The sequence below is a fragment of the Herbaspirillum sp. FG34 genome, assembly GCF_057809315.1.
Genome location: NZ_JBMDJS010000009.1, coordinates 113,863 through 208,111 on the forward strand (window position 1 = coordinate 113,863; position 94,249 = coordinate 208,111).

The window sequence follows — 94,249 nt, forward strand, 5'->3', positions numbered from 1 at the left end:
TCAGCTTGAGGGCTTCGGCAGTCCACGCCGAAGTGCTGATCTGCAGGGCCTTCAGGCCATGGTTGATGGGCGCGCGTTCGCCCTGGGCGCCGGACAGGTTGGCCGGCAGGCCGTTGTTGTAGCGCTGGTCCACCATCAGGGCCATCTGGCGATCGAGCAGGTCGGCGATGTTGGCCACGGCGGTCTTCATGCTGTCCATGGCGAAGGCGATGTGGCCTCCATAGAAATGGCCGCCATGCAGCACGCGCTCGCCATCCGGATCGATCAGCGGGTTGTCGTTGGCGCTGTTGAGTTCGTTCTCGATGAACTGGCGCAGCGACGGCAGGGCATCGTTGAGTACGCCGATCACGTGCGGCGCACAGCGCACCGAATAGCGATCCTGCAGACGCTTTTCGTTGCGGTGCGCCTGGCCGCACGGCAGGTCGCGCTGCAGCCAGGCCGCCACCTGCTGCTGGCCCGGATGCGGTTTGGCCGAGAACAGGGTGGCATCGAAATGGTGGGCATTGCCATCCAGCGTGAAGCTGCTCATGGCCGTGATGCGGGTAGCCAGCTGGCACAGGTAGCGCGCACGGTCGAAGGCCAGGCAGGCCAACGCGGTCATGACGGCGGTACCGTTCATGATGGCCAGCCCTTCCTTGGGACGCAGGCGCAGCGGCGTCAGGCCGGCTGCGGCCAGTGCCTCGGTGGCCGGCACTGTGGCGCCATCGCGCCAGACCTGGCGCTCGCCGCACAGTACGGCGGCGAGGTAGGACAGTGGCGTGAGATCGCCACTGGCGCCCACCGAGCCCTCGCAGGGAATCTGCGGCAACAGATCGTGTTGCAGCAGCGCCGCGATCTGTTCCAGCAAGGCCACGCTCACGCCCGAGAAGCCCTGGCACAGGGAATTGAGCCGGGCCGCCAGGATGGCGCGCGCCTGCTCCGGCGTGAACAGCGCTCCCAGGCCGCAGCCGTGGTAGGTGTAGAGGTGATGCGGCAGTTCCGGCACCAGTTGCGGCGGCACGGTCACCGTGCAGGAATCGCCATAGCCGGTGGTGACGCCATAGATGGTGCCATCCTCGCGCAGCAGTCGGTCGAGGAAATCGGCACCGCGCGCAATACGTGCACGGAAGCTCTCGGCGTCGTGCAGTTGCGCCGTGCGCTCGCGCCGCGCCAGCGCCACCACATCCTCGATGGTGAGGGGCTGGGCGCCGAAGCAGACAGGGGCGCTCTTGGCGGAAGAGGAAACGTCAGTGTGAGGCATGCTGTTCGTCCAGGGCGCAATCGGCCCAGAAATCATAGAAATTGAACCACTGGTAAGGCGCCTGAAGGCAGTGCGCTTCCAGGCGTGCGGCATAGGCTGCCGCCAGTTCGTCCAGCACCGCTGCACGCTGCTTGCGTGGCAGGACGATGCGATCACGGAAGGCTTCAAAGCTGACCTCCGCGCCTTCGGCGCTGCGGCGCGAGAACATCAGGAACACCGGACATTGCAGCAGCGCCGCCATGACGTAGGGGCCGATCGGAAAGGGAGCACTGCGGCCCAGGAAAGGCGCGCGCGCCACCCGTGGCTGCGGCGAGACCGGCACCCGGTCACCGGCGATGACCACGAACTCGCCCTGTGCCACCTTCTCGGCCAGCATCATGGCAGTAGCTGGAGACATGTCGGTGACCTGCATCAGGTTCAACTGACTGGCCGGATCCAGCTGGGCCAGCATCTGGTTGAAGGCCTGGGCGTGGCGCGTATGCACCAGTACCGTCAGTTTGAGGGCGGGATGCTGGCGGCCGATCACGCGGCACAGCTCGAGGTTGCCGAGGTGGGTGCAGATGATGAGTCCGCCACGCCCGGCGGCGATGGCCTCGGAAATAGGCGCGCTACCGTGCAAATGAACGTTTTTGATGGGGAACAGGCCACCCCACAGCAACATCTTGTCCAGCAGGCTTTCGCCGAATGCGGCGAAGTGAAGGAAAATGCCAAAAACCCCGGAGCGCAGCGGCAGCCCGGGACGGTAGCGCCGTACCTGCGCCAGAAAATCGCGCGAGGCCTGGCGGGCAGGTCCATTGGCAGCGATGTACCAACACAGCACCGGATAGAGCATCAGCCGGAAGGGCAGCCGGCCCAGCAGGCGATAGACCGCGAACAGCAAACGCATGCCGGCCACGAAGCTGACTTCGTTGATCTGCGCCCAATGGCGCGTACGGGGTGGATGGCTCATGCGCTGCGCCCGCCCAGGCGCCGCCAGCTGCCGCGCGCCAGCAGCAGCGGCGCGCGCAGCAGCATGCCGAAGAACAGGCGGGCATGCATGCGCGAGATCAGTACGTTGTCCAGCCAGACCTGGAAGTGCGACACACCGTCGGCTGGATAGCGCACCCGCGTGGCCAGGTTGTGTACGCGCAGGCCGCGCCAGTAGAGGCGGACCAGGATTTCGGTATCGAAATCCATGCGCCGCCCGATAGGAGCGCTATCCATCAACTGCAGCGTCGGCGCCAGTGGATAGACCCTGAAGCCACACATCGAATCGGCAATCTCCAGCGACAGCGTATTGATCCACACCCAGATGTGCGTCAGGTAGCGGGCATAGAGCCGGCCCTTGGGTACGCTGTCGTCATAGATCGGTTTGCCGTTGATGACGGCGACCGGAGCCGCCTGTGATGCGGCCAGGAAACGCGGGATGTCGGCGCTGTCGTGCTGGCCGTCGGCATCGATCTGCAAGGCGTGGGTGTAGCCAGCCGACGCGGCATGGCGCAGGCCGGTCATGACGGCGCCGCCCTTGCCCTGGTTGCGGGTGTGGACCAGCAGCGTGACCTGTTGCGGATCGGTGGCGGCCAGTTGTCGCAGCACGGCGGCACAGACGTGGCTGCTGCCATCGTCGATCAGGATGCAAGGCAGCCCGTGACCGCGTACGGCAGCGACCACCGCGCCGATGGCGTGCTCGTGGTCGTAGACCGGGATCACCACCACGGTACTGTGCAAGGTGGATGCGGTCATGCCGCCCCCAGCAGGAAGCGGCCGCTGGCGTGCTGGCCTGCGTCCGAATGCAGACGGAAGGACAACTGCGACTTGGCGGTATCGAATTGCAGGTCCAGCAGCACGCGCATGCCTGGTGTGATGACGCGCTGGAACTTCAAGGTCTGCAGGCCCAGGAAGCGTGGCGGCAGGTTGAAGTAGCGCCGGCCCAGCGTGAGCGACCAGTCGGTCTGCACCACGCCGGGCAGGATGGGTGCGCCGGGGAAGTGGCCGCGGAAGTAGAGCAGGTCGGCGGGGAGGTCCAGCGCCAGTTGCACTTGCCCTGTGCTGCGCTGCAGTTCGGTTACGTTCGGCAATGTGGGCGCACTGCTCTCCAGCAGCGCGGTCAGTGCCGAGAGCGTAACCTTGCCTTGCGAGTTCACCGGCAGTGCCTCCAGGTAACGCCACAAGCGCGGCAGGGCGATGGCTTCGATGGCGCCGGCCAATGCCGTCTTGAGCGCGGCGTTAAGGGCCAGTTTGCCTTGTGCGACCAGCAGGGCTTGACCTTGCGCAGTGGGCACCACGAAGGCAGCGATGAACTGGCGTGCGCGGCGGCCTTGATGAACGATCACGCGCACTTCCTCGACCAGCGGACTGGCGGCCAGCAGTTGTTCGATGCGCGTCAGCGAGATGCGTTTTTCTTCCAGCTTGACGATGCGATCGCTGCGCCCGCGCAGTTCAAAGGCGGCGGGGATGTCTTCCATCAGCACGGCACGGTCGGCCATGCTGAACCAGCCGCTGTCGGGCAGGTGCGGCGAGCGCACTTCCAGTTCGCCTTCGGCGCCGAGGCGCACGGACACGCCGGGCATGGCCTGCCAGTGCTCGCGGCGCTGCAGGAGATCGCTGTCGGGCTGGCGCCAGGCGATGCCACCGGTTTCGGAGCTGCCATAGATTTCCAGCGGACGCTGCCCCAGCAGCCGCGCGGCATCGCATGCCGCTTCGGCCGGCAGCGGACCGCCGGAAGAGAAGATCGCGCGCAGTTGGCGCGCATCCGGTTGCGTGGCCTGCTCGGGCAGGCGTTTCAGATGGGCCGGGCTGGACAATAGCAGCCACGGGCGGTTACCAGCCATGCGCTGCAGATCCTCGGGGAAGAACGCGCTGCCTGCATGCACCGGACGTCCCGCACACAGCGCCCACAAGACCTTGAACAGCAAACCATAAATATGCTGGTGCGATACCGTGGCGACCACTTCGGCCTGGCCCACTGTGGCGCCGAAGAGCGCCTCCAGCGTGGCCACTTCATTGGCCATCTGGCCCAGTTGCTTGGGGATGGCCTGGGCTTGGCCGGTGCTGCCGGAGGTGTAGACCACCAGGCCGGCGAAGTCCGCGCGCAAGGCGGGCCAAGGAGAGGAAGGATCGTCGAAGGAGGCATCAGGAGCGGGCTGCAAGGCCGGCCAATGGACACCGAAGTCGCCGAGGAAACCATCGACCTCGCCGCGCAACTGGCCGCAGGTGTCGGGCAGGGCATCGCTGGGCAGGTAGGCTGTCTTGCCGGCCAGCCAGGTACCAAACAGGGCGGCAGCGAAATGCAGCGTGTCTTGATGGAAGAGGGCGAAACGCTGTCCCGGCGTGGTCTGCAGCAACTGCTTCCAGCGCAGCAACTCGGCGCGCCAGGTGGCATACGTGACCGCCACGCCGTCGCGCCAGCCGATCACGCGTTCGCCGTCAAATGCCTGGAACGGTAGTTGCAGCAGGTCCAGCCTTGTGGTGGCGGGCATGTCGACTGTCTCACGCATGATGCTGGCGCCGGACGTAAAGGCGCACCAGGTATTCGCCGGCAAACAGCGCGCCCATGGCGACGTAGGAAATGACCCCGGTGTACATCGACCACACCGCTGGCGAGGCCCACAGTGCGGTGCCCAGGGCGATGCTGCCATTGACCGCGAAGAACAGGCACCACACCTGGGTAACCCGGCGTGTATAGGCGATCACGAACAGCGGCAGGTCGGGTGAACTCAGGCGTGCCATGCGTTCGATGACGGTAGGCGGTTTGTAGAGGCTGTAGCCGAACAGGGCCAGCATGCCGCCGCTGATGGCTACCGGATAGAGCTTCAGCGGCAGCAGCGCATTCCAGGCCAGGGCCGGCGCGGCCAGGGCCAGCGCGGCCACGCCCATCCAGCGCAGCGGGCGGCTGCTGCGGCTGGTGAACAGGCGCACCGCGGCGATGAGCACCAGCAGCAGGGCCAGCATGCGTGGTTCCAGCTTGCCGTGGGCGTACCAGATCAGCAGGGGATACAGCAGGATCAACAGCGGGCCGGCCAGGGCGGTCAGCCGGGACATCGCGGGAGGTTTCATGCGCTTACGCGTGCGCTTGTTCGCGCATCAGCGTGGCCAGAATATCCACGACATCCTGCACCGTGCGCACGCTGCGGAAGACGTCGGGCTGAATGCGCTTGCCCGTGGTCTGGTTGAGTTTGACCACGATGTCGACGGCATCAATGCTGTCGATGTCGAGATCGGTGTAGAGGTTGGACTGGGGCGTGATGGCGGCTTTGTCGAGCTCGAACATCTCGTGCAGCATATCGACGATCCACACGGTGATTTCGTCCTTGGTCATGTCAGGTGTCAGAGTGGTCATGATGTGCTTCTCTTGCAAGTGGCTTGGCAACGTCGTTGTGGTGATGTACAGCCTGGGGAGGCGCTCAGGCCGTGGCCTGATGGCTGGCCACCAGCGCAGCCAGCGCCTGTACCGAGGCGAAGTGCTTGCGGGTCTCTTCGGAATTGGCAGAAAGCTTGATGCCATAGCGTTTCTGCAGGCTCATGCCCAGTTCAAGTGCGTCGATGGAATCCAGGCCCAGGCCATCGCCGAACAGGGGCGCGGCGCTGTCGATATCCTCGGGGGCGAGGTCTTCCAGGTCGAGGGCCTCGATGATGAGTTGCTTGATGTCTTGTTCCAGGTCGTGCATGGCCTAGTTCTCTTTCATGAAGTACTGTTGCAGGTAAGTCGTCAGTTGGCGCGCGGCCAGTGTCGGATGGTCGGCGCCGTGCGGCTGCTCGTTGCCGATGATGTGATGCGGTTGAAGGTCCTCGCCGATGTGCAGGCGAAAATGCGCGCGCGTGGCCGGCACCTGCCACCATTTCTCTCCCTTGCCGAGGGTACCGGGCGTACAGCGGATGCGCACCGGCGTGATCGTGCAGCCGCCGCGCACGGCGACGTTGGCCGCACCGCGCTTGAGGCTGATCTGGCCGTCGCCGGGCGTGCGGGTACCCTCGGGGAAGATGATGAGATTGCTGCCGCTGCGGATGGAGCGGATGCAATCATCGATCAGATCCGGCCCCTGGGCATTGCTGATGTAGCCGGCCGCTTGCACCGGTCCACGGGTAAAGGGATTGCGCCACAGTGCACCCTTGACGATGCAGTCGGCATGGCGCACGAAGGCCATCAGCAGCACCGTATCGATGAGCGTCGGATGGTTGGCCAGGATCAGCAGGCCGTTGCGGTTCAGACGTTCCAGTCCGGTGATTTCATAGCGGATCACGCCGCACAGGCGCATCACTTCGACGAAGGCGCGAAACGCCAGGCGGATGAGGTGGCGCGACCACAGCACGCGTTGCTTCGGATCCCGGACCAGATATTGCAAAACGGGGAAGATCACCAGTCGCAGCAGCAGCCCGCCCAGTCCGAAGAGAGCAAAACACATCCCCGTGGCCAAGATGCGCCAGCCACGGTCGATCAGCGGCAGGACCCGTTCAAGCATGTCGCATCCAGTGCCAGTGACGGCCGTCGGCCTGCCGCTGCAGAGTGGACGCTGCAGCGTCCAGGAAAAAGCGCAATACCGCAGCGGGCCCGGCGGTGCCTTGCGCGCAGGGCATGGTGTGGCTGGCCGCTTGCACCTGCTGCCATTGCAGGGACAGTGTGGGTAATGCAGCGTTTTCGTCGGCCGCCTGCATCAGCCAGGACCAGCCGCAGGGCTCTTCGTGTTCATCGGCGAAGTCGGAAAAGAGCGCCGGCAGTGGTGCGTCGGCCACCACCAGCAGCACCTGACGCATGCCGTCGGCCAGCAGGCCGCAGGCTTCGATGACGGCATGTTCGACCGTGCTCTGGCCGGCCGCAATGGCTACCGTATTGGCCTGGCTGCCACGGGCGATGGAAAACAGGCCGGCGTTGGCGTTGTGCACCGAGAGGCTGAAGGCGGTGGGCGACATGGGGGCGGCAGCGGCCAAGGCCATTTGGAGCTCAACAGAACGGGCGCATTCGCCATGGCGCGAAGCAAACACCACCGGAATGTCAAGGCCGGCACTGTCCGTGGTGCTATCGCTGGCGTCGCCGACTTGGCGGGCGGCAGTGCCAAGGGAGGCAGCATTGAAGGCCCCGTAGGCGGCTTCCAGCGCCAGCTTGCCCACCGGGCTGGTGCGTCGGCGCAGCATGGGCGGCATGGCCTTGACTGCTGGTTCCCCCGAACCTGCAGCCTGGCGATCATGCCTGATCCATCGTTGCCAGTCAGCTTGGGATTCGAGACCCGGAACCCACTGCGCATGCGATGCAACTGAAAAACTGACATCCCCTGAATACATATCGTCAAAAGCCCCAGGCTTCTACTTGGCGGTGTTATCTACCGGATCCCCCTTCTTCCGAAGCAGGCCGGTACGCTGCCTGCATCGGTGGATACGCCGTTTTCTTGTTTATTTACAGCACTTATCCGGTGTCTTTAAACGTTACAATTTGTAAGACCGGGTAATGGTACGACAAAACCCTCTTGAATTAACACGAAATTTTCAAGGAGAAACACGGAGAGCTACAGCCAGGGGGCTTATCCGCCGGGTTGGTGTTGTCGATTCGGTACGTTGTCTATCGTCTTGAAGTGAAGGGATGTACGTTTTCAGCGCCAATTTTTTAACTATTTCGGTGGCCCGGCTCGAAACGCCGTGGCGCGATTCTGGAACTTGTTTAGGGTCGGAGGGAGAGAGTCAATTCTGCGAGCAAATCAACAGCAGGAGAGAAAAATGGCCTGGAGAAAGTCAGAACGGTTTTTTCTGGCAACCCAGCCCAACCACCAAGTCGCGGGAATCCGCGTCAACCCTCGCAGACCCGCCAGGGGCAACAAAAATGCCCGACTGCATACACAGTCGGGCATTGGTATTGGTGGAGCCGGCGGGAATTGAACCCGCGTCCAGAAGCACTCTACAGACAGTTCTACATGCGTAGTGCAGTCAATTGGTTTTGATCCTGGCGACGCGGACGCACACGCTTCGACAGGACGAGTTACCTTGGATTTAATGACGTATGAAGTAACCCCATACGCCACGATTCCCTGTAAATGACTCTACCGCTGTTGCCAGCACACCCCAGGGAAGAAGTGCTGTAGAGCTAGAAGTTTCTTAGGTTTCTAGGTGCGATTTACGCTGCGAGAGCGTAAGATTCGTCGTTTGCATTTAAGCAGTTCCGGATGGATTAACGAGGTAACCAGTCCTCGGCATGCCCTGTTCCGCTTTGCAACCCCTGTCGAAACCAAGTCGGCCCCGTGGTGTTGAAGCTTCGCAAATCCCGCTGGGCGCGTGAACTTGCGTATTACGCTGGCCCCTCGCAGCGTTTCCTGAAGAGGCCCCCGCTTTGGCAGCGGGAGGCTGATTATAACCTACTCCCTACTGTATGGGCAGCGTGCGGCTTTTCAAGGCCCGCCTGCGCAGCCTTCGCTCACTGTATCGTCAGATCGACCCGTGCCTTGGGCTCCTTGTCCGGGATGCCGGCGCCGTCCAGCTTGGGGGCAATCAGGAAGATGCGCGCAGGTTCGATCACGCTCTGCTCCTGTAAATAATTTCGCACCTGGTCCGCCCGGCGCTGCGCCAGCTTGCGCAAGTCATCCTGGGTCACTTCGGTGTGTTCCAGGATCATCTTTTCCATCTCGGCTTCGGGCAGGCTCTTGAGCAATCCGATCATGTTGCGCGGCTTGTCGAACTTGCTGTCCTTGTAGACGCGTTCCAGGTACTTGGCACGCTCGGCCGCACTGATGCGCACCGGGCCGGACGGCTGTCCTTCCCTGGCGATCAGGTCGGCCCGCTTGAGATTGCGCATCGCACGTTCCAGCGCTTCACGCCGCAGACCCTGGTCATCGACCTTGGGATCGACACGACCCGTGATGTCGAGCTTGATGCCGGGGCGCTCATGCAGAACATAGCCCAGTGCATCGAGCTTCTTGCGCACTTCGTCGGTGACTTCCGAGGAGCCGGGCGAGAACTCGATGTAGCGCAGTTCGCCAATGTGCTCGTCAGCACGGAACATCGAACCGATCAGCGCGAAGGGCGAGGTGACGGCCTTGACGATCAGGTTCACGAACACCCGCACGATGATGCCGCCCACCGAAAACTGCGGGTCCGACAGCGAGCCCGAAATCGGCAGGTTCAGGTTGATGTTGCCATCGCGATCCTTGAGCAAGGACACCGCCAGCATCACCGGCAGGCTGGTGGCATCCGGACTGTCGACCCGCTCGCCGAAGCTCAGCTGCTCGATGCGCAGATCGTTCTGCGCGACCAGCTTGTCGTTCTCGATCGTGTAATGCACATCCATCGAGAGCTTGCCCTTGGTGATCGGATAGCCGGCGTACTTGGCCGAGTAGGGCGTCAGGCGCGGCAGTTGCACGCCGTTGGCACTGGCCTTGAGATCCAGGTACATGGGCTTGAAGAGCGGATTGAGCGAGCCAGAAATCTGCAGCGGGGCATCGTTGTCGATCTTGCCGGTGATGTTCACCGGTGCCGGCTGCGGCTTGTCCGAGGCGATCTGGCCGATGCTGCCGGCCAGTCCGGTCATGTTGGCAGTGTAGTTGGGTTTGACGAAGTTGTCGGTGTAGTTGATGTTGCCGCCGTCCAGCACCACCTGGCCGATCCGCACCAGCGGCGCATCCGCCGACGCGGCGGCGGTGACAGGGGTGGCGGAGGTAGTCTTGCGCGCGCTTGCAGTACCGGACGGTGTGTCGTCCTTGCCAGCCTTCTTGCTGTCATCGGTGATCGAACCCTGTTCCCGGGCGTCGGCCACCACGATGTCCTGCAGGTTCAGGCGACCTTTTTCGGAGAGGATGGCGCGCGCGTAGAAGTTGGACAGCCTTGCCTTCTCCAGCCTCACCTGCGTACGCCCGCCCAGCCTGGCCTCGATACCGGCCAGTTCCAGTGTGCGCCAGCGCAGGAAGTCGGTGGAGGTCAGCTTGTCCTGCATGCGCAGGTTGGTGATGGCGGCGCTGCCCTTGTAGTCCAGTGCCAGCTTGCGATCCTCCAGCGGCGGCGTCACTTCCAGCTTGCCCCGGGCACTGGCCAGGCCGCTGCTGATGGAGACATTGAGTACATCGCTGAAATAGTGCTGGAAGGGCGTAATGGGCAGGTCCTTGATCTCCAGTTCCAGTGCCACGTGCTTGAAATGCGCGGCGGCCTGGCCGGTCAGTTCGACGCTACCGGTCTTCTCAAAGCGTGCCTGCAGCTTGAAGGGAATCGCCTGGTCCAGCGTATCGGTCAGCCTGGGCGCCTGCAGCGACAGCGATTGCAGAGCCAGTGGCTGCGTCCCCTTGCCGGGAGGAGTCAGGCGCAGGTCGGCCAACTGCACCTTGCTGTCGTCGAGCCGCAGATGGCCATGCTGCAGTTGCAGCGTGGTCTGGCCGGAGAGCCGGCCCGCCAGTCCACTGATGGGCGCACGGGCAAGGTAATTACGGTAGCCCGCCAGGTCGATGTTCTCCAGCGTGATCTTGCCGGCAACGCTGGCCGTCATGGCCTGGACCTGGCCATCGAAGGCCAGCTTGCCACGGCCGTTCTCGACGGCGGACAGCGTCAAGCGGGCCGGCTTGGCATCGGCAGCGGTGGAAAGTTGGGTGGCGTTGATATCGATCTTGCTCAGCTTGATCGCCTGAGCCGGCGAGGCATTGGCTTCATCGCGCCAGTTGACTTCGCCATCCTGCACGGTCAGTTGCTGCAGCACGATGGAGGAAGCCGGCTGCTTCGCAGTGGCGGCGGGAGAAGAGGCGCTCGCTTGTCTGGAGGTGCTGCGGGCACCGGTCTGGCCATCTGCCAGCGCACGCTGCCAGTTGATCTCGCCGCGCGCGTTCATGCCGGCCCAGACCTGCGCTTGCTCCAGCGTGAGCTGGCTCAGTTCACCACTGGCGGCCAGGACGTCGAACTGCTTTATCTGCAGCGCCAGCGACTTGGCCTTGAACAGGGGCGCATGCGCCTTGTCCTGTAGAGAAAGGTCCTCCATCCGGACCTCGCCGGCCAGTGTGACGGTCGGCTTGTCATCCTTGCGGGTGAAGCCCAGGTCCAGCCGGGTACTGAGCTTGGCGCTCTTGATCAGCACTGGCAATTCGGCGGGAACGAATGGCAGGTAGCTCACCAGGTCCAGCCGGTCGATGTCGATGGCGAAGGTCGATTCCTGCGTCGATGTGAAGGGTTTGCTGCGACCCTTCAGGTGTAGCGGGGTGCCATTGACGGTGGCCGACAATTGCGGCTGCACGAAGCTGTCGATGTTGCCGGGCAGGTTGGAGATGAAGGGCAGGCCCACTTGCAGCGCGGCGATGTCGATGTTCTTGCCACTGACCTTGTCCTCGAAGCGGATCTGCCCGTCCTGCAGTTGCACGTTGGCCAGCGAAAAATGCGCCTGGCCTTCGCTCTTGGGTTGGGCCGCCAGGCGGTCGAGGATGTCGGAGAAGTTGTAGTGGCCAATGCCGTGCGCATCCACCCGCACCACGTGCAGTTGCGGCGTGCTCAGCCTGATTTCGTCCAGCACCGGCGCCATGCGCAGCAGCGAGGCGGCGGACAGGTCGGCCAGCAAGCCCTTGGCACTGAAGAAGGGCTGCTTGCCATCGGCTTCATAGAGCGTGATGTCCGAGGCGCGCAGCGCCAGCTTGAAGGGATTGAAGGCGATCTCGCCAATCTCCAGCCTGCGACCCAGTTGCACCTGCGTCTGGTCGACAGCGATCTTGCGCACCAGTGCGGGCAGGGCAGCCCAGCTCAGCGCGGCCAGGCCCAGCAGGACAACCAGCGTCCAGCCGACCCAGCGCAGCGGACGTCTCATCCGATGCCAGGCGGGATGCTGGGTGAGAGAGGCGCGGTCCGGCTTGCTCATGACGGTTTCCCTTGTCGGTGCCGGTCCGTGCTGGCGCCGTGTGTGCGCCGGTGGCCGGTTCTGGTTGTGATGGTAGGCGATGCTGCGGCGTGCGCCGGGGTTGTCGCCATTCTAATGCGAGGCGACATGGCACTGCTAGGAGGGAAAAGACGCGCCCAAGTTTCCGGGCGCGTCAGGCAAGACTGGCAGGGGAATCAGTCCAGCAGGGTGAGGATGTCCAGCGGTGCATGCAGCAGCGCGTCCGCTTGCCAGGCAGCGGGTTCGGTGTGCCCGCAATAGCCCCAGGCGGCGGCGATGGTGGGCATGTTGGCGGCACGGCCGGCCTGGATGTCGCGCAGGTCGTCGCCGACGTACCAGCAATCCTCGGGCGCCAGTCCCAGGCGCTTGGCGGCTTCCAGCAACGGTGCCGGGTGCGGCTTGGGATGCGGGGTGGTGTCGCCGGAGACGGTGCAGCCGGCATGGCCCAGGCCGATCTGCGGGGCCAGTACGTCGGTCAGGCGCGCGGCCTTGTTGGTGACGATGCCCCAGGCGATGCCGCGCGCTTCCAGTTGGCTCAGCAACTCCGGGATGCCATCGAAGAGACGGCTGTGGGTGCTCATGTTGGCCTGGTAGCGGTCCAGGAAAAGTACGCGCAAATCTTCATATTCCGCATCGCCCGGATGGATGCCCAGCGCTGCACCGATGAGTCCACGGGCACCGGCTGAGGCTACCGGGCGCAAACTTTCATAGGGGGCATTTTCCAGGCCACGTTGCTGGCGCAGGAAGTTGGCGGCGGCCGCCAGGTCGGGAGCGGTATCGGCAAGGGTGCCGTCGAGGTCAAACAGGATCGCGCGGGGAGGGCGGAGTGGCATGGGCGGTCAGAGTGGCAGAAAGAAAAGCGCCGCAGCCGATGGCTGCGGCGATGTGAGCACGACGAGAGCAGGCAGGCGGGGCGCGAACGCTCGCTCAGCCCAGTTTGGTACAGGCCACCAGGTAGTTCACGCTGGTGTCGTCGTTGAGCGAATAGATCTTGGTCAGCGGGTTGTAGCCCATGCCCTTGAAGCCGTCGATCTGCAGGCCGGCCTCGCGCGTGTAGTGCGCCAGCTCGGCCGGGGTGATGAATTTGGCGTAGTCATGCGTGCCCTTGGGCAGCAGGCGCAGCACGTATTCGGCACCGATGATGGCCATGACGTAAGACTTCATGTTGCGGTTCAGGGTGGAGAAGAACAGCTTGCCGCCCGGCTTGGCCAGGGTGGCCGCAGCACGCACGATGGCGGCCGGATCAGGTACGTGTTCCAGCATCTCCATGCAGGTCACCACGTCATACTGGCCGGCTTCGCGCGCGGCCATGTCTTCGGCGGCGATCTTCTCGTAGCGCACTTGTACGCCGGACTCCATGCTGTGCAGGTCGGCCACTTTCAGCGCTTTGTCGGAGAGGTCGATGCCGGTGACGTCGGCGCCTTTCCTGGCCATCGATTCGGCCAGGATGCCGCCGCCGCAGCCGATGTCGATCACCTTCTTGCCGGCCAGCGGTGCACGTGCGTTGATCCACTCCAGGCGCAGCGGGTTGATTTCGTGCAGGGGACGGAATTCGGAACCCGGGTCCCACCAGCGATGGGCCAGTTCACTGAATTTCTGGATCTCTTGGGGATCGGCGTTCATGGTCGCATTGGTCGTGTTCATGGGGCCTAATGATAGCCCAATCCGACGCTGCGGGTGGCCTGGGCCAGATCAACATCGACCGCAATTGCGGGACAAGGCGAGGCTTGTCCGTACATGACGCGCAAACGCATCAGGAATAAAAAAACCCCGCCGAAGCGGGGTTTTCATGACTGCTTGTAGCGTCAATCGATTACTTGCGGGTACCCACAACTTCGATTTCCACGCGACGGTTCTTGGCGCGGCCAGCAGCGGTCTTGTTGTCAGCGACCGGTTGCGACTTGCCCTTGCCTTCGGTGTAGACACGGTTGGCTTCAACGCCCTTGGAAACCAGGTAAGCCTTGACGGATTCAGCACGACGAACCGACAGCTTCTGGTTGTAGGCGACGGAACCGATCGAGTCGGTGTGGCCGACGGCGATGATGACTTCCAGGTTGATGGCCTTCAGGTTGCCAACCAGTTCGTCCAGCTTGGCCTTGCCAGCCGGCTTCAGGGTTGCCTTGTCGAAATCGAAGAAGGCGTCAGCAGCGTAGGTGACTTTTTCCGAGGTCGGAGCAGCAGCCGGAGCGGGCTTCGGAGCAACAGCAGCGGCAACCGGAGCCGGTGCGGGCGGTTCTTCGCACGGACCGTTCACGTAAGCGGTTTGCCAGCACAGACCGTAACCGCTGCGGGTCACGACGTCACGGCCATCTTGCAGGTACAGGCTGCCGGGACGAACCTTGATGTCCTTGGTTTCCTGAGCGGTGGCAGACAGTGCGATGGCTGCGGACGCAGCAGCGAAGACGAGTTTTGCTAATTTGTTCATGTTTCTCCTCTCGGGTGAGATATCCGCAGATAAACTGCGCTACAAGATTACGACATCAAAAAATGAATAATATCATGTGTTCAGGTCGTCACCGGCCCTTGTTCCATGGGGCTAGTAATGAACTTAGCCGCCATTCTGCCACACGGATCGACCTTCAGCGATGCTTGCCAATTGGTCCAGACAACGTTTTTGGGACTGTGTTGTTTCTTCGCAACGCGATATTTTTGGCCCGTTTTTGTTCCTTTAAGGCAGAAAAAAGCCGGATTTTTTAGAGAAAATCCTTATTTTTCATACAGTTCGCGCATTTTCACTCGGGCAAGTAGTTGCCATTTTCTCCGCGGCATCGTGCCTCCCGGCGCGTGGGGTTTCTCCCGATGGCGTGCACCGGGAAAGTGAGTTTCGGAAAATTTCCCCAAATTGGCCATTTGACAGCAATCCACGGCGGAGAAGCATTCGATGCCGGGTGGCAATGCTGGTCGCTGAATTCGGGCGCTCTAATATATATAGGCGCTCGGTCCCCCTGTTTGGTCGCTCTCAGGCGCTGGGAGGAGCTTTGCGGCGCATGCGGTGATGGTGGGCACCGGACCGGCTGCCATCGCGAAGCATGCCGTTGCCGGGGCGATGAGGGCCTTTGACGGGCTTTTGACCCTCCTGGCGTGCTAGAATGTGCTGTTCTGATCAGTCCAAGGGCCACGCCCGCCCGGCATGATTTTCTGGCCGGGAAACATCTTTCGACTCTCCAATGGATCAATTCGCTAAAGAAACCATCCCCATTTCCCTCGAAGAAGAGATGCGCAAGAGTTACCTCGATTACGCCATGAGCGTGATCGTGGGTCGGGCACTGCCGGATGTGCGCGATGGCTTGAAGCCGGTGCACCGCCGCGTGCTGTATGCGATGCACGAGATGAACAATGTCTGGAACCGCCCGTTCGTGAAGTGCGCGCGCGTGGTCGGTGAAGTCATGGGTAAATATCACCCGCACGGCGACGCCTCCATCTATGACACCCTGGTGCGCATGGCCCAGGACTTCTCGCTGCGCTACACCCTGGTCGATGGCCAGGGCAACTTCGGTTCCATCGACGGCGACGGTGCTGCCGCGATGCGTTATACCGAGTGCCGCCTGGACAAGATCTCCAACGAATTGCTGGCCGACATCGAGAAGGAAACCGTCGATTTCGTGCCCAACTACGACGGCAAGGAAAAGGAACCCTCGGTCCTGCCCACGCGTATTCCCAACCTGCTGGTCAATGGCTCCTCCGGCATCGCCGTGGGCATGGCCACCAACATCCCGCCGCACAACATCACCGAGGTGATCAACGGCGCGCTGCACCTGCTGGCCAACGAACACTGCACCATCGATGAACTGATCGAACTGGTGCCGGCGCCGGACTTCCCCACCGGCGGCATCATCTATGGCGTCTCGGGCGTGCGCGATGGCTATCGCACCGGCCGCGGTCGCGTGGTCATGCGCGCCAAGACCCACTTCGAGGAATATGGCCGCGAAGGCCGCATCGCCATCATCGTCGATGAGCTGCCTTACCAGGTCAACAAGAAGGCGCTGCTCGAACGCATCGCCGAGCTGGTGCGCGACAAGAAGCTCGAAGGCATCTCCGACCTGCGCGACGAGTCCGACAAGTCGGGCATGCGCGTGGTCATCGAATTGAAGCGCGGTGAGGTGCCCGAGGTTGTGCTCAACAACCTCTACAAGCAGACCCAGCTGCAAGACACCTTCGGCATGAACATGGTGGCGCTGGTCGATGGTCAGCCGCGCCTGTTGAACCTGAAGCAGCTGCTGGAATGCTTCCTCTCGCATCGCCGCGAAGTGGTCACCCGCCGCACCGTGTTCGAACTGCGCAAGGCGCGCGAACGCGGCCACGTGCTCGAAGGCCTGGCTGTTGCGCTGGCCAACATCGATGACTTCATCGCCATCATCCGCGCCGCACCGACCCCGCCGATCGCCAAGGCCGAGCTGATGAACCGCGCCTGGGATTCGTCCATGGTGCGCGAGATGCTGGCCCGCACCGGCGAAGGCAACCCGGGCGGCATCGAAGCCTTCCGTCCGGAAAGCCTGCCGGCCCATTACGGCATCCAGTCCGATGGTCTCTACAAGCTCTCCGACGAACAGGCCCAGGAAATCCTGCAGATGCGTCTGCAACGCCTGACCGGTCTGGAGCAGGACAAGATCGTCAATGAATACAAGGACGTGATGGCGCAGATCGCCGACCTGCTGGATATCCTCTCCAAGCCGGCCCGCGTGACCGCCATCATCACCGACGAACTCAACGCCGCCCGCAACGACTACGGCATTGGTGCCAAGGACGAGCGCCGCTCCACCATCGAGCACAACGCCACCGACCTGGCTACCGAAGACCTGATCACCCCGCAAGACATGGTGGTCACGCTGTCGCACACCGGTTACATGAAGTCGCAGCCGGTTTCTGAATACCGCGCGCAAAAGCGTGGCGGTCGCGGCAAGCAGGCCATGGCCACCAAGGATGACGACTGGATCGACCAGCTCTTCATCGCCAATACGCACGACTACATCCTGTGCTTCTCCAACCGCGGCCGCCTGTACTGGCTGAAGGTCTGGGAAGTCCCGCAGGGCTCGCGCAATTCGCGCGGCAAGCCCATCGTCAACATGTTCCCGCTGCAGGATGGCGAGAAGATCACGGTGATCCTGCCGGTGTCGGGCGCCAATCGCAGTTTCCCGGACGACCGCTACGTCTTCATGGCCACCAGCCTGGGCACGGTCAAGAAGACCCCGCTGTCGGACTTCTCCAATCCGCGCAAGGCCGGCATCATCGCGGTCGATCTGGATGAAGGCGACTTCCTGATCGGTGCCGCCCTGACCGATGGCGCGCATGACGTGATGCTGTTCTCCGACGGCGGCAAGGCCGTGCGCTTCGATGAAAACGACGTGCGTCCGATGGGCCGTACCGCCCGTGGCGTGCGCGGCATGAACCTGGAAGAAACCCAGCAGGTCATCGCCCTGCTGGTGGCCGAGAATGAACAGCAGTCCGTGCTCACTGCCACCGAAAACGGCTTCGGCAAGCGTACTCCGATCACCGAATACACCCGTCACGGTCGCGGCACCAAGGGCATGATCGCCATCCAGACCAGCGAGCGCAACGGCAAGGTCGTGGCCGCGACCCTGGTCGATTCCACCGATGAGATCATGCTGATCACCACCGGCGGTGTGCTGATCCGCACCCGTGTCTCGGAGATCCGCGAGATGGGCCGCGCGACCCAGGGCGTGACCCTGATTGCAGTGGAAGACGGCACCAAGCTGTCCGGCCTGCAGCGCGTGGTCGAGTCCGATGTGGAAGACGCGATCGAAAGCGAAGGTACCGAGGCTGCCGGCGGCGAGACACCTGCCGCTGGCGAGTAAAGCAAGTTCAAGGCGGTGGGCCAAGCGCCTGCCGCCTTTTTTGATGGCGAACGCAGACATGGTCTATAACTTTTCCGCCGGTCCGGCGGTATTGCCCAAGGAAGTGCTGCAACAGGCAGCCGACGAGATGCTGGACTGGCATGGCAGTGGCATGTCGGTCATGGAGATGAGCCATCGCGGCAAGGAATACATGTCCATCATCGAAGCCGCGCTGGCTGACGTGCGCGCGCTGATGAACATTCCTTCCAACTACAAGGTGCTGTTCCTGCAAGGCGGGGCCATTGCCGAGAACGCCATCATCCCGATGAACCTGGCGGCGCTGCGTTCGCCGGCGGGCAAGCATGAGGCCGGTGTGGCCGATTACATCAACACCGGTTCCTGGTCGACCAAGTCGATCAAGGAAGCGGGGCGTTACTGCACGGTGAACGTGGCAGCCTCCTCGGCCGACCGCAAGTTCTCCAGCATCCCGGCACGTGCCGACTGGAAGCTCTCGCGCAATGCCGCCTACGTGCACATCTGCAGCAACGAGACCATCGACGGCGTCGAATACCAGTACACGCCCGAGGTCGCGGCCGATACCGACGGTGCACCTCTGGTGGCGGACATGTCCTCGCACATCCTCTCGCGCGAGGTGGATGTGTCCAAATACGGCGTCATCTATGGTGGCGCGCAGAAGAACATCGGCCCGGCTGGCGTGACCATCGTCATCGTGCGCGAAGACCTGCTGGGTCACGCGCTGCCGTTCTGTCCCTCGGCCTTCGACTGGAAGATCGTGGCCGACAACGATTCCATGTACAACACCCCGCCGACCTACGCGATCTACATCGCCGGTCTGGTGTTCCAGTGGATCAAGCGCCAGGGTGGCGTGGCCGCGCTGGAAGCGCGCAACATCGCCAAGGCCGGGCTGCTCTACGGCTACCTGGACAGCACCGATTTCTACAGCAACCGGATCGCAGCGGACTGCCGTTCCCGCATGAACGTGCCGTTCTTCCTGCGCGACGAGTCGCTCAATGACACCTTCCTGGCCGGCGCCAAAGAGCGCGGCCTGCTGCAGCTGAAAGGCCACAAGTCGGTCGGCGGCATGCGTGCATCGATCTACAACGCGATGCCGATCGAGGGCGTACAGGCTCTCGTCGATTATCTGAAAGACTTCGAACAGCAGCACGGTTGAGGCCGCATCTGGCCGGGCGCAGCGCCCGCGCAGTGCAGGCCGTGGCCGTGCGCCAAGCCAACGCCATGCCCGGTGCGCCGCCGGCCGCTCGTAGCGCCCGCGCGCCGTGCAACACCTGAAAGAGCAAGATGAGTGACGACAAGTTGCTACCCCTGCGCCAGAAGATCGATGCCATCGATGCGCAGATCCTCGACCTGCTGAACCAGCGCGCCCGCGTCGCGCAGGAAGTGGGCCACGTCAAGGCCGAGACCAATGCCCCCGTGTTTCGCCCCGAGCGCGAAGCTCAGGTGCTGCGCCGCGCCGCCGACCGCAATCCCGGCCCCTTGCTGGGCACCGACATCCAGACCATCTTCCGCGAAGTGATGTCGGCCTGCCGCGCGCTGGAAAAGCGTGTGGTGGTGGCTTACCTCGGCCCCGAAGGTACCTTCAGCGAACAGGCGGTGTACCAGCAGTTCGGTCACGCCATCGAAGGCTTGCCGTGTGTGTCGATTGATGAAGTGTTCCGCGATGCCGAAGCCGGTACCGCCGATTTCGGCGTGGTACCCATCGAGAATTCCTCCGAAGGCGTGATCAACCGCACCCTCGACCTGCTGTTGCAGACCACGCTGACCATCAGCGGCGAAGTGGCGATCCCCGTGCATCACAGCCTGATGACCGCCAGCGGCAAGATGGAAGGCATCACCCGCATCTGCGCCCACTCGCAGGCCCTCGCCCAGTGCAATGCCTGGCTCAATATGAACTATCCTGCCATCGAGCGCCAGGCGGTGGCCTCCAACGCCGAGGCCGCGCGCATGGCAGGTGAAGATAAAAGCGTGGCGGCCATTGCCGGCGAAATCGCCGGCCAGAAGTACAACCTGCAGACGGTCAATGCCCATATCCAGGATGACCCGCACAATCGCACCCGCTTTGCGGTGATCGGCCGTTTGCGCACGGCACCGTCGGGCCGCGACCAGACTTCCATCGTGCTGTCGGTGCCCAACAAGGCCGGTGCGGTCTACAACCTGCTGGCCCCGCTGGCGCGCCATGGCGTGTCGATGACGCGCTTCGAGTCGCGCCCGGCCCGCATGGGCGCGTGGGAATATTATTTCTACGTCGACCTCGAAGGCCATGAGCAGGATGAAAAGGTTGCCAGGGCGCTGGAAGAGCTGCGCCAGAATGCGGCCTTCTTCAAGCTGCTGGGCTCTTATCCGCTGGGCCTGTGAGCGCCTGCCGTCCTGCCACCTTTGAAGGCTGAATTCAACGTGTTCAAGAAAGTCGTCATCTTCGGCGTGGGCTTGATCGGCGGCTCGTTCGCCCTGGCGCTGCGCCGTGCCGGCCAGGCCGATCACATCGTCGGCGTGGGCCGCTCGCTGGCCAGCCTGGAACGCGCGCGCGAGCTGGGCATCATCGATGCCATCGCCACCGATGCGGCCGCCGCCGTGCCGGGCGCCGACCTGATTTTGGTGGCCGCGCCGGTCGCGCAGACCGAAGCCATCCTGGCCGCCATCCGTCCGTACCTCGATCCCCAGGCCATCGTCACCGACGCCGGCAGTACCAAGAGCGATGTGGTCGCTGCCGCCCGCAAGGCGCTGGGTGAACGGATTGGCCAGTTCGTCCCGGCCCATCCGATTGCCGGACGCGAAAAGCATGGGCCGGAAGCGGCCCTGGCGGAATTGTATGAAGGCAAGAAGGTGGTCATCACCGCCTTGCCCGAGAATAGTGGCGCCGGCGTCGAGACCGTGGCGCAAGCCTGGCGTGCCTGTGGCGCGATCATCCATCGGCTCTCGCCGCAGGAGCATGATGCGGTCTTTGCCTCGGTGAGCCATCTGCCGCACGTGCTGGCCTTCGCGCTGGTGGATGACATCGCCGCCAAGCCGCATGCCGACACGCTGTTCCAGTACGCTGCCAGCGGTTTTCGCGATTTCACCCGAATTGCCGCTTCCTCGCCGGAGATGTGGCGCGACATCACGCTGGCCAACCGTGATGCCTTGCTCACCGAGGTCGATGCCTATCTGGTGCAATTGCAGGGTATTCGCGCGATGATTGCAGCCAGCGATGGCGCCGCCATCGAAAAGGTCTATGCCAGTGCCCAGCATGCCCGCCAGCAATGGGCCGCAGCCATCGAAGCGGCTGAGCGCAAGACTAACTGAATATTTCTTCCAGAGCCCATCACCAAGGCCGCCTGGGCGGCCGGATTCCTCCAACGAATCATCCACAGAAAAGCCAGCAAGATGAAACAGCCTTCCTACCCCCGCCATATCGATCTGAATCCGGTCCCGCACGTGCAAGGCACGGTCAAGTTGCCGGGCTCCAAGAGCATCTCCAACCGCATCCTGCTGCTGGCGGCGCTCTCGGGCGGTACTACCCGCATCTTTGACCTGCTGGCTTCAGACGATACGCTGGTCATGCTGATGGCCCTGCAGACGCTGGGCGTGAAGTGGGAGCAGATCGAAGGGACCCAGGATTACATCGTCCATGGCGTCAACGGCATGCTGCCGGTGCACCAGGCTGATCTCTTCATGGGCAATGCCGGTACCGCCATCCGTCCGCTCACCGCAGCCCTGGCCGTGCTGGGCGGCGACTACACGCTGCATGGCGTGCCGCGCATGCACGAGCGTCCGATTGGCGACCTGGTGGATGCCCTGAATGCCGTCGGCATGCGTATCGAGTACACCGGCAATCCCGGCTATCCACCCCTGCACATCCGTCGTGGCCAGCTCGCGTCCTCGCGCATGAAGGTGCGCGGCAATGTCTCCAGCCAGTTCCTGACGGCATTGCTGATGGCGGCTCCTCTGATGGCACGTGAAGAGGCCATGCAGGTCGAGGTGGTGGGTGAGCTCATCTCCAAGCCCTACATCGAGATCACCCTGAACCTGATGCGCCGCTTCGGTGTGGAAGTCGAACGGGACGGCTGGCAGCAGTTCACCATCAAGGCGGGCCAGCATTACCGCAGCCCTGGCAGCATCCATGTCGAGGGCGATGCGTCCTCGGCCTCCTACTTCCTGGCGGCCGGTGCCATCACCGGCGGCCCGATCCGGGTGGAGGGCGTGGGTCGCGACAGCATCCAGGGCGACGTGCGCTTCGTCGAAGCGCTGGAGCAGATGGGGGCCACCATCACCATGGGCGAGAACTGGATCGAAGCCTCCTCCAACGGCCCGCTCAAGGCCATCGATGCCGACTTCAACCATATTCCCGACGCGGCGATGACCATCGCCGTGGCCGCGCTCTATGCCGACGGTCCCAGTACCCTGCGCAACATTGCCAGCTGGCGCGTCAAGGAAACCGACCGCCTGGCGGCCATGGCGACCGAATTGCGCAAGCTGGGCGCGCAGGTGGAAGAGGGCGCCGACTACCTGACGGTGACGCCTCCGGCCGAGATCGGTACGGCCGCCATCGATACCTACGATGACCACCGCATGGCCATGTGCTTCTCGCTGGCGGCGCTCGATGGTGCATTGCGGCGTGGCAACCGTATCCGTATCAACGATCCCAAGTGCGTGGCCAAGACCTTCCCGGATTACTTCGACGTCTTCAAAAAGATTGCCGAACAAACCTTGATCTGATAAACCCTGTATTTGATGCAATTACGCTAAATTATTCACAGATAAAGGGATCAGGCCATGGAAAAAGCAAAGATACCGGTCATCACCATCGATGGCCCGACCGCCTCCGGCAAGGGCACCGTGGCGCAGAAGGTGGCCCGGGAACTGGGCTTCCATTACCTGGATTCGGGCGCGCTGTACCGCCTGACGGCACTGTCCGTGTTGCGTCGCGGCATCGCGCTGGACGATGAACATGCCCTGGCCAAGGCTGCCGAACACCTGCACTGCCACTTCGATGGAGCCCATATCTTCCTGGCCAATGAAGACGTGACCCAGGCTATCCGCGCCGAGGAGGTCGGCAATACCGCCTCCAAGATCGCCGCGCTGATCTCGGTTCGCCAGGCCCTGTACGGACTTCAGTTGTCATTCAGGAAACCTCCGGGCCTGGTGGCCGATGGCCGTGACATGGGTACCGTCATCTTCCCCGCTGCCCGCTTGAAGGTATTTTTGACTGCCAGTGTGGAAGCACGCGCCACAAGGCGCTATAAGCAATTGATTGACAAGGGTTTTTCTGCTAATATCGAAGACCTCTCCAGAGATTTGAAGGAGCGCGACGAACGCGACATGAACCGCTCGTCGGCCCCCTTGAAGGCTGCGGAGGGTGCATATCACCTGGATACATCCGACATGACCGCTGACGAAGCGGTGCAGCAGGTACTCAGCTGGTACGCTGCCCTGGGGCACTGAATACCGTTTCAATCTGCTTGAAATGGCGCATTCGGATCCCATCATGGGCAAGTCCTTGTTGTACCCGTAGTGCCATTGGTGCCCGGCAGATGCAAAGTCTGACGGGTGTTGATAAACCTAACCCAGTACCCATGTCGTCGGCGGCAACGAAGACGGCAGTGCAAGTCAGCCTGATTGCATCACACGGATACCGGCCAATCTTTCTTACTTTCTTTTATGTCTACCACTACCGTTATCGCTGCAGGTGTTGATACCTCCAGCGAATTTGCTGCTCTGTTCGAAGAATCGCTGTCGCGTCAGGACATGCGTTCGGGTGAAGTCATCTCGGCAGAAGTCGTGCGCCTGGATCACAACTTCGTGATCGTCAACGCCGGCCTGAAGTCCGAAGCCTTCATCCCTGTTGAAGAATTCAAGAACGACAACGGCGAAGTCGAAGTCAACGTCGGCGACTTCATCTCCGTTGCGATCGAATCCCTGGAAAACGGTTTCGGCGACACCATCCTGTCGCGCGACAAGGCCAAGCGTCTGGCATCGTGGCTCTCGCTGGAAAAGGCGATGGAGTCCGGCGAGATCGTCACCGGTACCGTCAATGGCAAGGTCAAGGGCGGCCTGACCGTTCTGACCAACGGCATCCGTGCCTTCCTGCCGGGTTCGCTGGTCGACACCCGTCCGGTCAAGGACACCACTCCGTTCGAAGGCAAGACCCTGGAATTCAAGGTCATCAAGCTGGACCGCAAGCGCAACAACGTCGTTCTGTCGCGCCGTGCCGTGATCGAAGCCTCGATGGGCGAAGAGCGCGCCAAGCTGATGGAAACCCTGAAGGAAGGCACCGTCGTCACCGGTATCGTCAAGAACATCACCGACTACGGTGCGTTCGTTGACCTGGGTGGCATCGACGGCCTGCTGCACATCACCGACCTGGCATGGCGTCGTGTGCGTCACCCGTCGGAAGTGCTGTCGGTTGGTCAAGAGATCACCGCCAAGGTCCTCAAGTACGATCAAGAGAAGAACCGCGTCTCCCTGGGCGTGAAGCAGCTGGGCGACGATCCGTGGACCGGCCTGTCGCGTCGTTACCCGCAAGGCACCCGCCTGTTCGGCAAGGTCACCAACCTGACCGACTACGGTGCATTCGTGGAAGTCGAACAAGGCATCGAAGGCCTGGTGCACGTCTCCGAAATGGACTGGACCAACAAGAACGTGGCCCCGAACAAGGTTGTCCAGCTGGGCGACGAAGTCGAAGTCATGGTTCTGGAAATCGACGAAGAGCGTCGTCGTATCTCCCTGGGCATGAAGCAGTGCAAGCCGAACCCGTGGGACGACTTCGCCATGAGCCACAAGAAGGGCGACAAGGTCAAGGGTTCGATCAAGTCGATCACCGACTTCGGCGTGTTCATCGGCCTGCCGGGCAACATCGACGGCCTGGTGCACCTGTCCGACCTGTCCTGGACCGAAGCTGGCGAAGAAGCCGTGCGCAAGTTCAAGAAGGGCGACGAGCTGGAAGCCGTTGTGCTGGCCATCGACGTGGAACGCGAGCGCGTCTCCCTAGGCGTGAAGCAGCTGGAAGGCGACCCGTTCAACAACTTCGCTGCCCTGAACGACAAGGGTGCGATCGTGACCGGTACCGTCAAGTCGGTTGAGCCCAAGGGCGCCGTGATCCAGCTGACCGACGAAGTCGAAGGTTACCTGCGCGCTTCCGAAATCTCCCGCGACCGCGTGGAAGATGCCGGTACCCACCTGAAGGTGGGCGACGCCGTCGAAGCCCTGGTCATCAACATCGACCGCAAGGCACGCAGCATCCAGCTGTCGATCAAGGCCAAGGACAACGCCGAGACCCAGGAAGCCATGCAGAAGATGTCGGCTGACTCCAACGCTGCTTCGGGCACCACCAGCCTGGGCGCGCTGCTCAAGGCCAAGCTCGACAACAAGAACTGATCTTCCGGTCACGATGACAAAGTCGGAGCTGATCGCCCGTCTGGCTGAGCGTTATCCGCAACTTGTTGCCAAGGATGCGGATTACGCGGTCAAAACCATCCTCGATGCCATGGTCGACGCTCTCGCGACCGGCCAGCGCATCGAGATCCGTGGTTTTGGCAGCTTCGCGCTCAACCGTCGTCCGCCGCGTATCGGCCGCAATCCCAAGTCTGGTGACAAGGTGATGGTCCCTGAAAAACGGGTTCCCCACTTCAAGCCGGGCAAGGAATTGCGCGAACGCGTCGATGCGATGGTCGGCCAGCCAATCCGCGAGGATTGACCCGGCTGAGCCTGTGACCAGACAGTTCTTGCCGGGCGCAAATGAAGTTTTCTGCGCCCGCGAGCAGTAATAATCGTTGAATGCTGCACATTCGGACATCGCCAGGTGAACGGGTGTAAAGGCAGATCAACAAAATGAACGGCATCTTTGGATGCCGTTTTTTTTCACGTACAATCCCGATCTACCCCGGATTGACCGGGAATGCGCGCGAAACAGGCGCGATTTTTCCGTCCAGCGCAATAATGCTGCAGACCGGCACCGCTTACCGGCGAGCCTGGCCTGCCTGCCTTCGGGCAATATCACGACCCGCCAGAAAGGATTACGCCATGAAAATACTGTCCCGATTGATCGCGGCCATCCTGTTCGTGTTCTTCTTCTTCTTTGCGCTGCGCAATACCCAGGAAGTGACCATGCACTTCTTCCTCGGCTATGAACGTACCGACCCGCTGGTGCTGGTGCTGCTGGCCTTCTTCGTGATCGGCGCCGTCCTGGGCGTGCTGGCCATGGCACCGCTGGTGCTGCGCCACCGCCGCGAAGCCACGCGCTACAAGAAGGCGCTGTCGCAAGTTCAGAAGCAACAGGAAGAAATCGCCCAGGTGCAGGCCCAGCCGCCGCAACCTGACAGCGTCATCACTGCGCAGCACATCCTCTAATTGTCTTTCACTATTTATGGAATTTGAATTTTGGTGGTTGCTCGGCATCCCGGTCTTCTTCGGCCTGGGGTGGATTGCTGCGCGGGTGGATATCAACCAGTTGCTCTCCGAGTCGCGTACTCTGCCGCGCGGCTATTTCAAGGGACTCAATTTCCTCCTCAACGAGCAGCCCGACAAGGCCATCGATGCCTTCATCGAGATCGTCAAGCTGGACCCTGAAACGGTGGAATTGCACTTCGCCCTGGGCAATCTGTTCCGCCGCCGTGGCGAGACCGAGCGCGCCATCCGTGTGCACCAGAACCTGCTGGCGCGTCCCGACCTGCCGGCCGAGCATCATGGCCATGCCCTCTACGAGCTGGGCCAGGATTACCTGAAGGCGGGTCTGCTGGACCGTGCTGAAGAAACCTTCAACAAGCTCATCGACACTCCCTACAGCGCCCAGGCCGGACGCGCCCTGCTGGAAATCTACCAGCGCGAGAAGGAATGGGAGCGTGCCATCTCCGCTGCCGAGATCCTGCAGGCCACCGGCGCCGGTGGCCGCCAGCGCGAGATTGCCCAGTTCTACTGCGAACTGGCTGCCGACGAACTGGTGCGCACCAATACCGAGGCGGCCATGGCCTTGCTGGACAAGGCCCTGGCCGCCGACCGCAAGAGCGTGCGCGCCACCATGCTCATGGGCGACGCGTTGCGCGCGCGCGGCGATATCGAAGGTGCGCTGGAAACCTGGCGCCGCGTCGAGCACCAGAGCGTGCCGCACACCGCCCTGGTGGCACAGCGCCTCATGGATGGCTACATTGCCGTGGGCCGTCCGCAGGAGGGCATCAACCTGTTACGTGCCTACCTGGCCGAAGCGCCCTCGATCGACCTGCTGGAAGTGGTCTTCAAGGCGGTGCTGGACGCTGATGGCATCGATGCGGCCAACGTGCTGGTGAGCGACGAATTGCGTCGCACCCCGACGCTGCTGGGCCTGGACAAGTTCCTGGAAGCGCGCATGATGAGTGCGCCCCAGACCGTACGTCCCGAGCTGGCCGTGGTCAAGACCCTGGTGCACGGTTACACCCAGAAGCTGGCGCGCTACCAGTGCAGCCACTGCGGCTTCAAGGCGCGTCAGTTCTATTGGCAATGCCCTGGTTGCAGCCAGTGGGAGACCTATCCGCCGCGCCGCACGGAAGAATTGAATGTCATGAATTGAAGCCCTCGCGGGCCGACCTTGAACCTCTGGATCTACCATGAAAATCACCATCATCGGCACCGGCTACGTAGGCCTGGTGACCGGCGCCTGTCTGGCCGAACTGGGTAACGACGTATTCTGCCTGGATGTCGACCAGCGCAAGGTCGACATTCTCAACAACGGTGGCATTCCCATCCACGAACCCGGTCTGGAAGAAGTGGTGGCGCGCAACCGCGCGGCTGGCCGCCTGCAGTTCTCCACCGACGTGGCCGCCAGCGTGGCCCATGGGGACATCCAGTTCATCGCCGTAGGCACCCCGCCTGATGAAGACGGTTCGGCCGACCTGCAATATGTGCTGGCGGCGGCCCGTAACATCGGCCGTCACATGCAGGGCTTCAAGGTGGTGGTGGACAAGTCCACCGTGCCGGTCGGTACGGCCGACCGCGTCACGGCAGCGATCAGGGAAGAACTGGCCGCACGCGACCAGACCGAGCTGCATTTTTCGGTCGTCTCCAATCCGGAATTCCTGAAGGAAGGTGCTGCTGTCGAGGACTTCATGCGCCCTGACCGCATCGTCATCGGCCATGATCAGACCGCCGATGGCCTGCGCGCCCAGGCCCTGATGAAGAAGCTCTACGCCCCCTTCAACCGCAACCATGAACGCACCTACTGGATGGACGTGCGTTCGGCCGAGTTCACCAAGTACGCCGCCAACGCCATGCTGGCCACGCGCATTTCCTTCATGAACGAACTGGCCAACCTGGCTGATCGTGTCGGTGCTGATATCGAATCGGTGCGCCACGGCATCGGCTCCGATCCGCGCATCGGCCACAGCTTCCTGTATGCCGGCTGCGGCTATGGCGGCTCCTGCTTCCCCAAGGATGTGCAGGCCCTGGAACGTACCGCGCGTGATTACGACCAGTCGCTGCTGATCCTGCGCGCCGTGGAGCAGGTCAACGACCTGCAGAAGCACGTGCTGGGCAAGAAGGTAGTGACGCGCTTTGGCCAGGACCTGTCCGGCAAGCACTTCGCCATCTGGGGCCTGGCCTTCAAGCCCAACACGGATGACATGCGGGAAGCCTCCTCGCGCGTGCTGATCGGTGAACTGGTGCGCCGTGGCGCCAGCGTGGCGGTCTACGATCCGGTGGCCATGAAGGAAGCCGCCCGCGTACTGGAACTGGACTTTGCCGAGGAGAGCGCCGGCCTGCAGCGCATCCGCTTTGCCTCTTCGCCGATGGACGCGCTGCAAGGCGCCGATGCCCTGGCCATCGTCACGGAATGGAAGGCCTTCCGCAGCCCCGATTTCGAACGCGTCAAGGCAGCGCTGAACCATCCGGTGATCTTCGACGGGCGCAACCTGTTCGATCCGCAGCTCATGGCCGACAGTGGCATCGAGTACTACGGCATCGGCCGTTCACTGCAAGCGCGCGTGCAATAAGCCCCCGCGCAACCTGGATAGGAAGGTAGAGCACATCGTGGACAAGAACATCGCGACCGCCTGGGATGCGGCCCGCATCCTCATCGTTGGCGACGTCATGCTGGACCGTTACTGGTTCGGGGAAGTCAATCGCATCTCGCCCGAAGCCCCGGTCCCGGTGGTGCGCGTCGAACGCAAGGAAGAGCGCCTGGGCGGCGCCGCCAACGTCGCCCGCAATACCGCCAGCCTGGGTGCGCAGACGGCGCTGCTGGGCGTGACCGGCGACGATGAACCGGCTCGCGTGATGGACAGCATGCTGGGCGAGATGGGCATCCGCAGCCATCTCAACCGCGACCCCAGCATCTCCACCATCGTCAAGCTGCGCGTGATCGGTCGCCAGCAGCAACTGGTGCGCATCGATTTCGAGGAAGCCCCGACCGATACGGTGTTGCGCGACAAGCTCACGCAATTCAATTCACTGGTGGCTGACTACGATGTGATCATTTTTTCCGATTACGCCAAGGGCGGTCTGGTCAACGTGGCTGAGATGATCGCCACCGCCCGGAAGCTGGGCAAGCGCATCCTGGTCGATCCCAAGGGCGATGATTTCGCGCGCTATGCGGGGGCCTCCGTGCTCACGCCCAACAAGTCGGAACTGGTGCGTATCGTCGGCCAGTGGAAGAACGAGGAAGAGCTCACTGCACGCGCCCAGAAGCTGCGCGCCGAACTCGATCTCGAAGCCCTGCTGCTGACCCGTTCGGAAGAAGGCATGAGCCTCTATCGCGATGGTGAAGTCACGCACTTCCCGACCATGGCGCGTGAGGTGTATGACGTCTCCGGTGCCGGCGATACCGTCATCGGCACCCTGGCCGTGATGCTGGGTGCGGGCGCTTCGCTGGTCGATGCGGTGACCATGGCCAATCGCGCCGGCGGCATCGTGGTCGGCAAGCTGGGCACGGCCACCGTCACGCGCGAGGAATTGCTCGCAGCCTGATTTGAGGGCGATTTCTAGCGCAATTTCGGTCAACAGGCTGGTGCGGTTTTCGTTGAGCAAGGGCAGTCCACCTTCGGGTGGGCTGCCCTTTGTTTTTCCTCCAACCGAAGCTTGCAAGTCGAAAGGAAACATCATGTTGAAGAAAACCCTGTTGTTCATCCTCAGCTTCCTCGTCGCCACCGCCCTGGCCTGGGCCGAGGTGGACGTCAACAAGGCCGACCAGGCCGCGCTGGACGGCGTACGCGGAATCGGACCTTCCATGTCCAAACGCATCCTGGAAGAGCGCCAGAAAGGCGGCGCCTTCAAGGACTGGGCCGACCTGGAACAGCGCGTCAAGGGCATCAAGGACAAGGCGGCCGTGAAGCTGTCCGCCAACGGACTGACGGTCAACGGGCAGGCCAAGGCGGGGGCGGCCGCAACGGCACCCAAGGACGGCAGGCAAGGCAAGTCCTCACGGGCTGAGAACAAGGCCGGGGAGGGCGCTGGCCGGTCCGGCAAGTCCGACGACAAGGCAGCAGAAAAAATGACGGACAAGCCCGCCGACAAGGCTCCTGAAAAGGCGGCGGCCGGCAAGTAAGCGCGTGGCAGGCCGGGGAGAGGGGAGCCTGTCATTCGTGCTCGACAAGGATGCAGCGGCTCACAGCAAAGGCCGTCAAGTGCCGGTGCAATTGTGAAAAACTAATTCTTGTTTCTCCAAAAAATTGGGGTTAAAGTCATTCGCAGCCTGTCGTTAAAGGTGGTACCCACGTCCATTCTGTGCTGATGACCATGAGAATCGCCGAGCTGCCCGCCAATGAAGCCGCCCGTATCGACGCCCTGCATTCGCTGCGCATCCTCGATACCCCGCGCGAAGAACGATTCGACCGTCTGACCCGCCTGGCGCGGCGGTTGTTCGATGTGCCGATGGCGGTGGTGACGATGATCGATGTCCATCGCCAGTGGTTCAAGTCCTGTGTCGGCATGGGAGATGCCACCGAGACCTCGCGCGACGTTTCCTTCTGCGCCCATGCCATCCTGCATGAAGGCCTGACCATCGTGCCTGATGCCCGGCTCGATCCGCGCTTCGCCGACAATCCGCAGGTCACCGGCGAACCTTTCATCCGTTTCTATGCGGGATGCCCCATCAAGAGCGAGAGCGGTTTCACCCTCGGTACGCTGTGCCTGGTCGATACCCGGCCGCGCGCTTTCGAGGCCGATGAGCAGGCCTTGCTCAAGGATCTGGCGGCCATGGTGGAGCAGGAGCTGGCCGCCGTGAAACTGGCCACCATCGACGAGCTGACCGGCGTATCCAACCGGCGCGGTTTCGAGTCGCTGGCGCGGCATGCCATGGCCACCGGCAAGCGCACCGGCCGGCCAGCCTGCATGCTGGGATTCGACCTCAATCATTTCAAGCAGATCAATGATCGCTTCGGTCACGCCGAAGGCGACCTGGCGCTGGCCGATTTTGCCGGGCTGCTGCTGACCAGTCTGCGCGAGTCCGATGTCATCGGTCGCCTGGGCGGGGATGAATTTGCGGTCTTCCTGACCAATACCGCGCTGTCCGACGTCCCGGTGGTGCTGGAGCATCTGCAGGGGGCCCTGCAAGTCTTCAACCAGAGCGCTGGGCGCCAGTATCAGCTCGATTATTGCGTGGGCGTGGTGCAATATGATCCGCAGCAACACGCCGACCTGGCAGCGCTCCTGCACAGCGCCGATCTGGCCATGTATGCGCAGAAGAAGGCGCGTCGCGCACCGGCCTGATGCCGGGGCAGGGCGGCAGCGTGCAGGCAAAGGCGTTGGCGGCGGCGAAATAGCTTAAAATGCCCCCCTGAGCCAAAAAGCCCACGGCAGCCACTCCATGTCTTATCAAGTTCTCGCCCGCAAATACCGTCCCCGCAGCTTCGACACCCTGGTCGGCCAGGAACACGTCGTGCGCGCGCTGACGCACGCGCTCGAACAGCAGCGGCTGCACCACGCCTATCTCTTCACCGGCACCCGTGGCGTGGGCAAGACCACGCTCTCGCGCATCCTGGCCAAGTCGCTCAATTGCGTCGGTCCCGACGGCAGCGGCGGCATCACCGCTGCGCCCTGCGGCGTGTGCGAGGCCTGCGTGGCCATCGATGCCGGTCGCTTCGTCGACTACATCGAGATGGACGCCGCCTCCAACCGCGGTGTGGACGAGATGGCGCAGTTGCTGGAACAGGCCATCTATGCTCCCTCGAACGCGCGCTTCAAGGTCTACATGATCGACGAAGTGCACATGCTCACCAACCACGCCTTCAACGCCATGCTGAAGACGCTGGAAGAGCCGCCCGAGCACATCAAGTTCATCCTGGCCACCACCGATCCGCAGAAGATTCCCGTGACCGTGCTGTCGCGCTGCCTGCAGTTCAACCTCAAGCAGATGCCACCGGGCCACATCATTGGCCATCTCGACAACATCCTGAACCAGGAAGGCATCGAATTCGATCCGCCCGCGCTGCGCCTGTTGGCGCAAGGCGCATCCGGGTCCATGCGCGATGCGCTCTCGCTGACCGACCAGGCCATCGCCTATGCCGCCGGCAAGGTCACGCTGGAAGCCGTGCAGGGGATGCTGGGCGCGCTCGACCAGTCCTACCTGATCCGCATCCTCGATGCCCTGGCGCTCCAGGACGGCGCCGCGCTGCTGGCTGTGGCCGATGACATGGCCACCCGCAGCCTGTCCTACAACGCTGCCCTGCAGGATCTGGGCACGCTGCTGCATCAGATCGCGCTGGCCCAGGCCGTGCCGGCCGCGTTGGCCGATGACCTGCCCAATCGTGAAGATATTCTGCGCCTGTCCGGCCAGTTCAGTGCGGAGCATGTGCAGTTGTTCTACCAGATCGCCGTCCATGGCCGCAATGAACTGGGGTTGGCCCCTGACGAATATGCAGGTTTCAGCATGACCCTGCTGCGTATGCTGGCCTTCCGTCCGGTCAGTGCCAGCGCCAGCGCACCGCTTCCGCCCGCGCCCGGTGGCGGCCGTGCGGCCGGGCCGCGCCAGGCCGCACCCCTGCTGGCGCCGCAGGCCGCCGTAACGAGCGCTCCGGTCAACCGTGCGCAACCGCAGGCTGCCGCTGCGCCGACTCCGGCACCAGCACCTGCACTTGCACCAAGCCAGACGCCGCCGCCGGTATCGGCGCCTGCGGCAACGCCTGCTGCCGCCACTGCTGCGCCGGCTGCACCGACCTCGGCACGCGAGGCGGCGCTCATGGCCCTGCGCGGCGGCAAGGGCGGCAAGGCGGCTGCCCGGCCGGCAGCGCCTGCACCGTCGACGGCACCCGTCCCCTCGGTTGCCCCCGTAGCAGTTGCCAGTGCGCCAGCGCCGACCGCCCCAGCCGTGGCGCCGTCGCAGGCGGGCCGTGCTGCGCAGTCGATCCCGCCGGACATGCCCGAGCCACCTCCCTTCGACGCCATCCCCCCCTGGGAAGACGATACCGGTTCGTCCGCCATGCCGCCCGCGGTGCCGATGCCCGGCTTTGCCGAAGAAAGAATGGATACCGCGCCTGCTCCTGCCACCTCCGCAGCGGCACCCGCAGAACCTCCCGCGCCCCAGCGTCCGGCCGCCACTCCCGCGCAGCAGCAGGAAACCGCACGCATTGCCGCCGAACTGGGTTGGGATGGCCACTGGCCGACGCTGGCGGCCAGTCTCACCGCGCTGCGCGGCGTGGCACACCAGATGGCCTTCCAGAGCGAACTGGTGCGTTGCGAGGCGCTCAATGGCGGCAACGTCTGCTTCCACCTGCGTATCCCGCTGGAAACCCTGCGTTCCTCGGGCAGCATCGAAAAACTGGTCGCGGCCCTGTCTGAGCGTTTTGGCAAGGAAATCCGGGTCGAGACCGAGATCGGCGCCGTGGCCGATACCGCCAATGCCGTGGCCGAGGCCGAACGTGCCGAGCGCCAGCGCAAGGCCGAACAGAAGATGAAGAGCGATCCCTTCGTGATGAGCATGATGCGCGAGTTCGGCGCGTCCATCGTGCCGGGGTCGATCCAGGCGTTGTGAGGCATGGACGGCGAGGCAAGGATTGCCGACCGTCTGCCCAAACGCGATAGAATTCCGTGAATTGAAACAAGGAGCAATGAGCATGATGAAAGGTCAACTGGCAGGTCTGATGAAGCAAGCACAGGCCATGCAGGACAACATGAAGAAGGCCCAGGAACAGCTGGCCAGCATCGAAGTCGAGGGCCAGTCCGGCGCCGGCCTGGTGAAGGTCGTGATGACCTGCAAGAACGACGTCAAGCGTGTCTCCATCGACCCGTCGCTGCTGGCTGACGACAAGGACATGCTGGAAGACCTGGTCGCCGCCGCCTTCAACGATGCCGTGCGCAAGGCCGAAGCCACCGCCCAGGAAAAGATGTCGGGCGTCACCGCCGGCATGCCGCTGCCCCCGGGCTTCAAGATGCCGTTCTGATGCGCTCCTCTGCCCGGTGGCCAGTGCCGCCGGGCGCAGGCAGCATCGCGCGGGACAGTCTGATTCTGATGGAATGCAGGATTGCTTAGTGGAGGCACCATGTTCATCGTCTCGATCACATACACCAGGCCGGCAAGCGAAATCGATTCCTTGCTGACTGCGCACAAGAAATTCCTCAACCAGCAATATGCCGAGGGCGTATTCCTGATGTCCGGCCGCAAGGTGCCGCGTACCGGCGGCATCATCATTGCCGACTGTGCCGACCGTGCCGAGATCGAAGCCATCATGGAATCCGATCCCTTCTTCATCGGTGGCGTGGCCGAATACGAGATCATCGAATTCGTCCCCTCCATGACGGCAGAGGCGCTGGAAGCCTTCCGCTATTCCGTAGACCGCAATTGAAAACGCCCTCCAGTCTCACCCTCCTGACCGAATCGCTGCGCCGGCTTCCCGGCATCGGCCCCAAGACCGCGCAGCGCATGGCCTACCACCTGCTGCAGCACGATCGCGACGCTGCCGCCGACCTGAGCCAGTCGCTGGCCAAGGCGCTCGATACCATCCGTCATTGCGCGCTGTGCAATACCTTCACCGAACAGGTCGTCTGCGAAACCTGCCAGGACAGCCAGCGCGACCACACTCAGCTGTGCGTGGTGGAATCGCCCTCGGACCAGGTCATGATCGAGCAGACGCTGACCTTCAAGGGCTTGTACTTCGTACTCATGGGCCGACTCTCGCCGCTGGACGGGATCGGGCCGCGCGACATCCATCTCGAAAAACTAATCACCCGTGCCACCGATGGCGTGGTCAGCGAAGTTGTACTGGCCACCAATTTCACCAACGAGGGGGAAGCCACCGCCCACTACATCAGCGAAACCCTCAAGGCCCGCGGCCTGAAGGTCAGTCGCCTGGCGCGGGGTGTACCGGTCGGCGGTGAACTGGAATACGTGGACGCCGGCACCATCGCCCGCGCCATGCTGGATCGCCGTACTACCTGAGCGGCAGGCGACGGCCCATGCTCGTCCGCTGCGTACCTGATGCCCGGGAGATCGTTTTCAGATGAAAAACTTGCAGGCATGACGTCGCCAATGACGGTCAAAATGCGCGACATTGCGCGCATGCTGCAATAGAATGTTGGCTGCCGGCGCGCACGTATGACGTCAGGCCAGGAGCTGCAAGGTGTTGATCAACCCGCACACCGTGCCGTGCTCTTGCCCGCCGCGCAGCATCACCCGAATCCACTGCATTCCAGGACACCGGCCATACCCCCACAAGAGCCGGATCCCGCAGCATCGACAGAGAGGAGAACATCGGAACGCCCGCAGGCCGCTTCTGCCAGGCATCCGGTGCAAGCACGATGAGCACAGCCACATCCAAGCCCGGTCCGCTGGCCGGCATCAAGGTACTCGAACTGGGCACGCTGATTGCGGGGCCCTTCTGCTCGCGCATGCTGGCCGAGTTCGGTGCCGAGGTCATCAAGATCGAAGCCCCCGGCAATGGGGATCCCTTGCGTCAGTGGCGCGTGCTCAAGGACGGCACCTCGCTGTGGTGGTCGGTCCAGGCGCGCAACAAGAAGAGCATCACCCTGAACATGAAGGATGAGCGCGCCCAGGAGATCGCCCGCAAGCTCGCCCTGGACGCCGATGTCATCATCGAGAACTATCGGCCCGGCGTACTGGAGAAATGGAAGCTCGGCTACGACGACCTCAGGCAGCTGAACCCGGCCACCATCATGGTGCGCCTGTCCGGCTACGGTCAGACCGGTCCGCTGCGCGACCTGCCGGGCTTCGGTGCCATCGGTGAATCGATGGGCGGCATCCGCTACGTGTCCGGTCATCCGGACCGTCCGCCGGTGCGCATCGGCATTTCCATCGGCGACTCCATCGCAGCGCTGCACGGCGTGATCGGTGCCATGATGGCGCTGCGTCATCGCGATGTCACCGGTGGTCGCTGGAACGGCAAGTCCGGCGCCCAGTGCGTGGCAGGGCAGGGGCAAATGGTGGATGTTGCCCTGTATGAAGCCGTCTTCAACATGATGGAATCGATGGTGCCCGAATTCGATTTCGCCGGTGTGGTGCGTGAACGGACGGGCGGCGCTCTGCCGGGCATCGTGCCGTCCAACACCTATACGACGGGCGATGGCATGAACATCGTCATCGCCGGCAACGGTGACGCCATCTTCAAGCGCCTGATGGTCGCCATCGGCCGCCACGACATGGCCAGCGATGCCGGCCTGGCGCGCAACGATGGCCGGGTGCCGCGCACCGAGGAAATCGATGCCGCCATCCAGCAGTGGTGCGACACGCAGACCATCGATGGCGCCCTGGCCACGCTGCAGGCCGCCGATGTGCCGGTCGGCAAGATCTATTCGGTCAAGGACATGATGAACGATGCGCAATTCCTGGCGCGCGACATGTTCGAGCAGCACCAGTTCGCCGACGGTACGCCGGTCAAGCTGCCGGGCATCACGCCCAAGATGTCCGAGACGCCCGGCCAGACCAGATGGCTGGGGCCGGAGCTGGGTGCCCACAGCGATGAAATCCTGCAATCGCTGGGGTATGATGAGGCCCACATCAAGAAGCTGCGGGACGAAGGCGTTCTCTGAAGCGGCATGACAAAGGCAGACTCCCTCCACGGGGTCGCCGGCAACAAGCGGTACAACAAGCAGTACAACAAGCAGTACCCCATCCACACAAGGAGGAGACATAATGAAATTGAGCTGGAAGCAATTGCTGATCGCCGCTGGCCTGTTCCTGGCCGGCTACTTTTCATTCAACGGCAGCGCCGGTGCGCAGGCACTGGAAAAATCCAAGGTCTCCATTGCCGTGGGCGGCAAGAACCTGTTTTATTATCTGCCCCTGACCATCGCCGAGCAGCTCGGCTATTTCAAGGATGAGGGTCTGCAGGTCGAGATCTCCGACTTCGCCGGTGGTGCCAAGGCACTGCAGGCCATGATCGGCGGCAGTGCCGACGTGGTCTCGGGCGCTTATGAGCACACCATCAACATGCAGGCCAAGAACCAGCCCATCACGGCCTTCGTGCTGCAGGGTCGCGCTCCGCAGATCGTGCTGGCGGTCAACAACAAGACCATGCCCAACTACAAGACCGTGGCTGACCTCAAGGGCAAGAAGATCGGCGTCACCGCCCCCGGCTCCTCCACCAGCATCATGGCCAGCTACGTGCTGGCCAAGGCGGGCCTGAAGCCCTCCGATGTTTCCTTCATCGGCGTGGGCGCCTCAGCCGGTGCCATTTCGGCCATCCGCTCGGGGCAGATCGATGCGATCGCCAACCTCGATCCGGTGATTTCCATGCTCGAGCAGCACAACGAGATCAAGACCATCGCCGACACCCGCACCCTGAAGGATACCAATGACGTCTTCGGTGGCCCGATGCCTGCTGCGACCCTGTATGCACCGGCCGCCTTCATCCAGAAGTATCCCAACACCACGCAAGCCCTGACCAATGCCATGGTGCGCGCGCTGAAGTGGATCCAGAAGGCCGGCCCTTCCGACATCATCAAGGCCGTCCCGGAAAGCTATCTGCTGGGTGACCGCGCGCTCTACATCGACGCCTTCATGAAGGTGCGCCAGGCCATCTCGCCGGACGGCTACTTCCCGCCGGGCGGCCCGGACACGGCGCTGCGTACCCTGAAGGCTTTCGAGCCCTCGCTGGCTGACAAGCAGATCGACCTGTCCAAGACCTTCACCAATTCCTTCGTGCAGAAAGCCAACGCCAAGTACAAGTAAGCGCAGCGCTCCCGGCCTGTGCGACTGCAGCGCAAATGCCCGGCAACGGGCATTTGCACATCTGGGGCCGGGGCCTGCCAGTTCCCTACGTATCCTCCAACGGGGCCGCAGCGGCCCGCATTGCCATGACGCCAGCACTCCAGTTCGACAACATCACCTGCACCTTCGTCTCCAAGGACGACCGTTCCCAGCGCTACACCGCCGTGGCCAATACCGATCTTTCGATTGCACCGGGTGAATTCGTCTCCGTGGTCGGCCCGACCGGCTGCGGCAAGTCCACCCTGCTCAATGTCGGGGCCGGTCTGTTGCAACCCTCGCCGGGCAGCGTCAAGGTCTTCGGTGAAGAACTCAAGGGCATCAACCGTCGCGCCGGCTACATGTTCCAGGCCGAGGCGCTGATGCCCTGGCGCAGTGCGCTGCAGAACGTGATTGCCGGCCTGCAGTATCGCGGCCATGATGAAAAGGCGGCCCAGGAACTGGGCCAGCAATGGCTGTCCCGCGTGGGCCTGCAAGGCTTCGGCGACCGCTATCCGCACCAGCTCTCGGGCGGCATGCGCAAGCGTGTGGCGCTGGCGCAGACGCTCATCCTCGACCCCGACATCATCCTCATGGACGAGCCCTTTTCGGCCCTGGACATCCAGACCCGCCAGCTGATGGAAAACGAAGTGCTGGACCTGTGGAACGCCAAGAAGAAAGCCGTGCTCTTCATCACCCACGACCTCGATGAAGCCATCGCCATGTCCGACCGCGTCATCGTGCTCGCGGCCGGCCCCGGTACGCACCCCATCGGCGAATTCCGCATCGACCTGCCGCGTCCGCGCGACGTGGCCGAGATTCGCATGCACCCGCGCTTCGTCGAACTGCACCAGCAGATCTGGGATGTGCTGCGCGATGAAGTCCTCAAGGGTTATCAACAACAGAAGCGCGCAGCCTAAGCCGGGCGAAAAAGATCAGGGAAGAGAATCAGCATCATGTGGAAATTATTTAAACCGAATCACAAGAACATCCGTTTCTGGCAACTGATGGTACTGGCCATCGTGCTGCTGGTCTGGCACGTGGCCACGCGCAATCCTCAGACCGCCTTCTTCTTCGGCGAACCGCTGAAGGTGGCACAGCGCATCTGGGAGTGGTTCACCGTGGGCAGCGGCTCGCTGGAAGTAGGTATTGGCGACACGACCTTCTTCACGCTCAACTTCCCGGCGGAGATTTATTCACACCTGTTGATCACCCTCACCGAAACCGTGCTGGCCTTCATCATCGGCACCGTCTTCGGTCTGGCCATCGGCCTGTGGCTGGCGCTCTCGCCGACCGCCTCGGCCATTCTCGATCCCTATGTGAAGGCGGCCAATTCCATGCCGCGCGTGATCCTGGCGCCGATCTTTGCGATGTGGTTCGGCCTGGGCATCTGGTCCAAGGTGGCGCTGGCGGTGACGCTGGTGTTCTTCATCGTCTTCTTCAACGTCTATCAAGGCGTCAAGGAAGTCAGCCCGGTGGTGCTGGCCAATGCCCGCATGCTGGGCGCCAATGCGCGCCAGCTGCTGCGCACGGTCTATCTGCCCTCGGCCACCTCGTGGGTGTTCTCCAGCCTGCACACCTCCATCGGCCTGGCCTTCGTCGGTGCGGTGGTGGGTGAGTACCTGGGCTCGGCGCGCGGCGTCGGCTACCTGATCCTGCAGGCCGAAGGGACCTTCGATATCAACACCGTCTTTGCCGGCATCGTCGTGCTGACCATCTTTGCCCTGGTGCTGGACCTGGCGGTGGGCGTCATCGAAAAGCGGCTCATGAAGTGGCAGCCCAAGAGCGGTGAGACCGAGAAACTCTGAGTCGGTGGCTTGAGGGGGCGGTGTTGGGGCGATATGAAGCTCCACGCGCCAGACCCGGCGCAAAAGGGCAGCGGTAGGCGATACCGCTGCCCTTTTTCTTTGATGTAGTGACGTTTTGTGTGCAAAACCGGGGGAATTGCGGCTCTTGTCGGCAAGAGGGAATCGCATGGCTGGCCGTTGCAGGTGTCACCAACATCAAGGTCAGCGAAGTGGCTGAAGTATCGTCGGAATTGAGCTGGCTCTCTGGGGTGAGATGGGGAAGCTGATCCTGACTGCGCCGCCATGTGCGCAGCGTCATCGACAAAGGATTTCCAGCGTCTTGATGCACGGAAATCTGTAGCGCCGTGCTGGTCTGCGGCGTGGTGAGGTTTGATGAGGAAAAAACGCAGAAACTCAGTCTGCAAAAGGCTTTGCGGCCTATTGCAGCATTGATGAAAAATGGGTGGTTTACACCGCTGTTTCACTCATTGCCCGTTGGTCTGCATGGTTAGGATGGTGATCCGCTGCCACTTGACCGGAGTTTCCCATGACTATTGCCAGAAAGCTCTACGCGATGATTGCCATCGCCATTGTCGGAATGCTGCTGTTGGCTGGTGTCGGTACTTACCAGATTGATCGCGTCAATACGGCGGCCAGCTATTCAACCATCAATACCGTCCCCAGCATCCTTGAACTCGACCGAGCGGTTGATGCGGTGTACACCATCCAGCTCTCGCTCAGGAAGTACATTTCAGCGCCCAATCCTGCGGTCCGCCAGGAAGCCGAAAAAAGCATGGTGGCCGCCCGTGCCAGCCTGGACAAGGTGTTCGCGACCTATGAGAAGGAAGACCTCACCGATGCCACTGACGGTGATCTGCTCAAGGAAGTACGCAAGCGCGTTGCCGCATACGAGGACCTGCGTACCAAGTTGATCGCACAGGCGCTGACAGATCAGGCAGCAGCGCTCGCTGGCCTGGAGTCGAGCCAGCCAGTTGCCGATGCAATGATGAGCGCGCTTGAGGAACACAAGAAATACAACGTGAAACTCGGTCAAACGGCTGCCCAGACTGCCTCCGACACCAAGAACCAGGCCACTGCCGTTGCGCTGATCATCAGTGCCCTGATGGCCGTGGTGATCGGCTGCATCGGGGTATTGCTGGCAAGGAATATCGGGAACTCGCTCAGAATGGCCGTCTCGACCGCCGAGGCTGTCGCCCAGGGCGATCTGACGCTGCGCATCAGTACCGCTTCCAATGATGAAATCGGTCAGCTCCAGCGGGCGTTGGGGAGCATGGTCTCCAATCTGTCCAACGTGGTCACGGAGGTCCGTGCCAGCGTCAATACCATCGCCGTTGCCTCAGGGGAAATCGCCGCCGGCAACATCGACCTCTCTTCGCGTACCGAACAGCAGGCAGGTTCCCTGGAGGAAACCGCCTCTGCCATGGAAGAGCTGACCTCCACCGTCAAGCAGAATGCCGACAACGCCCGCCAGGCCAACCAGATGGCCGACGCGGCCTCCCATGTGGCGACAGAGGGTGGGCAAGTCGTCGGACACGTGGTCACCACCATGGTGGACATCAACGAAGCCTCTCGCAAAATCGTCGACATCATCAGCGTCATCGATGGCATCGCATTCCAGACCAACATCCTGGCCTTAAATGCCGCCGTGGAAGCTGCCCGTGCCGGCGAGCAAGGGCGCGGCTTTGCCGTGGTCGCCTCGGAGGTCCGCACATTGGCCCAGCGTTCGGCAGCAGCGGCCAAGGAAATCAAGGAGCTGATCGACAACACCGTGGCCAAGGTGGATGAAGGCAGCAGACTGGTGGAGCAGGCTGGATCGACCATGGAGCAGGTGGTTTCCAGCGTGAAGCGTGTCACCGATGTGGTCAGCGAGATTACGGCGGCAAGCAGTGAACAGAGCGATGGTATCGGCCAGGTCAATCAGGCCATCACGCTCATGGATGAGGCGACTCAGCAGAACGCGGCGCTGGTTGAAGAAGCTGCAGCCGCCTCCAAATCGCTGCAGGACCAAGCCGATCGTCTGGCGGGCGCAGTCGCCTTCTTCAGGGTGGAGTCCGCGGATCGCGGCCCGCTTGAACCATCCCGCAATACCTCTGCAAAACCGCGGGCCATGGAGGCGGGAAAGGCACCGGCAGGTCCTGCTCACCGAGAGCCCAAGGAAAGAATGATCGCCACATCCCCGAGTCCGAAAGCCAAGCCCAAGATGTCCGAGACCCCGGCCTTGGGTAGCGCGAAGACCGAGAAGGCGACGAAAGAGGGGGCTGCCGATTGGGAGGAGTTCTGATCCGGCAGGTCTGCCCTCGGTTTGAAGAAGGAAAAAAAATGCTCCTCGATGAGGAGCATTTTTTACGCCGGTCGTTGCAACTTTCGGGATAACGCCGGCGCTTGCCTGCGACAGGCCGATGTGCAGAGACATCGCACCCGAAGGTAGCGATGTCTCTTTGCATCAACGCTTCAATGCAGGCTGCGAGCCCTTGCCCAGGATCAGGTTGGCAATGACGGCGACCACCACGTTCAGGGCCAGCGCAATGATGCCGGTGTAGAGCGTATAGGTCTGGCCGCTGACGATGAAGCTGTGCACCGGCTTGATGCCGTCGGTGAAGGCCAGCCAGCTGCCGCCGATGATGCCCACGGCCCAGCCGCACAGCAGCGCGCGGGCACCGAACCAGCTCACGAAAAGCCCGAAGACCAGCGCCGGGAAGGTTTGCAGGATCCACACGCCGCCCAGCAATTGCAGGTCCAGCGCGAACTTGGTCGGCAGGAACAGGATGAACACCAGCGCACCGAACTTGACCACCAGCGACACCACCTTGGCCACCTTGGCTTCACCTTCGTGGCTGATGCCAGGATTGACGTAGGGCTTCCAGAAGTTGCGGGTGAAGAGGTTGGAGGCACCGATGGACATCACCGCCGCTGGCACCAACGCACCGATGGCGATAGCGGCAAAGGCGAAGCCCGCAAACCAGCTCGGGAAGAGGCCATTGAACAGCGCCGGCACGACGTCGTTGTTGGCCTGCACCTTGATGCCAGCCGCGTAGGCCATGTAGCCCAGCAGCGCGATCAGTCCCAGCAGCACCGTATAAGCCGGCAGGAAGACGGCGTTCTTGCGGATGGTATTGGCATCCTTGGCCGCGAAGATGCCGGTCAGGGTATGCGGATACATGAAGGCCGCCAGTGCCGAGCCCAATGCCAGCGAGGCGAAGGGCAGGAACTGCGTGGGCTTCAAGGTCAGGCCGGTGGCACCACCCTTGAGCGCAAAGGCCTCGCGTGCCGAGTTGAACACCGCGCCATAGCCACCCAGCTTGGCCGGTACCACCACCACCGCCACCAGCACCACGATGTAGATCATGATGTCCTTGACGAAGGCGATGAGCGCCGGAGCCCGCAGGCCGGCCGAGTAGGTGTACAGCGCCAGGATCACGAAGGCCGCCAGCAGCGGCAGTTCACCACTCAGGCCCAGGGCCTTGATGACCACTTCCATACCGATGAGCTGCAAGGCAATGTAGGGCATGGTGGCGATCACACCGGTCAGTGCGATGGCGAACTCCAGGGGACGCGACTGATAGCGTCCCCACACCACATCGGCGGCCGTCACGTGGCCGGCCTTGTGGGCGGCATGCCACAGCTTGGGCATGATCACGAACACGATGGGATAGACCAGGATGGTATAGGGCAGGGCGAAGAAGCCATAGGCTCCCACCGCATAGACCAGTGCCGGCACTGCAATGACGGTATAGGCGGTATAGAAGTCGCCACCGACCAGGAACCAGGTGATCCAGGTCCCGAAGTTGCGGCCGCCCAGGCCCCACTCATCGAGATGGGCCCCCTTGTTGCTGCTACCGCCGGCCATCCATTTGGAGGCCAGAAAGCCCATCACGGTGACCAGGGCAAAGAAGAACAGGAAGACCCAGAGTGCGGTCCAGTGGATGTTGGACGCCTCCATTATTGGACTCCCTTCTTCAGGCCATCACGATAGACCAGCCAGATGATGAACGATGTCAGCGGCACCCACGCAAACTGGTACCAGTAGAAGAAGGGGAAGCCGAACAGGCTGGGCAATTCGGCGTTGTAGAAGGGGACCCAGAGCAGGCCGATGAAAGGCAGCAGAAGTAATAGCCGCATGATTGATGCTCCTCGAACTTTTGGCGGAAGAATTTTTATGTCGGCGCCGCCCGGCCTTGCGGGCCTGGGGCGCCTTGAAAGTTGCAGGCGAATTATAGGGAGAATCCGGCAAACGTGTTCGATCTCGGCCAGGTGAGCCGGCAGGATGAGCGGATCCAGGACAGTTCCGCGAACGCCGTTGGCGCGCTGGTCGCTTATCCGGCCCTGTTGACGACCTTGGGTGGACTGCACGGCCTGCATCGATACGCCTGAGCTCTGCAGGCTTGCGTGAATTCGCGTAGGCTGGCGGCTGTCCTGATTTTCCAGCGAGTTAGCCCATGAGCCCGAGCCCGTCCGTTGCCGAGGAGGCCGTCGATCTCCTGCCCGCGCTGGCGCAATTGCTCAAGACCCATCGTCAGGTGCTGGTCCTGACCGGCGCCGGCGTCAGCACGGCCTCCGGCATCCCCGATTATCGTGACGACAGTGGTGCGCGTCGTGGCCGCCTGCCCATACAAGGGGCCGAGTTTCGCCAGTCCGAAGCAGCCCGCAAGCGCTACTGGGCGCGCAGCATGCTGGGCTGGCCGCGCCTGGCACAGGCCGCGCCCAATGCAGCGCATCGGGCGCTGGCGCGACTGCAGCAGGCCGGTTACCTCGGCAGCATCCTCACCCAGAATGTCGATGGCCTGCACCAGCGGGCGGGCAGCGGCGAGGTGACCGAACTGCACGGCAGCATCCATGCGGTACGCTGCCTGGGCTGCAGCACGGTCTATCCACGTGCCCAGATCCAGCAGGAGCTGCTGCGCGGCAATCCCGATTTCGTCCATCTGCAGGCCGAGGTCCTGCCCGATGGCGACGCCCGGCTGGAACCGGAGGCCGATGCCGCCTTTCATGTACCGACCTGCGCAGCCTGTGGTGGCATGCTGCAACCGGACGTGGTGTTCTTCGGTGATGGCGTACCGGCCGCACGCAGTGCAAAGGCCGAAGCGATGGCCCGGAGCTGCGATGCCATGCTGGTGATAGGTTCTTCGCTGATGGTGTTGTCGGGCTTTCGCTTTGCGCGCATGGTGGCCGCTGCGGGCAAACCGGTGGTGGCAGTCAATCGCGGCATCACGCGCGCCGATGGATTGCTGGCCTTCAAGTTGCGCGAGGATGCCGACGCGGTCTTGCCGCGCCTGGCGAGTTTGCTGGGGGCCTGAGCGGCGCCTTGATCAAGCCGGGGATGGATGCCGATGGGGCTGGTACATGCTGTGATGATGATGGTGTTGGTCCTGCTCACGCTGGGCCTGGCGATATGGGGCGGGTTTGCGTTGTGGTTCCAGCTTGCGCGGGCCGCATGGCTGCGCATCGCGGCCATCGCACTGTGGAGTCTGCCGTCGGCTGCGACGCTGGCGCTGGTGGCTGGGATGCCGGGGCTGCCCGGCCTCCCGCTTTCCTTGCGCTGGGGGCCAGTGCTGTTGGTGCTGGCCGGTATCGCCATGGCGGGCTGGTGGAGTGGTATCCGCCCCAGTCATGAGCGCGACTGGGCTGACGATGTGGCGCGCATGCTGGTGTCGCAGGTGCGGGGCGATGTCGTCAAACTGGACAATGTGCGCAATTTCACCTGGCGCACTGAGAGCGACTACGACATCGTCTGGGAATCGCGCCAGGTTGATCTGTCGCAACTGGTCTCGGCCGATCTGCTGCTGTCCTACTGGATGGGGCCGGCCATTGCCCACACGCTGGTGTCCTTCGGTTTTGCCGATGGTCCGCCTCTGGTGTTCTCCCTGGAGATCCGGCGCGAACGCGGCGAGGCCTTCTCCGCCCTGGGCGGATTCTTCCGCAAGTTCGAGACCGTCATCGTTGCTGCCGATGAGCGCGACATCATCCTTACCCGCACCAACGCACGCGGTGAGGATGTGTATCTGTATCGTCTGCAATTGCGTCCGGATCAGTTGCGCAAGGTCTTCCTCGGTTATCTCGAACGCGCGGCGCAATTGTGCGAGCGCCCGCGTTTCTACAACACCCTCACCAGCAACTGCACCACCATCGTGTTCGAACTGGCACGCCGTCTCTCGTCCTCCCTGCCGCTGGACTATCGACTGCTGCTCTCCGGCTACTTTGCCGAGTATGTATTCGACCACGGTGTGCTGACGCCGGGCTACAGCTTCGCTCAATTGCACCAGGCCGGGCGTATCACCGAGCGCGCTTTACAAAGCGGCCTGCAGCAGGACTACAGCGAGCGCATCCGGCGGGGTGTGCCGGGCATCGCTCCTGCCCAGTGGCGTTGAAACGGGTTGTGCATGCGCAGCCCGATCTTCGCGCAGGTTACGGCAGCCTGGCCAGAGGCCGGGGCCAGCGCGGAAATACCTTGTTGCCGAATTGATGGAACTGAACCGGGCGAAGCCTCAGACGCCGCGTGCCCTGTGCACTTTTACTGCACCTTGACGATGACATAGGCGGTAGCAAACACCCGTCCTGCGGCCACGGTTTGTCCAGGCAGCTTTTGCAGCGTGGCCGTCAGCCGCTTCTCTACCGTGAATTGAGACACCGGCGTTGCCGGTGCCGGGGCGGGTGGCGGGCAGCGTGCTGCATTACCGGTATCGAGCCGATACCAACCGGCATTACGTCCGGCCGGCAAGGGGCTGGACATCCATTGTCCGGCCAGCGGCGAACTGAGGAACAGCATCGGCTGCTGGCCTTCGCTGTCGCTAAGGCTGATGCCCACTCCTCTGGCCAGCGAAGGATCAAGGCCGTAATTGTCGGAGAGCAGAAAACGGACCCCCTGGTCCTGATTGACATACCCCAGTTGCCGCGCTGCCGCCAGCGCGCCCGGCGAAACCTGGATACCGAAGGCGGTCTGGTTGTCGTCGGTGCCCGCTGCGCTCGGCGGTCTTGCATTGACCCCCTCGTCGCAGCGGAAGGCCAGCGTGAATTCCACCTGCCGTGTTTCGCCCCGTCTGAGTTCTTCTTCCGAGATCGTCGGAAAAACCACTTCCGGGGTCACGTTCTGGACCACGCATGACGGCAGCACGCTCAGGGTGGCCGCCTGGCGCATGCCGAAGGCGATGCCGTTGGCGGCGCCGAAGAACAGGAAGCGCGTCGCGTGATCTTCGCCATCATCATCCATGTCCCCGCTGGCGCGGTTGTAGCCAGGGCCGCGCAGCATCAGATAGCCATTGGGCTGCAGGCATCGGTAGGGAACGGCGGCCTGTCGCGTGGTGTCCGGACGGTCGCCGCACCAGTTGCTGGTACCCGTCCCGGGACTGAGATCGGAGACGCGGGCAATCTCGGCCTTGATGGGGCTGAGATGTTTGGCGCGGATCAGAATCTTCTTGCGGGCTTCATCGATGTCATAGCTGTCCAGTCGGGCGGACTGGTAATAACGCGAAAACACCTTGCCCGAACGCAGATGCGTAAGTCTGATCGCTACGCCGGGAAACCAGGTCCGGTAAAAGCCGGCGAGACCATCCTGTCTGCCAATCTCGGCAAAGCCGCCAACACGGTCATCGCCATTGGTGGAAAACACCTCCGAGATTTGTCCGGCATCGGCCAGGTCACAGGTCCACAGCAGCGTATCGCCGCTGATGCCGGAGGCCTCCGCCGCCGTGGCGACGGCACTGCCCAGCATGGTTCCGGCAGGCTGGAGCGCCGTGCTGGCGAGGTTGATGCGGCCGAACCAGAACTGGGATGAACCGCCATCGCTCAATGGCGTGAAGGGATACTCGATACGATTGTTGCGCTTGCAGAGTGCGTGGCTCGGGACCGACAACAGACACAGTACGAGCGCCGCGAGCAGCCACCGCACATGTCGCGACGGCCACCTGGGGTGAGATGCGCCAGGGCGGCAGCGATCGGATGGGCGAGCGGTCAAGGAAAGACTCCGGTGAGTACGTGGAAGCCACGCATGCTCGCGCACATGAACCGTCCGATCAATGGGCCTGCGCCTCACTGCGCATGGGCGTGCGCCCATTGACGACAGCGGGCGGCGCTTGGGATTTCGCCCATGTGCCAATCAGACTGGGCCAGGCATATCTTGGGGGTGTACCGATTCTTGCGCATCGCGGGCTTGCCTATGATGCGACTGGTGCCGGACACATAGCGGTTGGTGTCGGCACTCTTTGTGGATCAACCGAATTCTCCCAGGGGATAATCATGAAAAAGCATCTTGTAATTGCGCTGCTGGTCTCGCCGTCAGTGGTGCTGGCAGCAGGCAGTACCATCAATTTCCGTGGCCAGGTCAACAGCCAGACCTGTCAGGTGACGGTAGATGGCGCGGCCAATCCGGTCGTGTTGCTGCCCACCGTGGCCACGGGCGACCTGGCCGCGGCAGGCAGCTCGGCGGGCGAGACGCCCTTCGTGGTCAGTGTCAGTGGCTGCAAGGCATCGGCTACCGAAAAGCTCAAGATCAAAACGCAATTCCTGGCCAGCGCCGCCACCAGCGGCAACAACATTCCCAACCTGGGCAGTGCCAAGAACGTGGCACTGCAATTGCGTCAGAGCGTCGGCGGTGATCCGATCAAGCTGGTCGGTGGCAGTGGCGTGTCGGCCGAGGGACTGGAAATCGCCGCTGGCGGCACCAGTGCTTCGCACACCTTCGCCGTACGCTACATCGCCGAAGGCGGTGCTGCAGAGGCCGGCTCGGTGATCGGATCGGTGCAGTACGCCCTCGACTACTTCTGATGCGCCCATCCGGGTGCGGACTTCCATTTCCCGTTCGTATCACTTGCGTCGCTGCCAGGATGCTTCCTGGTAGCGCTTCTCCCGTTTTTCCGATGAAAAGAACAAGCCCGCTTGCAGGTCTGCTCATGCTGCTGGTCTTCATGTTGAGCGCCGATGCCAGTGCCAGTGTGACCATGTTGGGCACACGCGTCGTCTATCCGGCCGATGCCGGCGAACAGATCCTGCGCTTCAGCAATCCCGACGATCACCCCAATCTGGTACAGCTCTGGCTGGATGATGGTCACGCCGCCCGACCCGATGGGCTGGCCTCTCCCTTCCTCGTCATTCCGCCGGTATTTCGGGTCGAGCCGCATGGGGGCCAGGTAGTGCGACTGTCCTATGTGGGGGATGCGCTGCCGCAGGACCGGGAGTCGCTGTTCTTTCTCAACTTCCTCCAGGTGCCGGCGCTGAAGGCCGCTTCGGTCAATGACAATCAACTGGTGCTCACCGTACGCAGCCGCATGAAAGTCTTCTATCGTCCGGCGGCATTGGCCGCCGAGGCCGATGCCGCGCGGGCACCGGATGCACTGTCCTTTGCCATTGAGCTCGGCGATGGCGCGGCCAGCATGGTCGTGCGCAATGCCAGTGGCTATCATCTGATGGTGCAACAGGCTGATCTGCTGCTGGGCGACCAGAGGCAGGTGCTGGCCAGGACCACCGTGATCCAGCCTTTCCAGGAATTGCGCTGGTCGCTGGAGCGCATGCCGGCCGACCTGGCCGGTATGCGCATGCAGCTGCGTCTGCTCAACGATGTCGGGGTGGAAGTGCAACGCGACTATCCCGTGCGTTGAGGAGGCGACGGTGAGAACGCATTGCTCGCCCCTGCGGCGCGTGGCCGTCTCGGCCTTGTCGCTCGGGACTGCCATGGTTGCCTGGCCGGCCGCTACGGCGGCGCAGCCGGAGAGCGACTATCGCTTTCTGGAGGCGCTGGAGATGGCCTCGCCCATCAACAAGGGCAGCCTGTCGCGTTTCAACCGGGTGGGTAATGTCGAGCCCGGTATCTACAGCGTGGATGTGTATGTCAATGGCAGCTTCAGCCATCGCCGTTCGCTGCGCTTTGATCTGGTGGAAGGACTGGGCGCGGCGGCCTGTTTCAAGGCCGAGGATGCCGTCCTGCTCGATCTGCGGCAGGATCTGATCGCCAAGCTGGGTCCACGCGAATGCGCCCGCATCGACGAGTTGGCCACCGGCGCGCAGGCCGTGTTCGATCTCTCCCGCCTGCGGCTGGACGTCAGTCTGCCGCAGTCGCAACGCAATCACGTGGCGCGCGGCTATGTCGATCCGGCGCTCTACGATGCCGGTGAAAGCATGGGCTTCCTCAACTACAGCATCAGCCAGTATTACGCCCATACCGCCCAGGGCAGCAGCAGTTCGCTCTACGGTTTCACCAACAGCGGCATCAATCTCGGCTTGTGGCGGCTGCGCCAGCAAGGCAGCCTGGGTTATGACAGCCGCAACGGACTGCGCTGGAATCCGGTACGCACCTATGCCAGGCGTGCATTGCCGCACTGGACCAGCGAACTGACGGTGGGAGAGAGCTATACCTCCGGCAAGCTGCTCTCGGGGCTGGCCTATCAGGGGGTTGAACTGAGTACGGATGAGCGCATGCTGCCCGATTCGTTGCGCGGCTATGCGCCGGTCATTCGCGGCAGTGCCCGCAGCAATGCCCAGGTCATCGTCAGCCAGAAGGGACGCGATATCTACCGCACCACGGTCGCGCCGGGCAGTTTCGTGATCGATGATCTGTATCCGACCAGCTACAACGGGGATCTCGATGTCACGGTGATCGAGGCCGATGGCACGCGTTCGCACTTCAGCGTGCCGTATTCGGCCTTGCCGGAATCGATGCGGCCCGGCAGTTCCCGTTACAGCATCACGCTGGGACGAACGCGCGATACCGATACCAGCCTGCCTTTCGTCGATGCCCTGTACCAGCGCGGCGTGAGCAACAGCATGACAGGCAGCCTGGGGGTGCGGGCCGCACCGGCCTATCAGTCGGTAGTGTTGGGGAGTACTCTGGCCGGCAAGCTGGGCGCAGCGGGATTGACGCTGAATTATTCACATGCCGATACCGGCGGCGGTGCGCGCGGCGGCTGGATGATGGGTCTGTCCTATTCGCGGGCCTTCGATGCCACCGGCACGCAGTTCTCGATTGCCAGTTATCGCTACTCGACCTCGGGTTACCGGGAACTGGTCGATGTGATCAGCGAGCGCCAGGCGCGACGTACCGGTTTTTCATCGCTGGCCAGCTCCAACAGCTACCAGCAGCACTCGCGCGTGGATCTTTCGCTGAGCCAGCAATTGGGCAGTATGGCTTCCCTCTATCTCTCCGGCCTGACCCAGACCTTCCATCATGACCGCAGCCGCATCACGCAATTGCAGTTCGGTTATTCGACCCTGTGGCGCAATGGTGTGAGTCTGAACCTGGCCTTCCAGCGGCAGCAGGTCAGCCGTGTCGCGCGCAACCCGGATGACTTGCAAGGGAGGCCGGCCGCGCTGGCGCAAGCGGGCTCCTCGTTGATGCTCTCGCTGTCGATCCCGCTGGGTAGTCCGGGCGGGGAGCGGCCGATATTGAGTACCTCCATGGTCAGGGCACAGCAGCAGGATCTTTATCAGACGCAGGTCTCCGGCATGCTGGCCGGCCAGCGCCATCTCAGCTACAGCGCGGGCGCCAGCCATATGCCGGGCGGCCAGCAGGACAGCCTCAACGGCAACATCGGAGTGCGTTTGCCCAAGGCCAACCTCAATGTCAACCTGGCGCGCGGGCGGGACTACTGGCAGGCCGCCGGCAATGTGCGCGGTGCCCTGGCGGTGCATGCGGGTGGCATTACCCTGGGTCCCTACCTGGGCGACACCTTTGCCCTGGTCGAGGCCAAGGGAGCAGAAGGTGCGCGCCTCTTCAATGGTCAGGGTGCCGTGATCGACAGCCATGGCTACGCATTGCTGCCTTCCCTCTCGCCCTATCATCGCAATGTGGTCGAGCTGGCGGCCAGTAGCAAGAGTCACAAGACCGAACTGCTGGAAAGCCAGCGTACGGTGATTCCCTATGCCGGTGCCACCCTGAAGCTCAGCTTCAGGACACGCACCGGCCATGCCCTGTTGATCCGCCTGCACCGCGATGACGCCATCCCGCTGCCCATGGGCGCCGACGTGCTCGACGCGCAGGGCAGTGTAATCGGCATGGTGGGTCAGGGCAGCCAGGCCTATCTGCGTACCGACCAGTTGCAGGGGGAGTTGTTGGTGCGTTGGGGCGATGGTCAGCAGGAACGTTGTACGGCCCGCTATGACCTGCAAGCTCAGGACCTGGAGCAGGCGCTGATCCGGCTGCAGGCCGCCTGTACCGCTGCACCGCGCCGGGCTGAATTCCTGCCGGCGCAAGCTGTGCCGCCGGGCGTGACGGGGGCCGCGCAATGAGTCGCTGTGCGATGCCTGGGTTGGCGCGGTGCCTGCTGCTGTCGATGATGTTGTTTGGTGCTCGCGCCGAGGCGGGATTGATGCCCGAACGCACCCGGCTGGTCTTCAGCCAGGGGGCCGGCGAGCTCAGCCTGCGGCTGGCCAACACCAACCCCCATGCCGTAGTGGTGCAGAGCTGGGTGGACCAGGGCGAGGGAAGTCATGCACCGGATACCGTGCAGTCTGCGCTGTTCGTCATGCCTGCTGTGCAGCGGCTGCCGGCGCAGGCGATCAGCCAGGTCCGGGTGTTGTATACCGGCGAGCCGTTGCCGGTGGACCGCGAGTCGGTGTTCTGGCTCAATCTGTACGAGATTCCGATCCTGCCTGACCCGCCGCCGGGAGGTGCACCGCGCCTGCTGCTGGGACTCAATACCCAGATCAAGGTGTTTTATCGCCCGCCTGGCGTTGCCGATCCGGGCCCGCAGTGGGCCGATGCACTGCACTTCCGCTTGCAACGGCAAGCCGGACAATGGGTGCTGGTCTGCCGCAATGACAGCCCCTACTTTGCTTCCTTCGCCAGCTTGCGGATCAGCGACGGCCTGCATCAATTCGTGCCGCGCCTGGCGCCCGAGCAGATGGCGCCGCCCCACGGCGAACAGATCTTCGTGCTGTCCGAGGACGATGCCGCGCTGACATGGCAGCACCCGCGCCTGGAGTTCCAGCTCATCGATGACACGGGACGAGCCAGTGACCACATGCGTCCATTGACGCCGCTCAACCTGCCCTGAACGGAGTTTTCATGCTTGCCCCAGCCCAGTGCGGGCGCTCTGCGCCCAACCCGCCCATGGAGCGCGCCCACTTGCTGCAGGCCCTGCGGCGCCGCCAGTTCCAGCCCTTCCTGCAGCCCATCGTCGGGGTGGACGGGGCCTGGCAGGGCGCCGAGATACTGATGCGCTGGCAACACCCGCAAGCCGGTGTATTGGCCCCGACCATCTTTCTTGAACGTCTGTCCGATGAAGGCTTGCTGGCGGCTACGACACGCCAGATGCTGCATCAGGTCCGCGTGGCCTGGGAGAGGGCGCCGGCGTGCCTGCGGCAACCCTTCGTGTTGTCCTTCAACGCCTGCGGCGAGCAGTTGCAGAGCGAGGCGCTGGTGGCCCAATGCCAGGCATGGTTGCACCGACTGCAATGGCCGCAGCTGCGGTTGATGATAGAGATGCCCGAGCGCGGCGCCGACCTGGGGCCGGAGTATTGTCGCAGCCTGTTTGCCCAGTGCGAGCGGGCCGATATCGCCATCGCCCTGGATGATTTCGGCGTTGGCGATGCGCGCCTGCACCAGTTGGCCTGCGGTCGCATCAGTTGTCTCAAGCTCGATCGATCATTTGTTGCTGCCATGCAGGACAATTCCCTGTACAGTCGCCTCATTGAAACCATCGTGACTCTGGCCGCCGAATTCGATGCCATCGTCACCGCCGAAGGCATCGAGACACTATGGCAGTGGCAGCGCTTGCGCCAGATGGGGGTACGGCGCTTCCAGGGATATTATTTCGCCAGACCGCTGGCGATGCCGGACTTCTTCCGGCAGATGCAGCGCCGCCGGAGTGTGACGGCCACGATTGAACCAGCGCGGGAAAGAGGGGGCCAGCATGGCGACTAAGGGGACAACGATACGGGTCGGGATCGCCGATGATTATCCGGTGGTGTTGCGAGGCATCGAAGCCATCCTGGCGACTTGCCCCGATCTCGTCCTGGCCTTCTCGGCCGAGAGCATCGCGCAGCTCATGGCCTGCCTGGAGCGCGAGCCGGTGGACGTGCTGCTGTGCGACTACGCCTTCGATGATGATCCGCACGCCGACGGCCTGGATCTGCTCAAGCGGCTGCGGCGCCAGCATCCGGCGATGAAGGTCATCTTCCTCAGTGCCCATGCCCAGCCGCAGATCATCTCCAGCGCACTGGAGCTGGGTGCGGCCGGTTTCATCGGCAAGAATCGCAGCGATTTCGTGAACCTGCCGCAAGCCGTCTGCAGTGTCCGGAACGGTCAGGTCTACCTGCCGCAGTCGCTGGCGTCGGCCTTGCTGGGCAGTCTCTTCAACGTCAACGCACGCCAGAGCGGACTGGCCCAATTGTCCGAGCGTGAGCTGGTGGTAGCGCGCATGATCTGCCAGGGGATGTCCATCAGCGCCATTGCCGAGCGGCTGCATCGCAGTCCCAAGACCATCAGCAACCAGAAGGTGGCCGCCATGAAGAAGCTGGGCGTGAGCAATGATGTTGAACTGAGCCGGGTCTTCCAGAACCTGGGCGACTGAGGCCATCCATGCCGCGCCAGATCCTTGCACTGTCGGAGCGCTATTACCGGCGGTTGCTGTATGGCTGCGCCAGCTTGCTGTCGGTGGCCATCGTCTGTGCCATGGTGTTTTTGGGCTATAGCGCCTTTGCGCAGTTCCGAGAGCGCCAGATCGGCAGCTTCACCAGCAAGCGCGAGCAGATCAAGTCGGAGGTGGATCGTCTCACCGCGCGTGTCATCCAGTTTGCCGAGATGTATGCCCGTCTGCAGCATCTCTATAAAAAGGAATTGCTGGTGCTCGACAGCTACAGCGAGCGCGTCGACCCGGGCGAGATGAGCCGCAGTCCGGAGAGCCTGACGGTGGTGCCCTTCACGCTGCTCATCCGCGGCGATACCGCGGCCGACCGCCAGCGCCTGGCCGCGCTGCTGCTCCTGTTACGGCAGGCGTCGGCCCTGCCGATGTTCAATCCGGCCGAACCCGGGGTGACACTGGACGGTTTCATCTATACAGCTGACGCCGGCTTTCTGGCGGTGTCACCGCCGCTGTCGAACGAGGAAGAACAACAGGTGCGCCAGCTCGGCACCTCGCCCTTCATCAGTGCCATGAGCGCACCGGTGGATGCCGCCTTCGCCGCCGAACGCGAACGTGCGGCGCGCGCCCAGGGCAGTACCGGCCAGCGCGTACTGTGGATGAGCCCGGCCTTCAGTGCGCCGCTGCTGCGTTCGGCGGTCACCCGGCTGGCCGTGCGGATCGCGCTGGACAAGGGTGATCAGGCAACGGCCGTGTTCTCGGTCCCGGCCAGCCAGTTCCGCCAGTTCTTCATGAAGGATGAAGAGATGCCCGGCCTGATGGTCTTTGAAGGGCAGGGCAGCACCCGCTTGCTCAGCGAGCCCGACCCTGGCGTCAGTGCACTGTTGATGCGTCACATCGAAGAGCATGTGCGGCATGTCATGGATCCGCATGATCACGTCGGTCATTTCCACGAGGATGGCAGCTTCTTCATTGCCCAGACCATCGAGGGCCCCGAATGGGTGGTGGTGCTTACCTTCACCTGGCACGACGTGCTGGCCGGTTTGCAGGGCAATTTCACCACCGGGGCATTCTGGGGCCTGTTTGCGCTGCTCTTCGTCTGGGCTGCCACCTTGTACTTCGACCGTTGCGTGATCGGTCCGCTGCAGAAGAAGGCGCTGGCCATGGTCGAAAGCCGCCAGTTCAGCCAGACCATCATCGATACCCTGCCAGTCGGAATCGCCGTCTATGCGCCCGGTTCCGGCGAGGTGGTGCTGCGCAATGCGGTCGCGGCGCGAATGCTGGAACAGTCGGCGTTGCCCAGCGCTTCCTTCTATGCGCAGATCCTCACGGCGGTGCGGGTGGGAGACAATCTGCGCCAGGCCATGATCGAGGCCGAGCTGCCTCTGCGCGATGGCGCGGTCAGCCATCTGGGCGCGGTCTGGTCACGCACGCGCTTTTCCGGCCAGGATGTGCTGTTGCTGGGCATGATCGACCTCAACATGCAGAAGGCCCACGAAGCGCTCATGCGCGAAGCCAAGAGCATGGCCGACCGCGCCAACCAGGCCAAGTCCATGTTCCTGGCCCAGGTCAGCCACGAGATTCGTACCCCACTGCATGGCGCCATCGGGCATATGGAGTTGCTGGCGCGCGAGGATCTGCTGCCACCGCAGCGGCAGCGCATCGAACTGATACGCCATGCCTTCGACATGCTCATGGGTCTGGTCAACGACATCCTCGACATCACCAAGATCGAGTCACAATCCATCACGCTGGCCTCGGAGACCTTGCAGGTCAACGACTTGCTGGAACAGTGCGCACAACTGTTCGCTCCGTTGGCGCTGGACAAGGGACTGGCGTTGCGCTGCCTGCCCTCGGTGGAGCTGGAACAGCCCTTGCTCGGAGATTCCCGCCGACTCATGCAGATCCTGCACAATCTCGTGGGCAATGCCGTGAAGTTCACCGCCCGGGGCGCCGTCACGCTGTCGGTCCGGCCGTTGCGCCGCGAGCCTGCGCGCATGGTGCTGCGCTTCGAGGTCAGCGACACCGGTATCGGCGTCTCGACCGGTGCCCGCCAGCGCATCTTCAAGTCCTTGCAGCAGGCCGATGACAGCATCAGCCAGCGCTTCGGTGGAACCGGCCTGGGCTTGTCGTTGTGTCGCCGCCTGGCCGAGCTGATGGGTGGCGACATCACGCTCGACAGCGAGCTGGGCAAGGGCAGCGTCTTCGGTGCGCAAATCACCCTGTCGCTGCTCGATGCACGCCCCACACTGCCTGTCTTGCGCCCGCTGGCTGCTCAGATCGTGGTGCTGCATTGTCACGATGCGGACATGGCGGCCATGCTCCGTGACTATCTCACCAGCTGGGGTGCCGGGTACAGTGATGCGGCCGAGTCGTACGGGGCGGCGATCCATCTGGTCGCACCGGACTGCGTGGACGACTTCATCGCCAGCGCACCAAGCCGCTCCATGCAGGCCGTGCTGATCTGCCCTGATGCAGTCCCTCTCCCCAGCCTCGCCGCTGGCTGGCGGCAGGTCAGTGCCTTCGACCGGCAGACCTGGTTGCGCGCGCTGGCCAGACAGCCAGCAACGGCGGATGCACCGCCTGCCCCGCAGGTGGTGAGCGTAGCCAGCGGACTCGACGTGCTGGTGGTCGAGGATGACTATGTGAACCTGACCTTGATGCAGCAACAGTTGCAGACGCTGGGTTGTGCCTCCCCTCGTCTGGCACGCGATGGTCTGGAGGCGCTGGCGCAGTGGCAGATGCGTCCGGCCGATGTGCTCATCACCGACCTCGGCATCCCCGGTCTGGATGGCGTGGCGCTGGCCACCCGCGTGCGGGCGCAGCAGCCGCAGGCGCGCATCATCGCCACCACGGCGGCGGGTCCGGGCAGTCTGGCGCAATTGCCGGCAGCGCTGTTCGATGCTCTGCTCACCAAGCCAGCTTCGCTGCAACAGATGCAGGAGGTACTGGCGGGGCTGCTGAACACGGCGCCAGCGCCCCTGGCGCCCGCTGTGCAGGCGCTCCCGGGCGATCCGTTCGAGCGGGTATTGCGGGAGGCTTTCCGGCAGAGCTGGCCGCTGGAAAAGGACAAGCTGCAGCAGGCCATCGATAGCGCTGACCGTGAGCGTGTGGTGCGCATCCTGCATCGTCTGCAGGGCGGGCTGCAAGCCCTGGGATGGGATGCCCTCGCTGCGCGCAGCATCGCACTCCAGCAAGCCGTCACGGCAGGTGAGAGCACGGCGCTGGCGGCCTGCATGCAGTGGATGCAGGCCATCGAGGCTGCGACCTGAGTGCGGTCGACGGGTTACGGTTCGCTGCCCTGCACCGATATTTTCAGCGTGTCACGCTGCGCGTCTGCTTGGGCAATTCGCCGAAGCGCTCGCGATAGTAGGCCGAGAATCGCCCCAGATGGCCGAATCCGAATTCAAACGCGGTATCGGTGATGTTGGCGCCGGGATGCGTGAGCAGTCGTTCGCGCACGGCGTCGAGCCGGATATTGCGCAACAGGTCCATAGGCGCCACCCCATATTGCTGATGGCACAGCGCATTGAGCGCACGTACGCTCACGCCGGCCGCACCGGCCAGATCGGCCAGTGCCAGCGGCGCGCACAGGCGGCTGCGGATGTAGCGTTCCAGCATGTCCAGGCGCTGCAGCTTGCCTGCACCCACCAGGCTGTCTGCGGATTCGCTGGCCGCACGTTGACCGGCGGTGCAGGCATGTACGGGTTCGACCGTGCTGGTCAGTTGCGAGAGCAGGAATTGCGCAGCGCTGCGCTCGAAGTGCTGCACCCATTGCCCCTGTTCTGCCCCTTGAGCCGGCAAGGCCAGCACGCGCAGCAGTGATTGGATCAGCAAGTCCCAATAGGGGGCGGCCTGCTCCGGCAGCAGGAACACCGAGGGTACCTCCACAGGACCGCACTGGCCGATCGCGCGCAACTCCTCGAACAGTGCCAGCGGCACTTTCAGGATCAGTTGTTCGGAGCCTGCCTGCCACCACAGGCGCAGATTCCGTTTTGGTGCGATCAGCGCCGTCTGCCCCTGCGGGATGCACACCTTGCGGCCATCCGATTCGATCTCGGCACTGCCCGACAGGGTCATGTGTACCAGTGCGAAACCGTTGAAGGGGCGCGGACGCACGATCACCTCCGCGCCATACTTGAGCATGAAGATCTGCAACTGCTGGATCGCCGCCTTGAAGAGCACGGTATCGACATCGTCGCCCTTCCAGAACAGGTCATGTTCCGCCAGTTCATTGGCGACCTGGGCGTGACAGTCGACCTTGCGGGTGGAGTGAAAAACGCGGCGACGATACAAGGGCTCCAGACTGAGCGCGTGGACAGTGTTGAGCATGTTAACCTCTTAACGCGGCTCTTCCGCACGGGCCGGTGGCGGAAAAGCGGTGGTACCGGGTAGGGGTGCTGCTGCCTGCAGAGGGCGCGGGTGCCGGTCTGCCTTGCACCTTCATGGACGATGCGAACGGAGTGCGCGCTGTCTGCTTTCCCTCAGCCAGCGGCGGCTGCGTTCAGCCTCATGCAAGTGCAAGTTTCATGCCCGAGGTGGAAGGTCGTCGGCGGTGTGCAGGGCAAAGCGCGCCTGCGTGGGCGGGATGGATCATCTCGGTCTCCTCTACGGTCTTCTGGTCGGACCCTGCTGCCGTGGACGCGGGCCTCGTTGCTGTGGAGCACGGCTCTGCGGCCGGCTGATCGTCGATTCTATGCGGTCGGCGGATGAACGTACAATATCAGATCAGCATCATGGTATGCCTCGGAGGTAGTGTGGAACTGCGTCATCTCAAGTATTTCAATGCCGTCGCCAGCACGCTCAGTTTCAGCCGTGCAGCCGAACTGCTGCACATCGCCCAGCCGCCCCTGAGCCGGCAGATCCGCCAGCTGGAGGATCTCCTCGGCGCCGAGCTGATCGACCGTGCCTCGCGTCCGATTGCGCTTACCATGGCGGGCAAGTTTTTCTATGAACAGACCTTGCAGGTATTGTCCCGTCTGGAGCAGATCGAGGAAGGTACTCGCGTCATCGCCCGTGGCCAGCAGCACTGGTTCAACATCGGTTTCGTGCCCTCGGCGCTGTATGGCTTGCTGCCCGAGATGATCAAGCGTTTCCGCACCGATATGCCGGAAATTGAAATCGGATTTTCCGAGATCGTGACCATGGAACAGATCGAGGCGCTCAAGTCCGGACGTATCGATGTCGGCTTCGGACGCCTGCCCATCAGCGACCCTGACATCCTCTGCGAGACCATCGTGGAAGAGCCACTGGTGGCGGTGTTCCCGCTGGGCCATGCGCTGCAGGCGCGCAGCAAGGTGACGCTGGCGCAGCTGGCCGAGGAGCGCTTCATTCTCTATCCGGCAAGACCGCGTCCGAGTTATGCGGATCAGGTGCTGGAGCTTTTTTCCAGCCGCGCCCTGCGCCCGACCATCGTCAAGGAAGCCAATGAAATGCAGACGGCCATCGGCCTGGTGGCAGCGGGTGTCGGGGTCACGCTGGTGCCGCGTTCGGTGCAGGGGTTGCACCGTTCTGACGTGGTGTATCGACCCTTGTCCAACAAGGGGGTGTACTCACCGGTGATCATGAATTTCCGCGCCAATGATCGTTCGTTGTTGCTGGAAAAACTGCGGACGACCGCAGCAGAAATTGCACGGATGCAGGCAGAGCAATACCCCTGAACACCCTCGCGCAGTGCGCGCCAGGCAAGCTGCGCGGGCCATGCAGCTGCATGGCCCGTGGTCTTTCCGGTCAGCGCTGGATTACGCGGCCAGGCGCGGACGATTGATGTCGGCCTTGGGCAGGTCGTTCTGTTCCGGCAGCAGGTTGAAGTTGAATTCGATGGCATAGAAGGGCGCATCGACTTCGTGCTTGCGGATCTCGGCCGCATCGGTGACGTGCTTCAGTTCCGGCACCAGTCCCTCGCGGGTGGCGAAGGCGAAGTCATCCCACAGGTACGGATCGCCGGCGATGTTGATCTGCGTGGTCAGCTTGCGATAGCCCGGTACCGTGACGAAGAAGTGGATGTGCGCAGGACGGCTGCCGTGACGGCCCAGCTTGTTGAGCAGGCGGTCGGTGGCGCCACCCGGCGGCACGCTGTAGCCGACCGGTACGCGGCTGCGGAAGCGATAGCGGCCTTGGTCATCGGTGCGGATGGAACAGCGCAGGTTGAACGGGCTCTGCTCCGGATCGAAGAAGGAATAACGGCCCAGGTGGTTGGCGTGCCAGACTTCCACCAGCGCATTGGCCAGCGGCTTGCCGTGTTCGTCGAAGACCTGGCCCTGCATGAAGAGGGTATCGCCCGGCTGGGGATCCTTGTCCATGCGCGCAAAGCCCTTCTGCTCGGGTGCGCCCGACACGTACAGCGGTCCTTCGATGGTGCGCGGGGTGCCGCCCTGCACGCCGCGGCGGGCTTCGGCTTCATCCATGCGCAGGTCGAGGAAGTGCTCGAAACCCAGGCCGGCGGCGATCAGGCCGAACTCGCCCGACTTGCCGGCCGAGGTCAGATAATCCACGGCAGCCCAAAATTCTTCCGGCTGCACATCCAGGTCTTCAATCGTATAAAACATGTCGCGCACGAGGCGGTTGACGATGGTCTTGACACGCTGGTTGCCCTCCGCGAGTTCGGTGCTTTCGATTTTTTGCAGTACGGCGTCGATGGCTTTCTTGTCCACGTTGTCTCTCCTGTCTCTGGTTGGATATGTGTGGGGGTGGGTGCAGTCGGTCCGGGCCGATGGATCAGGCGACGGAGACCAGCGGGGTCTTGCGGTCGCGCCGCAGCGCGTTGACGCGATCTTCATCCAGGCTGATGCCCAGGCCGGGACCGCTCGGCAGTTCCAGGGCGAAGTCGCGGTAACGCAGCGGCGTGGCCAGGATTTCTTCGGTCAGCAGCAGCGGGCCGAACAGTTCGGTACCCCAGGCCAGCGTGCCGAAGGTGGCAAACAACTGGGCCGAGGCCATGGTGCCGATGGCGCCTTCCAGCATGGTGCCGCCATACAGCTCGACCTGGGCGGCAGCGGCGATGGCGGCCACCTGCTGCGCACCGGCCAGTCCACCGGACTGGTTGATCTTCACGGCGAACACATCGGCTGCGCCCACGCGGGCCAGTTGATAGGCATCCTGCGGGCCATGCAGGCTTTCATCGGCCATGATGGCGATACGGTTCTTCTGGCGCAGGCGATACAGGCCGTCGTGATTGGTGGCGGCAATGGGCTGTTCCACCAGGTCCACGCCGGCATCGGCCAGCATCTGCATGCCCAGCATGGCCTCGGTCTCGGTCCAGGCCTGGTTCACATCGACCCGCACGCTGCCGCGATCACCGAGGGCGCGCTTGATGGCGGCCACGTGGGCGCAATCCTGCTGCACGGTGCGCGCGCCGATCTTGAGCTTGAAGATGTTGTGGCGGCGCTGGGCCAGCATCTTCTCGGCCTCCTCGATGTCGCGCGCCGTGTCGCCGCTGGCCAGGGTCCAGGCGATGGGCAGGCTCTCGCGCACGCGGCCACCGAAGAGCGTGGACAGCGGCACGCCCAGGCGGCGCGCCAGTGCATCCGATAGCGCCGTCTCGATGGCGCATTTGGCGAAGCGGTTGCCTTGTACGTGCTCGGCAATGTGGTGCATGCGCGCGGCGACCTGGTTGGCATCGGCACCCAGCAGCAGCGGCGTGATGTAGGTGTCGATGTTGACCTTGATGCTTTCCGGGCTTTCTTCGCCATAGGCCAGGCCGCCGATGGTGGTGGCCTCGCCCCAGCCGGTCACGCCATCGTTGCCCGTGATGCGCACCAGCACCAGGGTCTGGCGGTGCATGGTGGTCATGGACAGGCGGTGCGGGCGGATGGTGGGGACGTCCAGTAGCAGAACCTCTACGGTTTCGATGGAGGTGGCGGGCAAGGTGGAATTCAAGATGCTGTCCGTGTAGAAAAAAGGGCGAAAGCTGACAAGTGCTGACTCGAACTGGATGATAGAAACAAAGCTGCCCGAATGTCCAAGACCGATTCAGGCATGCTGCATACCTTTTGGGTATAACGTCGCGGACTGCAAAAAACGGACAATACTGCCCTTCAACTATGCAAATGGCGGATATTCGTCCTTGTGCAGCCTGCCTAAGATGGCTCATCGTCCAGGTCCCGCCTGGACTCCAACGATGAGGACTTCGCATGAGCACATCCATCCAACTCGAACAGCAAGGCTATGCACCGCTGGTGCAATTCCCCCGCACCGATGGTGCGCGCACGCCCTACAAGGTATTCAGCTCCAAGGAAGTCTATGATCTGGAGCAGGAACGCATCTACCGTGGTCAGACCTGGAGCTTCCTGGCGCTGGAAGCCGAGATCCCCAACAACGGTGATTACAAAAGTACCTTCGTTGGCGATACCCCGGTGGTAGTCACCCGCACCGAAGATGGCACCCTGGCCGCCTGGGTCAACAAGTGCTCGCACCGTGGCGCCATCGTCTGCCGTACTCCGCGCGGCAATGCCAGTTCGCACAGCTGTGCTTATCACCAGTGGAGTTTCGATGCGCGCGGCAACCTGCTGGGCGTCCCCTTCCGCCGTGGCCAGAAGGGCGCCACCGGCATGGCCAAGGACTTCGATCCCAAGTGCCACGGCCTGCGCCAGTTGCGCGTGGACAGCTACAAGGGCCTGGTCTTCGCCACCTTCAGCGAGACCGTGGAATCGCTGCCGGACTACATCGGCGCCGAGATGCGCCCGTGGATCGACCGCATCTTCCACAAGCCCGTCGTCTACCTCGGTTGCACGCGCCAGTATTCCAAGTCGAACTGGAAGCTCTACCTGGAAAACGTCAAGGACCCGTATCACGCCAGCCTGCTGCACCTGTTCCACACCACCTTCAACATCTTCCGCGTGGGCATGAAGGCGCGCTCGCTGGCCGACAAGCATCACGGCCTGCACAGCATCATCACCGCCACCAAGAATGAAGTGGAGACGGCGGACGCCTACAAGCAGCAGGAGATCCGCTCCTTCGATGAGGGCTTCTCGCTGCAGGATCCGTCGGTGCTGGGCCAGATCAAGGAATTCGAGGAACTGACCACCAACCATATCCAGCCCATCTTCCCGCAGCTGGTGGTGCAGCAGATCCATAACACCCTGGTGGCGCGGCAGTTGCTGCCCAAGGGGCCGAGCAACTTCGAGCTGGTCTTCCACTTCTTCGGTTACGAGGATGACACCCCCGAGCTGCGCGCCCTGCGCATCAAGCAGGCCAACCTGGTGGGTCCGGCCGGCTACATCTCGATGGAAGACACCGAGGCCACCGAACTGGTACAGCGTGGTACCGCCCGCGATCCTGATCATTGCTCGGTGATCGACATGGCGCGCGACAACCCCGACCAGGAAGACACATTGATTACCGAAAGCCTGATCCGCAAGTTCTGGATGGGCTACCAGAAACTGATGGGCTTCCCGTCCATCGAGAAGGCATGAGCGAGGCAAAGCAGATGCAAAACATGGAACAGATGAGCTTGTGGTTCGAGCTGCACCAACTGCAGGAGCGCTATGTGCATGCGCTCGACAATGACCGACTGGAACAGTGGCCGGATTTCTTCACCGACGATTGCCTGTATGAAATCGTGCCGCGCGAGAACGCCGATGCCGGCCTGCCCATCGGCATCATCTATTGCGACAGCAAGAAGATGCTGCAGGATCGCGTGCTCTCGCTGCGCCACGCCAATATCTACGAGGCGCACACCTATCGCCACATGAGCTCGGGGCTGGTGTTCACGCAGAACGCCGACGGGTCGGTGGATGCGCAATCGAGCTACGTGGTGGTGCAGACCTTGCAGAACGGCGAGTCTTTCGTCTACCAGGCCGGCCGCTATGAGGACCGCGTGGTCAAGACCGAGGCAGGCTGGCGCTACGCCCGCCGCCGTGTGGTCTACGACACGCTGCGCGTGGCGACCCTCCTGGCTACCCCGATCTGAGGCGGCCATGAGCGAGTGGTTCGATGTCGGCCATGCCGATGATTTCGCCGAGGGCGAAGTGGCCGCAGCCCGCGCGGGCAGCCAGGCGGTGGCGGTGTTCCGCCTGGGTGAGGAAATCTTCGCGCTCAAGGACTTGTGTACCCACGGCAATGCCAAGCTCTCGGATGGTTACGTGGAGGACGGCTGTGTTGAATGTCCTCTGCATCAGGGCTTGTTCGATATCCGCAGTGGTGCGCCGCGCTGTGCGCCGGTGACCGAGGCGGTGCGCAGCTTCCCGGTGCGCGTGGTGGCAGGCCGGGTCGAGATCGGCGTGGGCGGGGAGGGCGAGGCCGCCCCAGCAGCGAGTACCGCACCGGCATTGCTGCAAGTGCAGGCCACGCTGGAAGGCATCACGCGCGCCGCCCCGGATGTGGCGATCCTGCGCCTGCGCTGTGCGGTACCCTTGTCCTATCGCGCTGGCCAATACATCGACCTGTTGCTCGAAGACGGCCAGCGCCGCAGCTATTCCATGGCGACTTATGCCCGGGACGGCAGTGACCTGCTGGAGCTGCATGTGCGCCACCTGCCCGGCGGACTCTTCACGGACCGCCTTTTCAACGGCATGCAGCCGGGGCAGCCGTTCTCGCTCGAAGGACCTGCCGGCAGCTTCTTCATGCGCGAGGGCAGGCAGCCGGTGATCCTCCTGGCCAGTGGCACAGGATTTGCTCCGGTCAAGGCACTGGTGGAAGAGGCCATCGCCACCGGCAGCACGCGTGCGATGCGTCTTTACTGGGGTGGCCGCCGTGCCGCCGACCTGTATCTGGATGCACTGTGCCGCGACTGGGCGGCGAGCCTGCCGTGGTTTGACTACGTGCCGGTACTCTCGGAGGCCGATGCCGCCAGCGGCTGGAACGGACGCACCGGCTTGGTCCACCAGGCCGTGATGCAGGATGTGCCGGCGATGCAGTCATATCAGGTCTATGCCTGTGGCGCGCCGGTCGTGGTAGAGTCAGCGCGGCGCGATTTTACGGCCAGCTGCGGCCTGCCCGGGACAGCTTTCTTTGCGGATGCCTTCGTCTCGAAAGCAGACCTGCGGAAATAGTTATTCCAGCCGGGGCGCGCAGTGAAATCCAGGTTTCACGCGCCGCTGCGTTTCCAGTTTCACACCGAATTCAAACCAAAGAATCTAGAGGGGAATCCAGGCATGAATCGACTCACGAAAGTGGCAGGTGCGGTAATGATGGCGATGGCGACGGGTGCAAGCCTGTCCGCGCAGGCGGCCGATGTGGTGAGGGTGGGTTTCCTGACCACCCTGAGCGGCCCGGCCAGTGCGCCCGGCGTGGATGAGCGCGAAGGCTTCATGCTGGCCATGAAGATGCTGGGCAACAAGCTCGGCGGCGTGCCTGCCGAAGTCATCGTGGTCGATGACCAGTTCAGCCCCGATGCCGCCAAGCAGGGCGCGGACCGTCTCATCAAGCGCGAGAAGGTCGATATCCTCAGTGGCTTCGTCTATTCCAACATCCTCTTGGCGGTGGCCCCGGCGGCCTTCGCCAGCAAGACCGTGGTGGTCAGTGCCAATGCCGGTCCTGCGCAACTGGCCGGTGCCGGCTGCAATCCCTATTTCTTCAGTGCCAGCTACCAGAACGATGCGGCTCATGAAGCGGCCGGCAAGCTGATGGCCGACAAGGGCTACCAGCGTGTGGCCATCATCGCTCCCAACTATCCGGCGGGCAAGGATGCCTCTGCTGGTTTCAAGCGTTTCCTGAAGAAGGATCCCGCGCTGGAACTCTTTCCCAAACTCGGCCAGCTTGATTTCGCCACCGAGATCGCGCAGTTGCGCGCGGCCAATATCGATGCCCTGTATTTCTTCCTGCCGGGCGGCATGGGCGTGAACTTCGTCAAGCAATACGCGGCCGCCGGCATGGATACGAAGATCGTGCGCGTGATGCCCGCCTATGACGCCGACCAGCAGATGCTCTCCAACGGCGACCTGATCGCGGGTGTGGCCAACACCGGCCAGTGGTCGGCCGACCTGCCCAATGAACAGAACCGCGCCTTCGTGGCGGCCTATGTCAAAGAGTATGGCCACCAGCCGTCGATGTTCGCCTCCCAGGCCTATGACGCGGCCATGCTGATCGACAGCGCCGTCAAGGCCATTGGTGGCAAGGTCGAGAATCGCGAGGCGCTGATTGCGGCCATCAAGGCGGCCAACTTCAAGTCGGTGCGCGGTGGCTTCAAGTTTGCGGCCAATCACTTCCCGATCCAGAATCAATATGCCCGGGTGGTGACCAAGGCGGCTGACGGCAAGTACGTCAACAACATGACGCAGACGCTCTTGCCCGATCACGTCGACGCCTATGTCGGTCAATGCAGGATGCCTTGAGGATGGTGCACCTTGGGTAATCTGATCTTCGAGCAGGTGCTCAACAGCCTGCAGTTCGGTGTCATGCTGTTCCTGATCGCATCGGGATTGACGCTGATCTTTGGCGTGATGAACTTCGTCAACCTGGCCCATGGCAGCTTCTTCATGATCGGCGCCTACGTGGCGGCGGTGGTGGCCGGGGCCAGCGGCTCGTTCTGGCTGGGCCTGCTGGTGGCCTTGCCAGTCACGGCGGCGCTGGGCTTCCTGCTGGAGTGGCTGGTGTTCCGGCGACTCTACAAGAAGGACCATATGGTCCACGTGCTGGCGACCTTCGCCTTCATCCTGATCTTCAATGATGGCGTGCGCATGATCTGGGGGCCGCAGCCATTGCCGCTGAACATGCCGCCGGCCTTCGCCGGTCCGGTCAATTTGTTCGGACTGCCCTATTCCAGCTATCGCCTGCTGGTGATGGCAGTGGGCGTGGTGGTAGCCGTGGCGCTGTATTTCCTCATCAACCGCACGCGCATCGGCATGTGGGTGCGCGCCGGGGCCAACAATCTGGAGATGGTCACAGCCATGGGCATCAACATCCGTCTGCTGTTCCGGCTGGTGTTCAGCTTCGGGCTGCTGCTGGCGGCGCTGGCCGGGATCATGCTGGGCCCGCTGGTGGCGGTGCAGGCCGGCATGGGAGATGACGTGCTGATCCTGGCCTTCGTGGTGGTGGTCATCGGCGGCATCGGTTCGGTGCCGGGCGCGGCCATCGGCGCACTCATCGTGGGCGTGGTCGATACGCTGGGACGCAGCCTGCTGCCGCAGCTCTTCGCGCTGTTCCTGAGCGCCGATGCAGCGGCCTCGGTCGGCCCCGCGCTGGGCTCGATGATGATCTACCTGGTGATGATCGCGGTGCTGTTCTGGCGCCCCAGTGGTCTGTTCCCTGCCCGTACCTGAGGAGTGTCATGCGGCGTCTTTTCGTTCCCCTGCTGATTGTCCTGGCGGTGCTGCTGCCACTGCTGGCGCAGGCCAGCGGCATGGAGTACTACATCGGCGTGCTCACCCGCATCCTGATCTTCGCGATGGTGGCGGCCAGCCTCAATTTCATTCTTGGCTACGGTGGCATGGTCAGCTTTGGTCATGCGGTGTTCTTCGGGCTGGGCGCGTATGTCACGGCCATCGCCAGTTTCCATGGCCTCACCAGCGCCTGGCTGATCTGGCTGCTGGCAGCGCTGGTGACGGCCCTCGTGGGCGTGGTGATTGGCGTGATCGCACTGCGCACACGGGCAGTGTATTTCATCATGATCACCATGGCGCTGGCGCAGTTGTTCTACTACTTCTTCGTCGGCTTCCGGTATTACGGCGGTGATGATGGCCTGCAGGTCGCGGCGCGCCCGTTGCTGGGTTTCGGGCTCGACATGAGCGGCGACAACGCCTTCTATTGGGTGGTGCTGGCCTGGCTGGTGGCCAGCCTGGTGCTGCTGCAGCGGCTCCTGGCCTCGCGCTTCGGTCTGGCCTTGAATGCGATCCGGCAGAATGAAAGGCGCGCCTTGGCCATCGGCTATCCGGCGCTGCGCTACAAGCTGGCAGCGTTCGTCATTGCAGCGGTCATTGCAGGACTGGCCGGCAGCCTCATCGGCATGAGCAATCTCTTTGCCAGCCCCAAGCTGTTGCACTGGTCGCAGTCCGGCATCCTGCTGGTGATGGTGGCGCTGGGCGGGGTCGGGTATTTCTACGGTGGCCTGCTGGGCGCGGCTGCTTTCCTGTTGCTGGAGGAAGTCTTGTCCACCCATTTTGAATACTGGCAGATCCATGTCGGCCTGATCCTCTTGCTGGTGGTCATGGTGGCACCGCGCGGCATCAGCTCGCTGGCCTCCATCGGCGAGACCCTGAAGAAGGAAGAGCAGCATGGTGCATGAACAGGCAGCGCCTGCCCTCGCGGTCAAGGGCCTGAAGAAGAACTACGGTGGTCTGGCGGCCACGCGTGATGTGGATCTGGAGATTGCGGCAGGACACGTCCACGCCATCATCGGCCCCAACGGCGCAGGCAAGACGACCTTGCTGTCGCTGCTGTCCGGTGCACTGGCCGCCGATGCTGGCGAGGTCTATCTGTTCGGCCAGCCCGTGCATGTTCATGCCGAACAGGCGCGCGTGGCAGCGGGATTGGTGCGCTCGTTCCAGATCACCAGCGTGTTCGATGAACTGAGCGTGCTGGAGAACCTGCAGGTGGCGGTGCAGCGCGGACAGCATCGCAGCTATGGTTTCTTCCATGCCAGCGCCGCTGATCGGGCGGTCCGCGAGGCGGCGATGACGGTGGCGCGGCGCGTGGGACTGGAGCAGGTGGCGCATCAGTTGTCGTCGCAACTGTCGCATGGTGCGCGGCGGCGGCTGGATGTGGGCCTGGCCATCGCCTGCGGTCCGCGTGTGCTGTTGATGGATGAACCGATGGCCGGCATGGGGCATGAGGAGTCCGGCGACATGATCGCGCTGATCCAGTCCCTCAAGCAGGAGCTGACGGTGGTGCTGGTGGAACATGACATGGAGGCCGTCTTCGCCCTGGCCGACCGCATGACGGTGTTGGTGCAGGGCGCGGTGCTGGCCACTGGCAGCGTGGAGGAGATTCGCGCCAATGCCGAGGTCAAGCTGGCCTACCTGGGCGAGGAGGAAACGCCATGAGCGCATTGCTGGAAGTGGAAGGGCTGACCGGGGGCTATGGCGCGAGCCAGGTGCTGTTCGGGATCGACATGCAGGTCAGGGAAGGCGAGGTGGTGACGCTGCTCGGTCGCAATGGCATGGGCAAGACCACCACGCTGCGCACCATCCTCGGATTGAATCGTCCGACCGGCGGCGTGGTGCGCTTTCGGGGGGAAGCCATCCACACTGCCAGTGCCGACGCCATCGCCCGGCGCGGTATTGCCATCGTGCCGGAGGGGCGGCAGATCTTCAGGAACCTGAGCGTGGAAGAAAATCTTTCCGCCTTCGCGGCGCGCCGTAATGGCCGCGACAATCCCTGGACGCTGGAAAAGATTTATCAACAGTTCCCGCGCCTGAAGGAACGTCGCCACAATGGCGGCGGCCAGCTCTCGGGCGGCGAGCAGCAGATGCTGGCCATCGGCCGTGCACTGATGACCAATCCGCATCTGCTGATCCTCGATGAAGCCACCGAAGGCCTGGCACCGCTGGTACGGGAAGAAATCTGGGCTTGCCTGAAAGCCTTGCGCGAGTATGGGCTGACCATCATCGTCATCGACAAGTACATCAAGCGTCTGATCGGCTTTGCTGACCGGCACACCATCCTCGAAAAGGGCAAGGTGGTCTGGCAGGGGGATTCGGCGCAGCTGTCGGTACAGACGGAATTGTGGGATCAGTATCTGAGCGTGTAGGACGCTTGTTGCGCGGATATTGATCCATTAACGCAGGTTTAATGCTGTTGCAAACAGCGTTAAGGAAAACTGAATGCTCCCCAATCAAGTCAAGACGGACGCTCGCCGCGTTGTTTGTCCCATCGCCGAGTGCGAAGCGGGTTACAACCTCAAGGCGGCCTTTCCGGATTTTCCGCAGGTGCTGCAGCAGTGGCAGCAGGCGACCGCCGCCATTGCCAATATCTTGCTGACCGAGTCCGACATCGCCTACGGTGATGCACCGCTGCAGCGTTTCGATTTCTATCGGGCGGCAGGGGCGCAGCGGCCCTTGCTGGTCTTCATTCACGGTGGCTACTGGCAGGGTGGCGACAAGCGCGATATCGGTTTCATCGCCACGCCCTATGTCGAGGCGGGCATCAGTGTGGCGGTGATCAATTATTCGCTGGCGCCGCAATCGCGCATCGAGGACATGGTGGCGGAGGTGCGGGTGTTTCTTGCCACCCTTGCGCAGCAGGCGGATCGACTGGGCATCGACCTCAACCGCATCGCGCTGATGGGGCATTCGGCAGGCGGTCATCTGGCGGCCTTCGTTGCCGCGCAGGCGGGCGCGTTGCCGGTGCAGGCCGTATTTGCCATCAGTGGCGTGTTCGATCTGGTGCCGCTGATTCCGACTTCACTGAACAAGGCGCTCACGCTGGATGAGCCGCGGGCGGATGCGCTCTCGCCGGTGCTGCAGGCCGGGCCCGCGGGTACGCGCGTGCATACCATCATCGGTGAACTGGAGACTGAGCAGTTTCACCTGCAGGCGGCCGTGATGGCCAATTGCTGGCCGCAGGTGGTGGCGCATCACGTGGTGCCGCAGACGCATCACTACACCGTGCTGTTCCCTCTGGCTGATGGAGACAGTCCGGTGTGCCGTGCCGTGATCGCGGAGATCCTGCGCTAAGGCTGCCGCCGCGTCATACCCCGCCATTGCCCGGCAGACGCCCCACGCGCCCGCCGGAGCAGGGCGTCCCGACGCTCGATTGACTCCGTCCCGCTCGGAACGTTGTCCCCACATCTCCCCGGTCACATTCCCCCTGCACCTCCTCCCTCTCCGATGGAGCAAGGCTGGCCCCAGCCTTCCTGTCTCATTTTGGCTCAGCCGGGCATAGTAACTTGCATAATGATAGTTGATTGCGTATAGTAACTTTCAAAATAGAAGTTACATATTCCGAAGGACGTTGCCGCTGCTCATTGATGGGCCGCGTCACTTGGCAATGCTTCCCGCGCCGCCGTTATTTTTTTCTTTCATCGATCTTTGCAAGGAGCTGTGCCATGGCGACACCTACCTCACCCGATCCCGCACCCCAGGCGGTCCGCAAGCCCATGGCGGGTCGGCTGCATGTGGGGTTGGCCGTAGGGGCGGCGGCAGCCATCGTGCTGATCTTCTATGGATGGCATTGGTGGCAGCACGGGCGCTTCATGGAGGACACTGACGACGCCTATGTGGGCGGCGACATCACCGTCATCAGTGCCAAGGTACCGGGCTACATCGCGGCCGTACAGGTGACCGACAACCAGTTCGTGCACGCCGGAGACCTGCTGGCCAAACTCGACGACAGCGACTACCGCGCCGCCCTGGCGCGTGCCGAAGGCGGGGTGGCGGCACGGCAGGCCGAGATCGCCAACCTGGAGGCCACGCGCGCAGTGCAGACCGCCCTGATCGCGCAAGCCCGTGCCGGGGTCGACGCCAGCCAGGCCGAGCTGGTGCGGGCACAGGACGATGACCGTCGCTTCGAGCGTCTGGTCGACCGCGCAGCCGTTTCGGTGCGGAGTGCCCAGAAAGCTGCGGCCGATTTCCGCCAGGCCGCTGCCAACAGCCAGAAGGCGCAGGCTGGCCTGGCCGTGGCGACGCGCCAGCTGGAAGTGATCCAGACCCGGCGCCAGCAGGCCGAGGCCGGACTGGCCCAGGCCCGGGCCGAGCGGGAAGCGGCGCAACTGAACCTGCGCTATACCGAATTGCGCGCGCCCATCGATGGCGTGGTCGGCAATCGCCGCGCCCGCACCGGGGCTTATGCCGCCACGGCCAGCCAGTTGATGGTGATCGTGCCGGCGCGCGGACTGTGGATCGATGCCAATTTCAAGGAAAGCCAGTTGGCCGGGATCCGTCCCGGCAATCCCGCCACGGTCGAGGCCGATGCGATTCCCGGCCGTGTCTTCCATGGTCATGTAGCCAGCGTGGCGCCGGCCACCGGCGCGCAGTTCAGTGTCCTGCCGCCGGAAAACGCCACCGGCAACTTCACCAAGATCGTCCAGCGGGTGCCGGTGCGCATCCTGCTCGATAGCGCGGACGGCGTGCTCGACGCCTTGCGACCCGGGCTGTCGGTGGTGGCCAGGGTGGACCGCCGGGGCCAGGGTTCATGAACGCGGCCAGTGCAGCGGCGGCGCGGCTGATCCAGCCGTCGCAGATGAGCACGTCCTCCAAGGTGTTCGCCTTTGGCGTGATGTGCATCGGCATGTTCGTGGCCTTGCTGGATATCCAGATCGTGTCGGCTTCGTTGCGCGACATCGGCGGCGGGCTCTCGGCCGGCAATGATGAGACGACCTGGGTGCAGACCAGCTACCTGATCGCCGAGATCATCGTCATCCCGCTCTCGGGATGGTTGACGCGCACCATGTCCACGCGCTGGCTGTTCGCTTTCTCGGCGGCCGGTTTCACCCTCACCAGCCTGCTGTGCGGCCTGGCGTGGAATATCCAGAGCATGATCGTGTTCCGGGCCCTGCAGGGTTTCCTGGGCGGCTCGATGATTCCTACCGTGTTCACCACGGCCTTCGCTTTTTTCGACAACAAGCAGCGCGTGATCGCCGCCTCCACCATCGGTGCCATCGCCTCGCTGGCACCGACGCTGGGCCCCACCGTCGGCGGCTGGATTACCGACCACTACAGCTGGCACTGGCTATTTTTCATCAACCTGTTGCCGGGCATCTTCATCACGCTCACCGTCCCGCGCCTGGTGCGCATCGACCTGCCGGACTGGTCGCTGTTCCGGCGCGCCGACTATCCGGGCATCCTGCTCATGTCGCTCTTCCTCGGTTGCCTGGAATACACGCTGGAAGAAGGTCCGCGCTGGGACTGGATGAGCGATCCGGCGATCGCCACCACTGCCTGGGTAGCGGGAGTTTCGGGCGTGCTCTTCGTCTGGCGCAGCCTCAGTGCGGCCGAACCGGTGGTGGACCTGCGGGCGCTGAAGGAACGCAATTTTGCGCTGGGATGTTTCTTTTCCTTCGTCACCGGCATCGGCATCTTTGCCACCATCTACCTCACGCCGCTGTTCCTGGGCCGGGTGCGTGGCTTCAGTGCGCTGCAGATCGGGCTGGCGGTGTTTTCCACCGGGCTGTTCCAGATCATGTCCATCCCGCTCTATGCCTGGCTCACGCGCCACCTTGACCTGCGCTGGATCATGATGATCGGCCTGGCCCTGTTCACGCTGTCGATGTGGCAGTTCGTTCCCATCACGCATGACTGGGGCTGGGCCCAGCTGCTGCTACCGCAAGCCCTGCGCGGCGTTGCCCAGCAACTGGCGGTGCCGCCGACGGTGACGCTGACCCTGGGCAGCCTGGCCCCGGCGCGGCTGAAGTTCGCTTCGGGGCTGTTCAACCTGATGCGCAACCTGGGGGGCGCCATCGGTATCGCCCTGTGCGCCACCATCCTCAATGACCGGACCAACCTGCACTTCATGCGGTTGGCCGAGCACCTCAACGGCGTCAATGAGGCCATGCTGCAATGGCAGGGTATATTGGCTGGCGACCTCGCGTCCCAACTGGGCGATGTCCTAGCGGGCCAGGCGGCGGCCTTGCGGCAGCTGTGGCAGCTTACCTATCGCGAGGCATTGACAATGACCTTTGCCGATGCTTTCCTCGCCGTGGGCTGCTGTTTCGTGATCGCTACACTGATGGTGCCGTTCATGCGCAAGGTGGCGCCGCCCAAGGCACCCTCGGCCGATGCGCATTGAGCTTCATGCAGATCTTGGGCGTGGCACAATGCGGGGCCTCCTGCGGGGCCGGCCGAAAAGCTTGGCGGGCCGGGCGGCAGACGATGGTAGAGCCAAGCAATGGAGAGCAAGACATGCAGCGCAAGCGTTTTGATGACATGCAGTGCCCGATCGCCCGCTCGCTGGATCGCGTGGGCGAGTGGTGGAGCATCCTGATCTTGCGTGACGCTTTCTACGGGCTCACGCGCTTTGATGAATTCCAGAAGCACCTGGAGATTGCGCCCAACATCCTCACGCGCCGCCTGGCGGGGCTGGTGGAAGAGGGCTTGCTGGAGAAGGTGCTGTATTCGGAACGGCCTCCCCGTTACGAATACCACCTCACGCCGCGCGGCCGGGATTTCCGGCCGGTGCTGCTGGCTCTGCTGCAGTGGGGTAACAGCCATTTCGCGCCGGAAGGGCAGAGCGTGATCCTGACCGATATCGAGACCGGCAAGCAGGCCATCCCGCTGATGGTGGATGCCGAGACCGGCAAGCCCATCACGGCGGCCACGCACATCATCGCTGAAGGTCCGGCCGCCGGCGAGAAGATCCGGCGCCATATTGCCGAGCTGGTGGCCCGGCGTACCGGCAAGCCGGCCTGAGCCGGCCTCAGGCCGAGGTAGTGGTGCTATGCGTGGATGAATCTCATGCTGGCAGCGCTTTGAAGATGAGGTCTGCGAGTTCTTCCGCTTTTTTGTAGTTGGTAGCGTAGAGCGTGTAAAACGCATTGAGGCACGCACTGAACTGGTGTGTAGGGCTGCGCATGCTGTCTATTTTCTTTGCAGCCCGATCTTTCTTTATCTGGTTGGCATTGCTGTTGAATATCTCCAGCGCATCCCAGAGATTGGTGATTTCTTCCGAGCGGCGCAGAACCAGATCTTCATGATTGAGCTGGAAGAAGGCAATGTTGGTGACGGCGCGTTCGTGCTTTGGTCCCGAAGGATACCTGGCTTGGGCCAAGGGACCGTCGAAGGTGATGAGGTCTTCCGGATCGTCCGGATCCACTGATGCGATCGGATAGCACAGCAAGGGCAGCTCACTTCGCATCTGCTCGGGAAATCCGCCGTCGACGTTGCGCTTTCCCCGCACCGGGAAGTAATTGGACTTCAGGGTCGAATTGCAGCGGGTGCAGGCGATGGCATAGTTGTGCGGGTGATACGCCAGCAGGTAATAGCCCTTTTTGCTGTCCGCGCCGAGTGGCCAGGTGTCCGGAAAATCCTTCCAGTATTCGACCTTGCGGTCGGGCCAGCGCTTGACACTGCTCTTGGGGCGGTAGTGCTCGACCTCATGCACCTTGCTGGCCAGCATGGCGCCTTGCAGCTTGGTTTCGCAATAGGCGCATTTTTCATGCTGGAGCGTGATGTAGACCTGCTTGATCTGGCCCCAGAACTCGGTGCCGCCGGTATAGTCGCCTGTCGCTGCGTAATCCTTGGTGCGCGCTTCTGCCCTCGAGATCCAGGTTGCATTCCTGGCGTTGATGAGGGCGAGCAGATCCTCTGATGCGATAGGGTAGCGGATCATGCCTCACCCCTTGCGCTTGGCCGTGGCGCGTGTCGAACGTGCCGATCCCGTTGTCTTCCCGGAGGTGGCTGCCGCTTTCGGTGCGCCCTGTGCCAGTAGCCTGAGATAGCTGGCCGATGCGCCCTTGGTGCCGGAGGCGGCCGCGCGCGCAAGCTGTGCGAGCTGTTCGGCTGTCTCGGGAGCCCGTGTGCTTTGCAGGCCGAAGTAGGGCGAGAGCAGGATTTGTTCAGCACTGCGGCCATGGACCCTGTCAGCGGATTGCGTCACCTCGACGGCATTGTTTTCCGCCCTGAGCGTGAACAGGTTGCCAGCTTCAAGCGAGCCCACTACCAGCGGACTATGTGTGGTCACGATGAACTGCACATTGGGCAGAGCCTCGGCCAAGGTTGGTACGACCACCTTTTGCCATTCCGGATGCAGGTGGAGATCGATTTCGTCGATCAGGACCACACCGTGCATGTCGCGTAGCATCAAGCCCTTGCCGATGCCCATGCATACATGGAAAAGCATGTCGCCAATCCATCCGACATAGGCCTTGTAGCCGTCCGAGAGCGCGCGAAACGGCAGGGCCACGCCATTCATTTCGAAGAGATGCTCGCGCGTGGCGGAAACCTTGGTGGATTTTGCCTGCATGCGGCAGGCATCGGGCAGCAAGCGGTTGATCAGGTTGACGACCTGTTTGTAACGTCCCTTGTTGGCATCTTCGTACTGTGGCAGCCAGTACGACAGCGGCACCAGGCTGACGTGGTCCTCGAACAAGCTTGCCACGCGTTCATACTTGCGCTGGCGCGACTTCAAGCGTGCGCTTTCATCCACGCGCGAGGACGCCTCGACGCGTCTTGTCGCGCCGTAGCCCGCGACGAAAAATGCAGGGTCGGATTCTTCGAACTGTGCTGCCATCAGTTTTTTTTCCATCCCTTTCGGCGACACCTCGCAGGACAGGATCTCCGCCGATCCGACGGCACGGATTTCAGAGGTCAGCTTGATGGCTGTCGAGCGCGACCTTGAGGTCACGGTCAATTCATCCGGGCCGAGAATGACGTCTGCCTCGATCTGGGCGTGATCGGAAAGCCTGGGGCGCTTCGTGGAGCGAACGGGCTGCGTCCACCCGTCAGGTCGGCGGATGAGGCCGTCGGCAACGAAGCCGGACGAAGTGCTGAGCAAGGGACCGAGGGTGGACAATGCCGCCGCGCGCAAGATAGAGGTCTTGCCGAAGCCGTTGCCACCGAGAATGACGTTGACGTTGGGATATTTCAGCCCGGTATCGCCTGGCTTGTTCAGTGCTAAGGTGGCAGATGATATCGAGCGCAGATTCTTGATCGTCAGGGACTTGATATGCATGGGGGCTCCAAGGCACAACCGGGTCGTCAATGGAGTGCCATTGTCGGTGATCGCTAGCCGATAGTCCACTTCCGTGTCGCCCCCGCGCAGGCGGAAAGCCGGTGTCTTGCGCAGCTTGGCGGTGCGGGTCGGCGGGTGGCGTCCCCAGGCCCCTGCCTTGGCAGGGGCGACAGGAACTTACTTCGCCGAGAGCATGCGCTCTACATACCGCGCAATCAGGTCAATCTCCAGATTGACCTTGCTGCCCGCCTTCAGGTGCTTGAGGGTGGTCACTTCCACGGTATGCGGAATCAGGTTGATGGAGAAGCGACAGGCGTCGGCCAGGTCTTCCACGCGGTTGACCGTCAGCGATACGCCATTGACCACGATCGACCCTTTGTAGGCCAGGTACTTGCCCAGGACCTTGGGCGCATCGACGATCAGCTCGCGCGATTCGCCCACCGGCTCGAAGGAATGCACCTGCCCCAGGCCATCGACGTGGCCGGAGACCAGGTGGCCACCGAGGCGCTCGGCCAGGGTCAGGGCCTTTTCCAGGTTGACTTCGCCGGGAACGTCCAGCCCTGCCGTCAGGCGCAGGCTTTCACGGGAGACATCGACGGTGAAGCCGCGCTCGGTCTTCTCCACCACGGTCATGCAGGCGCCATTGAGCGCAATCGAATCACCCAGGCCGACATCGGCCATGGGCAGGGCGCCCGCATCGATGGTCAGCCGAACACCGGCCTCGGGGCCAGCTGCCAAGGGGGTCACGGAGGTGATGGTGCCGACGGCGGCAACGATTCCTGTAAACATGATTCAGTCCTGATACAAAAAATCTGAAATAAAAAGCAAAAAATCACTTACGCGAAACGGGCAAGGATACGCAAATCCGGCCCGACCTGCTTGACCTCGTGGAAGTGGATGCCGATCTTGCCCGACAGGTCTTCCAGCGGCGGCAGCTCGAACATGTTGCGGCCATCGCCGATCAGGGCCGGGGCCAGGTAGACCAGCAGTTCATCCACGCAGCCTTCGCGGATCAGGGCGCCGTTGAGCTTGGCGCCGGCTTCCACATGCAGTTCATTGATCTGCCGCTGCCCCAGTTCGCGCACCAGGCCGGGCAGGTCGACCTTGCCCTCGGCGTTGGCCAGCAGGATCACCTCGGCGCCTTCGGCTTCGAGGGCGGCGCGTTTCTCGCGGTCATCGGTGGCCGTGAAGACCCAGGTATTGCCACCCTGGATGACGCGCGCCTCGGGCGAGACGATCAGCTTGCTGTCGACCACGATGCGGCGCGGCTGGCGCGGGGTGTCGATGGCGCGTACGGTCAGTTGAGCATCGTCTTTCTGGATGGTGCCGATGCCGGCCAGGATGGCGCAGGCGCGGGCGCGCCAGATGTGGCCATCATCGCGGGCGGCCTGGCTGGTGATCCACTGGCTCACGCCATTGTGCAGGGCGGTCTTGCCATCCAGACTGGCGGCGCTCTTCATGCGCACCCAGGGGCGGCCGGTGCGCATGCGATGCAGGAAGCCGATGTTGATCTCGCGCGCCTCTTCTTCCAGCAGGCCGCAGGCCACCTCGATGCCGGCCGCCTGCAGGCGGGCCAGGCCCTGTCCGGCTACCAGCGGATTGGGATCGGCGATGGCCGCCACCACGCGCGCCACGCCGGCACGAATGAGTGCATCGGCGCAAGGCGGGGTGCGGCCGAAATGGCTGCAGGGTTCCAGCGTGACATAGACGGTAGCGCCGCGTACGTCAGCACCGCGCGCGGCGGCGTCGGCCATGGCCTGGATCTCGGCATGGTGACCGCCGGGCGGCTGGGTGAAGCCGGCGCCGATGATGCGCCGCTCCTTGACGATGACGCAGCCCACGCGCGGGTTGGGCGTGGTGTCGAGCATGCCGAAGCCGGCCTGCAGCAAGGCCAGCGCCATGGCTTGCTGGTCATTCTCGATATCGAACTGGTAGAGCGGGTCGGCGGTGGAAGTCATGGTGAGCAAAAAAGAAAAAGGCTGCAGGGCCTGCCACGGGCGAGGCCGGATGCCCGTCAATATACACGGCTTTGCGCGATCATCCGCAAGGCTGTCTGCGCCTGCTTCACTCGGTGGCGGCCTGGCTGCACTCGATGTCGATCACCGGATTGCAGATCCGTACCCGACCCAGGAAATTGATCACCACGGCGCGTGAATTCACGCCGCCGCTGAAATACCAGGTGCCGCGCGTGACCGGCTGGCCGTCCGGTTGATAGGCCACCAGCTCGCCGCCGACGGTATAGGCCACGGCGATGCCGGCGTCCAGGGCGGAATGGCGAGCCACCGCCTGTTGGCCGACCTGGATCTCCCATCCGCTTTGCCAGTCGCGTCCGTCACGCGGACGCATCTCGGCGCGGCGACCGGCGCGCAGGGCCTCCGAGCGGGTCAGTTGCACGGCGTGGAAGAAATCGCTGCCGGCGGCGGCCAGTTGGTGTTCGCTGGCCAAGTGTCGCAAAGTCGGCAGGCCGACCCCCAGCACCAGGGCGGCAATGAGCAAGGTCACCATCAGCTCGATGAGCGTAAATCCTGTTGCACGCATGGAGTCACCAACACTCCTTGCCGTCAGCGCGGCGGTTGCCCCGGCTGTCGGCCTGCAGCACGCCGCACTGACGATCCTCATAGCCGCTGTTGACGCCACTGCCTCCGGGCGTGGCCGTGACCAGCACGCAGCTGGAGAGATCCTCTTCCTCGCAGGCTCTTGCCGACAGAGCATAGGCGCTGGTCTGCGGGGTGGCACCGGAATACCACTTGAATCCCTGCGCCGCGTTGCCCGGCTGGAATGCCCGGTAGCGGTGCTGGTAGGCATGGTGGCGTTCCTGTTGCAGCAGCACGTGCAGAATGGCGGCGCGTCCTTCGGCGCGGCCGGCTTTCTGGACGATATGGCGGTAGCCATTCCAGCCCAGTGCGGCCAGCAGGATGACGATGGCCAGGCTGACCAGGATTTCCAGCAGGGTGAAGCCGCGTGGCGGCAAGGGAGGGGCGAGCAGGGGGACAGACATGTTCATTCCGTAAAAGTCAGATAGAGAGGACGCCAGGCCCGCAGCGGACAACTGGCAGGAGCGCTGGCCGGACGGGCTGGCAAACGCACCAGTGCCTGCAGGGCCAGGATGGCGCCATGCCGGCCATAGCCGACGGCACTGAGACGATAGAGCGGGGTGGACGCCTGTTCCTGTGCAAGCCGGCCCGCAGTCTTGTGGTCCACCGGTGCCAGCCGTTCGATCAGATAGCGCGGTATCGGTACGCCGGGCAGGGCGCGGAACTGGCGTCCGGTGAATTGCCCGTAGGTAGCCGAGATTGCCCGGGCGCCGTGCAGCTGGGCCGGCTCCCAGCCGGCATGTTCGGGCTGGCCGACGCACAGGCCGGCGCCGGCGGCATCGGTGCGGCAGGCGCGCGCCGCGCCAAACTCCTCGGGATCGATGTGGCGGTGGTAGCGCAGGTCATCGCAGGCATCCTCCAGCGCCGCCTGGGCCGCCAGTCTGGCCTGGGCATGTTCGCGATGATTGCGCGCGCCGCGTTCCTCCAGCAGGAGCAGCGAGGTGGTGGCCACACCCAGCAGCATGATCACGCTCAGCAGCATGAGCGTGATCATCAGGGTGGCACCGTGCTGATGGTCGGGACGCGTCGCAATCTTCATTGGCGGAGCTCCGCAATCACCAGGTTGCGCAACATCACGGTGCCCTGGAACACCGCACGGCGCCGCTGTTCCTGGCCCGATTCGATGACGCGCCAGGCGGGATCGGAGCGGCGCGCGGGGAGGAAGAGGTCGTAAGCGCGCGCCTCGCTATCCTGCGGCGCAGGGCGTCGCTGCAGACCGCGCACCAGCAGCGCGATACGCACCAGCACCACGCGGTTCCAGGCATCGGCAGGCATGGATGAGGCGTCCAGCCAGCGGTCGGGACGTCCATCGTCGTCGCTGTCGATGGCGTAGCGCAACTGCATGGCTTCCACGCCACGGGCGATGGCATCGGAGGTCCAGGCACCGTTCTTGCCCTGGTAGCGGCAGCGCAGCTCGGGTTCATCGCCGGTGCCGGGGGCGATGAAATAGATGACCCAGTGGCGTGCGGCTTCTTCAAGCGGCTTCACCGGGGCCGGCGCGCCGCTGCAATGGCTGAGCTGGGCATGGCTGCCGCGCGGGGCGCCGAAGAAGCCCAGCATCAGCAGGTCGCTGCGGTTGACGCCATCGCCGGTACTGCTGCCGAAGCGTCCTGCGGCCGGATCGAGTGCATCGGCCTGGCGGCTGTCATCCAGGCCGCGCAGGCCGGCCAGCAGGGCCGGCGGCGCGCCCTCGGGGAGACTCTCCACAGGCAGGTGGCCAGCCTGGCGCAACACCTGCTGCAGGTGATCCAGGGCCACCCGGCCAGTCTCCTCGACGCGTCCGGCGTCATCCATCTCCTGATAGGCTGTGCGCGCCTGCTGCAGCAGGGTGCCGGCAACCAGCACCACCAGCAGGCCGACGGCCAGCGCGATCATCAGTTCGACCAGCGTCAGCCCGGCTTCCTGCAGGCGCCGCATTCGGATCGGGAGGGACAGACGGGACAGCATCGTCAATGTCCCAGGGTCAGGCTCAACAGCGGTGTCGTGCCACCGGCAGCGGGACTGCCCGTAGCGAGGCGGCGCCAGGCCATTTTCAGGACCACCGGACTGTGCTCCAGTGCGTCGCAGCGCCAGTCTTCCGGCGCTGCGCGCTGGCCGTCACGGCAGACCGTGACACGGACATGGGGGAAGTCGCGTACCAGCCTGCCACTCCAGTCGGCCAGGCTGACCAGGGCGAAATCAGTCGGGCTGCAGGCGGCCTGTTCGCAATCGGCAGGGGCGCTGAGCGGTTTGCCGGTGGTGAGCGAAAACAGTAGCGTATCGGATGGGGCGGTGCCAGCCGGCAAGGCCGCGCGTAGTTCGGCCAGTTCTTGCGCCATCAGCGTGGCGCGCGCATGCAGGCTGCTGTCGCGGCTGCTGCGCAACGCATGCAGTTGCAGCATGGCGATGGCCAGGGCACCAGTGCCGATGACCAGCATGGCCACCAGTACTTCCATCATCGAAAAACCACGGGAGCGACCACGCATGGGAAATCCTGCAAGGGAAAGCCCGCGAGTCTAGGGAAAAAGGAAACGCCGCTCCAGCAAAAGCCCGAATCAGTCTGCCGCCATCGAAAACTTCAGAAGGAAGAGCCCGGTTGCTTGAGGAATTCGACTTCCTCCGGCGTGCTGTCACGCCCCAGGATGCGATTGCGATGCGGGAAGCGACCGAAACGTTTGATCACGGCATGGTGACGTCGCGCATAGTCGGCATAACCGTCAAAGCTCGGCCTGTCCTCGCCGCTGGCGGCCTTGGCCAGGCTGCCCATGAGTTGCACCACATACTCCTGGTCGTCCAGGTCTTCGGCATGTTCCAGCGGCAGGTAGACGAAGACCCGGGCCAGCGGCGGCAAGGCGGCGTCCAGTCCCATGGCCAGCGCCAGGTGGCTGCACTGGCGCGCCAGCGCATCGAAGGCGAAGGCCTGGGGGGTATCGCGGTAGATATTGCGCGGCATCTGGTCCAGCAACAGGATCAGGGCCAGCATGCTGCGCGGGGATTCGGTCCAGTCGTCGAGCTGGTTGGCGGCTGCCTGCTGCACCAGCGGTTCGAAGCGGGTGCGGCATTGGGCGTCGATGTCGGGGTTCTTGCTCCACCAGAGCTTCTTCTGGCGTTCGGCCACCTGATGCGCGGGGAGCTGCTCCCACTCGGGACCGAACCAGAAGTCCAGTAGCGCGTCGACGCCGGCGTGCGGGCTCATTCGGCCAGCACCGTGATCTGCACGTCGCCCAGCGTGACTTTCTGGCCGGCGGTGATCTTGCAGGTCTTGCGGGTTTCCGGCTTGCCGTCGACCTTGACCTGGCCGTCGGCTACCAGCTGCTTGCCGGCGCCGCCGCTGTCGCACAGGCCGCAGAGTTTGAGCAATTGGTTGAGCTCGACGTAGGGATGGCCTTGCAGCGGGAAGGTGATCTTTTGCATGTTTTCTCTCGGAAATGCCGCCCGCATCAGGCGCGGGGGGAGCGGTACGGTACGCCGCTCAGGGCGTTTTGTCCAGACCGTGTTCCACAGCATACACGGCAATCTGCACGCGGCTGCTCAGGTTGAGCTTCTTGAGGATGTTTTGGACATGAATCTTCACTGTACTTTCGGCCACGTCCAGGCTGCGGGCGATCTCCTTGTTGCTCTGGCCCCGTGCGACGCAGCGCATGGTGTCACGTTCGCGCGCGGTCAACTTTTCCTTCATATCGCCTGAAACCGCCGGTCTGGCGGCCCGGAACTGCATCACCAGCTTGGCCGTCATCGCCTCCGAGATCACCGGCTCACCGGCGGCGGCCCGCTTGATGGCCTGCACCAGGTAATCGGCTTCGATGTTCTTGAGCAGATAACCGGCCGCGCCATTGTGCAGTGCCGTGCTGAGGTCCTCTGCTTCTTCTGACACCGACAGCATCAGCACAGCCGTCTCAGGCAAATCCTCCACGATCAACTGCATCGCCTCCAGGCCCGACAGGCCGGGCATGTTCAGGTCCATCAGGACCACGTGGGGACGCAGCTGACGGGCGCGCTTGACGCCATCGAGGCCATCGACGGCCTCGCCCACGACCTCGAATTCAGGATGGCGTTGCAGCAGGAGGCGCACGCCGCTGCGAAAGAGGGTATGGTCATCGACCAGGAGAATACGGATGCTCATGCGGCGACTGCTCCATTGAAAATTCGATACTGCGTTCAGGCGACCAGCCGTTCCTCCCGCATCAGCCTGACGGTAATGCGGGTGCCGGTGCCGGGCTGGCTGGCGATGTCCAGATGCGCGCCCAGCCGTTCGGCGCGCTCCTGCATGATGCGCAGGCCCACGTGTTCGCTGCCCTTGGTGCGCGCCTGGTCGAGCTGGAAGCCGTGGCCGTCGTCGCTGACCGTGAGGCAGAAGTCGCTGCCATTGTCGACCTCGATCCTGGCCCGACTGGCCTGGGCATGCTTGCGGATGTTGGAGAGGGCTTCCTGCAGGATGAACAGCACCTGCAATTGCTGTTCCGGCGCCAGCGGCGGTCCGTCTCCGGCGATCTCGATGTGAGCCTCCAAGCCGCTCTGGCGCTGCAGTTTTTCGACCGCCTTGCGCATCTCGGATTCGAGGTCGCTGCCCTGCAGACGGCTGCGGAAGTTCAGCAGCAGCTCGCGCACGTCTTCGTAGTTTTCCTGCACCCCGGCGCGCAGCAGGGGCGCGATGTCACGGATTTCACCCAGGTTTTCGCGGGCCAGCGAATCTTCCAGCATCTGCACCTGCAGGTTCAGGAAGTTCAGGCCCTGGGCGATGCTGTCGTGCAGCCCTTGCGCCATCAGGTTGCGCTCGTGGGAGACCGCGAATTCCTTTTCGCGCGCAATCAGACGCTGGTTCTCGATGGCCGAGCCCAGGTGCCGGCCCAGGGTTTCCAGCAGTCGGCGTTCTTCTTCGCTGACCTGGCGTTCGCGCGAGAAATGCAGCGAGAAGCTGCCGACGACCTGTTCGCGCACCTGGATCTGGAAGATGCCCAGCGATACCGCGCCTTCTTCCTGGCAGCGATAGCGGCGCTGCTGGTCCAGTTCGCGGAAATCGCGCACCAGGATGATGCCCTGCGAGGTCGCGGTGCCACAGAGGCAATCACCGACTTTGAGGCAGCGCTCTTCATCGATGATGCGTTCGGAAATGCCTTCGTGCACCGCGATATACAGGTTGCCGCGTTCATCGAGGATGCGCACCGTGCCGCCATCGGCCTGGAGGCGCTGCATGATGCGGCGCAGGAACCCGCTGCACAGCGCCTCGATGGCATGTGCCCCGGAAAGGAAGTCGGTGATTTCATAGAGCGTGCCGACTTCTTCATTCTGCTCGCGCAAGCGTGCGGTTTTATCGGCGACCCGTTCTTCCAGGGTGCGATGCACTCCCTGCACGTGGTCGGCCATCTGGTTGAAGCCTTGCGCCAGTTGACCGAACTCATCTTCACTGTCGATGGCCAGCCGCACGTCCAGGTCGTTTTGCGACATGCGCGCAATCCCCGCCTGCAAGCGCCGCACCGGACCGACGATCCACAGGTAGAGCAGGTAAAGCACGGCGATGCTGGCGGCCAGCGCCAGGAAGATCAGTGCCGTCTGGCACAGCCGCAGCCAGGTGGTCTTGCCGGTCAGGTCTGCTTCCACCAGGGCCACCAGCAGGTTGATCTCGCCTACGAAATCGGGCAGTTCCTGCAGGTACTGCGCCAGCGCCTGCTGGCGTTGCTGGCGATCGTCCGCCTGCAACACATCCCTGGCATGGACCTGCATATGCTGCTGCCACTGGCCTTGTACCTGCAGCAATTGCTCATGGATGGGTCCGCGCGGCGGAACGAAGCTGGGCTGTCCGGCTTGCCCGGTCTGCAGTACTTCCAGGATCTGGCTGAAGCGCTCGATCTCGTGCAGCACGGTGTTGCGCGCCTGCTGGTGTTCCAGCGCCAGACCTAGCTGGTAGGAGCGCATGCGCAGGCTACCGGCTTCGTTGATGACGGTGCCGCCTCCTTCCAGTTGCCAGGACAGCAGCAGGGTATAGCCGATGGCCGTCATGGTCAGGCCCAGGCCGACCAGGGTCATCAGCAGGATGCGGAAGGTCAGCCGCTTGTGGGGCGGCAAGGGCAGCAGTGGGGCGGTGAGAGAGGGCATGACGGTTCCGGGCGGCGCGCAAGCAGGCAGTCTATGCCTTCGCGAGGTGAAAATCATGGGGGTGAAGTCAACTTTCCTTCACTTATCCCATGCTTGTTCTGCGGTGTCGCTGCAACGCGTTATCCCCCCGTTTGGGACATGAAGCGGATGATCTTGCGCGGCTGTTCCTGAAATTCATGGCGTTCCGGCTTCAGTTCGATGGCCAGGCGGATGGCCTCTTCCAGGCCCGCATCATCGATGCCGGCGCGCAGTAAAGGACCTAGCTCGACCTTCGCCTCCTGGCCCAGGCACAGATAAAGCGTGCCATCCACCGACAGGCGCACGCGGTTGCAGGTAGCGCAGAAATGCTGGCTGATGGGCGAGATAAAACCGATGGTCCCGCCCCCATCGCTACGCTGCCAGTAGCGCGCCGGTCCGCCGCCCAGCTCGGCGGCCAGCGGCTGCAAGCCAAAGCGCGCGACCAGTTGCTCGCGGATCGGGCCGATGTCGACGGTGCCGCTGTGGCGGCCGGTCTCGCCCATGGGCATGGCTTCGATCAGGCGCAGGATGAACCCCTGGTCGAAGCAGAACTCGGCCATGCGCGGGATTTCATCTTCATTGACCCCGCGCAGCACCACCATGTTGACCTTGATGGGCGCGAAACCCGCCGCCTTGGCCGCAGCCAGCCCGGCCATGACGCTTTCCAGGCTGTCGCGCCCGGTGATGCGGGTGACGCAGGCGCGCTCCAGGCTGTCCAGGCTGACGTTGATGCGCGTCACGCCCGCCGCCCGCAAGGCCACAGCGTGCTTGTGCATCTGCGTGGCATTGGTGGACAAGGACAATTCCTCCACGCCCGGCAGTGCCGACAGTTGCGCAGCCAGGACCGGCAGGTGGCGCCGTAACAGCGGCTCGCCACCGGTCAGCCGCACGCGGCCCACGCCCAGGCGGGCGAAGGCAGCGATGACGCGGCTGATCTCGTCGAAGCCGAGCCAGTTGGCCGGCTCCTCGAAGCCGTTAAATCCCTTGGGCATGCAGTAGCTGCAACGCAGGTCGCAGCGATCGGTGACCGACAGCCGTACATAGCTGATGCGGCGGCCGAAGCGGTCCTGCAGGACCGGGCGATCGGCGGGTATAGAGGGGAAGGGCATGATGGTTCAGCCAGTCAGTGTCATTGCACCAGCGGCGTGCCGGCGCCCGGCAGGTCGATGCCGGAGATGCGGGCGCGGCCGACCAGCAATTGCAGGTACTGGCGCACGGCGCGGTCGAAGCTGGCGCGCTGCAGGGCCCGGGCGATGTTCTCGCGCACGGCCTCGAAGGGCAACGCCTCGCCGTCTGACTTGCGGCCGAGCTGGACGATGTGCAGGCCGAAGCGACTTTCCACCAGGCGCGGCAGGATGCTGCCGGCCTGAGCGGAAAAGACGGCCTTTTCGAATTCAGGTACGCAGGTGCCGCGCGTGATCTGGCCCAGGCTGCCGCCGTGGGCGCCGGAAGGACAATTGGAATTTGCGGCAGCCAGTGCCGCGAAGCGCTGCGGTTGCGCCAGCAGCTCGGCCAGGACCGATTCGGCATGCAGGCGCAGCGCTGCCAGGTCTACCCCTTCCGTGACCTGGAAGAGGATATGGCTGACCTCGGCCAGTGCGCCCACAGTGAAGCGTTCCGGTGCGGCCTGGTAGTGGCGCCGACATTCTTCCTCGTCCGGCACCGGTGCATGGACTTCGTGTTGCAGCAGGGCTTCGATGCGGACGTCTTCGTCGGCTTCTGCGAGGTCCAGTTGCTGCGCCTGTTCCAGCAGCAGTCGGCGCAGCACCACGGTGGTCATGGCGGCTTGCAGATCCGGTGCCTGCTCATCGCGGGCGGCCAGTTCCTGTGCCATCTCGGCGTCGCTCAGTTCGTAGTCGTTGACGATCACGGGCATGGTGATTCTCCTCGTTCAGCGCGGACGCACCAGTTGCCAGGCGCGGCTCAGATAGGTGACCGAAGCAAAGCCGCTCCAGACGTGCACCAGTCGAGTGAAGGGGAAGATCACGAAGAGCGTCAATCCCATGAAGAGGTGCAGCTTGAACAGCAGCGGTGCGCCCTCGATGAAGCTGGCAGCGTCGCCGCGCAGCGTGATGATGTGCTGGGCCCAGGTCATCAGCAGCACCATCATGTGACCATCGCGATGCTGGGCCGATTCGGCGATGGTGGACAAGCCCAGCCCCAGCGTAACCAGCAGCCACAGCAGCAGGAGCTTGTCGGACGGGCGGGTGACGGCGGCGATGCGCGCATCGGTCCAGCGGCGATGGATCAGGATCAGCAAGCCCAGCAGGCAGAGCGTGCCGAATACGCCACCGGCGCCCATGGCCACCGCTTGCTTGAAGCTGTGCGTCACGCCGATGGCATCCCACACCGCCACCGGAGTGAGCAAGCCCACCAGGTGACCAAAGAACAGCCCCAGCACGCCCACATGGAACAGGATGTTGCCCAGCCGCAGACGACCGGCGTGCAGCAGTTGCGAAGAGTCGCTCTTCCAGGTGTACTGCTCGCGCTCGAAGCGCACCAGGCTGCCCAGCAGGAATACGGCCAGCGCGATGTAGGGATAGATCCCGTAGAGGAATTGATGCAGGTAATTCATGATGATCTCCCGATTCAGGCGAATGGATGGGCTGGGCTCAGTGACCGGCCTGGCGGGCCGGCGGTCGGGGATGGAAGTGCAGTGGCTGCACGCCGCCGATTGCCGGCTTGAGCAGCGGTTCCACGCCATCGGCACCGGGACCGAAGACTTCCATGGCTTCATCCATGTCGCGCACGGGCGGCTCGTCCTGTTCGCGTGGTTCGACTTCGGTCAGCGTGGTCAGCAGCAGGAACAGGCTGGCGTAGGGACTGTCCCGCTTCTGTAGCCGCATGCCGATGGCGGCCAGCACGTGGATGGCTTCACCCAGCAGGTTCTCGGCCGTGGTCGGTTCCAGCAGGCTCAGGAATTCCAGGAACAGCGGCACGTAGTCGGGCAGCTCGGTCTCGGCCGGCTCCACGCCATGGGCGCGGTATTGGTCCAGCAGATCGACCATGGCCTGGCCACGGTCGCGGCTTTCGCCGTGGACGTGCTCGAACAGGTGCAGCGAGAGCGCATGGCTGCGGTCGAAGGTATCGACATACGCCTCCTGCAAGTCGATCAGGGGCGTGCCGGCCAGATGATCCAGCAGCGGCTGCAAGACGCTCCGGTGGGCCGGTTCGGCTTGCAGTGCTGCGCCGATCTCGGGCAGGGCCGCGATCAGGTCCGGTTGCGGATAGCTCATCAGCGCCGAGACGATGCGGTAGAGCGGCACGGCCTGGGCGCAAGGGTGAAGGTCGTTGGGCATGGTGTGGTCTCCGTTCATTCGGTGAGGGCGGTCTTCTTGCGCGACTTGGGCATGTCCACGAAGATCACGCTGCCTTGCGGCTTCTTGCCGAACAGGCTGCCCTCAGAGACACCGCCCGAGCAGCCGTTGCCGAAGGTGAAGCCGCAACTGCCCTTGTCGTTGAAGCTGTCTTCCACCATTTCCTTGTGCGAGGACGGCACCACGAAGCGGTCTTCATAGTTGGCGATGGCCAGGGTCTGGTACATGTCCTCGACCTCGGCCGGCGTCAAGCCGACCTGCTGCAGCACGGCGTCATCTTGCTGGCCGTGCACGGTCTCGGCGCGCTTGTAGGCGCGCATGGCCAACAGGCGTTCGAGGGCGCTCAGGATGGGCGCTTCCTTGCCGGCGGTCAGCAGGTTGGCCAGGTAGCGCACCGGGATGCGCAGCGACTTCACATCGGGGATGATGCCGGTCATGCCCATGTGGCCGGCCTCGGCGGCCTTCTGGATGGGCGACAGCGGCGGTATGTACCAGACCATCGGCAGGGTGCGGTATTCCGGGTGCAGCGGGAAGGCGATCTTCCATTGCATCGCCATCTTGTACACCGGCGATCTGCGGGCCGACTCCAGCCAGCTCTCGGCAATCCCCTGGCGGCGCGCCTCGGCAATCACGGCCGGGTCGTGCGGATCGAGGAAGCAGTCCAGTTGCGCCTGGTACAGGTCCTGTTCATCGGCCACCGAGGCAGCCGCTTCGATCTTGTCGGCGTCATAGAGCAGCACGCCAAGGTAGCGGATACGGCCCACGCAGGTTTCCGAGCACACGGTCGGTTGGCCGGCTTCGATGCGCGGATAGCAGAAGGTGCATTTCTCGGCCTTGCCGGAGCTCCAGTTGTAATAAATCTTCTTGTAGGGGCAACCGGAAATGCACATACGCCACCCGCGGCACTTGTCCTGGTCCACCAGCACGATGCCGTCATCCTCGCGCTTGTAGATCGAGCCCGAGGGGCAAGAGGCCACGCAGGCCGGGTTCAGGCAGTGTTCGCACAGGCGCGGCAGGTACATCATGAAGGTCGATTCGAAAGTGCTGTGCATTTCCTTCTGCACGCCCTCGAAGAGCGCATCCTTGCTGCGCGCGCTGAATTCGCCACCGAGGTCGTCTTCCCAGTTGGGGCCCCAGGTGATCTTGTCCATCTTCTTGCCGGTCAGTACCGACACCGGTCGCGCCGTCGGCGGAGTGGCCATCAGCGGGGCTTTTTGCAGGTGGTCGTAGTCGTAGGTGAAGGGCTCGTAGTAATCGTCGATGGACGGCAGGTTGGGATTGGCGAACAGATTGGCCAGGATGCGCAGCCGGCCACCTTGTTTCGGTTCGAGCTTGCCGCTGGCGTTGCGCAGCCAGCCGCCGTTCCACTTCTTCTGGTTTTCCCATTCCTTTGGATAACCGATGCCGGGCTTGGTCTCGACGTTGTTGAACCAGGCGTATTCCACGCCATCGCGGCTGGTCCAGACGTTCTTGCAGGTCACCGAGCAGGTGTGGCAACCGATGCACTTGTCCAGGTTGAGCACCATGCCCACTTGTGCGCGAATTCTCATGATGCAGTCCTTTCTTGCTTGTCGCCATCCAGCCAGTCCACCTTGCTCATCTTGCGCAGGACGATGAATTCATCGCGGTTGCTGCCGACCGTGCCGTAGTAATTGAAGCCATACGACAGCTGCGCATAGCCACCGATCATGTGGGTGGGCTTGAGCACTGCCCGCGTGACCGAGTTGTGGATGCCGCCGCGCTTGCCGCTCAATTCTGCACCGGGGGTATTCACGATCTTTTCCTGGGCGTGATACATCAGGCACATGCCGCCCGGGATACGCTGGCTCACCACCACGCGCGCGCTCAGCGTGCCGTTGCTGTTGAAGACTTCCACCCAGTCGTTGTCCACCAGGCCGGCCGTACGGGCGTCGTCTTCGGAGATCCACACGTGCGGCCCGCCGCGGCTCAAGGTGAGCATGCGCAGGTTGTCCGAATAGGTGGAGTGGATGCCCCACTTCTGGTGTGGCGTGAGGAAGTTGAGCACGATTTCCTTTTCGCCATTGGGCTGTCGGTTGAGCATCGGCGCTACCGTCTTGGTATCGACGGCCGGTTTGTAGACGCACAGGCCTTCGCCGAAATCCAGCATCCAGCGGTGATCCTGGTAGAACTGCTGGCGACCGGTGAGGGTGCGCCAGGGGATCAGTTCATGCACGTTGGTATAGCCGGCGTTGTAGCTCACTTCTTCCGATTCCAGGCCGGACCAGGTGGGCGCCGAGATGATCTTGCGCGGCTGCGCCTGCACGTCGCGGAAACGGATTTTGTCGTGTTCACGCCCCTGCGCCAGGTGGGTGTGGTCGCGCCCGGTGATCTTGCCCAGCGCTTCCCATGCCTTGACGGCGACGTGGCCATTGGTTTCCGGCGCGAAGGAGAGAATCATCTCGCAGGCGTCGATGGCACTGTCCAGGCGTGGTCGGCCCTGGCTCACGCCAGGTTCGGTCACGCGCTTGTTCAGGGCAGCCAGTTCACCCACTTCATGGCCGGTCTGCCAGTTGATGCCCTTGCCGCCGTTGCCCAGCTTGTCCAGCAGTGGGCCGACCGAGGTGAACTTCTTGTAGATGTCCTTGTAGTTGCGTTCCACCACCACGAAGTTGGGGGCGGTCTTGCCGGGGATGAGGTCGCACTCGCCTTTTTTCCAGTCCTTCGGCTCGAAGGGCTGGCCCAGTTCACCCGGGGTATCGTGCATCAGCGGTTGCAGCACGATGTCGCTGCGGGTGCCCAGATACTCGCCACCGATCTCGCTGAATTTTTTGGCGATGCCCTTGTAGATCTCCCAGTCGGTCTTGCTTTCCCATAGCGGCTGCACGGCTTCGGACAACGGATGGATGAAGGGATGCATGTCGGAGGTGTTCAGGTCATCCTTTTCATACCAAGTGGCAGTGGGCAGCACGATGTCGGCGTACAGGCAGGTGGTGCTCATGCGGAAGTCCAGCGTCACCAGCAGGTCCAGCTTGCCTTCGGCGGCTTGCGCGCGGTACTTGACCTCGCTGGGCTTGATGGCTTCGTCGGGATCGTCGAACAGGGCGTTCTGGGTACCCAGCAGGTACTTGAGGAAATACTCGTGACCCTTGCCGGAACTGCCCAGGATGTTGGAGCGCCAGACGAACATGTTGCGTGGGAAGTTCTTCGGATTGTCGGGGTCGTCGCAGCTCATGTTGACGGTGCCCGACTTGAGCGCTTCCTTGAGGTAATCCTGCGGCGTCTGGCCCTTCGCGCGGGCGCTGTCGCAGATGTCCAGCGGATTGGTTTCCAGTTGCGGGGCCGAGGGCAGCCAGCCCATGCGTTCGGAGCGGGCGTTCATGTCGATCATGCTCAGGGAAGACAGCTTGTCCTGGTCCGTCGTGGGCGCAACGATCTCATTGATACCCAACTTTTCATGGCGCCACTGGCTGGTATGGGCATAGAAGAAGCTGGTGCCATTCATCTGGCGCGGCGGGCGCACCCAGTCGGTGGCGAAGGCCAGCGGTGCCCAGCCGAATTGCGGACGCAGCTTTTCCTGCCCGACGTAGTGCGCCCAGCCGCCACCGGACTTGCCGATGCAGCCGCACATCATCAGCAGGTTGATGATGCCGCGATAGATCATGTCGTTGTGGTACCAGTGGTTCAGCGCCGCGCCGACGATGACCATGCTCTTGCCTTGCGTGTCGTGGGCATTCTGCGCAAATTCGCGCGCCACCTGGATCACCAGTTCGCGTTTGACGCCGGTGTGCTTTTCCTGCCAGGCCGGGGTGTAGGGCACATCGTCGTCATAGCTGTGGGCGATCTCTCCCCCCAGGCCTTGGTCGACGCCGTAGTTGGCCATCATCAGGTCATGCACGGTCGCCACCAGCGCGGTGCTGCCATTGGCCAGGCGCACGTGGCGCACCGGTACCTGGCGCAGTGCCAGCGGCTGGGCATCGTCGCCGCCGAAATAGTTGAAGGCGACCGTGACCACCTCATCATGCTGCGCCACCAGCGAGAGCAGCGGATCGATCTCGCGGCCCGAATGGCCATCGCGGCTTTCCAGGTTCCAGCGGCCCACTTTGGCGCCATCATTGACCAGGCCTTCGCCCCAGCGGTAGCCGATGGAGCCGTTGGGGGCGACAATCTCTCCAGTGGCTGCATCGATGGCCAGCGACTTCCAGTCGGCATTGTTGGCTTCTTCGAGCTGCCCCGGCAATTGCGAAGCGCGCAGCAGGTGGTCCGGCAGGTAGTGGCCGTCACGCTGTACCAGCCGCACCAGCATGGGCATGTCGGTGTATTGCTTGACGTAGGAACGGAAGTAGGCCGAGTGCTCGGCCTGGTGGAATTCCGTGAGCACTACATGGCCCATGGCCATGGCCAGGGCGGCGTCGGTACCTTGCTTGGGCGCCAGCCAGATGTCGCCGAACTTGACCATCTCGCCGAAGTCCGAGGACACCGCCACCGTCTTGGTCCCCTTGTAGCGCACCTCGGTATAGAAGTGGGCATCGGGCGTGCGGGTTTGCGGTACGTTGGAACCCCATACCATCAGGTAGGTGGAGTTGTACCAGTCGGCCGATTCCGGCACGTCGGTCTGTTCGCCCCAAATCTGCGGGCTGGCCGGCGGCAGGTCGCAGTACCAGTCGTAGAAGGACAGCGGCACGCCCCCGATCAGGCTGAGGTAACGCGCACCGGCCGCATAGGACACCATCGACATGGCCGGGATGGGCGAGAAGCCGATCACCCGGTCCGGACCATATTGCTTGATGGTATAGGCATTGGCGGCGGCGATGATTTCGTTGGCAGTATCCCAGTCGGCGCGCACGAAACCGCCCAGGCCGCGTATCGACTTGTAGCTGGCGGCCTTGGCGGCGTCGCTGGTGATGGCCGCCCAGGCCTCGACCGGGTCCAGGGTGCGGCGCGCTTCCTGCCACAGCTGCATCAGGCGCCCACGGATCATCGGGTATTTCACGCGTTGTGCCGAATAGACGTACCAGCTGTAGGATGCGCCGCGCGGACAGCCGCGCGGTTCATGGTTGGGCAGGTCGGGGCGGGTGCGCGGATAGTCGGTCTGCTGGGTTTCCCAGGTGATCAGGCCGTTCTTGACGTAGACCTTCCAGGAGCAGGAGCCGGTGCAGTTGACCCCGTGCGTGGAGCGCACCACCTTGTCATGCTGCCAGCGGCTGCGGTAGGCGTTTTCCCATTGGCGGTCTTCGTTGACCACCGCGCCATGTCCATCGGCGAAGGTCGACTTCACTCGTGACATGAACTTCAATCGGTCCAGAAAATGACTCATCGTGAATCCTCGGTTGCGTGGGTGAGCATCCCACCTGCGTTGACTGTAGGAAAGTGTAGGCAAGCCGCGCCGCTGCGCCTATTGGCCAGCTTGTGTGCCTGCCTCCTGCAGGCGGACTAGGCCCGACTAGTTCGAAAGAACTAGGGCCTGTTCACATTCAATCTGTGAGATGCGTTGCCCCCAGAAGGCGGGGTGGCAAGGCGCGCGTCAGGGCTGGTGGTGGTGCCACCAGCCCTGACGTG

General features: G+C 63.2%; 84 protein-coding genes and 1 other RNA gene (1 of these 85 cut by a window edge). 46 read left to right on the plus strand and 39 right to left on the minus strand.

Annotated elements, in window-relative coordinates; all coding sequences use genetic code 11:
* The 14 genes from ACODSZ_RS13195 to ompA form a co-directional block, all read right to left on the minus strand.
* Positions 1 to 1,240 carry the 5' portion of an HAL/PAL/TAL family ammonia-lyase gene (locus tag ACODSZ_RS13195; protein WP_488927761.1) on the minus strand. Its footprint begins 341 nt before the window's first position, so only the first 1,240 of its 1,581 coding nucleotides appear in the window; the start codon lies at positions 1,238 to 1,240; the stop codon falls past the left edge of the window.
* Positions 1,227 to 2,189 carry a lysophospholipid acyltransferase family protein gene (locus ACODSZ_RS13200; RefSeq protein ID WP_175344190.1) on the minus strand — a complete coding sequence of 321 codons (963 nt, stop codon included), beginning with the start codon at positions 2,187 to 2,189 and terminating at the stop codon, positions 1,227 to 1,229. Before ACODSZ_RS13200 ends, ACODSZ_RS13195 begins: the two co-directional genes overlap by 14 nt.
* Positions 2,186 to 2,962 carry a glycosyltransferase family 2 protein gene (locus ACODSZ_RS13205; protein ID WP_488927762.1) on the minus strand — a complete coding sequence of 259 codons (777 nt, stop codon included), beginning with the start codon at positions 2,960 to 2,962 and terminating at the stop codon, positions 2,186 to 2,188. The genes ACODSZ_RS13200 and ACODSZ_RS13205 overlap by 4 nt, the downstream gene beginning before the upstream one ends.
* Positions 2,959 to 4,698, minus strand: coding sequence for an ApeI family dehydratase (locus ACODSZ_RS13210; protein WP_488927800.1), 1,740 nt, complete (start codon positions 4,696 to 4,698; stop codon positions 2,959 to 2,961). The genes ACODSZ_RS13205 and ACODSZ_RS13210 overlap by 4 nt, the downstream gene beginning before the upstream one ends.
* Positions 4,699 to 4,708: 10 nt before the next feature.
* Complete coding sequence (locus ACODSZ_RS13215; protein WP_034350918.1) at positions 4,709 to 5,275, minus strand: COG4648 family protein; 567 nt, start codon at positions 5,273 to 5,275, stop codon at positions 4,709 to 4,711.
* Positions 5,276 to 5,279: 4 nt separating this feature from the next.
* Complete coding sequence (locus ACODSZ_RS13220) at positions 5,280 to 5,558, minus strand: acyl carrier protein (RefSeq protein WP_008331579.1); 279 nt, start codon at positions 5,556 to 5,558, stop codon at positions 5,280 to 5,282.
* A 64-nt stretch (positions 5,559 to 5,622) separates the two neighbouring features.
* Positions 5,623 to 5,886: a phosphopantetheine-binding protein gene (locus ACODSZ_RS13225; RefSeq protein ID WP_008331573.1), complete on the minus strand. Its 264-nt coding sequence runs from the start codon at positions 5,884 to 5,886 to the stop codon at positions 5,623 to 5,625.
* Between the two features lie 3 nt (positions 5,887 to 5,889).
* The gene (locus ACODSZ_RS13230; RefSeq protein ID WP_488927763.1) at positions 5,890 to 6,678 is read right to left on the minus strand and encodes a lysophospholipid acyltransferase family protein; all 789 of its coding nucleotides are present in this window, start codon (positions 6,676 to 6,678) and stop codon (positions 5,890 to 5,892) included.
* Positions 6,671 to 7,495, minus strand: coding sequence for a beta-ketoacyl synthase chain length factor (locus tag ACODSZ_RS13235; protein ID WP_299535137.1), 825 nt, complete (start codon positions 7,493 to 7,495; stop codon positions 6,671 to 6,673). The genes ACODSZ_RS13230 and ACODSZ_RS13235 overlap by 8 nt, the downstream gene beginning before the upstream one ends.
* Positions 7,496 to 8,061: 566 nt before the next feature.
* Positions 8,062 to 8,442: a transfer-messenger RNA gene (gene ssrA, locus ACODSZ_RS13240) on the minus strand.
* A 173-nt stretch (positions 8,443 to 8,615) separates the two neighbouring features.
* On the minus strand, positions 8,616 to 12,017 hold the full coding sequence (locus ACODSZ_RS13245) for a DUF748 domain-containing protein (protein WP_488927764.1): 3,402 nt from the start codon (positions 12,015 to 12,017) through the stop codon (positions 8,616 to 8,618).
* A 194-nt stretch (positions 12,018 to 12,211) separates the two neighbouring features.
* On the minus strand, positions 12,212 to 12,868 hold the full coding sequence (locus tag ACODSZ_RS13250; RefSeq protein ID WP_008331563.1) for an HAD family hydrolase: 657 nt from the start codon (positions 12,866 to 12,868) through the stop codon (positions 12,212 to 12,214).
* A gap of 94 nt (positions 12,869 to 12,962) precedes the next feature.
* The gene (gene ubiG, locus ACODSZ_RS13255; RefSeq protein ID WP_008331562.1) at positions 12,963 to 13,679 is read right to left on the minus strand and encodes a bifunctional 2-polyprenyl-6-hydroxyphenol methylase/3-demethylubiquinol 3-O-methyltransferase UbiG; all 717 of its coding nucleotides are present in this window, start codon (positions 13,677 to 13,679) and stop codon (positions 12,963 to 12,965) included.
* 169 nt (positions 13,680 to 13,848) lie between these two features.
* Complete coding sequence (ompA, locus tag ACODSZ_RS13260; protein WP_008331561.1) at positions 13,849 to 14,460, minus strand: outer membrane protein OmpA; 612 nt, start codon at positions 14,458 to 14,460, stop codon at positions 13,849 to 13,851.
* Positions 14,461 to 15,202: 742 nt separating this feature from the next.
* Between ompA and gyrA the strand changes: the two genes are divergently transcribed.
* The 23 genes from gyrA (at position 15,203) to ACODSZ_RS13375 (ending at position 42,029) form a co-directional block, all read left to right on the plus strand.
* Complete coding sequence (gene gyrA / locus ACODSZ_RS13265) at positions 15,203 to 17,848, plus strand: DNA gyrase subunit A (RefSeq protein ID WP_241820903.1); 2,646 nt, start codon at positions 15,203 to 15,205, stop codon at positions 17,846 to 17,848.
* Positions 17,849 to 17,906: 58 nt separating this feature from the next.
* On the plus strand, positions 17,907 to 19,019 hold the full coding sequence (gene serC, locus ACODSZ_RS13270; protein ID WP_175344184.1) for a 3-phosphoserine/phosphohydroxythreonine transaminase: 1,113 nt from the start codon (positions 17,907 to 17,909) through the stop codon (positions 19,017 to 19,019).
* A gap of 128 nt (positions 19,020 to 19,147) precedes the next feature.
* Positions 19,148 to 20,221, plus strand: coding sequence for a prephenate dehydratase (pheA, locus tag ACODSZ_RS13275; protein ID WP_488927765.1), 1,074 nt, complete (start codon positions 19,148 to 19,150; stop codon positions 20,219 to 20,221).
* Positions 20,222 to 20,260: 39 nt separating this feature from the next.
* Positions 20,261 to 21,148 carry a prephenate dehydrogenase gene (locus ACODSZ_RS13280; protein WP_488927766.1) on the plus strand — a complete coding sequence of 296 codons (888 nt, stop codon included), beginning with the start codon at positions 20,261 to 20,263 and terminating at the stop codon, positions 21,146 to 21,148.
* Between the two features lie 81 nt (positions 21,149 to 21,229).
* Entirely contained in the window at positions 21,230 to 22,561 is a 1,332-nt protein-coding gene (aroA, locus tag ACODSZ_RS13285) for a 3-phosphoshikimate 1-carboxyvinyltransferase (protein WP_008331554.1), read from the plus strand.
* Positions 22,562 to 22,618: 57 nt separating this feature from the next.
* Positions 22,619 to 23,287, plus strand: coding sequence for a (d)CMP kinase (gene cmk / locus ACODSZ_RS13290; protein WP_175344181.1), 669 nt, complete (start codon positions 22,619 to 22,621; stop codon positions 23,285 to 23,287).
* 216 nt (positions 23,288 to 23,503) lie between these two features.
* Positions 23,504 to 25,219 (plus strand): 30S ribosomal protein S1, encoded by a 1,716-nt coding sequence (gene rpsA / locus ACODSZ_RS13295; RefSeq protein WP_008331552.1) that lies wholly within the window; start codon positions 23,504 to 23,506, stop codon positions 25,217 to 25,219.
* Between the two features lie 13 nt (positions 25,220 to 25,232).
* Positions 25,233 to 25,538: an integration host factor subunit beta gene (locus tag ACODSZ_RS13300; protein ID WP_006462119.1), complete on the plus strand. Its 306-nt coding sequence runs from the start codon at positions 25,233 to 25,235 to the stop codon at positions 25,536 to 25,538.
* Between the two features lie 326 nt (positions 25,539 to 25,864).
* Positions 25,865 to 26,191, plus strand: a complete 327-nt coding sequence (locus ACODSZ_RS13305) for a LapA family protein (RefSeq protein ID WP_008331551.1) — start codon at positions 25,865 to 25,867, stop codon at positions 26,189 to 26,191.
* Positions 26,192 to 26,207: 16 nt separating this feature from the next.
* Positions 26,208 to 27,383, plus strand: coding sequence for a lipopolysaccharide assembly protein LapB (gene lapB, locus ACODSZ_RS13310; RefSeq protein WP_241820899.1), 1,176 nt, complete (start codon positions 26,208 to 26,210; stop codon positions 27,381 to 27,383).
* A 37-nt stretch (positions 27,384 to 27,420) separates the two neighbouring features.
* On the plus strand, positions 27,421 to 28,800 hold the full coding sequence (locus tag ACODSZ_RS13315; protein ID WP_008331549.1) for a UDP-glucose dehydrogenase family protein: 1,380 nt from the start codon (positions 27,421 to 27,423) through the stop codon (positions 28,798 to 28,800).
* Positions 28,801 to 28,837: 37 nt separating this feature from the next.
* Entirely contained in the window at positions 28,838 to 29,773 is a 936-nt protein-coding gene (gene rfaE1, locus ACODSZ_RS13320) for a D-glycero-beta-D-manno-heptose-7-phosphate kinase (protein WP_008331548.1), read from the plus strand.
* A gap of 133 nt (positions 29,774 to 29,906) precedes the next feature.
* Positions 29,907 to 30,350, plus strand: a complete 444-nt coding sequence (locus ACODSZ_RS13325) for a ComEA family DNA-binding protein (protein ID WP_175344180.1) — start codon at positions 29,907 to 29,909, stop codon at positions 30,348 to 30,350.
* Positions 30,351 to 30,541: 191 nt separating this feature from the next.
* Positions 30,542 to 31,513 carry a GGDEF domain-containing protein gene (locus tag ACODSZ_RS13330; RefSeq protein WP_034351217.1) on the plus strand — a complete coding sequence of 324 codons (972 nt, stop codon included), beginning with the start codon at positions 30,542 to 30,544 and terminating at the stop codon, positions 31,511 to 31,513.
* 97 nt (positions 31,514 to 31,610) lie between these two features.
* Positions 31,611 to 33,773, plus strand: a complete 2,163-nt coding sequence (locus ACODSZ_RS13335) for a DNA polymerase III subunit gamma/tau (protein WP_488927767.1) — start codon at positions 31,611 to 31,613, stop codon at positions 33,771 to 33,773.
* A gap of 82 nt (positions 33,774 to 33,855) precedes the next feature.
* The gene (locus ACODSZ_RS13340) at positions 33,856 to 34,182 is read left to right on the plus strand and encodes a YbaB/EbfC family nucleoid-associated protein (RefSeq protein ID WP_008331542.1); all 327 of its coding nucleotides are present in this window, start codon (positions 33,856 to 33,858) and stop codon (positions 34,180 to 34,182) included.
* A 99-nt stretch (positions 34,183 to 34,281) separates the two neighbouring features.
* Entirely contained in the window at positions 34,282 to 34,584 is a 303-nt protein-coding gene (locus ACODSZ_RS13345) for a YciI family protein (RefSeq protein WP_008331540.1), read from the plus strand.
* Complete coding sequence (gene recR / locus ACODSZ_RS13350; protein ID WP_008331539.1) at positions 34,581 to 35,177, plus strand: recombination mediator RecR; 597 nt, start codon at positions 34,581 to 34,583, stop codon at positions 35,175 to 35,177. The genes ACODSZ_RS13345 and recR overlap by 4 nt, the downstream gene beginning before the upstream one ends.
* A gap of 359 nt (positions 35,178 to 35,536) precedes the next feature.
* A complete protein-coding gene (locus ACODSZ_RS13355) occupies positions 35,537 to 36,784 on the plus strand; it encodes a CaiB/BaiF CoA transferase family protein (protein WP_008331537.1) in 1,248 nt (415 codons plus the stop codon).
* A gap of 103 nt (positions 36,785 to 36,887) precedes the next feature.
* Complete coding sequence (locus ACODSZ_RS13360) at positions 36,888 to 37,925, plus strand: ABC transporter substrate-binding protein (protein ID WP_488927768.1); 1,038 nt, start codon at positions 36,888 to 36,890, stop codon at positions 37,923 to 37,925.
* Between the two features lie 125 nt (positions 37,926 to 38,050).
* Positions 38,051 to 38,860 (plus strand): ABC transporter ATP-binding protein, encoded by an 810-nt coding sequence (locus tag ACODSZ_RS13365; RefSeq protein ID WP_488927769.1) that lies wholly within the window; start codon positions 38,051 to 38,053, stop codon positions 38,858 to 38,860.
* A gap of 36 nt (positions 38,861 to 38,896) precedes the next feature.
* Complete coding sequence (locus tag ACODSZ_RS13370) at positions 38,897 to 39,748, plus strand: ABC transporter permease (protein WP_008331531.1); 852 nt, start codon at positions 38,897 to 38,899, stop codon at positions 39,746 to 39,748.
* A 526-nt stretch (positions 39,749 to 40,274) separates the two neighbouring features.
* Positions 40,275 to 42,029 carry a methyl-accepting chemotaxis protein gene (locus ACODSZ_RS13375; RefSeq protein WP_488927770.1) on the plus strand — a complete coding sequence of 585 codons (1,755 nt, stop codon included), beginning with the start codon at positions 40,275 to 40,277 and terminating at the stop codon, positions 42,027 to 42,029.
* Between the two features lie 162 nt (positions 42,030 to 42,191).
* Here ACODSZ_RS13375 and mctP read toward each other — a convergent pair whose 3' ends face one another.
* Both mctP and ACODSZ_RS13385 read right to left on the minus strand, forming a co-directional pair.
* Complete coding sequence (gene mctP / locus ACODSZ_RS13380; RefSeq protein WP_008331527.1) at positions 42,192 to 43,688, minus strand: monocarboxylate uptake permease MctP; 1,497 nt, start codon at positions 43,686 to 43,688, stop codon at positions 42,192 to 42,194.
* Positions 43,688 to 43,867 (minus strand): DUF3311 domain-containing protein, encoded by a 180-nt coding sequence (locus ACODSZ_RS13385; RefSeq protein ID WP_175344172.1) that lies wholly within the window; start codon positions 43,865 to 43,867, stop codon positions 43,688 to 43,690. The genes mctP and ACODSZ_RS13385 overlap by 1 nt, the downstream gene beginning before the upstream one ends.
* 114 nt (positions 43,868 to 43,981) lie before the next feature.
* Here ACODSZ_RS13385 and ACODSZ_RS13390 point away from each other — a divergent pair, with 114 nt between their 5' ends.
* The 3 genes from ACODSZ_RS13390 (at position 43,982) to ACODSZ_RS13400 (ending at position 46,113) form a co-directional block, all read left to right on the plus strand.
* The gene (locus ACODSZ_RS13390; protein WP_488927771.1) at positions 43,982 to 44,119 is read left to right on the plus strand and encodes a hypothetical protein; all 138 of its coding nucleotides are present in this window, start codon (positions 43,982 to 43,984) and stop codon (positions 44,117 to 44,119) included.
* 65 nt (positions 44,120 to 44,184) lie between these two features.
* Complete coding sequence (locus ACODSZ_RS13395) at positions 44,185 to 45,042, plus strand: NAD-dependent protein deacetylase (RefSeq protein ID WP_488927772.1); 858 nt, start codon at positions 44,185 to 44,187, stop codon at positions 45,040 to 45,042.
* Between the two features lie 33 nt (positions 45,043 to 45,075).
* On the plus strand, positions 45,076 to 46,113 hold the full coding sequence (locus tag ACODSZ_RS13400; RefSeq protein ID WP_488927773.1) for an Lnb N-terminal periplasmic domain-containing protein: 1,038 nt from the start codon (positions 45,076 to 45,078) through the stop codon (positions 46,111 to 46,113).
* A 143-nt stretch (positions 46,114 to 46,256) separates the two neighbouring features.
* On the opposite strand, the gene ACODSZ_RS13405 is transcribed toward ACODSZ_RS13400, so the two are convergent.
* Complete coding sequence (locus ACODSZ_RS13405; protein WP_237713578.1) at positions 46,257 to 47,594, minus strand: fimbrial protein; 1,338 nt, start codon at positions 47,592 to 47,594, stop codon at positions 46,257 to 46,259.
* Between the two features lie 383 nt (positions 47,595 to 47,977).
* Between ACODSZ_RS13405 and ACODSZ_RS13410 the strand changes: the two genes are divergently transcribed.
* The 7 genes from ACODSZ_RS13410 (at position 47,978) to ACODSZ_RS13440 (ending at position 57,524) form a co-directional block, all read left to right on the plus strand.
* Entirely contained in the window at positions 47,978 to 48,505 is a 528-nt protein-coding gene (locus tag ACODSZ_RS13410; RefSeq protein ID WP_008331518.1) for a fimbrial protein, read from the plus strand.
* A gap of 125 nt (positions 48,506 to 48,630) precedes the next feature.
* Positions 48,631 to 49,335: a fimbrial biogenesis chaperone gene (locus tag ACODSZ_RS13415; protein ID WP_175344167.1), complete on the plus strand. Its 705-nt coding sequence runs from the start codon at positions 48,631 to 48,633 to the stop codon at positions 49,333 to 49,335.
* Between the two features lie 10 nt (positions 49,336 to 49,345).
* A complete protein-coding gene (locus ACODSZ_RS13420) occupies positions 49,346 to 51,958 on the plus strand; it encodes a fimbria/pilus outer membrane usher protein (RefSeq protein WP_488927774.1) in 2,613 nt (870 codons plus the stop codon).
* Positions 51,959 to 52,038: 80 nt separating this feature from the next.
* Complete coding sequence (locus ACODSZ_RS13425; protein ID WP_488927775.1) at positions 52,039 to 52,725, plus strand: fimbrial biogenesis chaperone; 687 nt, start codon at positions 52,039 to 52,041, stop codon at positions 52,723 to 52,725.
* An 11-nt stretch (positions 52,726 to 52,736) separates the two neighbouring features.
* A complete protein-coding gene (locus ACODSZ_RS13430) occupies positions 52,737 to 53,594 on the plus strand; it encodes an EAL domain-containing protein (RefSeq protein ID WP_175344164.1) in 858 nt (285 codons plus the stop codon).
* The gene (locus ACODSZ_RS13435) at positions 53,584 to 54,243 is read left to right on the plus strand and encodes a response regulator (RefSeq protein WP_034350906.1); all 660 of its coding nucleotides are present in this window, start codon (positions 53,584 to 53,586) and stop codon (positions 54,241 to 54,243) included. The genes ACODSZ_RS13430 and ACODSZ_RS13435 overlap by 11 nt, the downstream gene beginning before the upstream one ends.
* Positions 54,244 to 54,251: 8 nt before the next feature.
* Positions 54,252 to 57,524, plus strand: a complete 3,273-nt coding sequence (locus ACODSZ_RS13440) for a hybrid sensor histidine kinase/response regulator (protein ID WP_488927776.1) — start codon at positions 54,252 to 54,254, stop codon at positions 57,522 to 57,524.
* Positions 57,525 to 57,567: 43 nt separating this feature from the next.
* Here the strand turns inward: ACODSZ_RS13440 and ACODSZ_RS13445 are convergent, their stop codons facing one another.
* A complete protein-coding gene (locus ACODSZ_RS13445; RefSeq protein WP_008331510.1) occupies positions 57,568 to 58,584 on the minus strand; it encodes an AraC family transcriptional regulator in 1,017 nt (338 codons plus the stop codon).
* A 425-nt stretch (positions 58,585 to 59,009) separates the two neighbouring features.
* Between ACODSZ_RS13445 and ACODSZ_RS13450 the strand changes: the two genes are divergently transcribed.
* On the plus strand, positions 59,010 to 59,912 hold the full coding sequence (locus tag ACODSZ_RS13450; RefSeq protein ID WP_175344161.1) for a LysR family transcriptional regulator: 903 nt from the start codon (positions 59,010 to 59,012) through the stop codon (positions 59,910 to 59,912).
* An 81-nt stretch (positions 59,913 to 59,993) separates the two neighbouring features.
* Here ACODSZ_RS13450 and catA read toward each other — a convergent pair whose 3' ends face one another.
* Both catA and ACODSZ_RS13460 read right to left on the minus strand, forming a co-directional pair.
* Entirely contained in the window at positions 59,994 to 60,905 is a 912-nt protein-coding gene (gene catA, locus ACODSZ_RS13455; protein ID WP_488927777.1) for a catechol 1,2-dioxygenase, read from the minus strand.
* 64 nt (positions 60,906 to 60,969) lie between these two features.
* Positions 60,970 to 62,130 carry a muconate/chloromuconate family cycloisomerase gene (locus ACODSZ_RS13460; protein WP_488927778.1) on the minus strand — a complete coding sequence of 387 codons (1,161 nt, stop codon included), beginning with the start codon at positions 62,128 to 62,130 and terminating at the stop codon, positions 60,970 to 60,972.
* 254 nt (positions 62,131 to 62,384) lie between these two features.
* Here ACODSZ_RS13460 and andAc point away from each other — a divergent pair, with 254 nt between their 5' ends.
* The 12 genes from andAc to ACODSZ_RS13520 all read left to right on the plus strand — a co-directional run bounded on the left by andAc (position 62,385) and on the right by ACODSZ_RS13520 (position 74,471).
* Positions 62,385 to 63,665 (plus strand): anthranilate 1,2-dioxygenase large subunit AndAc, encoded by a 1,281-nt coding sequence (gene andAc, locus ACODSZ_RS13465; RefSeq protein ID WP_488927779.1) that lies wholly within the window; start codon positions 62,385 to 62,387, stop codon positions 63,663 to 63,665.
* Entirely contained in the window at positions 63,662 to 64,162 is a 501-nt protein-coding gene (gene andAd / locus ACODSZ_RS13470) for an anthranilate 1,2-dioxygenase small subunit AndAd (RefSeq protein ID WP_175344158.1), read from the plus strand. Before andAc ends, andAd begins: the two co-directional genes overlap by 4 nt.
* Before the next feature lie 7 nt (positions 64,163 to 64,169).
* Positions 64,170 to 65,243: an anthranilate 1,2-dioxygenase ferredoxin subunit AndAb gene (andAb, locus tag ACODSZ_RS13475; protein WP_488927780.1), complete on the plus strand. Its 1,074-nt coding sequence runs from the start codon at positions 64,170 to 64,172 to the stop codon at positions 65,241 to 65,243.
* A 102-nt stretch (positions 65,244 to 65,345) separates the two neighbouring features.
* On the plus strand, positions 65,346 to 66,524 hold the full coding sequence (locus ACODSZ_RS13480) for an ABC transporter substrate-binding protein (protein WP_488927781.1): 1,179 nt from the start codon (positions 65,346 to 65,348) through the stop codon (positions 66,522 to 66,524).
* Between the two features lie 12 nt (positions 66,525 to 66,536).
* The gene (locus ACODSZ_RS13485; RefSeq protein WP_008331492.1) at positions 66,537 to 67,451 is read left to right on the plus strand and encodes a branched-chain amino acid ABC transporter permease; all 915 of its coding nucleotides are present in this window, start codon (positions 66,537 to 66,539) and stop codon (positions 67,449 to 67,451) included.
* Between the two features lie 8 nt (positions 67,452 to 67,459).
* A complete protein-coding gene (locus tag ACODSZ_RS13490) occupies positions 67,460 to 68,413 on the plus strand; it encodes a branched-chain amino acid ABC transporter permease (protein ID WP_488927782.1) in 954 nt (317 codons plus the stop codon).
* A complete protein-coding gene (locus ACODSZ_RS13495) occupies positions 68,403 to 69,170 on the plus strand; it encodes an ABC transporter ATP-binding protein (RefSeq protein WP_488927783.1) in 768 nt (255 codons plus the stop codon). The genes ACODSZ_RS13490 and ACODSZ_RS13495 overlap by 11 nt, the downstream gene beginning before the upstream one ends.
* Positions 69,167 to 69,877 (plus strand): ABC transporter ATP-binding protein, encoded by a 711-nt coding sequence (locus ACODSZ_RS13500; protein WP_488927784.1) that lies wholly within the window; start codon positions 69,167 to 69,169, stop codon positions 69,875 to 69,877. The genes ACODSZ_RS13495 and ACODSZ_RS13500 overlap by 4 nt, the downstream gene beginning before the upstream one ends.
* Positions 69,878 to 69,950: 73 nt before the next feature.
* Positions 69,951 to 70,802: an alpha/beta hydrolase gene (locus ACODSZ_RS13505; protein ID WP_488927785.1), complete on the plus strand. Its 852-nt coding sequence runs from the start codon at positions 69,951 to 69,953 to the stop codon at positions 70,800 to 70,802.
* Between the two features lie 371 nt (positions 70,803 to 71,173).
* On the plus strand, positions 71,174 to 72,262 hold the full coding sequence (locus ACODSZ_RS13510; protein ID WP_175344153.1) for an HlyD family secretion protein: 1,089 nt from the start codon (positions 71,174 to 71,176) through the stop codon (positions 72,260 to 72,262).
* On the plus strand, positions 72,259 to 73,851 hold the full coding sequence (locus tag ACODSZ_RS13515) for a DHA2 family efflux MFS transporter permease subunit (RefSeq protein ID WP_008331486.1): 1,593 nt from the start codon (positions 72,259 to 72,261) through the stop codon (positions 73,849 to 73,851). Before ACODSZ_RS13510 ends, ACODSZ_RS13515 begins: the two co-directional genes overlap by 4 nt.
* 113 nt (positions 73,852 to 73,964) lie before the next feature.
* On the plus strand, positions 73,965 to 74,471 hold the full coding sequence (locus ACODSZ_RS13520; protein WP_175344152.1) for a winged helix-turn-helix transcriptional regulator: 507 nt from the start codon (positions 73,965 to 73,967) through the stop codon (positions 74,469 to 74,471).
* Between the two features lie 43 nt (positions 74,472 to 74,514).
* Here ACODSZ_RS13520 and ACODSZ_RS13525 read toward each other — a convergent pair whose 3' ends face one another.
* From ACODSZ_RS13525 to ACODSZ_RS13615, 19 genes are all read right to left on the minus strand, one after another.
* Entirely contained in the window at positions 74,515 to 75,390 is an 876-nt protein-coding gene (locus ACODSZ_RS13525) for a hypothetical protein (protein ID WP_488927786.1), read from the minus strand.
* A gap of 3 nt (positions 75,391 to 75,393) precedes the next feature.
* Positions 75,394 to 76,731, minus strand: a complete 1,338-nt coding sequence (locus ACODSZ_RS13530; protein ID WP_488927787.1) for an AAA family ATPase — start codon at positions 76,729 to 76,731, stop codon at positions 75,394 to 75,396.
* Between the two features lie 177 nt (positions 76,732 to 76,908).
* Positions 76,909 to 77,520, minus strand: coding sequence for a riboflavin synthase (locus tag ACODSZ_RS13535; RefSeq protein WP_488927788.1), 612 nt, complete (start codon positions 77,518 to 77,520; stop codon positions 76,909 to 76,911).
* A 47-nt stretch (positions 77,521 to 77,567) separates the two neighbouring features.
* Entirely contained in the window at positions 77,568 to 78,689 is a 1,122-nt protein-coding gene (ribD, locus tag ACODSZ_RS13540) for a bifunctional diaminohydroxyphosphoribosylaminopyrimidine deaminase/5-amino-6-(5-phosphoribosylamino)uracil reductase RibD (RefSeq protein ID WP_175344148.1), read from the minus strand.
* A gap of 106 nt (positions 78,690 to 78,795) precedes the next feature.
* Positions 78,796 to 79,269 (minus strand): GspH/FimT family pseudopilin, encoded by a 474-nt coding sequence (locus ACODSZ_RS13545; RefSeq protein WP_488927789.1) that lies wholly within the window; start codon positions 79,267 to 79,269, stop codon positions 78,796 to 78,798.
* Positions 79,270 to 79,273: 4 nt separating this feature from the next.
* On the minus strand, positions 79,274 to 79,729 hold the full coding sequence (locus tag ACODSZ_RS13550; RefSeq protein WP_241820876.1) for a type IV pilin protein: 456 nt from the start codon (positions 79,727 to 79,729) through the stop codon (positions 79,274 to 79,276).
* Positions 79,730 to 79,731: 2 nt separating this feature from the next.
* A complete protein-coding gene (locus tag ACODSZ_RS13555) occupies positions 79,732 to 80,364 on the minus strand; it encodes a pilus assembly PilX family protein (RefSeq protein ID WP_175344146.1) in 633 nt (210 codons plus the stop codon).
* Positions 80,361 to 81,242 carry a PilW family protein gene (locus ACODSZ_RS13560; protein ID WP_175344220.1) on the minus strand — a complete coding sequence of 294 codons (882 nt, stop codon included), beginning with the start codon at positions 81,240 to 81,242 and terminating at the stop codon, positions 80,361 to 80,363. The genes ACODSZ_RS13555 and ACODSZ_RS13560 overlap by 4 nt, the downstream gene beginning before the upstream one ends.
* 32 nt (positions 81,243 to 81,274) lie before the next feature.
* The gene (gene pilV, locus ACODSZ_RS13565; protein WP_488927790.1) at positions 81,275 to 81,790 is read right to left on the minus strand and encodes a type IV pilus modification protein PilV; all 516 of its coding nucleotides are present in this window, start codon (positions 81,788 to 81,790) and stop codon (positions 81,275 to 81,277) included.
* A 92-nt stretch (positions 81,791 to 81,882) separates the two neighbouring features.
* On the minus strand, positions 81,883 to 82,500 hold the full coding sequence (locus ACODSZ_RS13570; protein ID WP_008331470.1) for a DUF924 family protein: 618 nt from the start codon (positions 82,498 to 82,500) through the stop codon (positions 81,883 to 81,885).
* Entirely contained in the window at positions 82,497 to 82,718 is a 222-nt protein-coding gene (locus ACODSZ_RS13575) for an RNA-binding S4 domain-containing protein (RefSeq protein ID WP_241820874.1), read from the minus strand. The genes ACODSZ_RS13570 and ACODSZ_RS13575 overlap by 4 nt, the downstream gene beginning before the upstream one ends.
* Before the next feature lie 58 nt (positions 82,719 to 82,776).
* The gene (locus ACODSZ_RS13580) at positions 82,777 to 83,427 is read right to left on the minus strand and encodes a response regulator (protein WP_175344144.1); all 651 of its coding nucleotides are present in this window, start codon (positions 83,425 to 83,427) and stop codon (positions 82,777 to 82,779) included.
* A gap of 35 nt (positions 83,428 to 83,462) precedes the next feature.
* Positions 83,463 to 85,397 carry a type IV pili methyl-accepting chemotaxis transducer N-terminal domain-containing protein gene (locus ACODSZ_RS13585; RefSeq protein ID WP_175344143.1) on the minus strand — a complete coding sequence of 645 codons (1,935 nt, stop codon included), beginning with the start codon at positions 85,395 to 85,397 and terminating at the stop codon, positions 83,463 to 83,465.
* 119 nt (positions 85,398 to 85,516) lie between these two features.
* Positions 85,517 to 86,524: a GTP 3',8-cyclase MoaA gene (gene moaA, locus ACODSZ_RS13590; RefSeq protein ID WP_488927791.1), complete on the minus strand. Its 1,008-nt coding sequence runs from the start codon at positions 86,522 to 86,524 to the stop codon at positions 85,517 to 85,519.
* Between the two features lie 20 nt (positions 86,525 to 86,544).
* On the minus strand, positions 86,545 to 87,291 hold the full coding sequence (locus ACODSZ_RS13595; protein WP_488927792.1) for a peptidylprolyl isomerase: 747 nt from the start codon (positions 87,289 to 87,291) through the stop codon (positions 86,545 to 86,547).
* 15 nt (positions 87,292 to 87,306) lie between these two features.
* Entirely contained in the window at positions 87,307 to 87,990 is a 684-nt protein-coding gene (gene narI / locus ACODSZ_RS13600; RefSeq protein ID WP_175344140.1) for a respiratory nitrate reductase subunit gamma, read from the minus strand.
* Between the two features lie 37 nt (positions 87,991 to 88,027).
* Positions 88,028 to 88,714 carry a nitrate reductase molybdenum cofactor assembly chaperone gene (gene narJ / locus ACODSZ_RS13605; protein WP_175344139.1) on the minus strand — a complete coding sequence of 229 codons (687 nt, stop codon included), beginning with the start codon at positions 88,712 to 88,714 and terminating at the stop codon, positions 88,028 to 88,030.
* Positions 88,715 to 88,728: 14 nt separating this feature from the next.
* A complete protein-coding gene (gene narH, locus ACODSZ_RS13610) occupies positions 88,729 to 90,282 on the minus strand; it encodes a nitrate reductase subunit beta (protein ID WP_488927793.1) in 1,554 nt (517 codons plus the stop codon).
* Positions 90,279 to 94,007, minus strand: a complete 3,729-nt coding sequence (locus ACODSZ_RS13615; RefSeq protein WP_488927794.1) for a nitrate reductase subunit alpha — start codon at positions 94,005 to 94,007, stop codon at positions 90,279 to 90,281. The genes narH and ACODSZ_RS13615 overlap by 4 nt, the downstream gene beginning before the upstream one ends.
* Positions 94,008 to 94,249 lie beyond the last annotated feature (242 nt).

Excerpts from the sequence above, each read along its gene's own strand:
- ACODSZ_RS13200 (WP_175344190.1), bottom strand. The coding sequence starts at position 2,189 with ATGAGCCATCCACCCCGTACGCGCCATTGGGCGCAGATCAACGAAGTC.
- ACODSZ_RS13205 (WP_488927762.1), bottom strand. The coding sequence starts at position 2,962 with ATGACCGCATCCACCTTGCACAGTACCGTGGTGGTGATCCCGGTCTAC.
- ACODSZ_RS13210 (WP_488927800.1), bottom strand. The coding sequence starts at position 4,698 with ATGCCCGCCACCACAAGGCTGGACCTGCTGCAACTACCGTTCCAGGCA.
- ACODSZ_RS13215 (WP_034350918.1), bottom strand. The coding sequence starts at position 5,275 with ATGAAACCTCCCGCGATGTCCCGGCTGACCGCCCTGGCCGGCCCGCTG.
- ACODSZ_RS13220 (WP_008331579.1), bottom strand. The coding sequence starts at position 5,558 with ATGACCACTCTGACACCTGACATGACCAAGGACGAAATCACCGTGTGG.
- ACODSZ_RS13225 (WP_008331573.1), bottom strand. The coding sequence starts at position 5,886 with ATGCACGACCTGGAACAAGACATCAAGCAACTCATCATCGAGGCCCTC.
- ACODSZ_RS13230 (WP_488927763.1), bottom strand. The coding sequence starts at position 6,678 with ATGCTTGAACGGGTCCTGCCGCTGATCGACCGTGGCTGGCGCATCTTG.
- ACODSZ_RS13235 (WP_299535137.1), bottom strand. The coding sequence starts at position 7,495 with ATGTATTCAGGGGATGTCAGTTTTTCAGTTGCATCGCATGCGCAGTGG.
- ACODSZ_RS13245 (WP_488927764.1), bottom strand. The coding sequence starts at position 12,017 with ATGAGCAAGCCGGACCGCGCCTCTCTCACCCAGCATCCCGCCTGGCAT.
- ACODSZ_RS13250 (WP_008331563.1), bottom strand. The coding sequence starts at position 12,868 with ATGCCACTCCGCCCTCCCCGCGCGATCCTGTTTGACCTCGACGGCACC.
- ubiG (WP_008331562.1), bottom strand. The coding sequence starts at position 13,679 with ATGAACACGACCAATGCGACCATGAACGCCGATCCCCAAGAGATCCAG.
- ompA (WP_008331561.1), bottom strand. The coding sequence starts at position 14,460 with ATGAACAAATTAGCAAAACTCGTCTTCGCTGCTGCGTCCGCAGCCATC.
- gyrA (WP_241820903.1), top strand. The coding sequence starts at position 15,203 with ATGGATCAATTCGCTAAAGAAACCATCCCCATTTCCCTCGAAGAAGAG.
- serC (WP_175344184.1), top strand. The coding sequence starts at position 17,907 with ATGGTCTATAACTTTTCCGCCGGTCCGGCGGTATTGCCCAAGGAAGTG.
- pheA (WP_488927765.1), top strand. The coding sequence starts at position 19,148 with ATGAGTGACGACAAGTTGCTACCCCTGCGCCAGAAGATCGATGCCATC.
- aroA (WP_008331554.1), top strand. The coding sequence starts at position 21,230 with ATGAAACAGCCTTCCTACCCCCGCCATATCGATCTGAATCCGGTCCCG.
- cmk (WP_175344181.1), top strand. The coding sequence starts at position 22,619 with ATGGAAAAAGCAAAGATACCGGTCATCACCATCGATGGCCCGACCGCC.
- rpsA (WP_008331552.1), top strand. The coding sequence starts at position 23,504 with ATGTCTACCACTACCGTTATCGCTGCAGGTGTTGATACCTCCAGCGAA.
- ACODSZ_RS13300 (WP_006462119.1), top strand. The coding sequence starts at position 25,233 with ATGACAAAGTCGGAGCTGATCGCCCGTCTGGCTGAGCGTTATCCGCAA.
- ACODSZ_RS13305 (WP_008331551.1), top strand. The coding sequence starts at position 25,865 with ATGAAAATACTGTCCCGATTGATCGCGGCCATCCTGTTCGTGTTCTTC.
- lapB (WP_241820899.1), top strand. The coding sequence starts at position 26,208 with ATGGAATTTGAATTTTGGTGGTTGCTCGGCATCCCGGTCTTCTTCGGC.
- ACODSZ_RS13315 (WP_008331549.1), top strand. The coding sequence starts at position 27,421 with ATGAAAATCACCATCATCGGCACCGGCTACGTAGGCCTGGTGACCGGC.
- ACODSZ_RS13325 (WP_175344180.1), top strand. The coding sequence starts at position 29,907 with ATGTTGAAGAAAACCCTGTTGTTCATCCTCAGCTTCCTCGTCGCCACC.
- ACODSZ_RS13330 (WP_034351217.1), top strand. The coding sequence starts at position 30,542 with ATGAGAATCGCCGAGCTGCCCGCCAATGAAGCCGCCCGTATCGACGCC.
- ACODSZ_RS13335 (WP_488927767.1), top strand. The coding sequence starts at position 31,611 with ATGTCTTATCAAGTTCTCGCCCGCAAATACCGTCCCCGCAGCTTCGAC.
- ACODSZ_RS13340 (WP_008331542.1), top strand. The coding sequence starts at position 33,856 with ATGATGAAAGGTCAACTGGCAGGTCTGATGAAGCAAGCACAGGCCATG.
- ACODSZ_RS13345 (WP_008331540.1), top strand. The coding sequence starts at position 34,282 with ATGTTCATCGTCTCGATCACATACACCAGGCCGGCAAGCGAAATCGAT.
- ACODSZ_RS13355 (WP_008331537.1), top strand. The coding sequence starts at position 35,537 with ATGAGCACAGCCACATCCAAGCCCGGTCCGCTGGCCGGCATCAAGGTA.
- ACODSZ_RS13360 (WP_488927768.1), top strand. The coding sequence starts at position 36,888 with ATGAAATTGAGCTGGAAGCAATTGCTGATCGCCGCTGGCCTGTTCCTG.
- ACODSZ_RS13365 (WP_488927769.1), top strand. The coding sequence starts at position 38,051 with ATGACGCCAGCACTCCAGTTCGACAACATCACCTGCACCTTCGTCTCC.
- ACODSZ_RS13370 (WP_008331531.1), top strand. The coding sequence starts at position 38,897 with ATGTGGAAATTATTTAAACCGAATCACAAGAACATCCGTTTCTGGCAA.
- ACODSZ_RS13375 (WP_488927770.1), top strand. The coding sequence starts at position 40,275 with ATGACTATTGCCAGAAAGCTCTACGCGATGATTGCCATCGCCATTGTC.
- mctP (WP_008331527.1), bottom strand. The coding sequence starts at position 43,688 with ATGGAGGCGTCCAACATCCACTGGACCGCACTCTGGGTCTTCCTGTTC.
- ACODSZ_RS13385 (WP_175344172.1), bottom strand. The coding sequence starts at position 43,867 with ATGCGGCTATTACTTCTGCTGCCTTTCATCGGCCTGCTCTGGGTCCCC.
- ACODSZ_RS13395 (WP_488927772.1), top strand. The coding sequence starts at position 44,185 with ATGAGCCCGAGCCCGTCCGTTGCCGAGGAGGCCGTCGATCTCCTGCCC.
- ACODSZ_RS13400 (WP_488927773.1), top strand. The coding sequence starts at position 45,076 with ATGGGGCTGGTACATGCTGTGATGATGATGGTGTTGGTCCTGCTCACG.
- ACODSZ_RS13410 (WP_008331518.1), top strand. The coding sequence starts at position 47,978 with ATGAAAAAGCATCTTGTAATTGCGCTGCTGGTCTCGCCGTCAGTGGTG.
- ACODSZ_RS13415 (WP_175344167.1), top strand. The coding sequence starts at position 48,631 with ATGCTGCTGGTCTTCATGTTGAGCGCCGATGCCAGTGCCAGTGTGACC.
- ACODSZ_RS13425 (WP_488927775.1), top strand. The coding sequence starts at position 52,039 with ATGCCCGAACGCACCCGGCTGGTCTTCAGCCAGGGGGCCGGCGAGCTC.
- ACODSZ_RS13430 (WP_175344164.1), top strand. The coding sequence starts at position 52,737 with ATGCTTGCCCCAGCCCAGTGCGGGCGCTCTGCGCCCAACCCGCCCATG.
- ACODSZ_RS13435 (WP_034350906.1), top strand. The coding sequence starts at position 53,584 with ATGGCGACTAAGGGGACAACGATACGGGTCGGGATCGCCGATGATTAT.
- ACODSZ_RS13440 (WP_488927776.1), top strand. The coding sequence starts at position 54,252 with ATGCCGCGCCAGATCCTTGCACTGTCGGAGCGCTATTACCGGCGGTTG.
- ACODSZ_RS13445 (WP_008331510.1), bottom strand. The coding sequence starts at position 58,584 with ATGCTCAACACTGTCCACGCGCTCAGTCTGGAGCCCTTGTATCGTCGC.
- andAc (WP_488927779.1), top strand. The coding sequence starts at position 62,385 with ATGAGCACATCCATCCAACTCGAACAGCAAGGCTATGCACCGCTGGTG.
- andAd (WP_175344158.1), top strand. The coding sequence starts at position 63,662 with ATGAGCGAGGCAAAGCAGATGCAAAACATGGAACAGATGAGCTTGTGG.
- andAb (WP_488927780.1), top strand. The coding sequence starts at position 64,170 with ATGAGCGAGTGGTTCGATGTCGGCCATGCCGATGATTTCGCCGAGGGC.
- ACODSZ_RS13480 (WP_488927781.1), top strand. The coding sequence starts at position 65,346 with ATGAATCGACTCACGAAAGTGGCAGGTGCGGTAATGATGGCGATGGCG.
- ACODSZ_RS13490 (WP_488927782.1), top strand. The coding sequence starts at position 67,460 with ATGCGGCGTCTTTTCGTTCCCCTGCTGATTGTCCTGGCGGTGCTGCTG.
- ACODSZ_RS13495 (WP_488927783.1), top strand. The coding sequence starts at position 68,403 with ATGGTGCATGAACAGGCAGCGCCTGCCCTCGCGGTCAAGGGCCTGAAG.
- ACODSZ_RS13500 (WP_488927784.1), top strand. The coding sequence starts at position 69,167 with ATGAGCGCATTGCTGGAAGTGGAAGGGCTGACCGGGGGCTATGGCGCG.
- ACODSZ_RS13505 (WP_488927785.1), top strand. The coding sequence starts at position 69,951 with ATGCTCCCCAATCAAGTCAAGACGGACGCTCGCCGCGTTGTTTGTCCC.
- ACODSZ_RS13510 (WP_175344153.1), top strand. The coding sequence starts at position 71,174 with ATGGCGACACCTACCTCACCCGATCCCGCACCCCAGGCGGTCCGCAAG.
- ACODSZ_RS13515 (WP_008331486.1), top strand. The coding sequence starts at position 72,259 with ATGAACGCGGCCAGTGCAGCGGCGGCGCGGCTGATCCAGCCGTCGCAG.
- ACODSZ_RS13520 (WP_175344152.1), top strand. The coding sequence starts at position 73,965 with ATGCAGCGCAAGCGTTTTGATGACATGCAGTGCCCGATCGCCCGCTCG.
- ACODSZ_RS13525 (WP_488927786.1), bottom strand. The coding sequence starts at position 75,390 with ATGATCCGCTACCCTATCGCATCAGAGGATCTGCTCGCCCTCATCAAC.
- ACODSZ_RS13530 (WP_488927787.1), bottom strand. The coding sequence starts at position 76,731 with ATGCATATCAAGTCCCTGACGATCAAGAATCTGCGCTCGATATCATCT.
- ACODSZ_RS13535 (WP_488927788.1), bottom strand. The coding sequence starts at position 77,520 with ATGTTTACAGGAATCGTTGCCGCCGTCGGCACCATCACCTCCGTGACC.
- ribD (WP_175344148.1), bottom strand. The coding sequence starts at position 78,689 with ATGACTTCCACCGCCGACCCGCTCTACCAGTTCGATATCGAGAATGAC.
- ACODSZ_RS13545 (WP_488927789.1), bottom strand. The coding sequence starts at position 79,269 with ATGCGTGCAACAGGATTTACGCTCATCGAGCTGATGGTGACCTTGCTC.
- ACODSZ_RS13550 (WP_241820876.1), bottom strand. The coding sequence starts at position 79,729 with ATGTCTGTCCCCCTGCTCGCCCCTCCCTTGCCGCCACGCGGCTTCACC.
- ACODSZ_RS13555 (WP_175344146.1), bottom strand. The coding sequence starts at position 80,364 with ATGAAGATTGCGACGCGTCCCGACCATCAGCACGGTGCCACCCTGATG.
- ACODSZ_RS13560 (WP_175344220.1), bottom strand. The coding sequence starts at position 81,242 with ATGCGGCGCCTGCAGGAAGCCGGGCTGACGCTGGTCGAACTGATGATC.
- pilV (WP_488927790.1), bottom strand. The coding sequence starts at position 81,790 with ATGCGTGGTCGCTCCCGTGGTTTTTCGATGATGGAAGTACTGGTGGCC.
- ACODSZ_RS13570 (WP_008331470.1), bottom strand. The coding sequence starts at position 82,500 with ATGAGCCCGCACGCCGGCGTCGACGCGCTACTGGACTTCTGGTTCGGT.
- ACODSZ_RS13575 (WP_241820874.1), bottom strand. The coding sequence starts at position 82,718 with ATGCAAAAGATCACCTTCCCGCTGCAAGGCCATCCCTACGTCGAGCTC.
- ACODSZ_RS13580 (WP_175344144.1), bottom strand. The coding sequence starts at position 83,427 with ATGAGCATCCGTATTCTCCTGGTCGATGACCATACCCTCTTTCGCAGC.
- ACODSZ_RS13585 (WP_175344143.1), bottom strand. The coding sequence starts at position 85,397 with ATGCCCTCTCTCACCGCCCCACTGCTGCCCTTGCCGCCCCACAAGCGG.
- moaA (WP_488927791.1), bottom strand. The coding sequence starts at position 86,524 with ATGCCCTTCCCCTCTATACCCGCCGATCGCCCGGTCCTGCAGGACCGC.
- ACODSZ_RS13595 (WP_488927792.1), bottom strand. The coding sequence starts at position 87,291 with ATGCCCGTGATCGTCAACGACTACGAACTGAGCGACGCCGAGATGGCA.
- narI (WP_175344140.1), bottom strand. The coding sequence starts at position 87,990 with ATGAATTACCTGCATCAATTCCTCTACGGGATCTATCCCTACATCGCG.
- narJ (WP_175344139.1), bottom strand. The coding sequence starts at position 88,714 with ATGCCCAACGACCTTCACCCTTGCGCCCAGGCCGTGCCGCTCTACCGC.
- narH (WP_488927793.1), bottom strand. The coding sequence starts at position 90,282 with ATGAGAATTCGCGCACAAGTGGGCATGGTGCTCAACCTGGACAAGTGC.
- ACODSZ_RS13615 (WP_488927794.1), bottom strand. The coding sequence starts at position 94,007 with ATGAGTCATTTTCTGGACCGATTGAAGTTCATGTCACGAGTGAAGTCG.